General features: G+C 64.1%; 98 protein-coding genes and 1 other RNA gene (1 of these 99 running past the window's edge). 54 read left to right on the top strand and 45 right to left on the bottom strand.

What is annotated here, in order from left to right:
- The 16 genes from CSQ99_RS10455 to CSQ99_RS10530 all read right to left on the bottom strand — a co-directional run.
- On the bottom strand, positions 1 to 265 hold the 5' portion of the coding sequence (locus CSQ99_RS10455; protein ID WP_099038984.1) for an NADH-quinone oxidoreductase subunit M. 1,304 nt of this gene lie to the left of the window's left edge; 265 of the gene's 1,569 nt are visible here — the first part of the coding sequence; the start codon lies at positions 263 to 265; its stop codon lies beyond the left edge, outside the window.
- Positions 259 to 2,139, bottom strand: a complete 1,881-nt coding sequence (gene nuoL / locus CSQ99_RS10460; RefSeq protein WP_099038985.1) for an NADH-quinone oxidoreductase subunit L — start codon at positions 2,137 to 2,139, stop codon at positions 259 to 261. The genes CSQ99_RS10455 and nuoL overlap by 7 nt, the downstream gene beginning before the upstream one ends.
- Positions 2,140 to 2,145: 6 nt before the next feature.
- Positions 2,146 to 2,445, bottom strand: a complete 300-nt coding sequence (gene nuoK, locus CSQ99_RS10465) for an NADH-quinone oxidoreductase subunit NuoK (protein WP_099038986.1) — start codon at positions 2,443 to 2,445, stop codon at positions 2,146 to 2,148.
- On the bottom strand, positions 2,442 to 3,212 hold the full coding sequence (locus tag CSQ99_RS10470; protein WP_425437809.1) for an NADH-quinone oxidoreductase subunit J: 771 nt from the start codon (positions 3,210 to 3,212) through the stop codon (positions 2,442 to 2,444). Before CSQ99_RS10470 ends, nuoK begins: the two co-directional genes overlap by 4 nt.
- Positions 3,209 to 3,733: an NADH-quinone oxidoreductase subunit NuoI gene (gene nuoI / locus CSQ99_RS10475; protein ID WP_099038987.1), complete on the bottom strand. Its 525-nt coding sequence runs from the start codon at positions 3,731 to 3,733 to the stop codon at positions 3,209 to 3,211. The genes CSQ99_RS10470 and nuoI overlap by 4 nt, the downstream gene beginning before the upstream one ends.
- Positions 3,726 to 4,970 carry an NADH-quinone oxidoreductase subunit NuoH gene (gene nuoH, locus CSQ99_RS10480; protein ID WP_099038988.1) on the bottom strand — a complete coding sequence of 415 codons (1,245 nt, stop codon included), beginning with the start codon at positions 4,968 to 4,970 and terminating at the stop codon, positions 3,726 to 3,728. Before nuoH ends, nuoI begins: the two co-directional genes overlap by 8 nt.
- Positions 4,967 to 7,354 carry an NADH-quinone oxidoreductase subunit G gene (locus CSQ99_RS10485; RefSeq protein WP_099038989.1) on the bottom strand — a complete coding sequence of 796 codons (2,388 nt, stop codon included), beginning with the start codon at positions 7,352 to 7,354 and terminating at the stop codon, positions 4,967 to 4,969. The genes nuoH and CSQ99_RS10485 overlap by 4 nt, the downstream gene beginning before the upstream one ends.
- On the bottom strand, positions 7,355 to 8,671 hold the full coding sequence (gene nuoF, locus CSQ99_RS10490; RefSeq protein ID WP_099038990.1) for an NADH-quinone oxidoreductase subunit NuoF: 1,317 nt from the start codon (positions 8,669 to 8,671) through the stop codon (positions 7,355 to 7,357).
- On the bottom strand, positions 8,668 to 9,537 hold the full coding sequence (gene nuoE / locus CSQ99_RS10495; protein ID WP_099038991.1) for an NADH-quinone oxidoreductase subunit NuoE: 870 nt from the start codon (positions 9,535 to 9,537) through the stop codon (positions 8,668 to 8,670). Before nuoE ends, nuoF begins: the two co-directional genes overlap by 4 nt.
- Entirely contained in the window at positions 9,534 to 10,886 is a 1,353-nt protein-coding gene (nuoD, locus tag CSQ99_RS10500) for an NADH dehydrogenase (quinone) subunit D (RefSeq protein WP_099038992.1), read from the bottom strand. The genes nuoE and nuoD overlap by 4 nt, the downstream gene beginning before the upstream one ends.
- Positions 10,886 to 11,605: an NADH-quinone oxidoreductase subunit C gene (locus CSQ99_RS10505; RefSeq protein WP_099038993.1), complete on the bottom strand. Its 720-nt coding sequence runs from the start codon at positions 11,603 to 11,605 to the stop codon at positions 10,886 to 10,888. Before CSQ99_RS10505 ends, nuoD begins: the two co-directional genes overlap by 1 nt.
- Positions 11,605 to 12,159, bottom strand: a complete 555-nt coding sequence (locus tag CSQ99_RS10510) for a NuoB/complex I 20 kDa subunit family protein (protein WP_006245530.1) — start codon at positions 12,157 to 12,159, stop codon at positions 11,605 to 11,607. The genes CSQ99_RS10505 and CSQ99_RS10510 overlap by 1 nt, the downstream gene beginning before the upstream one ends.
- Positions 12,150 to 12,521, bottom strand: coding sequence for an NADH-quinone oxidoreductase subunit A (locus CSQ99_RS10515; RefSeq protein WP_099038994.1), 372 nt, complete (start codon positions 12,519 to 12,521; stop codon positions 12,150 to 12,152). Before CSQ99_RS10515 ends, CSQ99_RS10510 begins: the two co-directional genes overlap by 10 nt.
- Positions 12,522 to 12,685: 164 nt before the next feature.
- Positions 12,686 to 13,084, bottom strand: a complete 399-nt coding sequence (locus CSQ99_RS10520) for an Rv3143 family two-component system response regulator (protein WP_099038995.1) — start codon at positions 13,082 to 13,084, stop codon at positions 12,686 to 12,688.
- 17 nt (positions 13,085 to 13,101) lie between these two features.
- A complete protein-coding gene (locus CSQ99_RS10525) occupies positions 13,102 to 13,635 on the bottom strand; it encodes a YceI family protein (protein WP_099038996.1) in 534 nt (177 codons plus the stop codon).
- Positions 13,636 to 13,646: 11 nt separating this feature from the next.
- On the bottom strand, positions 13,647 to 14,045 hold the full coding sequence (locus tag CSQ99_RS10530) for a nuclear transport factor 2 family protein (RefSeq protein ID WP_099038997.1): 399 nt from the start codon (positions 14,043 to 14,045) through the stop codon (positions 13,647 to 13,649).
- Positions 14,046 to 14,098: 53 nt separating this feature from the next.
- Here CSQ99_RS10530 and CSQ99_RS10535 point away from each other — a divergent pair, with 53 nt between their 5' ends.
- The gene (locus tag CSQ99_RS10535; protein WP_099038998.1) at positions 14,099 to 14,728 is read left to right on the top strand and encodes a class I SAM-dependent methyltransferase; all 630 of its coding nucleotides are present in this window, start codon (positions 14,099 to 14,101) and stop codon (positions 14,726 to 14,728) included.
- Between the two features lie 52 nt (positions 14,729 to 14,780).
- Here CSQ99_RS10535 and CSQ99_RS10540 read toward each other — a convergent pair whose 3' ends face one another.
- The 11 genes from CSQ99_RS10540 to CSQ99_RS10590 form a co-directional block, all read right to left on the bottom strand.
- Positions 14,781 to 15,119, bottom strand: a complete 339-nt coding sequence (locus CSQ99_RS10540; RefSeq protein WP_099038999.1) for a DUF6285 domain-containing protein — start codon at positions 15,117 to 15,119, stop codon at positions 14,781 to 14,783.
- Positions 15,116 to 16,075, bottom strand: coding sequence for a phosphotransferase family protein (locus tag CSQ99_RS10545; RefSeq protein WP_099039000.1), 960 nt, complete (start codon positions 16,073 to 16,075; stop codon positions 15,116 to 15,118). Before CSQ99_RS10545 ends, CSQ99_RS10540 begins: the two co-directional genes overlap by 4 nt.
- Positions 16,072 to 17,310 (bottom strand): acyl-CoA dehydrogenase family protein, encoded by a 1,239-nt coding sequence (locus CSQ99_RS10550; RefSeq protein WP_099039001.1) that lies wholly within the window; start codon positions 17,308 to 17,310, stop codon positions 16,072 to 16,074. The genes CSQ99_RS10545 and CSQ99_RS10550 overlap by 4 nt, the downstream gene beginning before the upstream one ends.
- 14 nt (positions 17,311 to 17,324) lie before the next feature.
- The gene (locus tag CSQ99_RS10555) at positions 17,325 to 17,936 is read right to left on the bottom strand and encodes a TetR/AcrR family transcriptional regulator (protein WP_099039002.1); all 612 of its coding nucleotides are present in this window, start codon (positions 17,934 to 17,936) and stop codon (positions 17,325 to 17,327) included.
- 1 nt (position 17,937) lies between these two features.
- Positions 17,938 to 18,846, bottom strand: a complete 909-nt coding sequence (locus CSQ99_RS10560) for a hydroxymethylglutaryl-CoA lyase (protein ID WP_099039003.1) — start codon at positions 18,844 to 18,846, stop codon at positions 17,938 to 17,940.
- Complete coding sequence (locus CSQ99_RS10565) at positions 18,843 to 20,048, bottom strand: CaiB/BaiF CoA transferase family protein (RefSeq protein ID WP_099039004.1); 1,206 nt, start codon at positions 20,046 to 20,048, stop codon at positions 18,843 to 18,845. The genes CSQ99_RS10560 and CSQ99_RS10565 overlap by 4 nt, the downstream gene beginning before the upstream one ends.
- The gene (locus CSQ99_RS10570; RefSeq protein ID WP_099039005.1) at positions 20,045 to 21,226 is read right to left on the bottom strand and encodes an alpha/beta hydrolase; all 1,182 of its coding nucleotides are present in this window, start codon (positions 21,224 to 21,226) and stop codon (positions 20,045 to 20,047) included. Before CSQ99_RS10570 ends, CSQ99_RS10565 begins: the two co-directional genes overlap by 4 nt.
- Positions 21,226 to 22,317: a homogentisate 1,2-dioxygenase gene (locus CSQ99_RS10575; RefSeq protein ID WP_099039006.1), complete on the bottom strand. Its 1,092-nt coding sequence runs from the start codon at positions 22,315 to 22,317 to the stop codon at positions 21,226 to 21,228. The genes CSQ99_RS10570 and CSQ99_RS10575 overlap by 1 nt, the downstream gene beginning before the upstream one ends.
- A gap of 77 nt (positions 22,318 to 22,394) precedes the next feature.
- Positions 22,395 to 22,784 carry a nitroreductase/quinone reductase family protein gene (locus tag CSQ99_RS10580; RefSeq protein ID WP_099039007.1) on the bottom strand — a complete coding sequence of 130 codons (390 nt, stop codon included), beginning with the start codon at positions 22,782 to 22,784 and terminating at the stop codon, positions 22,395 to 22,397.
- A 13-nt stretch (positions 22,785 to 22,797) separates the two neighbouring features.
- The gene (locus tag CSQ99_RS10585; RefSeq protein WP_099039008.1) at positions 22,798 to 23,970 is read right to left on the bottom strand and encodes an acyl-CoA dehydrogenase family protein; all 1,173 of its coding nucleotides are present in this window, start codon (positions 23,968 to 23,970) and stop codon (positions 22,798 to 22,800) included.
- 53 nt (positions 23,971 to 24,023) lie between these two features.
- A complete protein-coding gene (locus tag CSQ99_RS10590) occupies positions 24,024 to 24,581 on the bottom strand; it encodes a TetR/AcrR family transcriptional regulator (protein WP_099039067.1) in 558 nt (185 codons plus the stop codon).
- A 274-nt stretch (positions 24,582 to 24,855) separates the two neighbouring features.
- On the opposite strand from CSQ99_RS10590, the gene CSQ99_RS10595 reads away from it, so the two are divergent.
- Positions 24,856 to 25,833 (top strand): esterase family protein, encoded by a 978-nt coding sequence (locus CSQ99_RS10595; RefSeq protein WP_099039009.1) that lies wholly within the window; start codon positions 24,856 to 24,858, stop codon positions 25,831 to 25,833.
- A 96-nt stretch (positions 25,834 to 25,929) separates the two neighbouring features.
- Entirely contained in the window at positions 25,930 to 26,928 is a 999-nt protein-coding gene (locus CSQ99_RS10600) for an acrylyl-CoA reductase family protein (RefSeq protein ID WP_099039010.1), read from the top strand.
- A gap of 77 nt (positions 26,929 to 27,005) precedes the next feature.
- Here CSQ99_RS10600 and CSQ99_RS10605 read toward each other — a convergent pair whose 3' ends face one another.
- Together CSQ99_RS10605 and CSQ99_RS10610 are read right to left on the bottom strand one after the other, a co-directional pair.
- On the bottom strand, positions 27,006 to 28,217 hold the full coding sequence (locus CSQ99_RS10605; protein WP_099039011.1) for an acyl-CoA dehydrogenase family protein: 1,212 nt from the start codon (positions 28,215 to 28,217) through the stop codon (positions 27,006 to 27,008).
- 46 nt (positions 28,218 to 28,263) lie between these two features.
- A complete protein-coding gene (locus CSQ99_RS10610; protein WP_099039012.1) occupies positions 28,264 to 29,670 on the bottom strand; it encodes an acyl-CoA dehydrogenase family protein in 1,407 nt (468 codons plus the stop codon).
- Between the two features lie 169 nt (positions 29,671 to 29,839).
- On the opposite strand from CSQ99_RS10610, the gene CSQ99_RS10615 reads away from it, so the two are divergent.
- Together CSQ99_RS10615 and CSQ99_RS10620 are read left to right on the top strand one after the other, a co-directional pair.
- Positions 29,840 to 31,723, top strand: a complete 1,884-nt coding sequence (locus CSQ99_RS10615) for a CHASE3 domain-containing protein (protein WP_099039013.1) — start codon at positions 29,840 to 29,842, stop codon at positions 31,721 to 31,723.
- Positions 31,724 to 31,804: 81 nt separating this feature from the next.
- Complete coding sequence (locus tag CSQ99_RS10620; RefSeq protein ID WP_099039014.1) at positions 31,805 to 32,191, top strand: LytR/AlgR family response regulator transcription factor; 387 nt, start codon at positions 31,805 to 31,807, stop codon at positions 32,189 to 32,191.
- An 11-nt stretch (positions 32,192 to 32,202) separates the two neighbouring features.
- Here CSQ99_RS10620 and CSQ99_RS10625 read toward each other — a convergent pair whose 3' ends face one another.
- The gene (locus tag CSQ99_RS10625; RefSeq protein ID WP_099039015.1) at positions 32,203 to 33,639 is read right to left on the bottom strand and encodes a WS/DGAT/MGAT family O-acyltransferase; all 1,437 of its coding nucleotides are present in this window, start codon (positions 33,637 to 33,639) and stop codon (positions 32,203 to 32,205) included.
- Between the two features lie 30 nt (positions 33,640 to 33,669).
- Complete coding sequence (gene hisN, locus CSQ99_RS10630) at positions 33,670 to 34,449, bottom strand: histidinol-phosphatase (RefSeq protein ID WP_099039016.1); 780 nt, start codon at positions 34,447 to 34,449, stop codon at positions 33,670 to 33,672.
- A 124-nt stretch (positions 34,450 to 34,573) separates the two neighbouring features.
- On the opposite strand from hisN, the gene CSQ99_RS10635 reads away from it, so the two are divergent.
- A complete protein-coding gene (locus tag CSQ99_RS10635) occupies positions 34,574 to 34,930 on the top strand; it encodes a hypothetical protein (RefSeq protein ID WP_218014586.1) in 357 nt (118 codons plus the stop codon).
- 5 nt (positions 34,931 to 34,935) lie between these two features.
- Here CSQ99_RS10635 and CSQ99_RS10640 read toward each other — a convergent pair whose 3' ends face one another.
- Positions 34,936 to 36,312: an FAD-dependent oxidoreductase gene (locus tag CSQ99_RS10640; protein ID WP_099039018.1), complete on the bottom strand. Its 1,377-nt coding sequence runs from the start codon at positions 36,310 to 36,312 to the stop codon at positions 34,936 to 34,938.
- A gap of 162 nt (positions 36,313 to 36,474) precedes the next feature.
- On the opposite strand from CSQ99_RS10640, the gene prfB reads away from it, so the two are divergent.
- From prfB to CSQ99_RS10680, 8 genes are all read left to right on the top strand, one after another.
- Complete coding sequence (gene prfB / locus CSQ99_RS10645) at positions 36,475 to 37,590, top strand: peptide chain release factor 2 (protein ID WP_099039019.1); 1,116 nt, start codon at positions 36,475 to 36,477, stop codon at positions 37,588 to 37,590.
- Positions 37,580 to 38,563, top strand: a complete 984-nt coding sequence (locus tag CSQ99_RS10650) for a mechanosensitive ion channel family protein (RefSeq protein WP_099039020.1) — start codon at positions 37,580 to 37,582, stop codon at positions 38,561 to 38,563. Before prfB ends, CSQ99_RS10650 begins: the two co-directional genes overlap by 11 nt.
- Positions 38,560 to 39,033: an Rv3103c family proline-rich protein gene (locus CSQ99_RS10655; RefSeq protein WP_245908845.1), complete on the top strand. Its 474-nt coding sequence runs from the start codon at positions 38,560 to 38,562 to the stop codon at positions 39,031 to 39,033. Before CSQ99_RS10650 ends, CSQ99_RS10655 begins: the two co-directional genes overlap by 4 nt.
- Before the next feature lie 35 nt (positions 39,034 to 39,068).
- The gene (ftsE, locus tag CSQ99_RS10660) at positions 39,069 to 39,758 is read left to right on the top strand and encodes a cell division ATP-binding protein FtsE (protein ID WP_099039021.1); all 690 of its coding nucleotides are present in this window, start codon (positions 39,069 to 39,071) and stop codon (positions 39,756 to 39,758) included.
- A complete protein-coding gene (gene ftsX, locus CSQ99_RS10665; protein ID WP_099039022.1) occupies positions 39,758 to 40,654 on the top strand; it encodes a permease-like cell division protein FtsX in 897 nt (298 codons plus the stop codon). Before ftsE ends, ftsX begins: the two co-directional genes overlap by 1 nt.
- A gap of 2 nt (positions 40,655 to 40,656) precedes the next feature.
- On the top strand, positions 40,657 to 41,160 hold the full coding sequence (gene smpB, locus CSQ99_RS10670; protein WP_099039023.1) for an SsrA-binding protein SmpB: 504 nt from the start codon (positions 40,657 to 40,659) through the stop codon (positions 41,158 to 41,160).
- Positions 41,157 to 42,002 (top strand): EamA family transporter, encoded by an 846-nt coding sequence (locus CSQ99_RS10675; RefSeq protein ID WP_483869960.1) that lies wholly within the window; start codon positions 41,157 to 41,159, stop codon positions 42,000 to 42,002. Before smpB ends, CSQ99_RS10675 begins: the two co-directional genes overlap by 4 nt.
- 135 nt (positions 42,003 to 42,137) lie before the next feature.
- On the top strand, positions 42,138 to 44,333 hold the full coding sequence (locus tag CSQ99_RS10680) for a putative bifunctional diguanylate cyclase/phosphodiesterase (protein ID WP_099039068.1): 2,196 nt from the start codon (positions 42,138 to 42,140) through the stop codon (positions 44,331 to 44,333).
- A 34-nt stretch (positions 44,334 to 44,367) separates the two neighbouring features.
- Here the strand turns inward: CSQ99_RS10680 and CSQ99_RS10685 are convergent, their stop codons facing one another.
- Positions 44,368 to 44,934: a TetR/AcrR family transcriptional regulator gene (locus CSQ99_RS10685; RefSeq protein WP_099039025.1), complete on the bottom strand. Its 567-nt coding sequence runs from the start codon at positions 44,932 to 44,934 to the stop codon at positions 44,368 to 44,370.
- A 192-nt stretch (positions 44,935 to 45,126) separates the two neighbouring features.
- Here CSQ99_RS10685 and CSQ99_RS10690 point away from each other — a divergent pair, with 192 nt between their 5' ends.
- Genes CSQ99_RS10690 through CSQ99_RS10705 form a run of 4 tightly spaced genes read left to right on the top strand, consistent with a single transcriptional unit; the run spans position 45,127 to position 49,924 of the window.
- Positions 45,127 to 47,337: an MMPL family transporter gene (locus tag CSQ99_RS10690; RefSeq protein WP_176560970.1), complete on the top strand. Its 2,211-nt coding sequence runs from the start codon at positions 45,127 to 45,129 to the stop codon at positions 47,335 to 47,337.
- A gap of 3 nt (positions 47,338 to 47,340) precedes the next feature.
- Entirely contained in the window at positions 47,341 to 48,399 is a 1,059-nt protein-coding gene (locus CSQ99_RS10695) for a type III polyketide synthase (RefSeq protein WP_099039027.1), read from the top strand.
- A 2-nt stretch (positions 48,400 to 48,401) separates the two neighbouring features.
- Entirely contained in the window at positions 48,402 to 48,911 is a 510-nt protein-coding gene (locus CSQ99_RS10700; protein WP_099039069.1) for an isoprenylcysteine carboxyl methyltransferase family protein, read from the top strand.
- Complete coding sequence (locus CSQ99_RS10705; RefSeq protein ID WP_099039028.1) at positions 48,908 to 49,924, top strand: NAD(P)/FAD-dependent oxidoreductase; 1,017 nt, start codon at positions 48,908 to 48,910, stop codon at positions 49,922 to 49,924. Before CSQ99_RS10700 ends, CSQ99_RS10705 begins: the two co-directional genes overlap by 4 nt.
- On the opposite strand, the gene CSQ99_RS10710 is transcribed toward CSQ99_RS10705, so the two are convergent.
- Entirely contained in the window at positions 49,893 to 50,663 is a 771-nt protein-coding gene (locus CSQ99_RS10710; protein ID WP_176560968.1) for a MerR family transcriptional regulator, read from the bottom strand. The two genes, CSQ99_RS10705 and CSQ99_RS10710, sit on opposite strands and share 32 nt — an antisense overlap.
- A 47-nt stretch (positions 50,664 to 50,710) precedes the next feature.
- Here CSQ99_RS10710 and CSQ99_RS10715 point away from each other — a divergent pair, with 47 nt between their 5' ends.
- Genes CSQ99_RS10715 through CSQ99_RS10730 form a run of 4 tightly spaced genes read left to right on the top strand, consistent with a single transcriptional unit; the run spans position 50,711 to position 55,313 of the window.
- Positions 50,711 to 52,612, top strand: coding sequence for a S9 family peptidase (locus CSQ99_RS10715; protein WP_099039029.1), 1,902 nt, complete (start codon positions 50,711 to 50,713; stop codon positions 52,610 to 52,612).
- Positions 52,609 to 53,283, top strand: coding sequence for a DUF3159 domain-containing protein (locus tag CSQ99_RS10720; protein WP_245908848.1), 675 nt, complete (start codon positions 52,609 to 52,611; stop codon positions 53,281 to 53,283). Before CSQ99_RS10715 ends, CSQ99_RS10720 begins: the two co-directional genes overlap by 4 nt.
- A 23-nt stretch (positions 53,284 to 53,306) precedes the next feature.
- The gene (locus CSQ99_RS10725; RefSeq protein WP_245908849.1) at positions 53,307 to 54,422 is read left to right on the top strand and encodes an SGNH/GDSL hydrolase family protein; all 1,116 of its coding nucleotides are present in this window, start codon (positions 53,307 to 53,309) and stop codon (positions 54,420 to 54,422) included.
- 51 nt (positions 54,423 to 54,473) lie between these two features.
- Positions 54,474 to 55,313, top strand: coding sequence for a thioesterase family protein (locus CSQ99_RS10730; RefSeq protein WP_425437810.1), 840 nt, complete (start codon positions 54,474 to 54,476; stop codon positions 55,311 to 55,313).
- A 4-nt stretch (positions 55,314 to 55,317) separates the two neighbouring features.
- Here CSQ99_RS10730 and CSQ99_RS10735 read toward each other — a convergent pair whose 3' ends face one another.
- From CSQ99_RS10735 to CSQ99_RS10745, 3 genes are read right to left on the bottom strand one after another with little or no spacing between them, the layout of a single operon-like run.
- Entirely contained in the window at positions 55,318 to 56,526 is a 1,209-nt protein-coding gene (locus CSQ99_RS10735; RefSeq protein ID WP_099039030.1) for a sulfotransferase family protein, read from the bottom strand.
- Positions 56,523 to 57,578 (bottom strand): DUF1214 domain-containing protein, encoded by a 1,056-nt coding sequence (locus CSQ99_RS10740; RefSeq protein ID WP_099039031.1) that lies wholly within the window; start codon positions 57,576 to 57,578, stop codon positions 56,523 to 56,525. The genes CSQ99_RS10735 and CSQ99_RS10740 overlap by 4 nt, the downstream gene beginning before the upstream one ends.
- Before the next feature lie 57 nt (positions 57,579 to 57,635).
- Positions 57,636 to 58,088, bottom strand: a complete 453-nt coding sequence (locus CSQ99_RS10745) for a hypothetical protein (RefSeq protein ID WP_099039074.1) — start codon at positions 58,086 to 58,088, stop codon at positions 57,636 to 57,638.
- Positions 58,089 to 58,300: 212 nt separating this feature from the next.
- On the opposite strand from CSQ99_RS10745, the gene CSQ99_RS10750 reads away from it, so the two are divergent.
- The 3 genes from CSQ99_RS10750 to CSQ99_RS10760 are packed head-to-tail and all read left to right on the top strand — an operon-like array spanning position 58,301 to position 61,583.
- Positions 58,301 to 59,494, top strand: coding sequence for an acyl-CoA dehydrogenase family protein (locus CSQ99_RS10750; RefSeq protein ID WP_099039032.1), 1,194 nt, complete (start codon positions 58,301 to 58,303; stop codon positions 59,492 to 59,494).
- Positions 59,487 to 60,686, top strand: coding sequence for an acyl-CoA dehydrogenase family protein (locus CSQ99_RS10755; RefSeq protein WP_099039033.1), 1,200 nt, complete (start codon positions 59,487 to 59,489; stop codon positions 60,684 to 60,686). The genes CSQ99_RS10750 and CSQ99_RS10755 overlap by 8 nt, the downstream gene beginning before the upstream one ends.
- A gap of 45 nt (positions 60,687 to 60,731) precedes the next feature.
- On the top strand, positions 60,732 to 61,583 hold the full coding sequence (locus tag CSQ99_RS10760; RefSeq protein ID WP_245908850.1) for a maleylpyruvate isomerase family mycothiol-dependent enzyme: 852 nt from the start codon (positions 60,732 to 60,734) through the stop codon (positions 61,581 to 61,583).
- Positions 61,584 to 61,596: 13 nt separating this feature from the next.
- Here the strand turns inward: CSQ99_RS10760 and CSQ99_RS10765 are convergent, their stop codons facing one another.
- Positions 61,597 to 62,085 carry a universal stress protein gene (locus CSQ99_RS10765; RefSeq protein ID WP_099039035.1) on the bottom strand — a complete coding sequence of 163 codons (489 nt, stop codon included), beginning with the start codon at positions 62,083 to 62,085 and terminating at the stop codon, positions 61,597 to 61,599.
- A gap of 176 nt (positions 62,086 to 62,261) precedes the next feature.
- Between CSQ99_RS10765 and ssrA the strand changes: the two genes are divergently transcribed.
- Positions 62,262 to 62,630: a transfer-messenger RNA gene (gene ssrA / locus CSQ99_RS10770) on the top strand.
- Positions 62,631 to 62,716: 86 nt separating this feature from the next.
- Here ssrA and CSQ99_RS10775 read toward each other — a convergent pair.
- The 3 genes from CSQ99_RS10775 to CSQ99_RS10785 form a co-directional block, all read right to left on the bottom strand.
- Positions 62,717 to 63,418, bottom strand: coding sequence for a hypothetical protein (locus tag CSQ99_RS10775; RefSeq protein ID WP_245908851.1), 702 nt, complete (start codon positions 63,416 to 63,418; stop codon positions 62,717 to 62,719).
- A 52-nt stretch (positions 63,419 to 63,470) separates the two neighbouring features.
- Entirely contained in the window at positions 63,471 to 64,415 is a 945-nt protein-coding gene (locus CSQ99_RS10780) for a hypothetical protein (RefSeq protein WP_245908852.1), read from the bottom strand.
- A 149-nt stretch (positions 64,416 to 64,564) separates the two neighbouring features.
- Positions 64,565 to 65,755: a site-specific integrase gene (locus tag CSQ99_RS10785; protein WP_099039038.1), complete on the bottom strand. Its 1,191-nt coding sequence runs from the start codon at positions 65,753 to 65,755 to the stop codon at positions 64,565 to 64,567.
- Between the two features lie 245 nt (positions 65,756 to 66,000).
- Here CSQ99_RS10785 and CSQ99_RS31765 point away from each other — a divergent pair, with 245 nt between their 5' ends.
- The 6 genes from CSQ99_RS31765 to CSQ99_RS10815 all read left to right on the top strand — a co-directional run bounded on the left by CSQ99_RS31765 (position 66,001) and on the right by CSQ99_RS10815 (position 70,909).
- Positions 66,001 to 66,405 carry a ferredoxin gene (locus CSQ99_RS31765; RefSeq protein ID WP_342746690.1) on the top strand — a complete coding sequence of 135 codons (405 nt, stop codon included), beginning with the start codon at positions 66,001 to 66,003 and terminating at the stop codon, positions 66,403 to 66,405.
- Positions 66,398 to 67,141 (top strand): SDR family NAD(P)-dependent oxidoreductase, encoded by a 744-nt coding sequence (locus CSQ99_RS10795; RefSeq protein WP_099039039.1) that lies wholly within the window; start codon positions 66,398 to 66,400, stop codon positions 67,139 to 67,141. Before CSQ99_RS31765 ends, CSQ99_RS10795 begins: the two co-directional genes overlap by 8 nt.
- A gap of 336 nt (positions 67,142 to 67,477) precedes the next feature.
- Complete coding sequence (locus CSQ99_RS10800; RefSeq protein ID WP_245908853.1) at positions 67,478 to 68,710, top strand: aromatic ring-hydroxylating dioxygenase subunit alpha; 1,233 nt, start codon at positions 67,478 to 67,480, stop codon at positions 68,708 to 68,710.
- A 101-nt stretch (positions 68,711 to 68,811) separates the two neighbouring features.
- The gene (locus tag CSQ99_RS10805) at positions 68,812 to 69,219 is read left to right on the top strand and encodes a 3-methyl-2-oxobutanoate hydroxymethyltransferase (RefSeq protein WP_245908854.1); all 408 of its coding nucleotides are present in this window, start codon (positions 68,812 to 68,814) and stop codon (positions 69,217 to 69,219) included.
- 11 nt (positions 69,220 to 69,230) lie between these two features.
- Positions 69,231 to 70,052 carry a 3-methyl-2-oxobutanoate hydroxymethyltransferase gene (locus CSQ99_RS10810; protein ID WP_099039042.1) on the top strand — a complete coding sequence of 274 codons (822 nt, stop codon included), beginning with the start codon at positions 69,231 to 69,233 and terminating at the stop codon, positions 70,050 to 70,052.
- A gap of 2 nt (positions 70,053 to 70,054) precedes the next feature.
- On the top strand, positions 70,055 to 70,909 hold the full coding sequence (locus tag CSQ99_RS10815) for an alpha/beta fold hydrolase (protein ID WP_245908857.1): 855 nt from the start codon (positions 70,055 to 70,057) through the stop codon (positions 70,907 to 70,909).
- Here the strand turns inward: CSQ99_RS10815 and CSQ99_RS10820 are convergent.
- Positions 70,895 to 71,635 (bottom strand): FadR/GntR family transcriptional regulator, encoded by a 741-nt coding sequence (locus CSQ99_RS10820; protein WP_099039044.1) that lies wholly within the window; start codon positions 71,633 to 71,635, stop codon positions 70,895 to 70,897. The two genes, CSQ99_RS10815 and CSQ99_RS10820, sit on opposite strands and share 15 nt — an antisense overlap.
- A 496-nt stretch (positions 71,636 to 72,131) precedes the next feature.
- On the opposite strand from CSQ99_RS10820, the gene CSQ99_RS10825 reads away from it, so the two are divergent.
- Positions 72,132 to 72,455 carry a 2Fe-2S iron-sulfur cluster-binding protein gene (locus tag CSQ99_RS10825; protein ID WP_099039045.1) on the top strand — a complete coding sequence of 108 codons (324 nt, stop codon included), beginning with the start codon at positions 72,132 to 72,134 and terminating at the stop codon, positions 72,453 to 72,455.
- A gap of 44 nt (positions 72,456 to 72,499) precedes the next feature.
- On the top strand, positions 72,500 to 73,732 hold the full coding sequence (locus CSQ99_RS10830) for an NAD(P)/FAD-dependent oxidoreductase (protein ID WP_245908858.1): 1,233 nt from the start codon (positions 72,500 to 72,502) through the stop codon (positions 73,730 to 73,732).
- Here the strand turns inward: CSQ99_RS10830 and CSQ99_RS10835 are convergent.
- Positions 73,707 to 74,630, bottom strand: a complete 924-nt coding sequence (locus CSQ99_RS10835) for a substrate-binding domain-containing protein (RefSeq protein ID WP_099039047.1) — start codon at positions 74,628 to 74,630, stop codon at positions 73,707 to 73,709. The genes CSQ99_RS10830 and CSQ99_RS10835 overlap by 26 nt on opposite strands.
- 373 nt (positions 74,631 to 75,003) lie before the next feature.
- Here CSQ99_RS10835 and CSQ99_RS10840 point away from each other — a divergent pair, with 373 nt between their 5' ends.
- The 6 genes from CSQ99_RS10840 to CSQ99_RS10865 all read left to right on the top strand — a co-directional run bounded on the left by CSQ99_RS10840 (position 75,004) and on the right by CSQ99_RS10865 (position 81,503).
- Entirely contained in the window at positions 75,004 to 76,128 is a 1,125-nt protein-coding gene (locus tag CSQ99_RS10840) for a zinc-dependent alcohol dehydrogenase (protein ID WP_099039048.1), read from the top strand.
- 2 nt (positions 76,129 to 76,130) lie between these two features.
- Complete coding sequence (locus CSQ99_RS10845; RefSeq protein ID WP_099039049.1) at positions 76,131 to 76,823, top strand: 4-carboxy-4-hydroxy-2-oxoadipate aldolase/oxaloacetate decarboxylase; 693 nt, start codon at positions 76,131 to 76,133, stop codon at positions 76,821 to 76,823.
- Complete coding sequence (locus CSQ99_RS10850; protein WP_099039050.1) at positions 76,820 to 77,878, top strand: amidohydrolase family protein; 1,059 nt, start codon at positions 76,820 to 76,822, stop codon at positions 77,876 to 77,878. Before CSQ99_RS10845 ends, CSQ99_RS10850 begins: the two co-directional genes overlap by 4 nt.
- Before the next feature lie 73 nt (positions 77,879 to 77,951).
- Positions 77,952 to 79,163: a cytochrome P450 gene (locus tag CSQ99_RS10855; RefSeq protein WP_099039051.1), complete on the top strand. Its 1,212-nt coding sequence runs from the start codon at positions 77,952 to 77,954 to the stop codon at positions 79,161 to 79,163.
- A complete protein-coding gene (locus CSQ99_RS10860) occupies positions 79,160 to 80,611 on the top strand; it encodes an aldehyde dehydrogenase family protein (protein WP_099039052.1) in 1,452 nt (483 codons plus the stop codon). The genes CSQ99_RS10855 and CSQ99_RS10860 overlap by 4 nt, the downstream gene beginning before the upstream one ends.
- Positions 80,612 to 80,699: 88 nt before the next feature.
- Positions 80,700 to 81,503, top strand: coding sequence for a 2-keto-4-pentenoate hydratase (locus tag CSQ99_RS10865; protein ID WP_067396793.1), 804 nt, complete (start codon positions 80,700 to 80,702; stop codon positions 81,501 to 81,503).
- 285 nt (positions 81,504 to 81,788) lie between these two features.
- Here CSQ99_RS10865 and CSQ99_RS10870 read toward each other — a convergent pair whose 3' ends face one another.
- Positions 81,789 to 82,292, bottom strand: a complete 504-nt coding sequence (locus CSQ99_RS10870) for a hypothetical protein (protein WP_099039053.1) — start codon at positions 82,290 to 82,292, stop codon at positions 81,789 to 81,791.
- Positions 82,292 to 83,092: an IclR family transcriptional regulator gene (locus CSQ99_RS10875; protein ID WP_099039054.1), complete on the bottom strand. Its 801-nt coding sequence runs from the start codon at positions 83,090 to 83,092 to the stop codon at positions 82,292 to 82,294. The genes CSQ99_RS10870 and CSQ99_RS10875 overlap by 1 nt, the downstream gene beginning before the upstream one ends.
- Before the next feature lie 536 nt (positions 83,093 to 83,628).
- On the opposite strand from CSQ99_RS10875, the gene CSQ99_RS10880 reads away from it, so the two are divergent.
- The 14 genes from CSQ99_RS10880 (at position 83,629) to CSQ99_RS10955 (ending at position 97,123) form a co-directional block, all read left to right on the top strand.
- On the top strand, positions 83,629 to 85,083 hold the full coding sequence (locus CSQ99_RS10880) for an aromatic ring-hydroxylating dioxygenase subunit alpha (protein ID WP_014211435.1): 1,455 nt from the start codon (positions 83,629 to 83,631) through the stop codon (positions 85,081 to 85,083).
- Positions 85,084 to 85,112: 29 nt separating this feature from the next.
- Positions 85,113 to 85,676, top strand: a complete 564-nt coding sequence (locus CSQ99_RS10885) for a 3-phenylpropionate/cinnamic acid dioxygenase subunit beta (RefSeq protein ID WP_014211436.1) — start codon at positions 85,113 to 85,115, stop codon at positions 85,674 to 85,676.
- Positions 85,673 to 85,978, top strand: coding sequence for a hypothetical protein (locus CSQ99_RS10890; RefSeq protein WP_014211437.1), 306 nt, complete (start codon positions 85,673 to 85,675; stop codon positions 85,976 to 85,978). Before CSQ99_RS10885 ends, CSQ99_RS10890 begins: the two co-directional genes overlap by 4 nt.
- The gene (gene hcaB, locus CSQ99_RS10895; protein WP_099039055.1) at positions 85,975 to 86,778 is read left to right on the top strand and encodes a 3-(cis-5,6-dihydroxycyclohexa-1,3-dien-1-yl)propanoate dehydrogenase; all 804 of its coding nucleotides are present in this window, start codon (positions 85,975 to 85,977) and stop codon (positions 86,776 to 86,778) included. The genes CSQ99_RS10890 and hcaB overlap by 4 nt, the downstream gene beginning before the upstream one ends.
- A 28-nt stretch (positions 86,779 to 86,806) precedes the next feature.
- Positions 86,807 to 87,007, top strand: a complete 201-nt coding sequence (locus CSQ99_RS10900; protein WP_014211439.1) for a ferredoxin — start codon at positions 86,807 to 86,809, stop codon at positions 87,005 to 87,007.
- Positions 87,004 to 88,245: an NAD(P)/FAD-dependent oxidoreductase gene (locus tag CSQ99_RS10905; protein ID WP_099039056.1), complete on the top strand. Its 1,242-nt coding sequence runs from the start codon at positions 87,004 to 87,006 to the stop codon at positions 88,243 to 88,245. Before CSQ99_RS10900 ends, CSQ99_RS10905 begins: the two co-directional genes overlap by 4 nt.
- A gap of 558 nt (positions 88,246 to 88,803) precedes the next feature.
- The gene (locus tag CSQ99_RS10910) at positions 88,804 to 89,889 is read left to right on the top strand and encodes a cupin domain-containing protein (RefSeq protein ID WP_099039057.1); all 1,086 of its coding nucleotides are present in this window, start codon (positions 88,804 to 88,806) and stop codon (positions 89,887 to 89,889) included.
- An 18-nt stretch (positions 89,890 to 89,907) separates the two neighbouring features.
- Positions 89,908 to 90,912, top strand: a complete 1,005-nt coding sequence (locus CSQ99_RS10915) for a dihydrodipicolinate synthase family protein (RefSeq protein ID WP_245908855.1) — start codon at positions 89,908 to 89,910, stop codon at positions 90,910 to 90,912.
- A gap of 18 nt (positions 90,913 to 90,930) precedes the next feature.
- Positions 90,931 to 91,821 carry a VOC family protein gene (locus CSQ99_RS10920; protein ID WP_099039058.1) on the top strand — a complete coding sequence of 297 codons (891 nt, stop codon included), beginning with the start codon at positions 90,931 to 90,933 and terminating at the stop codon, positions 91,819 to 91,821.
- A 45-nt stretch (positions 91,822 to 91,866) separates the two neighbouring features.
- Complete coding sequence (locus CSQ99_RS10925) at positions 91,867 to 92,253, top strand: SCP2 sterol-binding domain-containing protein (RefSeq protein ID WP_014211444.1); 387 nt, start codon at positions 91,867 to 91,869, stop codon at positions 92,251 to 92,253.
- 167 nt (positions 92,254 to 92,420) lie between these two features.
- Positions 92,421 to 93,497: a dihydrodipicolinate synthase family protein gene (locus CSQ99_RS10930; RefSeq protein ID WP_014211445.1), complete on the top strand. Its 1,077-nt coding sequence runs from the start codon at positions 92,421 to 92,423 to the stop codon at positions 93,495 to 93,497.
- Between the two features lie 946 nt (positions 93,498 to 94,443).
- A complete protein-coding gene (locus CSQ99_RS10945) occupies positions 94,444 to 94,953 on the top strand; it encodes a 3-phenylpropionate/cinnamic acid dioxygenase subunit beta (protein ID WP_099039076.1) in 510 nt (169 codons plus the stop codon).
- 122 nt (positions 94,954 to 95,075) lie between these two features.
- Positions 95,076 to 96,851 (top strand): FAD-binding protein, encoded by a 1,776-nt coding sequence (locus CSQ99_RS10950; RefSeq protein WP_099039060.1) that lies wholly within the window; start codon positions 95,076 to 95,078, stop codon positions 96,849 to 96,851.
- Complete coding sequence (locus CSQ99_RS10955) at positions 96,848 to 97,123, top strand: 4Fe-4S dicluster domain-containing protein (RefSeq protein WP_099039061.1); 276 nt, start codon at positions 96,848 to 96,850, stop codon at positions 97,121 to 97,123. The genes CSQ99_RS10950 and CSQ99_RS10955 overlap by 4 nt, the downstream gene beginning before the upstream one ends.
- Positions 97,124 to 97,297 lie beyond the last annotated feature (174 nt).

Raw genomic sequence — 97,297 nt, forward strand, 5'->3', positions numbered from 1 at the left:
TCGCCAGTGCGATGCCGTCCAACCCGAGGATGTAGCCGGTGCCGAAAGACGGCATCCACGTATGGGATTCGACGAACTGGTACTGATCACCGCCGGGATCGAAGTTCACCGCGAGCAGCACCGTGATGGCCAGCACCACGACCGAGATCACCAGCGCCAGCCACTTGGATGCCGCGCGTAGCGATGCGGGCAGCAGGATCACCACCGCGGCGCCGACCATCGGCACCACCCACAGAACTGTCAACCACGGCAATGAGGTCACCACAGTTGCACCGCCAGGATCGCGCCGACGATGAGTAACGCGCCTGCCAACATCGACAGTGCATAGGAGCGGGCGAAACCGGTCTGCAACTGCCGCAGGCCGGACGATGAGCGGGTGACCAGTGCGGCCAATCCGGTTCCCGCGCCGTCCACTGCCTCGTCGTCGATTTCGACCAACCCCCTGGCGACCAGCTGACCCGGTCGCATGAATAGCTCTTCGTTGAGTGCGTCGCCGTACAGGTCGTTGCGGGCCGCCACGGTGAGTGCCGAGCCCGTAGGCACCTCTTCGGGCACCGCACGGGTGCCGTACATCCGGTAGGCGATCGCGATACCGACGGCCACCACGGAAAGGATCACGGTGGTGACCACCCACACCGGTGCGACGTGGTGGATCTCGTGGCTGCCGACGACGGGTTCCAGCCAATGCTCGAGTGTGCCGCCGATGGCGAACGCCGCGCCGGAACCGACTGACCCGATGGCCAGCAGGATCATCGGCCAGGTCATGACCTTTGGTGACTCATGCGGATGCGCGTCCGGCGCCCAACGCTTTTCGCCGAAGAACGTCATCAGCATCACGCGGGTCATATAGAACGCGGTGATACCTGCACCGAGGATCGCCGTGCCACCGAGAATGTAGCCCTTGACTCCGCCCGCACCGAGTGCAGCCTCGATGATGCCGTCCTTGGAGAAGAAGCCGGCCAGGGGCGGCACACCGATGATCGCCAGGTAGCCGAGCCCGAACGTCGCGAAAGTGATCGGCAGGGCCTTGCGCAGACCGCCGTAGCGGCGCATGTTGACCTCGTCGTTCATCCCGTGCATCACCGACCCCGCGCCGAGGAACAGGCCGGCCTTGAAGAAGCCGTGGGTGAGCAGGTGCATGATCGCGAACGCGTATCCGGCCGGTCCGAGGCCGGCCGCCAGCACCATGTAGCCGATCTGCGACATCGTCGATGCGGCAAGCGCTTTCTTGATGTCGTCCTTGGCGCAGCCGATGATCGCGCCGAACAGCAACGTGACAGCGCCGACGATCACGACACCGAGTTGCGCATACGGTGCGAGGTCGAAGACCGGGCCCGAACGCACGATCAGGTAGACGCCTGCGGTCACCATCGTCGCGGCGTGGATGAGCGCCGACACCGGTGTCGGACCCTCCATCGCGTCGCCAAGCCAGGACTGCAGTGGCACCTGGGCGGACTTGCCGCACGCGGCCAGCAGGAGCAGCAGGCCGATCGCCGTCAGCACTCCGTCGCTGACCCCAGGCGCTGCGGCGAAGACGCCTTCGAAGGAGATGGACCCGATATAGGCGAACATCACCATCAAAGCGACGGCCAGACCGATGTCGCCGACACGGTTGACGACGAACGCCTTCTTCGCCGCAGTCGCCGCCGACGGCTTGTGCGCCCAGAACCCGATCAGCAGGTACGACGCCAGGCCCACGCCCTCCCAGCCGACGTAGAGCCCCAAATAGTTGTCGGCGAGCACCAGCAGCAGCATCGCGGACAGGAACAGATTGAGGTAGGCGAAAAACCGCCGCCGCTCGGGATCTTCGGCCATGTAGCCGATGGAGTAGATGTGGATCAGCGAGCCGACACCGGTGATCAGCAGTACGAAGCACATCGACAACTGGTCGAGGTGCAGACCGAAGTCGACCTGCAGACCCGCCACCGGCACCCAACTGAACAGCGATTCTCCGATGGTGCGATGTTCGGCGTCGCGGCCGAGCATGTCGGTGAACAGCATCGCGCCGACAACGAACGCGCCGAGCGAGGCGGCAGTGCCAAGCAGGTGGCCCCAGCCGTTCGTGCGCCGTCCGCCCAACAGAAGTATCGTCGCGCCTGCCATCGGCAGGGCGATAGTGAGCCACACTGGAATCGTCATCGCGCCCTAGTGTTTCAGCAGACTTGCGTCGTCGACCGAAGCCGAACGGCGGGTACGGAAGATCGTCATGATGATGGCCAGCCCCACCACGACCTCGCAGGCGGCGACCACCATGGTGAAGAAGGCCACCATCTGGCCGTCGAGTTGGCCGTGCATGCGGGAGAACGTCACAAAGGCGAGGTTGCAGGCGTTGAGCATCAGCTCGACGCACATGAACATGATGATGGCGTTGCGGCGCAACAGCACTCCGGCCGCACCGATCGTGAACAAGAGAGCGGACAGGTACAGGTAGTTGTCGGGGTTCACTTGTCGTCACCACCGCCGTCGGTCGGATCCACCGTCCGCTTTTGCAGCAGCGCACTGACGGACAGCTCTGAGACCGATCCATCGGGAAGGCGCGCAGCCATGTCGACGGCGTTGTTGCGTGCGTACACACCGGGGTTGGGCAAGGTCGTCGGGTATCCGCCCGGTTGGAAGCGTTCCTCGGACAACTCGCGCTGGGTCTTGCGGCGTTCGAAGCGTTCGCGGTGGGCCAGCACCATTGCGCCAAGGGCGGCGGTGATCAGCAGCGCACCGGTCAACTCGAAGGCCCACAGGTATTCGGTGAAGATGAGGACGGCCAGGCCCTGGACATTGCCGCCGGCATTGGCTTGCTCCAGTCCGACGAATCCGCCCACCGAGACACTGCCGATCCCCGCGATGAGTAGGACGCCGAAGCCGACGCCGATCGCGATGGCCGCGACGCGTTGTCCCCGAATGGTTTCGACCAATGACTCCGAGGTGTCGACGCCGACGAGCATGAGCACGAACAGGAACAACATCATCACCGCGCCGGTATAGACCACTATTTGCACGACGCCGAGGAACAGCGCGTCCTGGGCGATGTAGAAGACCGCAAGCACGATCATCGTGGTGGCCAGGAACATGGCCGAGTACACCGCTTTCGGTGCGGCGACGACGCCCACCGCTCCGGCGACCGCGACGGTGCCCAGCACCCAGAACAACACGGCTTCTGTCGTGGAGGTGTGGCCGGCTACGTCAGCGGCGGCTGACGCGAAGAACTCCAGCGTCACGTGGCGTCCTCGGTCACCGGCTTGATGTTGCCGCGGTAGTAGTCCTCGTCGGTGCTCCCCGGTTGCATCGGATGGGGCGGGGGCAGCATGCCGGACTTCAGCGGGGCGAGCAGTTTGTCCTTGCCCCAGATCAAGTCGGCGCGATTGTCGTCGGCCATCTCGTACTCGTTGGTCATCGTCAGGGCCCGGGTCGGGCATGCCTCGATGCACAACCCGCAGCCGATGCACCGGAGGTAGTTGATCTGGTAGACGCGGCCGTAACGCTCACCGGGCGAGAATCGTTCGTCTTCGGAGTTGTCGGCGCCCTCGACGAAGATGGCGTCGGCCGGGCAGGCCCACGCGCACAACTCACAGCCGATGCACTTCTCCAGGCCGTCGTCGTAGCGGTTGAGTTGGTGCCGGCCGTGATAGCGCTTGGACGTCGGGCCTGGCTTCTCCGGGTATTCCTCGGTAATGCGCTTCTTGAACATGGTGCCGAACGTCACGCCGAAGCCGGCGATCGCATCGAAGAACTTAGGCATCTGCTGTCTCCTTTGAAGCCGTATCCCTGGTGGCAGTCGGCAGCGGTGGCACGGGGAACGCGCCTGACCGCATGGCCTGCGGTGGGATCTTCTGAATGTTTCTGGCCCGCACGGTTCTCCACAGCGCGAACAGCAGGATCAGCGCCACCACTGCGCCCACCGTGATCAGACCGGTCGAAAGCTGGTTGTAGCCCTGGTTGCGAAGGCTGCGCGTGGAGGAGACGATCACGATCCAGATCAACGAGACTGGGATGAGCACCTTCCAGCCGAGCGCCATGAACTGGTCGTAGCGCATCCGGGGCAGTGTTCCGCGCAGCCAGAAGAACATGAACATGAAGCCCCACACCTTGGCGATGAACCACAGCAGCGGCCACCAGCCCGTGTTGGCGCCGTCCCACAAGTTGATAGGCCACGGCGCATGCCATCCCCCGAGGAACAGCGTGGTGGCCAGTGCCGACACCGTGAACATGTTGACGTACTCGGCAAGCATGAACATCGCGAACTTGATGGACGAATACTCGGTGTGGAACCCACCGACCAGTTCACCCTCGGCCTCGGGCAGATCGAAGGGCGCCCGGTTGGTTTCGCCGACCATCGAGATCACGTAGACGACGAAAGACGGCAGCAGCAGGAAGATGTACCAAGTGCCGTCCTGCGCGGCGACGATGCCCGAGGTCGACATCGTGCCGGCGTAGATGAAGACCGCGACGAACGACAGGGCCATCGCAATTTCGTAGGAGATCACCTGCGCGCTCGATCGAATACCGCCCAACAGGGGATAGGTGGAACCGGAAGCCCAGCCCGCCAATACGATTCCGTACACCCCGATCGACGTCGCGGCGAGCACGAACAGCACCGCCATCGGCATGTCGGTCAGCTGCAGCGCGGTGCGATGTCCGAAGATCGACACCTCGCCGCCCATCGGGATCACGGAGAACGCGATGAACGCGGGAACCACGGAGATGACCGGCGCCGCAAGGTAGATGAACTTGTCCACTCCGGCCGGGATGAGGCCCTCTTTGAGGGCCAGCTTGACCCCGTCGACCAGTGATTGCAGCAGTCCCCACGGTCCGACGCGGTTCGGTCCCGGGCGCATCTGCATATAGCCGAGGATCTTGCGCTCGAGGAGGATCGCCACCAACAAGGACAGCATCAGGAAGACGAAGATTCCCAGCGCCTTGAGCAGGATCAGCCACCACGGGTCGTGCCCGAACAGCGTGGGGTCGGGGTAGGTCATAGTGCAGCCCGCCCGATCGACACGACGGTTCCTGTGGTCACGCCGAGCTGCCGGTATACCGCCGACTGGGGCGAGTTCATCGGCAGCCACACGGTGCCGTCGGGCATGTCGGTGATCAGCAGGGGCAGAGTGACCTCGCCACGTTCTGTGCGCACGGTTACCAGATCGTCGTCCGCAGCATCGATTTCGCCCGCGGTGACCGCCGACATCCGGGTGACCGGTTGCCGGGCGGTGCCTGCGAGGTGTGGTTCGCCGTCCTGCAGGCGGCCATCGTCGAGCAGCATGCGCCAGCCGGCCAGCACCGCCTTGCCCTTGCCGGGCTGCTCGGCCTGCGACGGCGACACCGATGGCCCGCTCGACCGTTGACCCGACCACAGTCCCAGCTGCGCCATCTCCTCACCTGCGGCAAGGGCCGTCGGCAGGTTCAGGTCGACCCCGAGCTCGTCGGCGAGGAACTGCAGGACCCGCCGATCGGGTGTGGCATTGGTCTGCAGCGCCGCCTCGAACGGGCGAATCCGGCCCTCCCAGTTCACGAATGCCCCGTCCTTCTCGACAACGGGTGCGACCGGGAAGACCACGTCCGCGCGTTCAGTGACCGCGCTCTGACGTAGCTCGAGGCTCACCACGAACGGTGCGGCGTCGATCGCCGCAAGGGCCGCGTCCGGGTCGGGGAGGTCAGCGAGTTCGACTCCGCCAACCAGCAGGGCTCCCAACTCGCCCTTGCGCGCCGCGTCGATGATGCCCGCGGTGTCGCGTCCGGGGGTGCTCGGCAGCTCACCGACATGCCATCCATTGGCTGTCTGTTCTCGGGCGGTGACATCGCTGACCGGTCGGCCGCCGGGCAGCAGACCGGGCAGTGCGCCTGCCTCCAGGGCCCCGCGCTCACCGGCCCGTCGTGGTATCCATGCCAGTCGGGCGCCGGTCGCGGCGGCCAATCTGCCTGCGGCAGAAAGCGCTCCTGGCGAGGTGGCGAGGCGCTCGCCGACCACGATGACGGCTCCGGGAAGCTTCAGCTGTGCGTCATCGGCCAGACCGTCGAGTGCGGCGGCCTCACCGCCTGGCACCGTCGCGATCAGCTGGCCGCGCATCTTGGAAAGCGAACGGGTGGCGAACGGCGCGATCGCCTTCACCTGAAGTCCGTTCTTACGGACCGCCTTGCGCAACCGCAGGAACACGATCGGCGATTCTTCTTCGGGCTCCAGCCCGGCCAGCAGCACAGCGGGCGCGTTTTCGAGGTCGGTGTAGGTCACCGTCATCGGCTGTCCTGCGATGTGCGCGGCCAGGAACTCGGCTTCCTCGGCGCTGTGGGCGCGCGCCCGGAAGTCGATGTCATTGGTGTCCAACACCATTCGGGCGAACTTCGAGTACGCGTAGGCGTCCTCGACGGTCAGCCGTCCGCCGACAAGCACCCCGGCGTTACCGCGCGCGGCGGCGAGTCCGGTACAGGTCACGTTGATGGCCTCCGACCAGGAGGCCGGTCGCAGCTCGCCGTCGTCGCGGACCAGGGGAGTGGTGATGCGGTCACCCTGGGTCGTGTAGGTGAACGCCCAACGTCCCTTGTCGCAGTTCCACTCCTCGTTGACCTCCGGGTCGTCACCGGCCAACCGGCGCAAGACCTTTCCGCGGCGGTGGTCGGTGCGCTCCGCGCATCCGCTTGCGCAGTGTTCGCACACGCTGGGGCTGGAAACCAGGTCGAACGGCCGGGCACGGAACCGGTAGGCCGCGCCGGTGAGCGCGCCGACCGGGCAGATCTGCACGGTGTTTCCGGAGTAGTACGACTGGAACGGCTCACCGGGTGCGATGCCCACCTGTTGCAGCGCACCGCGTTCGAGCAGTTCGATGAACGGGTCGCCGGCGATCTGCTCGGAGAAGCGGGTGCATCGCGCGCACAACACGCAGCGTTCCCGGTCCAGCAGCACCTCGGACGAGATGTTGATCGGTTTGGGGAAGGTTCGCTTGACGTCCTCGAACCGAGTTTCGGGGCGGCCGTTGGACATCGCCTGGTTCTGCAGCGGGCACTCGCCGCCCTTGTCGCACACCGGGCAGTCGAGCGGATGGTTGATCAGCAGAAGTTCCATTACTCCCTGCTGGGCCTTGTCCGCGGACTCCGACGTCATCTGCGTGCGCACCACCATGTCCGGTGTGCACGTGATGGTGCACGAGGCCATCGGCTTGCGCTGCCCTTCGACCTCGACCAGGCACTGCCTGCAGGCACCCACCGGGTCGAGCAGCGGATGGTCGCAGAACCTCGGGATCTGGATGCCGATCAGCTCGGCGGCCCGAATCACCAAGGTGCCCTTGGGCACACTGACCTCCACACCGTCGATGGTGAGGTCCACCATCTCGACGGGCGGGGCGTCGTGGGTCGGTTCGGTCACTGTCATCTAGACCCCCACCCCTTCGGTTGCCATCAGAGTCGACGCGTGCGGGTCGAACGGACAGCCGCCGGCCAGATGCTCGTAGTACTCGTCGCGGAAGAACTTGATCGACGACAGGATCGGCGCGGCCGCGCCGTCACCCAACGCGCAGAACGATTTTCCGTTGATGTTGTCGGCTATGTCCAGCAGCTTGTCGATGTCGGCCTCGGTGCCCGTGCCGGTCTCCAGGCGCGCATAGATCTGCGCCAGCCAGTACGTGCCCTCGCGGCATGGTGTGCACTTGCCGCACGACTCGTGCGCATAGAACTGCGTCCAGCGACGCACCGCGCGGACCACACAGGTGGTCTCATCGAACACCTGCAGCGCCTTCGTGCCGAGCATCGTTCCCACCCCTGCCATGCCTTCGTAATCCAGGGGCACGTCGAGGTGTTCATCGGTAAGCAGCGGTGTGGATGAGCCGCCGGGTGTCCAGAACTTGAGGCTGTGGCCGGCGCGGATGCCGCCGGCGTAGTCGAGCAACTCGCGCATCGTGATGCCAAGCGGGGCCTCGTACTGCCCGGGAGTGGTGACGTGGCCGGACAGCGAGTACAGCGTGAAGCCCGGCGACTTCTCGGTGCCCATCGACCGAAACCAGTCCACGCCGTTGAGCAGCACGGGCGGGACACTGGCGATCGATTCGACATTGTTGACCACCGTCGGCGAGGCGTACAGGCCGGCGACGGCGGGAAACGGTGGGCGCAGGCGCGGCTGTCCGCGACGGCCCTCCAGGGAGTCCAGCAGCGCTGTCTCCTCACCGCAGATGTAGGCGCCCGCTCCGGCGTGCACGATCAGTTCCAGGTCGAAGCCCGAGCCCAGAATGTCCGTGCCCAGATAGCCGGCGTCGTAGGCCTCGGCGACCGCCGCCTGCAATCGTCGCAGCACCGGTAGCACCTCGCCGCGGACGTAGATGAACGCGTGGTGGGCCCGGATCGCATACGCCGCGATGATCACACCCTCCACCAAAAAGTGCGGTGTCGTCAGCATCAACGGAATGTCTTTGCACGTACCGGGTTCGGACTCGTCGGCATTGACGACGAGGTAGTGCGGCTTGGCGCCTGCGCCAGTGTCGTCCTGCGGGATGAACGACCACTTGGTACCCGTCGGGAAGCCCGCGCCCCCGCGCCCCCGCAGACCCGAATCCTTCACGGTGGCGATCAGGTCGTCGGGATCCATGGCGAGCGCCTTGTCGAGCGCGCGGTAGCCGTCATGGCGACGGTAGGTATCCATAGACCAGGGTTCTGGCTCGTCCCAGAACCGGCTCAACACGGGAGTAAGTGGTGTCATGCTTTCGAATCCGTTGCCTTCGGGTCGGTTTCGGGTTTGTGCGGCTTCGCAGGCACGTCGGCGGACGGGGCCGGGGCGGCTTGGTCCTTGGTTGCCTCGGCCGCGACTTTCTCGTCGTCGGGGCCGCTGTGGGAGTCCGTAACCGCAGTGACCGGGGGCGCCTCCATGCCGCGTTCCTTGGCGATCCGCAATCCGGCGAGGGTGGCGTCGCCGGTCGGGGTCTGCGCAGCGGCCGATTCCGGATCCGGCAGACCTGCAAGGACTCTCGCGGTCTCCTTGAAGGTGCACAACGGCGCGCCGCGGGTCGGGATGGGCGGTTCGCCCTCCCGCAATCCGTCGACGAGATCGCGGGCCGACGACGGTGTCTGGTTGTCGAAGAACTCCCAGTTGACCATCACCACCGGTGCGTAGTCGCATGCGGCGTTGCACTCGACGTGCTCGAGGGTGACCCGGCCGTCAGCAGTCGTTTCACCGGCGTGGACACCCAGATGATCCTGCAGCGCTTCGAGAATCGCGTCGCCGCCCATGATCGCGCAGAGAGTGTTGGTACACACGCCGACCAGGTATTCACCGGTCGGCGTGCGGCGGTACATCGAGTAGAACGTGGCGACCGCGGTGACTTCGGCGTCGGTCAGTCCCAACTTCTTGGCGCAGAACGCGATACCTGCGGGTGTCAGACATCCGTCTTCGGACTGGACGAGGTGCAGCAGCGGCAGCAATGCCGAGCGGCTCTCCGGGTACTTGACGATCACCTGCTCGGCGTCGGCCGCAAGTCGGGCGGTCACGTCGGCCGGATATGTCTTGGCGCCGTGAATCGGTGGACCCGGCTCATCGGGACGCTGGCCAAGCTCTAGGAACACCGTCACCTGTCCACGCCCCCCATCACCGGGTCGATCGACGCCACCGCGGTGATCGCGTCGGCGACCATGCCGCCCTCGCACATCGCCGCGACGGCCTGGAGATTGTTGAACGAAGGGTCGCGGTAGTGCACGCGGTACGGACGGGTCCCGCCGTCGGAGACCATGTGCACGCCGAGCTCACCGCGCGGCGACTCGACCGCGACGTAGACCTGCCCCGCGGGCACTCGGATCCCCTCGGTGACGAGCTTGAAGTGGTGAATCAGCCCCTCCATCGAGTGGCCCATGATCTTCGCGATGTGTTCGTTGGAGTTGCCGAGGCCGTCGGGCCCGAGCTTCAGGTCGGCCGGCCACGCCAGCTTCTTGTCCTGGATCATCACGGGTCCGGGATTCGGCACGTCGAGCCGTTCGACGCACTGCTCGATGATCTTCAGTGACTCGTGCATCTCCTTGACCCTGATCAGGTAGCGGCCGTACGAGTCGCACGCGTCGTCGGTGATCACGTCGAAGTCGTAGGTCTCGTACCCGCAGTAGGGCTGTGACTTACGCAGGTCGTGGGGCAGGCCCGTCGAGCGCAGGCAGGGACCGGTGATGCCAAGTGCCATGCACCCGGTCAGGTCCAGATAGCCGATGCCCTGGGTGCGCGCCTTCCAGATGTAATTCTCGCTGAGCAGGTCTTCGAGGTCTTTGAGCCTCTTGGGCATCAGCTTGAGCATGTCGCGGATCTCGGGGATGGCCTCGTCGGGCAGGTCCATCGCCACGCCGCCAGGGCGGATGTAAGCGTTGTTCATCCGGAGCCCGGTGATGGTTTCGAAGATCGACAGGATCTGCTCGCGTTCGCGGAACCCGTAGAACATCGCACCCATGGAACCCAGCTCCATGCCGCCGGTGGCCAGGGCGACCAGGTGTGAGGAAATCCTGTTGAGCTCCATCATCATCACACGAATGACGCTGGCGCGTTCGGGGATGTCGTCGGTGACGCCGAGCAGCTTCTCCACCCCAAGGCAGTACACCGTCTCGTTGAAAAGCGGTGATAGGTAATCCATTCGGGTTACAAAGGTGACACCCTGCGTCCACGTGCGGAACTCGAGGTTCTTTTCGATGCCGGTGTGTAGATACCCGATACCACAACGGATCTCGACGATCGTCTCGCCCTCGATTTCGAGGATCAGGCGCAGCACTCCGTGGGTGGACGGATGCTGGGGACCCATGTTGACGACGATGCGTTCCCCGGCGTTCGACGCCGCGCTCCGCTTTGCGGCCTCGACGACCTGGTCCCAGTCCTGGCCGCCGACAACGACAACGGTTTCGGTACCGCCCGATTGAGAAGGATTGGCCGGGGTTTCCGGTGAATTCATCAGTTGTAAGACCTCCGCTGATCGGGCGGCGGGATCTCAGCGCCGTGGTACTCGACCGGGATACCGCCCAACGGGTAGTCCTTGCGTTGTGGGTGGCCCACCCAGTCGTCGGGCATCTCGATGCGCGTCAGGGCGGGATGGCCGTCGAAGATGATGCCGAAGAAGTCGTAGGTTTCGCGCTCGTGCCAGTCCACGGTCGGATAAACCGTGTATAGCGACGGGATGTGGGGGTCGTCGTCGGGTGTGGCGACTTCCACACGGATGCGGCGGTTGTGGGTGATCGACAGCAACGGGTATGCCGCGTGCAGCTCGCGTCCGCTGTCGTCGGGATAGTGCACACCGCTGACCCCGAGGCACAGCTCGAACCGCAGACCGGGATCGTCGCGCAGGGCTTGCGCCACCGCCGGCAGCTGCTCGCGCCGAACTTCCAGCGTCAGCTCGTCGCGGAAGACCACCACCCGTTCGATCGACGCGGCATAGCCGTCCTCGCCGAGTGCCGTGGTCAACGTGTCGATGACCTCGTCGAAATAGCCGCCGTAGGGGCGTGGCGAACTGCCTGGCAGCGCGACAGGACGGACCAGACGGCCGTAGCCCGAGGTATCGCCGGAGCCGCTGGCACCGAACATGCCGCGGCGTACCCCGATGACCTCGGGCGGCTCGATGTCAGCCTGCCGACCAGTGTTTTCAGTCGAGGTTGTTTGTTCTTCGCCGGGGCTCATCACCGCAGCAGCCCTTTTAATTCGATGGTCGGGGTTACCGATAGGGCGGCCTTCTCGGCTTCGCGGATCGCCTCCTCGCGGTGAACGCCGAGTGGCATCTCCTGAATCTTGTCGTGCAGCTTGAGGATTGCGTGCAGCAGCATCTCGGGCCGCGGGGGGCACCCGGGTAGGTAGATGTCGACCGGGACGACGTGGTCGACGCCCTGCACGATGGCGTAGTTATTGAACATGCCGCCCGAGGAGGCGCACACACCCATTGCCAGCACCCATTTGGGCTCGGCCATCTGGTCGTAGATCTGGCGGAGCACCGGCGCCATCTTCTGGCTCACGCGACCTGCGACGATCATCAGGTCGGCCTGCCGGGGCGTCGCCGAGAACCGCTCCATGCCGAAACGTGAGATGTCGAACCGCGGACCCGCCGTCGCCATCATCTCGATCGCGCAGCAGGCGAGTCCGAACGTCGCGGGCCACAGCGAGCCCTTCCGGATGTAGCCGGCGACCTGCTCGACCGTCGACAGCAGAATCCCGCCGGGCAGCTTCTCCTCTAGTCCCATGCCAGGCCTCCTCTCCGCCAGACGTACGCGTAGGCGACGAACACCACCACCATGAAGAGAAGCATCTCCACCAGCGCGAACAGTCCGAGATTGTCGAATGCGACCGCCCACGGATAGAGGAAGACGATCTCGATGTCGAAGATGATGAACAACATCGCGGTCAGGTAGTACTTGATCGGGAACCGCTGGCCTGCCGAGTGGGCACTGGCCAGTTCGGGGACCGGCTCGATGCCGCACTCGTAGGCCTCGAGTTTGGACTGGTTGTAGCGCCTCGGGCCGATCAGCAGAGCAATGCCGACCGAGCCGATCGCGAACGCCGCCGCGATGGCGCCGAGCACCAGTATTGGGGTGTACAAATCCATGCCGAGCGAACGCTCCCTCGTGGGCTGTCGATGTGAGCTTACCCACACCCTAGCGGGCTCAGCGATGAGCGCCACACGTTGGGGTTAGTATGGCTAAGATCACATATTCGTGACGCCGGCGTGCCCTGAATGGGCAAGGGCGACAGCGCTTTTAGTGCCTGCAGTTACTGCACAGGCGTGCGCAGCAGCGATACCACAGCATCGCCAAGCCGAATCGGGTCGATCGGATGGGGAACCGCGGCCTCCGCACGCGACCAGCTGGCCAGCCAACGGTCGTCCGGTCGTCCGGTGAGCACGAGGACCGGCGGGCAATCGGCGATCTCGTCTTTGAGCTGTTTGGCGATTCCCATGCCGCCTACCGGGGTGGCCTCACCGTCGAGGATCACCAGATCGAAACCGCCCTTATCCATCTGCACGATCACCATCGGACCGGTTGCGATCTCGACGTACGTCAGTTCGGGCAGATCCGGGTGCACGCGCTTACCGAGCGCGAGCTGCACCTGCTCTCGAGTCCTGGGATTGTCGCTGTAGACGAGGACCCGAAGCGGCGATGGCTCGACCATGCGCCCGATCGTACGGGTTAGCCGGCGTGCCGGAACACGATGTCGCCCGAGATCGTCACGTTGTCGCCGATCATGCCCATCATGTTGCCGTCGACACCGAAGTCCTGGCGATTGATCGTCGCCTGTGTCGTCAGCCGCATTCCGCCGTCGCCGACCGGTGTGACCTTGGCCTTCAGCTCGAGCGGCTTCGTGGTGCCCTTGACGGTCACTTGCGCACGCAGCCCGACAGTGTCGACGTCGACGGCATCCGCGGCGGTGACGACCACACTGATGTCGGGGAACCTGTCGGCTTCGAAGAAGTCAGCGGAGCGTAGATGCTCGTCGCGCTTGCCTATGCCCGTGCGCAGCGATGCGGCCTTGATGTCGATGCGGCCGAAAACCGTTTGGGGGGCGGTGACTTGGCCGTCGCCAGTGAATTCGGTGAAGCGGACCTTGACGGGCATTGCGCCCCAGAAGGACTTGCTCTTCACCGTGACGGCGGATTGATCAGCTACAGCGGTCCATGCCCCGCCTGATGCTGGATCGCTGAAAAACTCGCTGAGGCTTGCCATATCGTCTCCTGTCAGTTCGTCGACTCCAGCAGTGGGGCCATCTCTGCCGGATCGAAGTACTCGTCGATGCGGGTGATCAGCCCGTTGGTGCCTACCTTGATCACGATGCAGACACGCATGTGGATCGATCCGCTGTTCCGTCCGTTGGCGTGCAGGATGTGCTGCTGCACGAAACCACCGTCGAAGAACTGGCGGTCGAGGATCTCGTAGCGACGATCGGTGGTCGCATTGATGAACCAGTCGATGACCCGTGCCGCCCGCTCTTTGGCGCTGTCCCTGGTGTCGCCCGAGTGCCAGACCAGCACGTCGTCGTCGAACAGCCCCTTCACCGTGGCGATGTCACTGGCCGCGATCGCACCGAACAGCTGATCGGCGACATCAACGATCGCACCGGAATCCGTGACCGACATTTCCTGTGATCTCCCTTGACCTAAAGCCAGGTTGAGGTAGAACCCTGGATTTCATGGATTCCACACCAACCTTCTCCCGATTTGACGACGTCTACAAGACCCGTACAGCACCGTGGGTGATCGGCGAGCCGCAGCCCGCGATCGTCGGCCTCGAACGTGCTGGCCTGGTGCACGGCACGGTGCTCGACGCCGGATGCGGAACCGGTGAGCACACGATCTTGCTTACCCGGTTGGGCTACGACGTACTCGGCGTGGACGCAGCGCCGACCGCGATCGAGCGGGCCCGCGAGAACGCGGTCGCCAAGGGGGTCGACGCTCGCTTCGAGGTCGCTGACGCTCTGAACCTCGGTGCGGGTCGGCGCTACGACACGGTCATCGACAGCGCGCTGTTTCACATCTTCGATGACACGGATCGTGCCGAATACGTCGCGGGCCTGCATGCCGTATGCGTGCCGGACGCGCTGGTGCATGTGTTGGCGTTGTCCGACAAGGGCCGTGGATTCGGGCCTGAGGTCAGTGAGGCGGTGATTCGCGACGCGTTCGGCGACGGCTGGGCGCTTGAGGCGCTCGATGAAACCACCTATCGCGGAGTTGTCCAGGAACCGCACGTCGAGGCCATCGGCCTGCCCGTCGGTTCGGTGGTCGACGAGCCGGCCTGGCTCGCCCGCGCCCGCCGCCTCTGAGCGACTTCGGTGCCCAAACAGTCGCTGAGCGGTCGTATGCGCACCGAAATCGCTACGGCGAGGCATAGCCGGGGTGGGCGACATCGAGCCGGCGCCGCACGATCGTGCGCAAGGCTGCCAATACGTCGTCGGGCCGGTCGTCGAGGTCGCCGGCGCGGATGGCCATCGCGAGCTCGTCCTCGTCGGCGTAGCCCAGGCGGCCGAGCGCAGCGGCGACGTCGTCGGCGGGCCCGTCGAGCAGTTCGCGCTCGACAACGCGCAGCACATTGGCGGCGACGCGGGCGTGGAAGTTGACCGGGCCTTCAATTGCCCCGCGCACCTCGTTGTCGAGAAAATCGGCGACCGCTGCGATCAGTTCGGCCGCCGTCGGCCGACCGTACAGCCCGCTCATCGGGGACCACCTCCCGTCAGCAGATCCACAACATCCCATTCGGTTTCGGCGACGCGGCGACCGATCGCGGCCAATTCGACCGAGGGCGTCTGACCCGACAGATGACGTTCGGCCTGGAATCGGCAGATCACACCCCACCGCAGCGTGGCGACGGTCAGCCACCACCGGAAGACGTCGCGATCCAGCTCGGTGCCTGCCGCCGATTCGTAGGCAGACAGGAAACTTTCGATGCTGCCCAGCCCACCCGCACCGAGGTCTTCGGGTGCGCCGAAGCGCCACGCCCGGATGCAGAACCAAGCCAAGTCCTCGTACACCTCGCCGGTGTACACCAGCTCCCAGTCCAGGACCGCCGCCAGCCCGCTCTGGTCGACGATCACATTGCCCATCCGAAAGTCGCCGTGCACGAGCACGTGCGGCGACGGCGAGGGGCGATTCGCGGCCAGCCAGCGAAACGCCCATTCGAACGTCGCTGTCGTGTCACCCATTTCGTCGAGCCGGTCGCGCCACTCGCTGAGCTGGTCGGACTCGCTCAGGCCCAGGTCGGCGGGATCCGCGCGGTGGATGTCCGCCAGCGCCTGCGCGCACTGGCGAAGCAACCGGTCACGGCCGGCGTCGTCAAGAGTTCGGTAGATCCGCCTGACGATCGTCTCTCCGGCGATCGCATTGCAGATCAGGTACGGATTACCCAGTGCGGCAGCGGAATTATCGGCAGTCACGATCTGGGGGACAGGAGCGCCTGCGGCGGCCGCACGCTGTTGCACAGCGGCCTCCAGCTCCATGCTCGCGTGCACATCGTCCGGCGGTCCGGTGCGGAGTATCAACGCTTGCCGCTCATCGGTGACGGCGTCGAACGCCCACGTGGTCCTGCTCGCCCCGCCGGTCAACGTCCGTAGATTCTCGACGACGACACCCTCGCCAAGCGCGGGGCGGAGCACTGCCTCGAGCTGGTCCTTCACCTGCGCCCGAATCCGAAGAGCCGCTGAGCCACCCGTCGGATCTGGATCTCCTCGGCGCCCTCGGTGATCCGGTAGCGGCGGTGGTGTCGGTAGATGTGCTCGAACGGTTGGTGACGGCTGTAGCCGACGCCCCCGAACACCTGCATCGCGCGGTCGGCGGCGTCGCACACCAACCGATTGGCGCGGTAGTTGGCCATCGACACCTTGTCGGAGACCTCCATGTGGTGGTTGCGGTCCAACTCCGCGGCGGCGAACCGCACCAGCAACCGCACCATCTGTGCCTCGGTCTGCAATTCGACCAGTGGCCACTGCACGGCCTGGTTCACCGCCAGTGGCTTGCCGAATACCTTGCGTTCGTTCGCGTATTCGACGGCGCGGTCGATGCAGTACTGGGCCGCACCGAGGCTGCTGGCGGCCTGCCGGATCCTGTTCTCGTGCAGGAAGGTCTGACCGACTTCGAGGCCGCGATCCAGTTCGCCGAGCACCGCGTCGGCCGGTACCCGGACATCTTTCAGCTCGACCTCACCATGGTCAGTCGGCATGTTGAACGTCCACCAGTAATACGGCACCGTGAATCCGGGTGTGTCGGTCGGCACCAGGAACGCCGTGATGCCGCGGGCCTGGCCCGGCTCACCGGAGGTGCGGGCGAAGACGAGGTCGTGAGTGGCGCGGTGCACGCCGGTGTTGAACCGTTTTGCACCGTTGATGACCCACTCGTCGCCATCTCGCACAGCCGTGGTCTCCAGCCAGGTGGCGTCGGACCCGTGGTTGGGCTCGGTCAGCCCGAACGCCATCGACCGTTTGCCGGTCAGCATGGCCTCGATCCAGTCGGCCTTCTGTGCGTCGGTACCGAACCGGTCCATCATGATGACCTGGGGAAAGTTCCCGACGATCGACGATTCGTCCTGCAGGTCGTTGTGCAGCCCGAGTCCCTTATGCGCCAGATGTTCCCGGATGACAGCCATGTCGATGTTGCTTCCGTCCCGGCCACCGAACTGCGAGGGCAGGCCGTAGCGCAGCCAGCCCGCGGCATCGGCGCGCTTGCGCATCTCACCCAGCAGGTCTTCCCACTCCCGGCGTGGGATGCCGTCGTTGTCCCAGTCCGTGCGGGCGTACTCGCGGCGCTGGTCGAAATACTGCATGTTTTCGCGTTCCAGCGGCTTGATCTCATCCTCGATGAATGTGTCCATCTCGGCGAGCAGGCCCGGAAGGTGTTCCGGGAGGGTGAAATCCACGTGATCTCCTTTGATCAGGACCCGTACAGGGTCTTCTTCCAGATCCTCGACAGCGTGGCGATTGCATCCTCGTCCCCGATCTCGAGCCCGAGACCGGATGTGCCGACGAATACGGTGGTGAAGTTCTCGAACAGCAGCGCGATCGCCGCCGCGGTGTGTTCGGGATCCAGTTCCGAACCGTAACCCTGTTCCTGGGCTCGGCGCACGGAGGCGGCGACGATATCGATGCCGAAGCGCCGGAACTCGTTCTGCACGGCGGCGAAACGCGGCTGGGTCGCGGCCAGTTGGGCGACCGCGATCATGATGCCGATGTTCTGCTTGAACATGTTCCAGTAGCCGGTGACCACAGCGCGGAAGAACGTGTCGTCCTCCGGTGAGTCCGGCAGGTGCACGCTCAACCCCGAGGGTGCGACCACCTCGTGCAGAAAGGACTGGGCGAGGACGGCCAGCAGATCTTCCTTGTCGGCGAAATAGCGGTAGAACGATGCGGGCGACTTTCCGGCCGCCGACGTGATGTCACCCAGCGTGGTGCCGTGAAAGCCGCGCTCGGCGAAGAGTTTCCGGGCGGCCTGTTGGAGGGCATCCCTGGTCTGGCGGCCCTTGGCGCTCAGCGTCTCGACGGGCACGTCACTCGCCGAGTATTCGGTCGCCGGCGCGCAGCAGTGAGCTCGGTAGGCCGTGCCCGACGGCCTTCTGCGCGACGCGGGCGGCGGCGATGGCGGCCTGCAGGTCGACGTCGACTCCAATCCCGCTGTCCCGTAACAGGTAAACCAGATCTTCGGTGGCGATGTTGCCGCTGGCGCCCGGCGCGAACGGGCAGCCGCCGAGACCGCCGATCGAAGCGTCAAGCCGGGTGATACCGGCGGCGACTGCGGCGTATGCGCTGGCCAGGCCGGCGCCACGGGTGTTGTGGAAGTGGGCGCCGAGCGGGATGTCGCCGATCTGGGGGCGAACCAGCGCGACGAGGTCGCTGACTCGACGCGGTGTCGTGGTGCCGATGGTGTCGGCGATCGCCAGGCGGTCGGCGCCGTTGACGCGGGCCGCCGTCACGATGTCAAGGACGCGTTGCGGTCGCGTCGGGCCGTCGAAGGGGCAGTCCCACGCGGTGGCGATGATGACCTCGACACTCACGCCGCTGTCATGGGCGATCGCGACGATCTCGGGTATCTGCGCGGTGGCTTGGGCGGTGGTACGTCCCACGTTGGCGTGGCTGTGACCGTCGGCAGCCGACACCACAAACTCGATCGAGTGCAGGCCCGCGGCGATCGCGCGTTTGGCGCCGTTGGGACTGGCCACCAGCGCCGAGAATTCGATGTCGGGAAAATTGTGCAGCTCGGCGGCGAGTTCGGCCGCGTCGGCCAGTGCTGGCACCTTCGACGGAGAGACGAACGCCGTCGCTTCCATCTCCCGCACCCCGGTGGCGGCGACGGCGGCGAGCAGTTCGAGCTTGGCCGACAACGGGATCGGGTCCTCGATCTGCAGTCCGTCGCGCAGCGAAACGTCGCGAATGTCGACATGTGTCGGTAGTGCGGTCATAGGACGCCCTCCTCACGCAACGTGGCCAGCTCGGCATCGCCGCGACCGAGCAGGCCGCCATAGATCTCGTCGTTGTGCTGGCCGGGCCGGGCCGACCCGGCGCTGCGAATGGTCCCCGGCGTGTCCGAAAGCACCGGTACCACCCCGGGGCCCTTGACGTTTCGTCCGATGCGCTCGTCCCAGTGGTCGGCGATCATCCCGCGGGCCTGCAGCTGTGCATCCTCGACGACCTCGGCAACGGTGTTTATCGGTCCGCTGATCACCCCGGCCTCCGAGAGGGTGGCGATGATGTCGGCGGGCTGGCGGGTGGCCGCCCAGTCGCCGATGATCTTGTCGAGCTCATCTTGATTGCGTCCGCGGGCAACATGATTGGCGAACCGGTCGTCGGTGGCGAGGTCGGGTTGTTCCATCGCGGCGCACAGTCTGCGGAAGACGGTGTCTTGATTGGCCGCAATGACGACCCAGCTGCCGTCGGCGGTCGGGTAGATGTTCGATGGGGCGATGCCTTCCAGGCGGGTACCGGATGGCCCGCGTATCACCCCGCCCACGTCGTAATCTGGAATCGTGGATTCCTGTACAGCCAAACAGGATTCGGTGAGTGCCGCGTCGACGACCTGACCCTCGCCGGTGACTGAGCGCCGATAGAGCGCGGCCAGTGCGCCCTGGGCGGCGAACATCCCGGCCAGGCTGTCACCGAGCGACAGTGCGAGTCGCGGGGGAGGTCCGCCGGGGAACCCGTTCATATGACGCAGGCCGCTGGCCGCCTCGGCGACCGAGGCGTAACCGGCCTTGTGCGCTTCGGGCCCGGTCTGCCCGTAACCGGAAACCCGTACCAGGATGATGCCCTTGTTGCGTTGATGTAGCACGTCGTAGCCGAGGGCCCACTTCTCCAGCGTCCCGGGACGGAAGTTCTCCACGATGATGTCGGAGCGCTCGACGAGATCAAGGAAGAGCTCACGTCCCGCGGCCTCACGCAGATTCAGCGTGACCGCTTTCTTGTTGCGCGCGTGCACCGTCCAGAAGAAGTGGTGGCCGTCGAGCTCCGCCTGGCCCCACGTGCGCAACGGATCCGGAGCGCCCGGCGGCTCGATCTTGATGACCTCCGCACCCATATCGCCGAGCAGCCGACCCGCGAACGGCCCGGAGATCAGCGTGCCGACCTCGATCACCCTGATGCCGTCAAGCGGACCGGTGACACTCATTTCGAGAACCCGTGCCTGTGCAGCCAGTCCGTGCAGATGCCAACGGCCTCGCGCAGCGTGCCGCGCTGGTCTGGCCCGGAGTAGTAGTGGTTGGCACCGGCGATCTCGTACATCTCCTTGTCAGGATGCCCGATCGCACCGAACAGCCGCTGGGTGTGGCTGGGTGTACACGCATCGTCGGCCAGGTTGCCGACGACCAGGGCGGGCACCGCGATGTCGGGGCCGGCGCGCACTGCGTCCGCGTTGGCGTCGTCGTAGCTCCACTGCGACAGCCAACTGCGCAGTGTGCAGAATCGGGCCAGGCCGACGGGGCTGTTGTTCACCACCGCAGGATCGCCCAGATAGCACTGTCCCGGGGTGCGATCGTTCGGATCGACGGTCGGGTCGAGCCAGCGCGGATCGGCCATGGTGCCGTGCACGACGAACGCGAACTCGTCCTCGGGGCGGCCGTCAGCGGCCAGTTTCGCTAGTTTGTCTCTGACCCACTTGGTGATTCGGCGATTGCGGTCGATCTGGGCGGCACGGTAACGCTCCAGGAACTCGGCGGAGTATGGCGGCTGGTTCGGGTTGTCCGGGTTGTACAAATCCAACTCGGGGTCACGCTTTGACGGGTCGGACTCGTCCAGAATCGACGCGTCCAACCACTCGGTCATCGTGCCGTGGCGGCTGACGTGCGCGGCGAGCAGCATGATGCCGTCGGCTGGGATCAGGCCGAGCTTGGTGAGGTCGGGGCCATCGCCGGACGGGCTGGCCGTCACGGTCGGGTTCTGTGCCTGCTGCTGGTAGAACACCGAAAGCGAGCCACCGCCGCTCCAGCCCGCGAGAACCACCTTCGAATAACCCAGCCGGTTCTTCGCATCCTTTATGCACTCGCCGAGATCCTCGACCACCTTCTCCATCAGCAGAGCGGAGTCGGTGCCGCGGAAGCGGCTGTTGCAGTAGATGACGTGATGTCCCGCGCGGGCGAGCGCGTTCATCATCGGTAGATACGCCCCGCCTCCGATGGGATGCATGAAGACCAGCACCGTATCTGATGGTTTGCCCTTTGGCCGCAGCAGGTGGCTCTCGAGTACGACGAGTTCGGCGACACCGCCGTACACGTCACGAACGCCTGAAGTGTTCTGGTAGGCAACCAGATACGGGATGCGGTCGTACTCGTACTTGACGGCGGTGGTCACTAGTGCTGCCCTAGGTCGTTCGCCAGTATTTCGTCGGACGGGATGAGCCTGCGTCGGGTGTCGATCGCGATCACCGACCAGTCGACCTTGTCGTACTCGTCGAACTTACGCCGGGCTCGCTCGCGCGCCTTCTCCGGAGCTCCGTGGTGAACCCCTTGCGGCGCATGCGATACCAGGCCGGGAGGCATCGGTATGCCGTAGAGCGATCCGCCGTGGAAGAAGGCGATCTCGTCGAAGTCGACGTTGCGGTGATACCAGGGTGTGCGCTCGGTGCCGGGCACGCCCTCGGCGGGCTTGGGTAGGAAGTTCATCACGTAGACGCCGGTCGCCTCCATGAACAGGTGCACCGTCGGCGGCAGATGCACGCTGTTCGAGGTGACCACGTTGTAGTCGTCGATGTTGAAGGTGAAGGCGAAGTTGTCGCCGCGCCAACCTTCCACGTCGAGCGGATTGTGTTGGTAAAAGAGCGTCGTCGGGCCACCCTGATGGATCAGCCGGACCTCGTACTCGTCGCGGCCGTCATCGTCGATGGGTCCCGGCTCGGGAATGACGGCTTGCGACGGGTCGAACGGGAAATGGCGTCCCAGGTAGCCCGGCGGCGGCACCCGGAACTCGTCGGTGGCCTGGATCATCAGCAGTGTGGTCTCCTCGTCGGGCACCTGACGGAAGGTGCACGCCTTCGGGATGTAGACCCAGTCGCCCTCGCGGTAGCGCAGTGGCCCGAACTCCGTCTCCAGCAGGCCGGATCCCTTGTGCACAAAGCTGAGGAGGTCTCCGTCGACGTAGCGGACGAAGAACGGCATCGCCTCGGTGCGCCGCGACAACATGACGAGGCAGTCGGCATTGCTGAACATCAGCAGCGGACCGCCCGCGGCGTCGCTGGCATCGCTGGGCTTGAGCTCCGACGACAGCACGTCGACGGGCCGCAACGGGCCGACGGAGCGGTACGCCGTCGGGTCATGGCGGCGATACATGTTCGCGGTGCGGCCGGTGAAGCCGCCGCGCCCGAGTTCGTCGTCCTTCAGGCCGTCCAGGTCGGCATGCAGGCGCAGGGGAGTGCGGCCTTTTCGCAGGTGAACAAAGGATTCCATGGTGTCTCCATCGACAAATGGGCGATCCAGACTGAAGCCAAACTAAAAATGATATTAGTTTTACTTTTGGGCTGAGGTCAACCCTTCAGATCCACCCGAATGGACAGCAGATTGGTTCCGAAGGTCCGCACGCCGAAGCTGTTGAACTGCGGCAGCGATTGCAACCGCGCGTGCGGATCGTCCTCGGGCACCAGGTGGGCGGTGCCGCTGTGCCACTTGCCATTCAGCCTGACGCGGACCTTCGGATCGGCCTGGATGTTCTTGACGTACTGCGACTTGTCGCCGAATTCCGAGACGAACCAGAACTGATCACCCTCGCGGCGTCCGCCGAGCGGTGTCCGGCGCGGCTCCCCGGACTTGCGCCCGGTCGTCTCCAGCAGCGTCTGGAACGGCATCAACCGCATCATTCGGTTGGCGACGTTCTTCTGAAAGACCTTCGTGATCCGATCGCGTAGATCGTCGGCCATATGTCCCCTTCGGTTAGACCATTGCGGTGCGCGAGACCTTCATACCCAGTGTGAGCGCACCGGCGAGTTCGCGACTGGTGTCGTAGTCGAACACCACGTGACCGGCAAGGACGTCGACGTCACGCTTGATGCGCTGCAGCGGGTTATCGGCAAAGTGCGCGCTGGCGCCGGATGCCTCGAGCAGGGTGGCGATCACGATCCGCGATTCGCGCACGATGTGCGCGGCCGCCATGCGGGCATCGGCGCGCACCGCCCGCGGCACGGGTTGACCTGAGGCGACGACAGTTTCGATGTCGGCGACGGTGTCGGCGAGCAGCCCGCGCAGGGCACGCAGTCGGACTCGCGCCTCGCCGAGCCGAGCTTGTGCGAGGGGTTTGTCCTTCTGCGCCACGCCCTCGTACGCGAGGATGCGCTCGCCGAGCCGATCGGCGTAGATCTCGGTGACGCGCTCGGCGCTGCCCAGCGCGGGCATCGCAGCCAACAGCGACAAGGCCGGCACCATCGGCCAGCGGTAGGTGTCGGCGTCGTGCAGCCCGGCGCCCGGCGCGGTGCCCGAGTAGATGTCGGCGACCCGAACGAGCCGGTGGTGCGGGACGAACGCGTCGGTGATGACGACGTCATTGGATCCAGTGGCCCGCATGCCGTCGGTGTGCCAGACGTCCTCGATGCGGGCGTCAGAGATGGGCAGCAGTGCCATTGCCGGATAGATGGCAGCCGGATCTTCGTCGGGGCCGCACAGCGCGCCCACCATGACCCAGTTGCCGTCCATCACGCCCGTCGCCCATGACCACCGGCCTGTCAGCCGAATGCCATCGCCCGACGGAACCCCTCGCCCCGTCGGCGCCAGGGGCGCGGGCGCGAGGAACGGACGCGTTGCGAACGCCTCCTCCTGGGCGCGCTCGTCGAAAAGGGCAAGCATCCAGTTGTGCAGCGCGTAGAAACCGATGGTCCACGCGCTCGATGCGCAGCCGTGCGCCATCCGCCGGACCGGGTCGAGGATTGCGGGAAATTCGGCTTGCTGGCCGCCGAAACGGGCAGGCTTCAGCAGATCGGCGAAGCCCGACGTGGTGAGGTCGGCGATGGTCTCGGCAGGTAGCCGGCGGATCTGCTCGGCTTCCTGCGCGCGCTCGGCAAGTCGGGCGACAAACGCAGGGGTGATGGCCGGGCTGGCCGAGACCGCGGTCATGGCCGCGACGCTACCATACTATTTAGTACGGAAACCGGACCGCCCGACGGAGATCATTGCGTCAGCATGATGTCCAGGAACCGTTCCCGCCGCGCAGCACCCCGGGCGCTGGGCTGCGGACCGGAGAGATGCAAGAAGCCGATTCCGACCGCAAATGTCGCGGTGGCGCGCAGATCGGCCTCCTCGGCGTCGAACCCGTAATCCAGAAATGCCTGGCGAACGGCGAGGAGTACCCGGCGGTCCGCGGCGCGCACACTCGCGGCCACGGCCTCGTCGGTGCGCGCCCACTCGCGCATGGCGCGCTCGAGCGTCCAGTGACGAGCGTCCACGAGGGTCGTCATCATTTGCGAGAGTCGCTCCCTCGGGGGGACATTTGTGGATGTGCCGAAGTGGCTCCGTTCCTCGTCCCGCGAGGCGCCCCACGCGTCGACGAGCGCGATGCGATAGCTGGCGATATCGGCGAAATGCCAGTAAAAGCTACCTTTCGTCACCCCTAGGCGGCTGCACAGTCGGTCCACCTTGAGCGATTTGATGCCTTCTTCGGCAAGTACCTCATAGCCCGCCTGGATCCAGTCATCCACGGCCAGGCGGTTGGCACGGGACTTTGCCATGCCCAGCAGCCTACGGTGCGGAGGGGCGGTCACATAGCCGCCAGCGCCAAGCGCAATGTTCACAGGAAACGCGCCGACGACGTCGATCGGGCTTTCTCCCGTGCTGGTCACATGTTTTACTGCACACGCGACAACTGAAATTTTCTCGGTCCGCTCAATGGCCACCGGGCTCAGTAGAGCGGGCTCGACAGCGCAGTGACACCATGCTGCGCTGTCGATGGCGATCGCTCGATCGTGGGAAAAGCGGAAACCGGAAGATGGATGGGTTTGCAGTATGAGCTTCATTGACAAGTTTCGAGGCCCCTGGGCGCGCCGCCTGACGATCGCTGCGGCAGCGGCGGCTCTGCTGCCGGGCGTAGTGGGCCTCACCGGGCAGTCACCGACCGCCGAGGCGTTCTCCCGGCCCGGCCTACCGGTCGAGTACCTCATGGTCCCCTCGCCTTCGATGGGCCGCGACATCAAGATCCAGTTCCAGAAGGGAACCGGGTCGAAGGCTGTCTATCTGCTCGACGGCCTGCGCGCCCGAGACGACTTCAACGGTTGGGACCTCGAGACCCAGGCGTTCGAGTGGTTTTTCGAAACCCCGTTGTCGATCATCATGCCGGTCGGAGGCCAATCCAGCTTCTACACCGACTGGTACGCACCGGCATGCGGCAAGGCCGGCTGCCAGACCTACAAATGGGAGACGTTCCTGACGAGCGAGCTGCCCCAGTGGCTGTCCGCTGAAAGGGGCGTGTCCACGACGGGTAACGCCGCCGTCGGCCTGTCGATGGCCGGCAACTCGGCGATGATTCTCTCGGTCTATCACCCCCAGCAGTTTGTCTATGCCGGGTCGCTGTCGGCGTTCCTGAACCCCTCCGAGGGCCAGTGGCCGTTCCTGATCAACATGGCGATGGGTGACGCGGGTGGTTTCAAGGCCAACGATATGTGGGGCCCGACCGAAGACCCGAACAGTGCGTGGAAGCGCAACGATCCGATGATTCAGATCCCCACGCTGGTAGCCAACAACACCCGCCTGTGGGTCTACTGCGGCAACGGAACGCCCAATGAGCTGGGCGGCGCGAACCTGCCCGCTACGTTCCTCGAGGGCCTCACGATCCGGACCAACGAGACGTTCCGCGACAACTACATCGCCGCGGGCGGCAACAACGCTGTGTTCAACTTCCCGGCCTACGGCACGCACAGCTGGGAGTACTGGGGTCAGCAGCTTCAGGAGATGAAGCCTGATCTGATCTCGCACCTGGGTTCGTAGCGACTATCGCAAGGTCCCCGACACTCGGCTTGCCCGGGTGATCGGGGACTTTTGCGTTCCCCTACCTTCGGTGTGGGCCCAGATGAAAGGAGTTCCATGTCTGAAGTCAATGCGTTGGTCGCACACCAGGACGCCGAAGGCTCCATCACGCTGCAGCACGAGGTCGTCGACGCGTCCTTCCTGCCGGACGGCGACGTACAGATCGCCGTCGAGTACTCGGGAATCAACTACAAGGACGCCCTCGCCATCACGCCCAAGGGCGGCGTGGCGCGCGAGTACCCGCTGATTCCCGGCATCGACGTCGCGGGAACCGTGACCACGAGCTCGTCCTCAGAGTTCGCCGTCGGCGACCACGTCGTCGCCCACGGGTACGACATCGGCACCGGCCGCCACGGTGGCTATGCCGACACCGCGCGCTACCCGGCTGAGTATCTGGTGAAGCTCGACGAGTTGACGACGGCGCAGGCTGCCGCCATCGGCACGGCGGGGTTCACGGCAGCCATGAGCGTCAACGCGATTCGCGCGGCGGGAGTGAAGCCGGCCGATGGCCCGATTCTGGTCACCGGCGCGACGGGCGGGGTGGGCAGCGTGAGCGTCGATCTGCTGGCCGGCCTCGGCTACGAGGTGGTCGCCTCGACGGGCAAGTCCGACGCCCATGACTGGCTGATGGCACTCGGCGCCAATCAGGTGATCGGCCGGCTGCCCGCCGAGGGGGAGAAGGTTCGGGCGCTGGGCAAGTCGCAGTGGGCAGGCGTTGTCGACAGCGTCGGCGGCGACACGCTCGCTTACGCGTTGAGCACATTGAATTACGGTGGCACCGCCGCGATTTCAGGCCTCGCACGATCGGCCGACCTGCCGACGACCGTGATGCCGTTCATCCTGCGGGGTGTCACTCTGGCGGGGATCGACTCGGTGCTGCTACCGATCGACGCGCGCCGCGACGTATGGCGTCAGCTCGCAGGCGAGCTCAAGCCACGCCACCTCGACGAGATCACCAAGGACGTCTCGGTGCTCGACGCCCCGCACACGCTGCGCACCATCATCGGCGGCGGCGTCACCGGCCGGACCCGCGTCGTCGTGCACGACGGCTTCTGAGCTCCGCCGAACGTGGGTTACCCGCACGCAAAATGCGCCCAGGCCGTGTATCAAGCCCACACTCGGCGAAAAGGAACCTACTTCAGTTCGGACGACGACAGACCCAGCAGTCGTCGAGCCACCACCAGCTGCTGAATCTGCTGTGTGCCCTCGAAGATGTCGAGGATCTTGCTGTCGCGGGCCCACTTCTCCAGCAGTGTCTGCTCGGAATAGCCGACGGTGCCTGCCAATTCGACGGCCTTGAGCGTGATATCGCTGGCGACGCGGCCGGCCTTGGCCTTGCCCATCGACGCTTCCTTGGAGTTCGGGATGTTGTTGTCGGCCTGCCACGCGGAGCGCACCATCAGTAGATACGCCGACTCCCAATCGGATTCCATCCGCAGAAACTCCGCGGCGGGCGCGCTCTGTGCATGCGAAGGCTTGTCGTAGGAGATCTCCACCCCGGCCTCGGTGAGCGTTTTGCGCAACTCCTCGAGTGCGGCGCGGGCGATGCCGACGGCCATCGCCGCCACCACGGGGCGGGTGTTGTCGAAGGTCTCCATCACCCCGGCAAAGCCCTTCTCCCGGTGGATCTCCGGGCTGCCCAGCAGGTTGGCTTTGGGGATACGCGCGTTGTCGAAGCGAATCACCGCGGTGTCGGAAGCCTTGATGCCGAGCTTGTCTTCAAGGCGCTCGACTGTGACGCCGGGGTGTTCGCGCGGCACGATGAACGACTTGATCGCCGGGCGGCCCAACGACTTGTCCAGCGTCGCCCAGACGACGATGTGGGTGGCCCGCGATCCCGCGGTGACGAAGATCTTCTCGCCGTTGATGACGTACTCGTCACCATCCTCCTTCGCCGTCGTCGTCACGGCCGCAGAGTCGGAGCCGAACCCGGGTTCGGTGATGGCCATCGCGGCCCACACGTCCTTGCCGAGCCCGTCGAGCTGTTCGCGAGTGGCGACGCTGGAGATCGCGGCGTTGCCGAGGCCCTGGCGCGGCACCGAGAGCATCAACGCGACGTCGCCCCAACTGATTTCCATCACGTTGAGCACGGCCGACATGTTGGCGCCGTTGTGGTTCGTGTCCTTGGCCTCGCCGGCCGCGAACGCTTCGGCGCCGGCGAAGGCGATGGCGTTGGCCTGTGAAATGCCCTCGAAGAGGGTGGCCAGGGTGTCGAGCTCGACCGGATACTCGTGCTCCCGCAGGTCCCACTTGCGCGAGATCGGTCGCAGCATCTCGGCGGCGCCGTTGTGCGCCATGTCGATCACTGCTTCGAGCTTCTTCGGCAGTTCCAAATTGATTGCCATGATTCGACTTTCGGTAAGAGGAAAGACTACTGGTCAGATGACTCCGCTATATGACAACGACGCCCTCGGCGACACCGATCGCGCGCAGATCGCGATACCAGCGTTCAACTGGGTGCTCCTTGGTGTAGCCGTGGCCGCCGAGCAGCTGCACACCGTCCAATCCGATCTGCATGCCCTTGTCGGTACCGAGTCGCTTGGCCAGCGCCGCTTCCCGGGCGAACGGCAACCCCTGATCGGCACGCGACGCCCCGCGCCAGGTGATCAACCGAAGACCATCGAACTCGATTGCCATGTTGGCGCACATGAAGGCGACTGCCTGCCGGTGCGCGATCGGCTCACCGAATGCGTGGCGCTCCTTGACGTATGGCACCACATAGTCGAGCACCGCGTGCGCCGTGCCGACCGCCAGTGCCGACCAGCCAAGGCGAGACAGGGCGATGGCTTCCGAATAGTCGGCTTCGTCGGCACCGTCCTCGCCCAGTCGCGCTGACAGCGGCACGGTGACATGGTCGAGCTCGATCTGTCCGAGCGCCGCGGCCCGGATACCCATGCTCGGATCCGGCGTTACGGTAAGGCCCTTCGACGATGATTCGACGATGAAAAGGGCTGGCTTGCCGTTGAGTTGTGCCGCCACGATCAACAATTCGGCGTCTGCGGCAGCGGGCACCAATGATTTGACGCCGTCGAGTCGATAGCCACTGGGGGTGCGCACCGCCGTCGTCTTCAGCGCGGTCGGGTCGAATAGTGGGTGCGGCTCAGAAATCGCGACGCACGCCTGCGGCACGCTCTCGCCGGCGAACTCCTTCAGATAGGTCGCCTGCTGATTCGCACTGCCCCAATGGGTGAGCGCCGATGCGACGCCGGCGGGCGCCAGGATGGGCAGCGCAAGGCCCATGTCCCCGTAGGCCAGTGCCTCGGCCACCAGCACATTGGTGACCGCGGCGCGCTGGGCGGCGATTCCTTCGAAGTCCTCAGGGACGTTGATAGCCGTCACGCCGAGCTCGGCGGCCTTGGCGACCAGATCTGGGGGATAGGTCGCGGAGTGGTCGGAGTCGTGGGCCGCCGGTCGCATCACTTCCTCGGCGAACTCGCTGACCGTGTCGACGATCATCTTCTGTTCGTCATCGGGAGTCAGATCGAAGTAGTCGGCACCGCTCTTCTTCAGCCGTGTCGGCCCACCTTGGGCACTGGACACGCGTTTGAACTGACGGTTAGCCGCGCCGGCGACCGAGAACACCTGCTTGACGCCGTACTTGAGACCGCGATTGAGCGGATCGCGAAGGTTGTAGCGGTCGAGGAACTCTTGGCCGACCAGCGGCGTGACGAGGGCCAGGCCCACGTCGGTCGCGGTGCGCTTGTGGCTGCGCTTCCCGACGGCGCTTTCCTTGCCGTCCTTGCCTGCCCGCTTGGGCCGCGGGGTGGATCCGTTTTTCGACGGCAGGGTATTGGTCATTTCAACTGCCTCGCTGTGAAGGGTGACGTTCGCATTCGCGGAACTGACTCCAGAGTAAGGTATGCGAACTGACTCGCGAGTAAGGTTGCTCGGTTTGTAGTGCAATTCACACGTTCGCCGCCGGGCGGCATACTCGTATCTTTGATCCCGAATTCCGAGGTGGGCCGGTGTGCGAGGCGGATTGATCACTCGGCTGGTCGTGGTGACCGTAGCGCTTGCCGTGATCGTCGCCTCGGCCTTCGTGTTTCTTCTCGTCGCAATGTCGGGGGTGGACCATGCCAGGGCCGTCGCCGTGAACTCAGCGGAGGAGGCGTACGCGGCGCGCGATGTGCGCCGGGCGCTGGGCGACATGGAGACGAGCGAGCGCGGCTACCTCATCACCGGGCAGGAGAGCTTCCTCGCCCCGTGGCAATCTGCCAGGCAACGGATTGCAGAACGACTCACAAAGTTGCGATCGATCGTCGACGACCCCGAGCAGGCGGCGCGTGCAGAGCAACTCGAGCGTGACGGCCTGTCCTATCTCAACGACTACTCCGTACCCCTCGTCGATGCCGCCCGTCGCGGCGAGCCCTGGGTGCGAAGCCTGCCGACGAGCGTTGAAGGCAAGCAGCGGATGGACGAGCTTCGGCGCCTGCTCGACGATTTCCTGTCCACGGAGTACACCTTCAGCTCCGAACGGCAAGCCAAGGCGGACAACCTTTATCGGCGGGCGACCATCGTGGCAGGCGTCGGACTTGTGCTGTCGATCGTAGTCACCGGGGTTAGTGCGGTCTTCCTGGCGCGCGGGGTCGTGAGCCCGGTTCGGCGCACCGCCCGGATGGCAGAGCGGCTGGCAGCCGGCGACCTGGAAGCGCGTGTACCGCAGACCGGCAACGGCGAAATCGGGGTGCTGGAGAAGAACTTCAACTCGATGGCTGAGTCGTTACAACAGAACCGCGATGAGCTGGCCCGGCTCAACGACCAGCAGAACGCTCTGCGGCACGTCGCGACCCTGGTCGCGGAGGGCAGGCCGTCCGACGAGGTCTTCGCCGCCGTCGCCACCGAGGTCGGATTGTTGACGGGCTCCGATATCACCAGACTCCTGCGGTTCGAGTCCGATGGCGACGCCACGGTCTGCGGGACGTGGGCGCAGTTGCGCGACCCGGTGCCGATGGGTGCGCGCATCGCTATCGGTACCACCGTCGCCGCGCACGTACGAGCGACCGGCACACCGGCGCGTCGTACCGAGGTGTCGCCGCCGGATCTGCCCGACGGTACCTACTGCGCGGTTGGCGCACCGATCATCGTCGGGGGAGCGCAGTGGGGCGCGATCACGGCGCTTTCGCCGATCGACCGGGTTCTTCCGGACGACACCGAGACGCGGATGGCGGAATTCACCGATCTGGTCGGCACCGCGATCGCGAACGCACAAGCCCGGACCGACTTGATGGCGTCCCGCGCCAGGATCGTGGCGGCGGCCGACGAATCCCGACGGCGTATCGAACGCGATCTGCACGACGGCATCCAGCAACGGCTCGTCACCCTCGCGTTGAAATTGCGCACTGTCGACGTCGATCTCCCGCCCGAGGCGACGGAACTGCGGGAGTCGTTGGCGGCGGTTCGTGCCGGTCTCGTGGAGGCCGTCGAGGAGTTGCGGGAAGTAACCCGCGGTATCCACCCGGCGATCCTGTCCGACGGGGGCCTCGGTCCCGCGTTGAGAACCTTGTCCCGCCGGTCCAGCGTGCCGGTCGAGTCGGACCTGCACGTCGGCGATCGCCTGCCATCGACCGTCGAGGCGGCGGCGTACTACGTGGCGGCAGAAGCGATGACCAACGTCGCCAAGCACGCCGGCGCATCGTTCATCGACCTGCGTGCCATGGTCGCGGAGGACGTTCTGCTCATGACGATCCGAGACGACGGAACCGGCGGCGCGGACCCGTCCAGGGGTTCGGGCCTCATCGGTCTCATCGACCGGGTAGAGGCGCTCGGCGGAACCCTGGCCGTCGACAGCCCGGAAGGCGCGGGCACCACGTTGCGTGTTGTTCTCCCGCTCGACGACCGACAAGTGCGCTGAGAGCCAGGGGTTGTTAGCCGGTCTGACGAATTGCAGCTAGCTGCAATGCCTCGAGGCTTGGTCGCCGGGCAGACTCGAATCATGCAGAAAGGGGTCGAGGCATTGCGCTGCGTCATCGTCGATGACAACCCGGAATTCCTCGACACAGCAGCCAATCTCCTCGGCAGGCAAGGGATTTCGATCGTGGGCGTCGCCAAGACCAGCGCCGAGGCGCTGACATGCGTCCAAGAGCACAAACCGGACGTCACCCTTGTCGATATCAAGCTCGGCGGCGAAAGCGGATTTCACCTGGCCGAACAGATCGCCCGCGGCGTGGTGCAATCGCCGGTGATCCTGATCTCCACCCACTCCGAATACGAGTACGGCGAACTGATCGCCGCCAGCCCGGCGCTGGGCTTCGTCCCGAAAGAGGATCTGTCGCCGGAGCAGATTCGACGGTTGCTCGAGGCGGCCGGGCCGCGAGCATGATCGGTGTGGCGCTATTTGGTCGTGCCCAGGAGCTCGTCGAATGCGGCCTGCATGCACTCGGCGTAGTGCGCGGGGTCCGGTAGTGCGTTGCGGTCCGCGGTGACGCCCATCGAGACGGTTCCGTTGTAGCTCGCGATGACGTGGAACAGGTTCATTCCCGCGATCAACGGCCCCATGCCCGTCACCCGGACTAGGCGTGCGCCCGCGAAATAGATCGGCACGTCGGGGCCTGGCACATTGCTCACGGTGGTGTTGGCGATCGTCGGACTACTGAACGGCATTGCCGAGGCCGCCTTGACCGTCAGGCCCAACAGCGTGGTGGGGACAAGGCCGACAAGCTCCATCAGTCGGCTGGTGTTCGATGTGTCGGAGTTCTCGCGGAAGGCAGACGATTCCGCGACGATCGATGCCAGTCTCTCGCGCGGGTCCGGCGAATCCGTTTGCAGCGACTGCAATCTGCCGAACAACCGGTTTCCCCCCGACCCCTTCTCGCTGGAATCCCGGATCGACGCCGGGCACGCGGCGACGAGTGTGTCGTCGGGCAATTCGTCGTGATCTTCGAGGTAGTGCCGCAGCGTCCCGCCGACGTAGGCGACCGCGACGTCGTTGATCGTCGCGCCGGGCACGCTGGCCTTGATGGCCTGAAAATCGGCTAGGTCATGAAAACGCGCCTCGAAAACCCGGTGGGGTGAGGCGGAATCGTTGAATCGGGTGGTCGGGGCGAACAGTGAACCGGACCCCGGCCCAAGCGCGGAGGCGACACCGCCGGCGAGTTTGGCAGGCAGGCCGGCCAAATCGCGAACTGCCTTCAGAGCGCTGGGAACCACGACGCTGGTGGCGCGCAAAGGATACTGCGCAATATTGACCGCGGTCTTCGACACCAGCGTCGCCGTCGACGGCAGTTCGCCGGGCTCCCAGGGGGTTTCGGGTGGATCGGGGCGCGGACCCTCAGGTGCGAGATCGTGCAGGGCGGCCATCAACTCGACGCTCTCCATCCCGTCGGCCGCACAGTGATGCAACTTCAGGCCCACCGCGAACGATCCCTTCGGGACGTCCGGCACCGAGTTCAGCCCTTCGATGACGGTCATCTCCCACGGCGGGCGACGCAAGTCGATCTGCCGGGCGTGGATGCGGGCGATCTGGATGCACAACTGCCGCCAGTCTCCCGGTTGCGGTAGCGCGATGTGACGGACGTGGTACTCGAGATCGAAATCGGGATCGTCCACCCAGTACGGCATGTGCAGGCCGCCAGGAAGCTCGGTCAGCCGCCGTCGGAAGGTCGGCGCGAGATGCAACCGGCCCTCGATCTCTTCGAGGATGCCTTTGTAGGTGACTCGGCCGCCCGGCGCCGTTGCCGGATCGTAGATCAGCAGCATCTGAATCTGCATCGGAGTCTCGGGCCGCTCGGCACGCAGCAACATATCGTCTGTCCAGCTCAGCTGCTGCACCTAAAGTTCCCCCTCGTTCAAACACCGGACTCACCGATCGAGTCGCGCCATCACCGCATCGTGCAGAAGCCCGTTGGTGGCCACCGCGCTGCCGCCGTGCGGACCCGCCTGCCCGGCGATGTCCGTGAACCGGCCACCGGCCTCGCGCACCAGGATGTCGAGCGCCGCCAGATCCCACAGCTTCACCTCGGGCTCGACGGCGATGTCGACCGCACCCTCGGCGACCAGGCAATAGGACCAGAAGTCGCCGTAGCCGCGCACCCGCCACACCTCGTCGGTCAGTTCCAAAAATCGTGGACGCAGTCCATCCCAGCCGGTGGTGAGATCGGAGTACGTCAGGCTCGCCGAGGCGATGTCGTCGACGCCCGACACCGCAATGCGCCGGGTCTGGCCGCCGAAGGACGTGAACGCGCCTTCGCCGCGGCCTGCCCACCATCGCCGGTGCAATGCCGGAGCGCTGACGACGCCCACCACGGGGATCCCGTCGTCGAGCAAGGCGATCAATGTGGCCCACACCGGGACGCCGCGGACGAAGTTCTTGGTCCCGTCGATGGGGTCGACGACCCATTGACGGCCGGTGAAAACCGCTGTGCCGCCGAACTCTTCGCCAAGCACGACGTCGTCGGGCCGCTGCGCCGCAAGAGCCTCGCGGACTTGCTCCTCGACCGAGCGGTCGGCATCGGTCACGGGGGTGAGGTCGGGTTTCGTCTCGATGCGCAGATCGAGCGCGCCGAAACGGTCCAGCGTCTGCGCGTCGGCCGCATCGGCCATCTGCAATGCGAAGGCGATGTCATCGCGGACTGTTTTCATTCCTCGACTCCCGCTCGCTCCGGTCCGCGCTCGTTCCTCGTCCCCTGCCCTCCGGGCGTGGGCCCAGCGATCCTCACTCGCGTTCGTCTTCGGGACGTCATGCCTCACGTCCTACCATGTCGGTGTGTGGGAATTCGTAATGATCCTGATCATGGTCGGCGCGCTCGTTGCCATCGCCGCACCATGGATCATGCGGCGGCGAGGCTCGGGCAGCGATTGGATGCAGGGCCAGCTGCTGGTGACCGGTGTCAGCCCGCGCCCCGATGGCGTCTCGGGTGAACAGCTCGTCACGATCACCGGCGTCATCAACGGGCCGACCGTCAACGAGCACGTGGTCTATCAGCAGATGGCGGTCGATGTCGATCAATGGCCGATGATTTCGCAGCTCTTTCCCGTCGCCTACTCGCCCAAGAACCCGGACAACTGGCGATTCGCACCGTCGGCGCCCCCGCCGGCGCCGCCCGGACCGGAGATTTACTAGTCGCCTCAGCCGTGGCCGATGCGCAGCAGTTCGGCGACGCTGGTCAGCTTCACCCGCGGCCTGCCATGCGGTTCTCCGGATGTGCGTTCGTGTTCGTCGATCAGCTTCCAGTGGTCGTCGGTGATCACCTTCGGCTGCCGCTCGACAAACCATTCCGCCAACTGCTCGGCGTGATCGCTGCCGAAATCTGACAGCGACGCCGACGACAGATCGGCGACCAACGTGTCGACGGTTTCCTGCGAGTCGCTCTTGTTGCTGCCGATGACGCCCGTGGGACCGCGCTTGATCCAGCCGACGACGTACTCGTTGCGGCTGCCGTCGATGCGGCCATCGGTGTGCGGAATGGTGCCGTTGCGCTCGTGAAACGGCAGACCGTCCAATTTCACCCCGCGATAGCCGACGGCGCGCACCACCAGCTGGGCCGGCACCTCTTCGCGTTCTCCGGTGTCCCTCGCGACGACACGGCCGTCCTCTTCGACCAGTTCGTTGCGGCCCAGCACGATGGACTCGACCTTGTCGGTGCCCTTGATCTCGATCGGCGAGGTGCGGAACCGGAACACGATGCGGCGCTTGGCACCCTTGGGTGTCTGCTCGCCGTAGCCGCGCAACACCTTGATGTTGTTCTTGACGGTCTTGCCGGCCGCTTCGAGATCCTCGTCGGAGATATCGGCGAAGTCGGCCGGGTCGATGATCACGTCGACGTCGCCCAGCCCTTCGAGCGCGCCGAGTTCGCGCAGTTCCAGCGTGGTGAACGGCGCCTGCAGCGGCCCGCGCCTGCCGATGATGACGACTTCCTCGACACCGCGGTCGTGCAGGATCTGCAGCGCATGGTCGGCGATGTCGGTGGACCCCAGCACGTCGGGGTCGGTGACGAGGATCCGCGCTACGTCGATCGCGACGTTGCCGTTGCCGACGACGATCGCCCGCCCGGTCGACAGATCCGGTGCCATCTCCTCGAAGTGGGGGTGTGCGTTGTACCAACCCACGAAGTCGACGGCGGGCACGCTGCCCGGTAGGTCCTCGCCGGGGATGCCCAGCGAGCGATCCGACTGCGCGCCGACCGCATAGATCACCGCGTCGTAACGTTCGGCGAGCTCAGCGGCCTGCACGTGGTCGCCGACCACGATGTTGCCGAAGAACCGGAACCTGGGGTCCAGCGCGGTCTTCTCGAACTGCGCGCTGATCGACTTGATCTTGGGGTGGTCGGGTGCGACGCCGGAGCGCACCAGACCCCACGGCGTCGGCAGCATCTCCAGCATGTCGACGCGGACATCCGCGTGGTTTTCCCCGGCGTCTTGAGCGTCGGCGAATTTCAGAAGCGAAGCAGCAGCGAAGTAGCCCGAGGGGCCTGAGCCGACGATCGCTACGTGGTATGGGCGCATGAATACCTTTTGTTGAAGGTGTGTCGCTGCCCGGCCACGCGCAGGGGGCTGTCGCGTCGTGGCTGGGCTGTTGCCATCTCCGATGCTAAACGGGCACGCCGTCGGATTGCCGCGAGTCACGGATAAGTGTGTCGGGTTCTCTCACAGGTACCCTGAATTCCCGTGGATCCCGACCGGCAAGCCGACATCGCAGCACTTGACTCCACCCTGACCACGGTGGAGCGGGTGCTCGACGTCGAGGGTCTGCGGGTCCGGATCGAAAAACTCGAACACGAGGCCTCCGACCCCAACCTGTGGGACGACCAGTCCCGGGCGCAGAAGGTCACCAGCGAGTTGTCCCACACCCAAGGCGAGCTGCGCCGCGTCGAGGAACTTCGGCAGCGCCTCGACGACCTCCCCGTGCTCTACGAGATGGCCGCCGAAGAACAGGGAGCGGGTGCTGCGGAAGCTCAGGCCGAGGCCGACACCGAGCTCAAGAAGCTGCGCGAGGACCTCGAGGCGCTGGAGGTCCGCACGTTGCTGTCCGGCGAGTACGACTCGCGTGAGGCGCTGCTCAATATCCGATCCGGCGCGGGCGGCGTGGATGCGGCGGACTGGGCCGAGATGTTGATGCGGATGTACGTGCGCTGGGCCGAGCAGCACAACTACCCGGTCGAGGTGTTCGATACGTCCTACGCCGAAGAGGCCGGCATCAAGAGCGCGACGTTCGCGGTGCATGCGCCGTACGCCTACGGCACGCTGTCGGTGGAGCAGGGCACGCACCGTTTGGTGCGCATCAGCCCGTTCGACAATCAGGGCAGGCGCCAGACGTCGTTCGCCGAAGTGGAAGTGCTGCCCGTCACCGAAACCACTGACCACATCGACATTCCCGAAACCGACGTGCGCGTCGACGTGTACCGATCCAGCGGACCGGGCGGCCAGTCGGTGAACACCACCGACTCGGCGGTTCGGCTCACGCACATCCCGACCGGTATCGTGGTCACCTGCCAGAACGAGAAGTCACAGCTGCAGAACAAGGTCTCGGCGATGCGCGTTCTCCAGGCAAAGTTGTTGGAGCGCAAGCGTTTAGAAGAGCGCGCCGAGATGGACGCATTGAAGAGCGATAGTGGAAGCTCGTGGGGAAACCAGATGCGTTCCTACGTATTACACCCGTATCAAATGGTAAAGGACTTGCGCACCGAGTACGAGGTCGGCAATCCGGCTGCAGTACTGGACGGAGATATCGACGGATTCCTTGAGGCCGGGATCCGTTGGCGCAATAGGAAAGATGACGAATAACAACCTGATCGCATTCGCCCTGGAAGACCGGTGGACCGGTTTTTGGCAGGGCACCATCGGCGTGTGGCTCCTCGAGCGCGGCGTGCCGATCGCGCTGTATTTGATCGGCGGTCTGCTGGCCGCACGGTTCATCAACTGGTCGGCACGGCGGGTCGTGAAGCGCATCGACGCCGAATACCAGGAGAGCGACCAGCTGGTGCGCACCGAGAGTGCCAAGCACCGGCAGGCCGTCGCGTCGGTCATCTCGTGGGTGACGGTGGCGCTGCTCTTCGTGATCGTGATCATGCAGGTCACCTCGATCCTTGCGATCCCGGTCGGCTCGCTGGTCGCGCCCGCCGCGGTGCTGGGTGCCGCACTCGGATTCGGCGCGCAGCGCGTGGTGCAGGATCTGCTGTCGGGGTTCTTCATCATCACTGAAAAGCAGTACGGCTTCGGCGATCTGGTGTCGTTGACCGTCGCCGGTATCGCGCTGCCGGCAGAGGGCACGGTGGAAGACGTCACCCTTCGCGTCACCAAACTGCGCTCCAGCGAGGGGGAGATGTTCACCATCCCCAACGGTCAGATCGTCAAGACGGTGAACCTGTCCAAGGACTGGGCCCGCGCGGTCATCGACATCCCGGTGCCGACGGCGGCGGATCTCAACGTCGTCAACGATCTGTTGCATGGTGTTGCCGAGAAGGCGATGGAAGACCCTGGCCTCAGGGCGCTGCTGCTCGACGCACCGCAGCTGATGGGTGTGGAAAGCATCGAACTCGACACCGTGAACCTGCGGATGGTGGCTCGCACCCTGCCGGGCAAGCAGTTCGAGGTCGGCCGCCGCATCCGCGTCCTCGTCGTGCGTGCGCTGCGGCGCGCCGGCATCGTTTCGTCGACCGATGCCGCGACGACGCCGAAGGTGGAGGCCCTCGTGCACCCGGCGACGTCGACTGGCGCGGCGAGCGAAACGCAGGGCCCGCCGGAGGATCGCAAATGACGTCCTGGTTGAAGTTCAAGCTCGGGGGCCGGATGCGGGTCTCGACGGCGGTGCTCATCGTCGCGTTCGTCGCGCTGTTCTGGGTGTACCACAACTTCGAACCCGCCCCGAAGCCCGAAGCGCCCGTGCCTGCGGTCGTACCGCCTGGCTTCGTGCCCGACCCCAACTACACATGGGTGCCCCGGACCAACGTGCGACGGCCCAAGGAGCCGATGGAGACCACGACGACGACCACCACCACGCCGACGCCGACCACCACGAGCCCGACGGACACCACGAGTCCCACGTCGCCGACGTCACCGACGTCGCCGACGTCACCGACCTCGACCACCCCGACGACCACCGTGGTGGATCCCGACGGTTTCGGCCCGTTGCCGCCGACGACGCAGACGATCGTCACGCCCACTCAGGTGAGCCCGGCACCGGCCGCGCCCGGGCCCGCACCGGCCACGACAGCTCCGCAGAGCTAGTCGGACCCGTCCCCCCGCTACACTGGCGTGCCGTGATGATCATCCTTGACCATGTCTCGAAGATGTATAAATCGTCAGCGCGACCCGCGCTCGACAATGTGTCGGTCAAGATCGACAAGGGTGAGTTCGTCTTCCTCATCGGCCCGTCGGGTTCGGGCAAGTCGACGTTCATGCGGCTGCTGCTCGCCGAAGAGACACCCTCATCGGGGGACATCCGGGTGTCGAAGTTCCACGTCAACAAGTTGGCGGGCCGCCATGTCCCCAGCCTGCGGCAGGTGCTGGGCTGTGTGTTCCAGGACTTCCGGCTGTTGCAGCAGAAGACGGTGTTCGAGAACGTCGCTTTCGCGCTGGAGGTCATCGGGAAGCGCTCCGAGGTGATCAACCGCGTGGTGCCTGATGTGCTGGAGATGGTCGGCCTGTCCGGCAAGGCCAACCGGCTGCCCACCGAGCTGTCCGGCGGTGAGCAGCAGCGTGTGGCCATTGCCCGGGCGTTCGTCAACCGGCCGCTGGTGTTGCTTGCTGACGAGCCCACCGGCAACCTCGACCCCGAGACCAGCAAGGACATCATGGATCTACTCGAGCGCATCAACCGCACCGGGACGACGGTGGTGATGGCGACCCACGACCACCACATCGTCGACTCGATGCGGCAGCGCGTCGTGGAGTTGGAATTGGGCAGGCTGGTTCGCGATGAGCAGCGCGGCGTCTACGGAATGGATCGCTAGTGCGCTTCGGATTCCTCATCAATGAGGTCCTCACCGGTTTCCGTCGCAATGTGACGATGACGATCGCGATGATCCTCACCACCGCGATCTCGATCGGCCTGTTCGGCGGCGGCCTGCTCGTCGTGCGGCTGGCCGACCAGTCGCGTGACATCTATCTGGACCGTGTCGAGAGCCAGGTCTTCCTGACCAACGACGTCTCCGCCAACGACCCGACATGTGACGCCGATCCGTGCAAGGCGCTGCGTCAGCAGATCGAGGACCGCGACGATGTGCGCTCGGTGCGGTTCCTCAACCGCGAAGAGGCCTACGCCGATGCGGTGAAGAAGTTCCCGGAGTTCAAGGAGTTCGCCGGACAGGATGCGTTCCCGTCGTCGTTCATCGTCAAGCTGGACGACCCCGAACAGCATCAGAAGTTCGACGAGGCCATGGCCGGCCAGCCCGGCGTACAGCAGGTGCTCAACCAGAAGGTGTTGATCGACCGCTTGTTCGCCGTGCTCGACGGTGTCAGAAACGCGGCGTTCGCAGTCGCCTTCGTGCAGGCGATCGGCGCAATTCTGCTGATAGCCAACATGGTTCAAGTGGCCGCGTACACCCGCCGAACCGAGATCGGCATCATGCGACTCGTCGGCGCCAGCCGGTGGTACACCCAGCTGCCGTTCCTTGTCGAAGCGATGCTGGCGGCGTTCCTCGGTGTCGTCATCGCGATCGTCGGGCTCATCCTGGTCCGCGCCCTGTTCCTGGAAAGTGCTCTCGATCAGTTCTATCGGGCGAACCTGATCGCCAAGGTGGACTACGCGGACGTGGTGTACTTCAGCGCGCCGTGGATGTTGTTCCTCGGCCTGGCGATGTCGGGCGTCACCGCGTACGTCACGCTGCGGCTGTACGTCCGAAGATAGCCATGGCCCGAAAATCAAGCCCTGCAGCCGACTCCGCAAAGTCCAACAACAAGGTCGTCGCGACGAATCGGCGAGCGCGGCACAACTATTCGGTTCTCGAGACGTTCGAGGCCGGCGTGCAGTTGGTCGGCACCGAGGTGAAGAGTCTGCGTGACGGGCAGGCATCGCTGGCCGACGCGTTCGCCACCATCGACGACGGCGAGGTGTGGCTGCGCAACCTGCACATCCCGGAGTATCACCACGGCAGCTGGACCAACCACACGCCGCGGCGCAACCGCAAATTGTTGTTGCACCGCAGCCAGATTGACAACCTGATCGGTCGGATTCGCGACGGCAACCTCACCCTCGTTCCGCTGTCGCTTTATTTCTCCGACGGCAAGGTCAAGGTCGAGTTGGCGTTGGCGCGCGGCAAGGAGGCCCGTGACAAGCGGCAGGACATCGCCAAGCGCGATGCGGACCGCGAGATCACCCGCGAACTCGGCCGCCGCGCCAAGGGCATGACCTGATCAGCTTCGTCACCGCGCTGATTGCGGCGCTCGGTTACGGCATAAGCGATTTCGTGGGCGGTATCGCGTCACGCCGGGTCGCCGCGCTGCGCGTGGTGGTCGTCTCCTACCCGGTGGCGCTGGTCCTGCTGACGGTGATCGCGATACCGGTCGGGGGAGTGATCTCGACCCCGGCGGTGGTGTGGGGGTTGCTTTCCGGTGTCGCGCAGGCGTTCGGCGTCTGGTGGTTCTATGCCGCGTTGGGCGCGGGACCGATCTCGGTCGTATCACCCCTGACGGCAATTCTCGTCGCGGGCATTCCCGTCGGCGTCGGGTTGGCGTTCGGTGAGCGGCCGGGTCCGCTGGCGATCGTCGGCATTGTCGTCGCGCTGGTGGCAGTCGTGCTCGTCAGCCGTGACGCGTCCGACGAAGATGTGACGCCACACAAGTTCAGCGCGAAGGTGGCGTGGCTGACGGTCGGCTCCGGCGTGGCGTTCGGCATGAACTTCGTCCTGCTCGACCAGGTGCCGGTCGACGCCGAGCTGTGGCCCCTGGTTTTCGGCAGGCTCGCCGCCACGGCGATCGTGCTGCTGGCGGCCGCGTTCACCGCCAACCTGGTCATCGAACGGGGCGTGCCGTTGCGGCTTGCGCTCACGGCGGCCGTGCTCGACACGATCGCCAACGTCGCCACGCTGCTGGCGCTGCAGTCCGGAATGCTGTCGCTGGCGGGCGTGCTGATCGCTCTGTATCCGGCCGCAACCGTGTTGCTTGCAATTGTCATACTCCGGGAGCGTGTAACTCGCTCGCAAACTATCGGCATGGCGCTAGCGTTGACGGCAGTCGCGATGATCGCCGCCGGGTAACGGTCGTCGTCCCTGCACCTCGGGACCTAAAAAGCAGGTCAGCCGAAGGATAGGAGGCGCGTGGCAACGGACGCTAGAGGAGCGCGCCTGATCCTCATCGCAGCCACCGTCACTGCGCTGGCGGTGGTCAACGCCATGGCGCCGTGGGGCCAGGCAGCCGCCCATCGCGGCGAAGTGATTTTGCAGCTGACCGCCGGCCTTTGTGCGACCGCTTGGGCAATCACCACTGCATGGCGCCTCAGCGCGAGAGCGCGCTGGTGGCGACTTATCTTTGCCGGGGCGGCGGTGTGCTGGCTGCTTGGTCACGTGTTTCGGTGGACCACCACCGGCGGGGTGGCAAAGGTGGGTGCGAGCGCCGCCTACCTGACGGCGACCGCGCTGGCTGCAGTTGCGGTGATTCTGCTTGTGAACGCCAGCGACAGCATGTCCGGAACGGCAAGGAGCCAGTGGCGGGCACTCTCGGTCGCCAACGTCCTCGACGGAGTTGTCGCCGGTATCGCGTTCCTGATCCTCGCGGCTATGAGTGGTTTCCGCACTGGCGCGATTGCTGCGGTTCCCCGGTCGGGAGTCGCGGCCGTTGAGATCGTTTACGTTCTGCTCGAGGTGTTCATCGTCGCGGTCGTGGTACTGATCGCGATGATCTACGATCCGGGCCGCCCATCTCGGGCGACCTATCTGCTGATGGCCGGCGGGCTGGTCACGATGGCTGCGGCCGACAGGATGGTCGCCTACTTCCGCTCAGTGGGCATGGAGAGTGGCGAACTGTGGGCCGGGATCGGGCTGATCGTCGGCCCGCTGTTGATTGCGTTCGCGATGCTTGACTCGTGGCCGTGGGGCAAAGATCGTGCGAACCGCGGCAGCGACTGGGCGCAGCTGATACTGCCCTACTGCGGATTTATCGGCCTCGCACTGCTTTTCGCGTTTCATGTGATTAACGGGCACACGCTGTCGCCGCTGGCGGTCATCGCCGCGGTGGCGATGGTCATTCTGGTGACTGCGCGCCAAGTAGTTGCAATGCGTGCTCAGAATCTGTTGACCCAGCGCCTGTATCGCGCGCAGAAACGCCTCGCGTACCAGTTGCACCACGACGCGCTGACTGGGTTACCCAATCGGATCCTGTTTGCCCAGCGGCTCGACGAGGCGATGCGGGACGGGAAGTTCATGCTGATTTTCGTCGACCTCGATGACTTCAAAGAGGTGAACGACCGCTTCGGCCATGCAGCTGGCGACGAATTGCTGTGCGCCATAGGGGGTCGCCTCAAACGCTGCGTGCGGGACACCGACACGCTGGCGCGAATCGGCGGAGACGAGTTCGCGGTGTTGATCGACGGCGAATCCGAACAGCTGGAAGACGCCGCGGAGCGGCTGCGGGTGGCGCTGAGGGATCCGTTCGCGCTGCAAGGATCCGCGGTACGGGTCAAAGCGAGTATGGGTCTGGTAAGGCCGGGGGCCGACGGTGTGGCCCAGACGTCCGATGATCTGCTGAGGCAGGCCGACATCTCGATGTACGCGGGCAAGAGGCTCGGCAAGGACACCGCTGTGGTGTATCAACCGTCGTCGGGCGCAACCATCGATTTCCCGACGGCACTTCGCGACGCCGACGGCGGCGCCCCGCCCGGCTTCCGCCTCGTCTACCAAGTCGTGGTGCGGTTGCCCGACGGCATCCCCGTCGCGGTCGAAGCCCTCGCGAGGTGGACCACGCCGACCGGAATCGAGATGTCCCCTGAGACATTCGTCGCCGCGGCGGAGGCGGCGGGGCTCGGCGCAGACCTCGACGCGCTAGTCCTGGACTTGGCGTTCCGTGACGTCCGGGAGGCGGGCCTGGACCTCGACGTCCATGTGAACTTCGGCGCAGGCCGGCTGGGCAACCCCGCGTTCGAGCAGCAGGTGCGGCGGGCGTTGGTGCGACATCACTTCCCGCCGAGCCGGCTCGTCGTGGAGATCACCGAGACGCTGCCGATCGTCGATCTCGGCCACGCCGCGACCCAGATCAAGCGGATGAATGAATTCGGAGTGAAGGTGGCGCTGGACGATTTCGGCGCCGGGTTCAACTCGCTGATGTATCTGCACGCCCTACCGGTGCAGATCGTCAAGCTGGACCGGGGTCTGGCGTCCGCCGATCCGGCGCGGGACCTGACGCTGTATCGCTCGGTCATTCGTCTGTGCCACGAACAGGGTCTGGACGTCATCGTTGAGGGCATCGAGTCGGTCGCCCAGTCCGAAATGGTGCACCGCGCGGGCGGTCGCCTGGCCCAGGGACATCTGTTCGGGTATCCGGTGCCGATCGCCGAACTCACCTTGACCCCTCCCGTGCGCGTCGAGCGGGTCTGAGTCGCAGACTGCCGCGAGCGACCGTGTTCCCTCGCTATGACGGTGGCGGCGGACCGACGAGCAGCTGCTGGAAAACCGGTCCGGCCCATCTGCTGAGCTCTTCGCGACTGAGGTTCGCAATCGGGGGATTGGCGAGCACCGAGCGGGTCATCGCCAGGCCGATGACGAACGCATCCGTCAGTGCGATGCGCACGCTGTCGTTGTCGGGTGTGACCGACTGCAATGCCGGTGCCACATTCGTGGCCAGCGTCTCGTTGATCGTCTCGGCGGCCACCCGGCTGGTGCCCGCAGCGCGCAGGAGCGCCAGGAAGGTGTCGTCGTCCTCCCACACCGCGAAGTACCGCGGCAACAACATGTCCGGGATATCGTTCGACTTCGCGCCGTCGAGATCCGGCAGTTCGATCTTGAACTCGGTCGCCGTCGCGAACAGGTCTTCTTTGCTGCCGAAGTAGCGGCTGACAAGGGCGGCATCGACGCCGACGTCGGCCGCTATCGCGCGGAGCGTGGTGGGTTCGTACCCGTCTGTCGCGAATCGACGGCGTGCGGCCGCCAGGATGTCAGCCCGAGTCTTGGCGGCGTTGCGTGGTCTCGGTGTGGCCATCGCCAAATGCTATGTCATCAGCTGTTGACTTCCGGGGCGTACGGTCTTACTGTGCTAAGTCATCGACGGATGACAATTCTCAACAAATGTTGAGATACCAGGTGAGCGGGTGATTTCATGGTTATCATCGCCAGACACAGGCAGATTATCCCGACCGGGCCCCGCGCGGGGGCCTCCCCTCCGAAGGTGGGAATTTTGCAACGCATCGCTCATCTCGCAATCGCTGCACCGCGGCGGATGCTCGTACTCGCCGCGCTCGTGGCGGTGGCTACCGGCATCTTCGGCGTGCCGGTCGCAAAGAGCCTGTGCGCATGTGGTCTCGAGGACCCCTCGTCCGAATCCGCCCAGGCGAAGGAGCTGCTGACGGACAAGTTCGGCGTCGGCGATGTTCAGATGGCGATCACCGTCAGCGCGCCGGACGGGGCAGACGGCAGTGCTGCACGCACGGTAGGCACGGAGATGGTCAACGAACTGACGCGCTCGCCGCACGTCACGTCGGTCACGTCGTTGTGGACGGCGTCGCCGGCTGAGCGCGCGGCTCTGGTCAGCATCGACGGTAGGTCCGGGCTGATCGTGGTCGGCATCGCCGGCGACGAGAGCAGCACCCAGGAGGACGCAAAGAGGTTGTCGGACAATCTCATTCGCGACCGAGATGGTGTGACGGTACGTGCGGGCGGTGAAGCGATGATGAACGTCGAGATCACCGAACAATCCCAGCACGACCTGCTGCTCATGGAGTCCTTGGCGATTCCCATCAGCTTCCTCGTCCTCGTCTGGGTGTTCGGCGGTCTGCTGGCTGCGGCGATTCCGCTCGCGGTCGGCGGTATGGCGATTCTGGGGGCGCTTGCCGTGCTCCGCGGTGTGACCAGCTTTGCGGACGTCTCCATTTTCGCGCTGAACCTCAGCGCCGCAATGGGTTTGGCGCTCGCCATCGACTACACACTGCTGATCATCAGCCGGTACCGCGACGAGCTGGCCGGCGGCGCCGAGCGTGAGGATGCGCTGGTGACGACCATGGCGACGGCGGGGCGCACCGTTGTGTTCTCGGCAACGATCGTGGCCTTGTCGATGGCGGTGATGATCATCTTCCCGATGGCGTTCCTGAAGTCGTTCGCCTACGCGGGGGTGGCCACCGTCGCCTTCGCCGCCCTTGCGGCCCTATTTGTGACTCCCGCGGCACTGGTTGTGCTCGGCGATCGGTTGCAAACCTTCGATATTCGCCGACTGGTCCGCCGGATCCTCAAGCGGCCGGACCCTGTTGTGCGTCCCGTCGAGCAACAGTTCCTCTATCGCTGGACCAAAGCCGTCATGCGGCGCGCTCTGCCCGCCGGAACGGCTGTCGTCGTCCTGCTCGTGCTGCTCGGCGCCCCATTCCTCGGGGTGAAATGGGGCTTCCCCGACGACCGGGTACTCCCCGAGACAGCATCGGCGCATCGGGTCGGTGATGAGTTACGCGCCCAGTTCCCCGACGACTCGTCGACCGCTGTCAGCATCGCCGTGCCCGACGCAAGTGGCCTGACCGCGGCCGAGTTCGACGGATACGCGATAGACCTGACGAAGGTTGCGAACGTGGTGGGTGTGACGCCTGCCCGGGTGGTCGACGGGAGTGCGTATATGGCGGTTCACAGTACCGAACCGCTGTTCTCCGAATCGTCCGAAGCGCAACTCGATGCATTGCATGCAGTTACAGGGCCCGGGGGACGGGACGTACTCTTCGCGGGCACCGCGCAGGTGAACCGGGACAGCGTCGATGCGATCACGACTCGGCTACCGGTCGTGCTCGGGCTCATCGCCGTGATCATGTTTGCGGTCCTGTTCCTGCTCACCGGCAGCGTGATGATCCCGCTGAAAGCGTTGGTGCTCAACGTGCTGTCGCTGTCGGCGGCTTTCGGCGCAATGGTGTGGATCTTTCAGGAGGGACACCTCGGCGGACTCGGGACGACCACGACCGGAGTCCTGGTCGCCAGCATTCCAGTGCTGCTGTTCTGCATTGCTTTCGGGCTTTCGATGGACTACGAGGTCTTCCTGGTCTCCCGCATCCGCGAGTTCTGGCTGAAGACATCGAACAGCGACGAGAGCGTCGCGCTGGGGATCGCGCGCACCGGCAGGGTCGTGACGGCGGCCGCCGTCGTCATGTGCATCTCGTTCGCGGCGCTGATCGCCGCCCAGGTGTCGTTCATGCGGATGTTCGGCCTCGGCCTGACCCTGGCGATCCTGGTCGACGCCACTCTGGTCCGCATGGTCCTGCTCCCCGCGTTCATGCATGTCATGGGCAAGTGGAACTGGTGGGCGCCCACATGGATGTCCAGGATTCACGAGCGCTTCGGCATCGAAGACGGCCTCGCTTCGATTCGCAGTGAACCAGCAGGCATCGGATTGCGTGTCCAAGGAAAGGGAGAGTGAGACATGACTGTCATTGCAGCCGTACGTGGGGAATTACCGGAACGCTGCTATACCCAGGCCGAACTGACCGATGCGCTGCTGGCGATGCCAGGATTCTCAGGGCACGAACACTTCATCCGAGCCGTGCATGAGAGCGCGAAGGTCGATAGCCGGCACATGGTGCTCCCCCTGGAGGACTACGCCGGGCTCACCGACTTCGGAGCCGCCAACGACCATTTCATCGAGTACGCGGTCGAACTCGGATGCGCCGCGATAACCGGAGCGCTCGAGGAGGCGGGGCTGAAACCGTCCGATGTCGACCTACTCGTGACGACTACGGTCACCGGGCTCGCGGTCCCGACCGTCGACGCGCGGATCGCAGGCCGGATCGGGCTGCGGCCCGACGTGCGCCGGGTGCCGCTGTTCGGGCTGGGCTGTGTGGCCGGCGCGGCGGGTACCGCACGCCTGCATGACTATCTGCGCGGTGATCCTGACGGCGTCGCGGTCCTGCTCGCGGTGGAACTGTGCTCGCTGATGCCGAAATCCGAGCCGTCGATGGCCACGTTGGTCGGCAGTGCGCTCTTCGGAGACGGGGCTGCGGCCGTTGTGGCAGTCGGCGATCGTCGGGCCGAGCAAATCGGTGCGTCCGGCCCCGAGGTGATCGACTCGCGCAGCCACCTGTACCCCAACTCGCTGCGCACGATGGGGTGGGATGTGGGTGCCACCGGGTTCCGGCTGGTGCTCTCGCCAGATGTGCCCGTGGTGGTCGAGCGTTACCTCGCTGACGACGTTACTGAATTCCTTGCATCGCATGACCTTACGATCGGCGATATCGGGACGTGGGTGAGTCATCCCGGTGGCCCGAAGGTGATCGAGGCGATCGTCTCCACGTTGGGGCTAGACGACGACGCGCTGGAACTGACCTGGCGTTCACTGGCCGAGGTCGGCAACCTGTCGTCAGCGTCCGTCCTGCACGTGCTGCGCGACACGATGGCCAAGCGGCCGCCCGCGGGCAGTCCTGGACTACTAATGGCCATGGGGCCGGGCTTCTGCTCCGAACTCGTTCTGCTGCGGTGGCGATGAGCGTGTTCTGGTATGTCGCGCTGATCGCGGTCATCGGCGTCGAGCGGCTGGCCGAACTGGTTGTCTCCAAACGAAACTGGGTGTGGAGTCGCGAGCGCGGTGGAGTCGAGTTCGGCGCAGGCCACTATCCGGTGATGGTCGTGCTGCATGTCGGTCTGCTCGCGGGATGTCTGGTCGAGGTGTTCGTGTTTCAGCGACCTTTCATACCCGCGCTGGGCTGGCCGATGTTGGCGATCGTCGTGGCCGCGCAGGCCCTGCGCTGGTGGTGCATCACTACGCTGGGGCATCAGTGGAACACCCGCGTCATCGTCGTGCCCGGTGGGCAGCGGGTGACCGGCGGGCCATACCGGCTGATCCCGCACCCGAACTACGTCGCGGTCGTACTCGAGGGCATCGCACTGCCGTTGGTGCACTCGGCCTGGATCACCGCCCTGATCTTCACCGTGCTGAACGCGGAACTGCTGCGCAACCGCATCAAGGTCGAGAACGGCGCGTTGGCGAGCCTGACATGATCGATCTGCTCGTCGCCGGCGGTGGCCCCGCGGGGCTGGCCACGGCGCTCTACGGTGCACGGGCTGGACTCGACGTCGCCGTCGTCGAGCGACGAACGGGCGTGCTGGACAAGGCTTGTGGCGAAGGAATGATGCCGCACACCGTCGCGCACCTCGACCGGCTGGGGGTGGCGGCAGAGGGCAGACCGTTACGTGGGATCAGTTACCTCAAAGGTGATCGACGGGTAAATGCTTCCTTCACCGCGGGCGCCGGGCGCGGTGTGCGCAGGACCGTTCTGCATGCCGCGCTCTTGCGAGCCGCCGAAGCTGCCGGAGTGAAGCTGGTACACGGGGAGTTCGGTGAGATCACTCAGCACGCAGACTCGGTGTCCGCCGCGGGATTCGAGGCCAGGTATCTGGCGGCGGCGGACGGGCTGCATTCACCGATTCGCAAGGCAATGGGATTGGACGCGGCGACGACGGGGCCGCGCCGGTGGGGGATCCGGCGGCATGTCGACATCGCCCCGTGGACGGATTCGGTTGAGGTGCATTGGTCGCGCAGTGCGGAGGCCTATGTCACGCCGGTGGCCGACGACTGCGTCGGCATCGCGATGCTGAGTGCCGACCGTGGCGGATTCGATCGGCACTTCGAGGCGTTCGGCGAACTTCGGGACAGGGTCGCGGGCCACGCGCACGGTCAGGACAGGGCCGCGGGACCGCTGCGGCAGAACGTTCGTAACCGCACGGCGGGTCGCGTGCTTCTGGTCGGCGATGCCGCCGGCTACATCGACGCGCTAACCGGCGAAGGGATGGGGTTGGCGTTCGGCGCCGCCGAACTGTTGGTGGACTGCGTCGTGCGCAATAGCCCCGAGGACTACGACCGGCAGTGGCGCCTGCTCACGCGGCGTTATCGCATGCTGACCGCGGGCTTGCTCGCGGCGAGCGGGCTTAGACCGGTGCGCTCGGCCATTGTGCCTGCGGCACAAGCCTTGCCGAGCGTGTTCAGCCGGTTGGTGAATCTGCTCGCGGACTGAGATTGCGCACGATCTCGCCCGCCCGGCGCAGCACATCGAGTTGCGCCGGGTTGTACAGGTCGATCATCGCGGCGCCGATCGCCTTCTCGGCGAAACGTTCTCCGCGAGGTGCATCCGATCGGGACTGCGCGAGGCTGGGGTGTGCTTCGTTGATCGCCCGAATGTAGGGAGCGAGCCGTTGGGCGAGATCTTCGCGCGTCGCCTCGTCGGCGTCGGCGGGCAAGTTGTCCAGTTCGGATGCATTGGGATCGTCGGGCGCCTCGCGCATCATGTCGGCGTAGGCCTGCCTGCCGCGCGGCCCCAGCACGCGGCTCAGCACGACCACGAGCTTGCGATCTGCGTCGGTCATCTTGGCCGCGGTGTCCGGCGCGACGAAATCGGGTGGCAGATCCGTCGGTGCCGACAGCTCAATCAGCTCGCGGAGTTCCTTGCGGGCGTGTTGCAAGCGGGTGATCGTCTCGGCGAGTTCGGCGTCGAGGTCGCGCAGGGCCTGCTCGGGGTGGTCGTCGGATTCACCCATCGCGGCGATCTGGGGGAGCGAGAAGCCGAGATCGACGAGCCGCTTGATGCGCACCAACCGAACGAGATGCTCGACGCCGTACTGCTTGTAGCCGTTGGAACGACGTTCGGGCTCGCGGAGCAGTCCGACCTGGTGGTAGTGCCGCACCGCCCGCAGGCTGGTGCCGGCCAGCTCGGCGAGTTCACGGGTGCTCCAGGCCACGTTTCCATCATGGATCATCGGAGCCGACTTGACTGTGCCGCAGCGTCCGGGTGTGCCATGGAGACATGAACAAACCTGAGCTCATCTCCGTCGAAGACTTGTTCAAGTCCCCCGTCAGGGCAGGGGCGTCAATATCGCCCGACGGCACCCGCGTCGCGTTCCTGGCGCCGTGGCGGGACCGCCTGAACATCTGGGTGGAGTCCCTGGACGACTCCGATAGCGAGTTCGGCGCCGACGCCCGGCGCGTGACCGCCGATGAAACCCGCAGCGTGCTGCACTTCTCCTGGACCGACGATCCGCGCTGGCTGCTGTACTTGCAGGACACCGGCGGTGATGAGAACTGGCACATCTTGAGGGTCGATCTCGACGACCCGGCGGCCGCGCCCGTCGATCTCACCCCGTTCCCGGGAGTCATGTCGGCCTTCGAGCTGCTGCCCGACAAGCCGGGGAAGGCGCTCGTCTACTCCAACAAGCGCGGCCCGACGCAGATGGACGCCTACGAACTCGACATCGCATCGGGCGAACTGACGATGGTCGGCGAGAATCCGGGCGATGTGATCGGGTGGCTGACGAGTCGTCGCGGCGACATGTTCGCGACCAAGCTCAGCCGTGAAGGTGACCTCGAACTCCTGAAGGTAAATGAGAACGGGTCGCTGCACTCGATCGCCAAGTACGACGGCAGGGACTACACCATGGGCATGTATCCCATGGTCGTCACGCCCGACGGCAGCGGAATCTGGATGGGATCGAACGAGGGCACCGACCGCACGAGGCTGGTTCGGCTCGATGTGGCCGACGGCAAGCAGTACGCCGTCGACAGCCATCCGACGTTCGACGTCGACACGCGGGCCCAGGTATGGGCGGGCCTGCCCGAGCCGCTCATCCAGAGCCGGGCCACCGGAGAACTGCTGGGCGTGCGGTATCTCGGTGAGCGACAGGTCATTCACGCGCTGGATCCGCGATTCGGCGACGTGCTCGGTGCACTGGAAAAGCTTTCCGACGGTGATATCGGCGCGCTGTCGTCGGACACCAGCGGACGGAAGTGGGTCGTCAGCTTCAACCACGATCGCGAGCCCGGTGTCACCTATCTCTACGACCACGAGACCGGCGAGAGCAAGGAGCTGTACCGCCCGTATCCGCATCTCGACCCGGAAAAGTTGGCGCCCATGCTTCCGGTGACCATTCCGTCGCGCGACGGGCTGGATCTGCATTCATATCTGACGCTGCCGGTCGGGTCAGAAGGTGAAGGGCCGCTTCCATTGGTCCTGACGGTGCATGGCGGGCCGTGGGCGCGGGATGGCTGGATGTACGCGCCCGCAGTACAGCTGTTGGCCAACCGCGGATACGCGGTACTGCAGGTCAACTTCCGCGGCTCGGCCGGATACGGCAAGGCCTTCCAGAAGGCCGCGATCGGCGAGTTCGCAGGCAAGATGCACGACGATCTGATCGACGGCGTCAACTGGGCCGTCGACCAGGGTTACGCAGACCCGAAGCGGGTCGCCATCTTCGGTGGCTCCTACGGCGGCTACGCGACGCTGGTCGGCGTCACCTTCACGCCGGATGTCTTCGCTGCCGCGATCGATTACGTCGGCATCTCGGATCTGAGCAACTTCATGCGGACACTGCCCGAGATCGCCCGCCCGCACCTTGCCAACAACTGGCATCTGTTCGTCGGCAACCCCGATGACCCGGAGCAGTTGGCGGACATGCTCGCTCGCTCACCGATCACGAAGGTCGACCAGATCCGCACGCCGCTGCTGGTTGTCCAGGGCGCCAACGACGTTCGTGTCGTGCAGGCCGAATCCGACAATCTCGTCGAGGCTCTGCGTAACCGCGGCGTCGAGGTCGAGTACATGGTCAAGGAGGACGAGGGCCACGGCTTCGTCAACCCGGAGAACGTGATCGACATGTTCAACACGGTCGACGCGTTCTTGGCGAAGCACCTGGGCGAGCGGAATAACGCGTGAGCGAAACCCGTACCGAGGAGCGAACCCCGACTGCGCTCGAGCGCATGGGTGGCGTGTCCGGGTTGGTGTACGCCAGCGTGCCGACCCTCGCCTACGTGATCGTGAACGCGATCGCGGGGCTGAATGCGGCTGTCGTGGTGGCCGTGGGTGCCAGCGCGGGACTGATCGTGCTGAGGCTGCTTCGCAAGGAGCCGCTGCAGCCGGCGATGTCCGGGCTGCTTGGTGTCGTGGTCGCCGCGGCGATCGCGTACTACACCGGATCCGCCGAAGGCTATTTCCTGCCGGGCATCTGGTTCAGCCTGGCCATGACGGTCGTGTTCACGGTCTCGCTGGTGGTGCGGCGACCGCTGGTCGGCGTGATCTGGAATGTGATGCGCAGCGCCGGCCCGGATCCGGCGTGGCGCGCCGACAAGACGGTGCTGCGTGGGTTCGACGTCGCGACGCTGACGTTCGTCGTCGTGTTCGCAGCGCGGTTCTTCGTCCAGGACACGCTGTACGACGCCGGGTCCACCGGCTGGCTGGCGTTCGCGCGGATCGCGATGGGTTATCCGCTGCTGGGGTTGGCGCTGCTGGTGGTGTACTGGGCGGTGCGCCGCGCCAATCGGCGGGGTGCTCTCACCGATGAGGCGAATGAGCGGATGGTCAGCCAAACAGTGGAGGCGAGAAGCTGATCCAGCACCAGATCGAGGCCGGCTTGCTGCGCGGACTCGCTGAGCTCGAGCGCACCGAGCGGGGCTGGCTGCCGCACCGACTTACGGCTCGCGCCCGCGCGCAGTGCGACGACCCACAGTTGCTCGGGGCGCAATCGCAGCCGTCCGGAGTGCGTTTCGCGCTTCGGACGGCAGCGTCCGTGCTCGAACTCGACGTCATCCGTACGCGGGTGCTACTGGTCGGGGTGCCGGAACGGCCGGACGGCACAGTCGATCTCGTCGTCAACGGCCGCCTGGCCCGGCAGGCGGCGACGAGCGGCGGCGACGTGGTGCGCGTCGACCCCGCCTCCGGGGACACCCGGGTCGAGCCGGGCCCGGCCGCGACGATCCGGTTCGACCTGCCCGCCGGCGACAAGGACGTCGAGATCTGGCTGCCGCATTACGAGCGCATCGAGCTGGTGGCACTGCGCGCTGATGCTCCGATCAGTGCACTGCCCGAGGCGCGGCAACGCTGGGTCCACCACGGGAGTTCCATCAGCCAGGGATCGAACGCCCTGAGCCCAAGTACGACGTGGGCCGCGCTGGCCGCCGGTTTGGCGGGCGTGGATCTGGTGAACTTGGGGTTCTCCGGCAGCGCGCTGCTCGACCCGTTCGTCGCGCGCGCCATTCGGGATCAGCCCGCCGACATCGTCAGCGTCAAGCTGGGCATCAACCTCGTGAACGCGGACCTGATGCGGCAGCGTGCCTTCGGTCCCGCCGTGCACGGTTTCCTGGACACCATCCGCGAGGGACATCCCGACGTGCCGCTGATCGTCGTCGGCCCGCTGTACTGCCCGATCCACGAAACCACGCCGGGGCCAGGCGCTTTCGATGTCGACGCGCTGGCACGCGGCGAGGTGCGCTTCGTCGCGACGGGCGATCCGGCGGAGGCGACCAGGCCCGGCGGGCTGGGACGGCTGACGCTTACCTACATCCGTGCTCAGTTGGCCGCGATCGTCGCCCGCAGGCAGGTCGACGACTCGGCGATCAGCTATGTCGATGGTCTGGCGCTCTATGGTCCGGCCGATGCCGAGGCGCATCCGCTGCCCGACAATCTGCATCCCGATGCGGCGACGCATCAGCTGATCGGGGAGCGGTTCGCGGAGGCCCTGCACGGCTAGGTGATACTGAATGCGGTTTAGTTAGATAGCCGAATCGTAGGAGCATCACCGTTGGCCGAGTCGATGATCACCCCGGACGCCGGAGCCGGTCCGCCGGCGACAAGCACCGCGTACTTCGAGCGGCACGGCGACCGTTTCCACCCACGTTCGATCGCCAGAGGCGGCTGGGGCGCGCTGCTCAGCGGGCACGTCGTCGGCGGTCTCTTGGGCTGGGCTGTCGAAGAGTTTGTCGACGATCCGGGGTTCCTGCCCGCCCGGCTGACCGTCGACCTTCCCAGGCCGGCCGCCATCGCACCCGTCGAGGTGCACACGCGCGAGATCCGCGGCGGGAAGCGGCTGCGCCTGGTCGAAGCGGTCATTCGCCAGGAGGACAAGATCGTCGGCCAGGCGACGGGCCTGTTCCTTCGCCGCGGGGACCAGCCGACCGGCACTATCTGGTCACCGCACGTCGAAATGCCGCCGCTTCCAGCGGATGCGCAGGAGAATGCCAATCCGTTGTTCGTCCGCACCTATGGCTGGGGTCTGTCGATTCAGAATCCGGACGAGGACTGGCCGGGGGAGGGCGGAGCGAAGTACACATGGCTGCGGTTGACGCAGCCGCTGTTCGACGGCGAGCCGCTTACGCCGTTCACGCGGGCGGCGATGGCCGCCGATGTGACAGCCTCCCTTGTCAATTGGAGCTCGGAGGGGCTGAAGTTCATCAATGCCGACTACACGCTAACCCTGAGCCGCCTGCCGGAGGGCGTCCACATCGGGCTGGCGTCGCAGAGCCATTCCACGCAGGACGGAATCGCGACCGGTTCGGCGATCCTCTTCGACGAGCAGGGTGAGGTCGGCAGCAGCATCTCCGTCTCGGTGGCCCAGTCAGGCTTCGCTCCGCCGCCTCGCTGATCGCTCAGCGGTTCAGGAACGCGAAGCGTTCGCGTAGTTCGTCCGCGTCGAGCCCGAAGTCCTGCGGTGTGTAGCGGTGCGTCCCGTGGGCGTTGCGGGGGTGCGCCGCATGGTAGTTCGCTATGAAGGGGTCCAGCGCGGGCGCGGCCATGTCGGCGGCGGCATAGATCCTTTCGAGAACGCTTGCGGTATCGTCGATCAGCTCGCGGTAGTCGACGTCGATCAGCGTGACGTCGTCACGTTCTGGTGAGGAGCGGAACTCGTTCGCCCGCCGAAACCACAGCTCACTCTGGTCCACCTGCCGGCGGCCGACGTCCACGGCATCCACCTCGTCGCTGTACGTCGACTGGTACACGGCGAACAGGCTGGCACCCGAGGCGATAGTCGCGACGATATCGCGGTGAATCTGAATCACGATGGCTCCGGGGAACTCTCGCGCGATATACCACAGCTCTGCGGTGTGCGCCGGCGCCTTCAGCACGAACCGACGGTCGTCGTTGACGGCCAGCAGCTGCAGCGCTTCGCGATAGCGCGCATACGGATCACCGAAGTCTTCGCCGGCCAGCCATGTCGCATACGCCGGCAGCCGCATCAGCGACGTGAAACCCCAGTTGCGCAGATCCGTCCCCATGCCGAGGACGCATTCCTCGGCCAGCGTGGGGCCGGAGGGATGGACGAACGCCATGTCAGGGTTGAGCGTGTGGAGCAGTTCGCTTCCGGGCGTGGTCAATTCGGGTCCGGCATTGGGCGCCGATTCCGCGAACAACCATGGCGCGGCGAGCTCTGCCGGAATTTGGGCGTGCAGCCGCGGATCGCCGGCGAGCAGCCGGAACAGGAACGTCGTGCCGGTGCGCCATCCGCCCACGATGACGATCGGCGGAGCCAACGACCCGTTGGCGCGAGAAGCGTTGCCCTCCCGCCACATCGCGATCTTCGCCCCGGCTGTCAGCCGACCTATCGCGGACTGCAGCGCCATCCGCGCGCCCACTGCATTGAGTCGAGCGTCCTCGGCCGCCGAGCCGAGGAACTCCTCGAGCCCTGTGCGCCAGCCTTTCGCGAAGTGCGTTTCGCGGATCTCACCGCGGGCGGCCACGCGTTCGAGCACCGCATCGGGATCCAGACGGTAGCGGTCGGGTCGTTTCACGCGGTCCTGCTCTGCGGCTGCGTAGATCGCGAGCGCTGATTCGGTGCGCGCCGACGGTCGCCAGGTCATGCGTGAGGTACGACGCGAACGTCGGGAAGCTCGGGTTCGGATTCAGGTTGCAGAAAGCGCATCACAAAGATTCCGAACGCCCGCCCTTCGGTGTCCAGCCAGTCATGCCCGTCGATACCGGGATTCTGCCCGGCGAGCGCGAACCGAAAGCGTCCGTCGGCGACGGTGGCATTGGCTGTTGTGCGCGACACCGTGCGGTTGCGGTAATCGAGCGAGTTCAGAAACCTGCTGTACAGCACGATGTTCCAGTGCCGGCACGACACCAGGGGTCCGTCGATCACGAGGCATTCATCCTGCGCCAGCGACCACGAGCCACGCAGATAGTGGATACCGGGCTCGGTGAAGGCCGCACCGCCGGTCATCGCCGACCAGTGCCGCACGCTGTTGGTCTGCGCCAGGTCTTCGGCCGCGGACATCTCGAATGCGCGCGGCACCTGCGAGATGAACGCCCCGAGCCGCGACAGGTCGCGCGCGAACTTGGCGTCGTCGGGCGCGGTCGCGGGTCGGGCGGGGTCGAGTCGTTCGATCCGGCACGTTCCCGGGTCGACGGGCGCCGGTTCGTCGTGGACGAAACGCACCCACACCGACGAGGTCCCCTCTGGGATCTCCACATCCGACGGCCGCTCGGTGGCCCTCCGCGTCAGCGTGACGACGAAGGTGCCGTCGGCGTCCACCACGAGATCATCGGAATCGATCCGCGCCACCGCCGTCGCGTCCGCGATTCCGCGGCCGGCATATGCCGTGATCGACTGATACACCGATGATCCGACGTTGCCGGTGATGCGATAGCCGGTTCCGTCACCGATATCGGTGATCCAATAGCGGTAGTCGGGGTTGTCCATGAAAAACTTTTGACGCCATCCGTTGAATGGCGTGAGTTCCGGTGTGTCGCCTGCGATTTCGAATCGGCCGAGCAGATTGTTGACTGCGCGGAGCAATGCGCGCTGACCATCTGTGCGCTCGGCTGGATCGAGATCGCGCGTGGACTCGTCGAGGTGTTTACCCGCGGCTTCGAGGCCTGCGACCAGATTCGCCCAACCCGCTTCGGTCACGACCGGAGTGTTGCGGACGCCCTGCGGCGTGTCAACGCTCGCGGCGGACGGGGTGGCTTACGAGGCCGGAGCCAGCTGCGGTGCCGGAGTCGTCACACGCTCAGCCTCAGGGAGCTGCTTGCGGGCATCCTTGGCGACTCGGCGGGAGAGAATGCGCGCCTGCCGATTGGTGATCGCGCGATTCTTCGCGGCCAGCAGATCGAGCTGCTGCCAGCTGAGTCCGTCGAGGTCGCCGTCGGAGTCGTGCGTGGCGATGACGACGCATCCGCGCAGCAGCGGCACTGTTCGTGCGGTGAAAGTCGATGACGCCATGAGCAGTTCAGTGGCGATCGTGTTGGTCTGACGCTGGCACTTCTGCGGTGCCGCGGAGAACCAGAAGTCGAATTGCCGGTCGGCGGTGGTGAGGCAGTTCAGGCTGTGAGTCGCGACGAGCTTGTCGATATCGGCCTTGCTATATGCGCGGGTTTCGTAGACGAGGCCATTGGGGCTGCAGTAGAGGACGGTATGCATTCGGATAACCCATTCCACTCTTTCTCTTTTTTTATGAGGTGTGGCGAACCACAACTCCTTGTTACTCCTGTTACCCGTGTGACAACTGAGACAAACCTGAATAACAAATACGAAACGATGGGTTTGGCCACAGGTGGGGCTCCAGCCCGCGCGGAGGCCTTATCGGGGGGCGGTGACTCTCGACGGGTGTCGAGTTCCTATCGTGACTGGTTATGAGCAATGACGCTGATGCCGATAGGGTCGCCGACCTGGCGCAGGGAGTGGTAACTGACCACGACCCCAAGAAGGCGCCGATCCAGGAGTACCTCGGTGCCTGTTACGACGCAGGCCTGTCCTGGGTCCACTTCCCCGAAGGCCTGGGCGGGCTCGGGGTTTCCCGCGGTCTGCAGGTCGTGGCCGATCGGATCCTGCAGGGTGCTGGCGGTCCGGTGCCGCTCGGGCTCAATCCGATGGGCTACGGGATGGCCGCGCCGACGATCCGTGAGCACGCGCAGTCCGAGGATGTGAAGAGTCAATGGCTACGGCCGCTGGCCACCACCGAAGACCTGTGGTGTCAGCTGTTCTCCGAGCCCGGCGCCGGATCCGACCTGGCAGGCCTGGCCACCTCCGCGGTGCGCGACGGTGACGACTGGGTGATCAACGGTCAGAAGGTGTGGACGAGCCTGGCCCACCGCGCCCGCTGGGGCCTGCTGCTGGCCCGCACTGACCCGGATGTGGCCAAGCACAAGGGTCTGTCGTACTTCGTCATCGATATGCACGGCGACGGTGTCGAGACCCGTCCGCTGCGTCAGATCACCGGGCAGGCCGAGTTCAACGAGGTCTACTTCACCGACGCGCGCATCCCCGACAAGCACCGCCTCGGCGAGGTGGGTAACGGCTGGAACGTCGCGATGACGACGCTGATGAACGAACGCACCGCACTCGGCGGCAGCGGCAGCAGGCGCGGCGCGGGCACCATCTCCGACGCGACCGCACTGTGGGCGTCACGCCCCGAGCGCCACACGCCGGTGCTGCGGGACCGGCTCACGCAATTGTGGCTGCGGTCGGAGGCCCAACGGCTCACCTCGGAGCGCTCGCGCGCGGCCGCCACAGTTGGCGGACCCGGTCCGGAGGGGTCGATCGGCAAGCTGGTCGGCGCTGAACTGAATCAGCACATCTACGAGTGGTGCATGGATTTCCTTGGGCCAGAAGGACTTCTGTACCGCGGCTACAACCAGGGCACACCCACCGGCGAGCGGGACTGGCAGGGTCCCATCCAGCAGAAGTATCTGCGCAGCCGTGCCAACACCATCGAAGGCGGGACGTCGGAGGTGATGCGCAACATCCTCGGCGAGCGCATTCTCGGACTGCCCGGCGATCTGCGTGCCGACTCCGGCATGCCGTGGAAGGAGATTCCTCGTGGCTGAGAAGCATGCGAATCAGCCCAACAGCGGGGCTGACATCAAGGGCGAGTACAAGTTCAGCGACGAACAGAATCAGCTGCGCGCTGCGGTGCGCAAGTTCAGCGTCGACCACTTCGCCGAGGACAAGATCCGCGAACTGATGGATTCCGACCCACCGTTCGACCCGAAGGTGTGGGCCAGGCTCGGCGCCGAACTCGGTGTCCTCGGCCTGTCGGTGCCCGAAGCCGACGGCGGCGTCGGTGGCACGCTCGTTGATCAGGCGGTGGCGATCGAAGAGCTCGGCGCACGGCTGGGGACCGGACCGTTGTTCGGCACGGTGTACCTCGCGATCCCTGCTCTGGTCGCCGCGGAGTCCGGAACGGCGCGCGACGAACTCCTCGGCGATCTCGTTGAGGGCCGACGCACCGCAGCTGTCGCGGTCGTAGACCGTGTGGGCGTCTTCGATCCGGATGCCGTCGAGGTGACGGCTGAAGGTGACGCGGTGTCGGGCACGGTCACGCAGGTCGTCGATGGCGGCATCGCCGACGTGCTGCTGGTCGCCGCGCGCGGGCCCGACGGGGTTGCGCTGTACGCCGTCGACGCCACGGCGGACGGCGTGGAGCGCACGGCACTCGCCACGCTCGACCAGACGCGCTCGGAGGCGAACGTCTCCTTCACCAAGGCACCCGCCACGCTGATCGCCGGGCCCGGTGAGACCCAGCGGGTCCTCGATCATGCCTTGCAGGTCGGCGCGGCGCTGCTGGCGATCGAGCAGGTCGGCGCGGCCCAGCACCTGCTTGACCTGTCGGTCGAATACGCGAAGACCCGGCTGCAGTTCGGCAGGCCGATCGGGTCGTTCCAGGGCGTGAAGCACCGGCTCGCGAATCTGCTCGTCGATGTCGAGCACGCCAGATCGACGGCCTATCATGCGGTTTGGGCGCTGACCGATGGATCCGACGACGCGGAGCTGTCGACGAGCATCGCGCAAGCTGTGTGCTCGGCAGCCCTCAGCCACGTCGCCACCGACACCATTCAGGTGCACGGCGGCATCGGGTTCACCTGGGAGCATCAGGCGCACCTCTATTACAAGCGCGCCACCACCAATTCGGTGCTCCTGGGCAGCGCCGAGCAGCACCGGGACCGAGTCGCGGCGATGGTGCTCGACACCGCCACCGCCGACAAGGTGCCGTGGGTGGCCGACGGCACCGCGGTCTGATCAGTTCGCGCACGCTCGCGGGTTGCGGAGGCTAGCGTCGGGCCGGTGAGCAGCCCCTCGCGCCCCGTGACCGTGCTCGACAAACCAGCGGTCCTCGCCGGCCTGTTCGGGGTCTGGAGGGACCTCGACGCGCTGGCCGGCGAACTCGACGCAAGCCAGTTTGAGACGGCGACGTCGCTGCCCGGGTGGACCGTGCACGACGTGATCGCCCACGTCGTGGGCACCGAGTCGATGCTGCAGGGTGTCGAGACCCCGGAAGCCGACATCGACGTGTCGACGCTCGAGCATGTCCGCAACGACATCGGCGTGATGAACGAGCGGTGGGTTCGCAAACTGCGCGAGCAGAGCGCGGCGGAATTGCTCGAGACGTTCCGTGCGACGACGGCGCAGCGGCGTCAGGCGCTGTCGGATCTGTCGAACACGCAGTGGAACGATGTCGGCTTCACACCGGCCGGGCCGGACAGCTACGGACGGTTCATGCGGGTGCGCATCTTCGACTGCTGGATGCACGAGCACGACATCCGCGATGCGATCGGCGCGCCGGCGAGCGCGGGGGAGCTAGTCGGTTCCGCTGGCGATCTGGCGCTGGACGAGATGGCGGCCAGCATGGGTTTCGTCGTCGGCAAGCTGGGCGGCGCTCCCGACGGGTCAAGGGTGTCGTTCGAGCTGACGGGTCCGCTGGGACGCACGATCAACGTGGCGGTCGATGGCAAGGCGAAGGTGGTCGACGACTTCGGTGACGACGATCCGACGTCGACGATTCAGCTCGACGGCCTGCTGTTCACCCGGTTGGCGGGTGGGCGGAAGCCGTTGGCCGAGCATGCGGATGCCATCAGCTATGGGGGAGACGAGGCCGTGGGCCGACGCATCGTCGAGCACCTCAATTACGTGATCTGAGAACGGAATCGTCCTAGTCAGCGGTGTGGACTATGAGGATGTCGATTTTTGCCTTACGGGCGACGGCGTCGGGCACTGAACCGAGCAGGCGCCCCGCGGTCGTGTCCAATCCGACGTCGCCGACCACCAGCAGGTCTGCGTTCACCTCGTGAACCAGCTTGACGAGCGCGTGCACCGGCGCCCCTTCCACTGCCTTCTCCACGACGTCGTGCGCACCGGCCGCCTTCGCGCGATCGCGGGCCTCCCGGAGGATCTCGTAGATGGGGGCTTCGCCGTGCAGCCGGTAGCTTTCGCCGCCGAGGGCGTCGGCGTCGCGGGGATTGGTCACATGATCGTGCGAGGGCGCTCGTGACCAGCTTCCCTTTTCAACGGTGGGGACATGCGCGCTCGCGATGATCAGCTTGGCGTTCTCCTGACCCGCGAATGCGGCCGCTTTATCGACCGCACGTAGGGACGACGTCGAGCCATCTGTCCCGACAATGATCGTCCGATACCCGCTCATAGCAGACTCCTTGCGTCGGTCGCGACGACTCGACACTACGACGGTCCGGTCGTCATTTTCACCGGATTTGCGACCTGGGCGGCCGGGCGTGATCTAGCTGGGACTATTTATTCGCTGGCGCGTGTTGTGCTCCCCGGTAGAATGAAAGGTCCTGCTGATGTTCAGCAGGGGTGCGAGGGGCTGAACGGTTTCGACTTCGCGCATCAAATCAAGGGAAGCGTGCCGGTGCAGGCAAGAGACCACCGTAAGCGTCGTTGCAACCAATTAAGCGCCGATTCCAATCAGCGCGACTTCGCACTCGCTGCCTAAGCGACTGTGAGTCTGTCAGACCGGGAGCGCCCTCGGCCCGGACCCTGGCATCAGCTAGAGGGACAAACCCACGGGTTCGGTCGCGGAATCGGTGGGGACATCAAACAGCGACTGGGATCGTCATCCTGACTCGTTCGCGTGATCAGGAGATCCGAGTAGAGGCATAGCGGACTGCGCACGGAGAAGCCTCGAGGGAATGCCGTAGGACCCGGGTTCGATTCCCGGCAGCTCCACCGAAGAAAGCGGCCAGGTCGAAAGACCTGGCCGCTTTCTTTGTAGGCAGAACGCGAGAGCGGCTAGCTCAATCAACCGGTGAATAACATCACGCAGCGGCACGCCACTCTGGGCCGTCGAAGGGAAACGGGCGAACTGTACCTTCAAGTCTCAACAACAGCCGGAGATGAGGATTGGTCTCGGGCGGATTTGCCTGAAGCACAGTCACTTTAGTGCCGCCGTGCGTCATAACTGCGCCGACGTAGTCGACGAGCGGATCCGGTACGAATCCCAGGTGAACCTCGCCATCGACGATCTGAATTGCTTTGGGATTAAAGTCATTGTCCGGGTCTAGCTTGAGACCAATGTCCGCTCCGGGCGTGAGTGCGGAAATGTGTTCGCTGGCGGTCTCCGGGCGGTGGCGTACCCCGTGCGCCAAGAAACTCGCCGATGTACGACCACTTACCGGATCAAAGCTCGGAAGAGCGATTAGCTCAATCGGGTCGCCCTCCCGATAGCCGCCCGACGCCGACAGGATCTCCCAAGAGTCGGCGGTCTGCTCCAGATTTAGGCTCGCTAGGTAACGCGGTCGATCCGGCCGTTTTGCGCCGATAACTCTCTCCGCGAAGGAGGGGAACAATTGTTGTCTAAAGTACCTGCGGCCGCTCTCGCTGAATCCAACGATCGGTACGAACGACGGATCAGCAGTGGCTGACAGCAGATAGGCAAACTCGTAGCCGTCGGCGACCCGGTCGAGGAACCCAAGGGCGCGATACGTTCCGGACTTGGGATCTCGACGCGTCACAATCATCCGCGCCCTAGTCTTTGCGGCCGTGTGATCTGCAGTTTCGATGAGAAGGCCACTATGTGGCATCGAGCAGCCGCCTTCGGTTGATGGAAAGAACGTCTATAACGAACCTACGGGTCGACTCTGACAAGTTGGGAATCCTGGCCACAATATCGTCGCACGCAGACTGCTCTACCTGCGAGATTTGGTTCATCCAGTGTTCGCGCGCCGCAGGGCTCGCAATCTCCAGGGACTGCTGCGCGAGGCTAACCAGTGTCGTAGCTCTGGGGACCTCGAAGCTCGAAGCGCACCCACGTAAGCACCAGCGTTCGACGCCGCCAGCAAGCGTTCGCGCGCGCCGGTCATCTCCGTCGCCGCTACCGAGAGCCGAGCCATGATCAAAACTGTGCGCAAGGTGAACCGTGCCGACGTCTGGTGACTGCAAAACCGCCCAGTTGTGTGCGTGACGGTCGGTATTGGCGATCCACGCATCAAAAACGAGATACCCAGCGAAAACGTCAAACCCCGTCCACGTGTCGAATACGGAGTTCACCGGTCCCCTCGCGCCGAGCAATGCGTTTCTAATCGCATCGAGGGTGTGGCCCCTACAACTACGCGCATCGAATTCTGGGTCAACCTCGTCGAGAAGTGCTGCACCGGGGCTCAATTGCCAATGTTTGGGCCGAACGTCCCTGCTCATAGAGCCGGTAGCGAGAGTGGCGTCACTTCGTCTAGTTGTTTGAGCGAGCTCTGTCGTTGCTGCCGGCAACCCAATGAGGCGCGCTAGCTCGTAGGAGATCTTTTCTGCCCAGTCTTCGCCGCGAACCAAGACGTCCGGTCTGTCGCCGCGGTCTTGTCGCTCCTTCGACAGCGCAAGCTCGACCACCCTTCGCGGCTTAAACAACCAGTGACCTTCAAAGGGCGCTTCAACGGGAGCGCCGAACCAGCGCTTCTCTTCGTCGCCACCTGGTTCGCGTTCTCCACGGATCCACGAGGTCAGATCCACGACCTCGAATTCCACGATTCAAAGGGTAGTGCTGAGAGCCGCGAACTTGTGGTACGCGACACCTTGCATGCGTATCCAGAGACCTGGACTGGGACAAGAGTCCTGGCGTAGAGCAAGCGGTGGTTCGCTCCGCTCCGCTTCGGTTGTCGGTTGTCGGCAGAGGGTTACCCTACCTCCGCCGAGGGCGGAATGCCGTTGGGATCCCCGCTGATCAATGGGCTTTTTGCGAGGGGACTCGCATCGGCTCCCGCGCGTCGTGCCCACGGAATGCCCACACTTTTTTTCGCGTATGCGTCGTCCAAGTTCGACGCCACATCGTCGAGATCGGAATCGAACAAGTCGGCATATACATCGAGTGTCACTTTTGCGCTGCGGTGCCCAAGCATGCGCTGTAGCGCGAGCACGTTGGCTCCGGCCGATACCGCCAACGAAGCACAGGTGTGTCGCAAATCGTGCGGAGTGATCGACGGCAACCCGGCTCGTCGCAACGCCGCGGCGAACCACCCAGTAGAGGAGCGCGGACGGGGGAGGTAGCCGCAATTAGGGCCCGGGAAGATCAGGGCGTCGCGTGCCTTGCCCACGCAAAGGCGTGAGAGCTCGTCGAGAACGAATTGCGGAATTGGCACCGATCGCGAACGGCGTTCCTTTGTGGGCCCAATCTGATGGCCTCCTCCTAGTTGCACCGCATTGGTCGAGACCAGGATTCGGTGCCGAAGGAATTCCACGTCGCCGACCCGTAGTGCAATGGCCTCCCCCCATCGCAGACCACAAAACGCCAACAGCAGCACCAACACTCGGTGCTCTCCCGCCTCGACAGCCAAGGCGTGAACCTCAGACGCAGTCAGGTAGCGGTGTCGGCGCGCGACCCGGCGCGGCAGGTTCTCCACACCGCGAGCTGGATTGACGGCCAGCCGGTGGGACTTCACCGCATCGCTCAAAATTCCTGACAGCACGGCGTGCGCGCGACGCACTGTGGTCGTCCCATGTCCTCGACGTGCCATCGCGGTGACCCAGCCCTCGACCTCGATCGTGGTGATCTCGACGATGGACCGCGTCGCCCAGACCGGGTGAACATGGGTCCGCCAGGATGACTCCAGCGTGCGGTAGTGAGACGAGGCCGCGGAGTGCTTCTTTTTGTCCAGCCACGCTGCCGCAAGTTCGTCCACAGTCACACGTCCGGCTGCCGGGGATACGAACGTGCCCATCGCTTTTCGTACTTCGATAGTTGCGGCGAACGCCCGGGCGTCTCGCTTAGTCGCAAACCCGCGCTTATCGGTCTGCCGTCGGTCCGGTGTCCGGTAACGCACGCGCCACCTTCGGCCGGCCTTGGTCTCGTACGCTGTCACCGACGCCATTGACTCGCCTCCAACGTCCCGCCTCCGCAACACAAGTGAAACGCTCGCGCCCACCCAGCTGTTCCAAGAGGCACAAGGGCGCGAATATAGCCGAACAAATTGCCGCACAAGGACTTATTGGCTCCTCGAATGCTCGTGGTTTGACCAGTCGTTCTCGATTGACCCAGGTAATATCCACTGCTATTTTACAGAACAAAGCTCTGTTTAGCAGAAACGGCCCGTCAGATATTTGAACCAGGATTCCCGTGATCAAGATCCATGCAGACCACGAACGGCGCGAGGGATACTTCGTCGCTGCGCCGGATGTGTTTGATTTGGACGATGATGGCATCGTCATGTTGCTACGCGATGAGATCGAGAGCTCCGAGCGTGAGCATGTCGATGAGTCCGCGCGCAGCTATCCGGTTGCAGCGCTTCGCACTCGAGCAGATGTCCGCGGCCGACCACTAGCACGTCTCGAAAACACCGCGCAGACAGAGAAACTGATGAAATATGCGACCTGCGCGCAGCAAGGCATGAGTGGCAATGAAGACAGGGCCCTGTTCGCAGATGCGGTTGTCCTCGGTAACGGACGCTACGCATCTAGCTCGGCGGACCTCACTGATGCCGACCCCTCCCGTCGTTCGACTTTGATCCGCTGCCGTGGCTGACCGGGACCCGTTCGACGTGGCCGGCACCGTCATCGTGGTAACCGGCGGCGCTAGTGGCATAGGCGATGAAGTGGTTGCAGATCTCGTGGACGCTGGCGCCAACGTGGTGGTTGCCGACCTCGCGCCACCGCCCGGCCGGCCGACGGTGATCTATCACCGTCTCGACGTCACCGACGAAGACGCGCTGGCTGGACTCGTCAAAGACACTGTGGAGCGCTTCGGCCAGATAGACGGCTTGGTCAATTGCGCTGCGATGTATAGGGCGCTTGGGGCCAAGAAGACCTTGGAAGAGTTGACCATCCAAGAATGGGACGACGTTCTACGCATCAATGTGCGGGGTACGTGGCAAGCGATGAAAGCCATTTTGCCGGCGGTGCCAGCGCGGGGCGGTCGCATTGTGAACGTGTCCTCGACGACTGCGCGGACGGGAACACTCGGTTTTCCGCACTACGTCGCCTCCAAGGCTGCGGTCGAGGGCCTCACCCGCGCTGCAGCCCGAGAGCTGGGCGCGCGCGGAATCACCGTCAACGCAGTCGCCCCAGGGCTCGTGGACGACGAGGCCACAAACGAACTCAACGATCCCATCTACGTCGCGCAGGCGGTGAACCGTCGGTCGATCAAGCGGACGCTTTTACCCGGGGATGTCGCGTCCGTGGTGCGTTTTCTGTGCAGCGGCGGCAGCGGGTTCATCACCGGTCAAGTCCTGATCGTCGATGGCGGGGGGGTATTTGTTTGAGCTCCGCCGTACCGTGAGCTCTTGACTAAGTGAATCGCCGCCATGATCCCCTCCACGGCGCAAGTCTGCGCTCACCCACGCCGCCGACGGCAAATTCAGGTCCGGGCGTCTTTGGCGGCCCGTCGCGGGACGACCCGTGCACCATCGGCGTGAGGCTCGACCAACGTCCATGATTTCGAGCTTGGCGTCTGGTTGCTCCTGAATGCCTAATGGTATTACAATTAGGACAGTGTGATCGGGGCGTCACCGCCGGATGGTGGGAGAGAACTAGCTGAGGTAACGGTGCTACGCGCAGAGATCAACGAGCTTTTGACGAGGACCGGGCCGGGGACGCCGATGGGTGAGTTGTTCCGCCAGTACTGGATTCCAGCCTTGCTTGCCGAGGAACTGCCGGAGAATGATTGCGCGCCGGTACGCGTAAAGCTGCTGAGCGAGCGGATGATCGCTTTTCGAGACAGCAATGGCGACTTTGGTTTGATCGATGAGTTCTGCGCGCACCGTGGCGCCTCACTGTGGTTTGGGCGTAACGAAGAGGGCGGTCTGCGATGTCCCTACCATGGCTGGAAGTACGACGTCACGGGGCAAGCCGTCGATGTGCCGTCCGAACCTGTGGGGTCCACCTTCTGCGCGCACGTCAAACTGACGTCCTACCCGCTGAGGAAGATCGGGGGCATGATGTGGACCTACATGGGAGACCCCGCGAACCAGCCGCCGTTACCGGAATTCGAATTTGCTCTCGTGCCGGCCGATCAGACCTTCACGTCCAAACGATGGCAGGAATGCAACTGGCTGCAAGCTTTCGAGGGTGGCATCGATTCCAGCCATGTGTCGTTCCTGCATTCCGGGGGCCTTAAGTCGGACCCGCTGTTCAAGGGCAGCAAGGCTAACGAGTACAACATGGCGGACCTCAAGCCGTTCTTCGAGGTCGCGGACTCCGAGGGTGGTTTGTTCGTTGGTGCCCGCCGGAACGCTGACGCCGACAACTACTACTGGCGCATCACGCCGTGGGTGATGCCGTGCTTCACGATGGTGCCGCCACGAGGGGATCATCCTGTCCACGGCCACTTTTGGATTCCCATCGACGATGAGAACTGTTGGGCGTACTCGTTTGACTATCACCCCGTGAGACCGTTGACTTCGCAGGAAGTTCAGGCGATGAAGGTCGGGCACGGGGTGCACAGTGCCAACATCCCTGGCACGTACCGACCGCAGGCGAATAAGGACAACGACTATCTGATGGATCGTGCGGCGCAGAAGCGTGGAGACACATACTCGGGCGTGCGGGGTATCGCGATCCAAGACTCGTCGCTGCAGGAGAGTATGGGGCCGATCGTCGATCGGACCAAGGAGCGGTTGGTGTCTGCCGACAGTGGCATCATCAAAGCGCGTCAAAAGTTGAAGCGGGCGGCTGAGGCGTTGCGCGACAAGGGTACGACTCCTCCAGGTGTTGACCCTAAACATCATCGTGTCCGGTCTGCGGCCGTCGTCCTTCCGCGTGACGCATCGTTCAGCGAGGCGTGCCGAGAAGATCTCAGGGTGCGCGAAGGCGTGCGGCAGACATCGGTATGACCAGTCCACTTCAGCCGATTCTCGGGAGTAGTTGCGCGCGTGCGACATCTGCTGCTGAGATGCGATACCGGATCAACCGCCCGATCGCCGGGCGGAGGGGCGTGCGCGTCATTGCGCTCGACGGTGGTGCACGAGCGATCATCGAGCGGCTTTCATCTCAGCCGTGGGAATGTGCACGCTTCCTGTCGGTAGCCGAACCGAGAAGGAATGCGGGGGAGCAGGGTTGGGTTTCGCTGCTCGACACCGACGGCGCCGTCTCCATTCTTGCGGACGAGCTTGCCGACGCCGATGTGGTCGTCATGGTTGCCACCACCGGTGGGGATGCCGCTGCAGCAAGCATCATCGGTGCGGCGAGCACGGTTCGCGCGATCATGACCGCTGGCGTCGTCGTCGGGGAAGGCGCGGCGGCGAGTCAGACCGTTGCTGTGCTGCGGCCTCTTGCGCGCTTACTCGTCGTCAGCGGTCACGAAGAAGACGTGTCCGATCTGCTCTCAGCGCTGCGAGTCTGAAGGGACCCGTCGTGGGCACGAAGGTGAAACTCGCTGACCTGCAGGACATGAAACTGCGTGGGCAGAAGATCGTAGGTGTGGTGTCGTGGGACTACCAAATGGCACGGATAGTCGATCGTGCCGGCGTCGACTTAGTGTCGGTGGGTGACACCGTGGGAATCAACCTGTGGGGTCAGCCGAATCCGCTTGAAATCACCATGGATCAGATGGTCGTGGTGTGCCAGGCAGTGCGCCGCGGTGTCCGGCGCGCCTTGCTGTCCTGTGATTTCCCGTTCGGTCCGCTGCAGGACGGGCGAAAGAGTGCTGTGCGGGCGGCAATTCGTCTCGCCAAGGAAGCCGGCATCGATATGGTGAAACTAGACGGGGCATCCGATCATTTAGATGCCGTGACCGCGGTGACGCGTGCGGGGATTCCCGTGTTCGCTCAGTTCGGTATCACCCCGCAGACTTCCCTCAAATACGGTGTGACGTATAGCGCCACACCGAGCGCCGAGGATGCGGTTTCAGACGAACTTCTCGATGAGATGGTTTGTGAGGCCCGTCGTCTCGCTGATGCGGGCGCAGTGCTGCTGAACTTTACGAATTCGGGACCCGTCGTTGGGGCGGCAGTAGCCGAGGCGGTGCCCATCCCGGTGCTCGGTGGATTCGGTGGCGGCCCGTGGCTGGACGGCCGGATCCGGATGGCCACGGCCGCAATCGGTTACAGCGCCGATGGTCTCGACAGCCCACCGGATACCTATGCCAACGTCGCCCAGATCGCGCTGGACGCCATCACGGCGTATGCAGATGACGTGCGGGCTGCTCGCCAGATCAAGGGAGGTCTTCGACGTTGAGCGTGGCTTCGGCGAGGATCGATGGCATTGAAACGCGTTACGCGGTAGCAGGTTCGGGCCCGCCGCTGCTGATGTTCTCGCCCGGCGGCTTCGCCGCCTCCATGGACGCGTGGGAGAAGCACGGCCTCTATCGTCGAACGCGGATGCTGTCACAGTTGCAGGAGCGGTTCCAATGCATCACGTTCGACAAGCGTGAGGCCGGCGAGTCTGGCGGGCGCGTCGAGCGTGTCTCATGGGCTGATTACGTGAGACAGGGTGTCGGCCTGTTGGACCATCTCCGGCTGGGCCGAGTGCATATCATGGGTGCCTGCATTGGGTGTTCGATCGCGGCGTGCATGGCGAGCGCTCATCGCGAGCGCGTTGGGGGGATGGTGCTGTATTCGCCGGCCGGCGGCGTACGGTACCGGCGAAAGCAGCTCGAACGGTTCCGCGCCCACCTTGCCTACGCCGCGGAGCACGGGCTGGCCGGTGTTGCCGACCTGGCGGCAACGACCGACGGCAACTTCTCCTCAGACGCCAGACTGGGTCCGTGGGTCAGCGTGTTGCGCTCCGACCCTGATTTCGCCGCGCAATACCGCGATCTCGGCAGCCTTCATTACCAGATCACTGTCGCGGCGATGGCGGCTCTGTTGTTCGACCGTGACACCGTGCCTGGCCCTGAAGCCGATGACCTACTGGTGTCGGACGTGCCCGCGCTCATCGTGCCGGGTGAAGATGCATCGCATGCGCCCTCGGCGGCGCGTTACCTACAGGAGTGCCTTCCCATCAACGAGTATTGGGACGTTCCGGTCGCGGCGCAGACCGCCGAAACTGCGCCGGCGCGGGTGATCCGTTTTCTGGGGTCAGTTGCCCTTTGAGACGTGCTTTGCCGTTCGGCCGATATGGGTACGCATCACGGACGTCGCTTTGTCGACATCGCGCTTCTTGATCGCCGCCACAAACTGGCGGTGCTCCCGAATGCCTCGGATACCCATCTCCGGGTGTGACTGCTGGACGCGGCGCATCGAGAGCAGAGTGGGTCCGTGAAAAGATTCAGCCAGCATCGCGATTGCCTTGTTATGGCTGGCCTGGGCGACGCGTGCATGGAACTCCGCTGACAGTTCCATCGGATAGAAACCTTCTTTCAAAGCCGCGTCGCCCCGGTCGCAGATCTCTGTCAGTTCGTCGATGTCCTGTTCAGTCGCACGCTCGCACACGAGCGGGATGATTCCGATCTCGAAAACCTGCCGCGCTTCGGTCACATCTTTGTCGGTCAGGCCCGACAAGCTGAGCAGATCCTCGATGCCTTCACCGATACGCTGGCTCGTTGGCGCCGTCACAAACGCGCCGCCGTGGGCGCCGACCTTGATGCGCACCATGCCGTTCGCCTCGAGGCCGCGTAGTGCTTCGCGCACCGTAACCCGGCTCACCCCGAACTTGTCACCGAGTTCACGTTCGGCAGGCAGGCGGTCGCCCGGCCGCAGCTGACCTTCCCGAATCAACACACGTATCTGATCGACAATCATCGCCGAGGCCCGGCCCGGACTGACCGGGCTGAACATCGAATCAGCCGGGGTCGTCGAGGGACTCTCGGATGCAGGCATGGCCCAATGATAAGGCGATCGCCCCGGCGGTATGGCGGTCGTCCGCCACTTGAGCGCCGGCGTGGCGTGGGCGCTTAGAGGTAGACGCCTCCTCGTAACAGTGGCACTAGCTTATCGCCTTTGTCGTAACGCAGCGCCGCTCCGGTCGGTATGTCCAGGGCACGTACCTGCGCGGGCATCATCTGTTCCACGATCATACGAATCATTCGCAGTGGATTTCCATGTGCCACAACTAATGTGACTGGCTGGTTCGCCAATCCACTGCTATCGCGGAATTCCAATAGGGCAGAACCCGTGCTCGCACGTCGGCTAGAGGAGAACCCGCGTCATCAGTCGATCCGCCGCGAGCAGCGGCGGAAATCCCCGTGGCAGCTCGCCACGAATGCGTGCGATTCACAGCCGTTCGCGTGGATGCGCATCCTTCCCCGTCCAATATCCCGTAGGGCCAACCTTAAGGTATTATGGTCAGGCCTTAATTTCGTGACTGGAGTATCAAATGCCGAAGGTTGTCTTCATCGGTCCGGATGGTTCGCAGCGCGTGGTGGATGCGCATCTCGGCGAGTCGGTCATGTCCGCCGCCGTACGCAACGGCGTTCCCGGCATCGTAGGCGAGTGTGGCGGAAACTGCAGCTGTGCCACCTGCCACATCTATGTCGATGGAGAGTTTGCAGTTCACGTTGGTGGGCCTCAGGGAATGGAAGAGGACCTACTCGAACTCAGTGCTGCCGCCGAACGGCGTGAGTCCAGCCGATTGTCTTGTCAGATCACGATGATCGAGTCGCTCGACCGCCTGACCGTTCACATTCCAGAGGAGCAGTAAGGGTGAGCGCAGGGACGTTGATCGTCGGTGCCAGTCAAGCAGGAATGCAACTAGCCCTTTCGCTTCGTGATGCAGGAGAAGGCGGACCAATAACACTAGTGGGCGACGAGCCGTACGCGCCCTACCAACGGCCCCCATTGTCGAAGTCCTACTTGCAAGGCGACATCGGCTTCGAACAGCTGCTACTCCGTGCCCCGAAGTATCTGGCCGACCAAGACATTTCGGTACTCACGGGTGAGCTTGTCAATTGGCTTGAACTCGAGGGCGAGGGGCCGTCAGGAGTCGCGCTCACGGCGTCAGGAGAAACGCTGTGGTTCGACAAGTTGGCGTTGACCGTTGGCGCCAGTCCACGACGACTGGCCGTGCCGGGCGCCGATCTCGACGGGGTGATCTATCTCCGGACGGCGAATGACGCCGCGAAGCTGCGCCAACTCCAGGGCGAAGCAGAATCCGTCGTCGTGGTCGGCGGCGGGTTCATCGGACTCGAAGCCGCGGCGGTTGCGCGTGCCCAAGGTAAAACGGTGACCGTTGTTGAGGCCGCCGATCGATTGATGGGGCGAGCCGTGGCACCCGTGGTCTCCGACTTCTACCTCGATGCGCACGCGCGCCGCGGTGTCACCATACTTCTGAACGCGGGGGTAGTGTCGCTGACCGGGCGGGATGCCCGCGTGCAATCGGTGGAATTGTCAGACGGCAGCAGCCTTCCCGCAGATCTTGTAATTGTCGGTATCGGAGTCGTGCCACGGACCGAACTCGCGGACCAACTGGATCTCGTTTGTGACGGCGGCATTGTTGTCGACCGCTTCGCACGTACCAGCAATCCGAACGTCGTAGCGGCGGGCGATTGCACTGTTCAACCCGATTGGCGTACCGGCAGCGGCAAAGTGCGCTTGGAGTCGGTTCAAAACGCCATAATTCAGGCCAAAGCGGCTGCCGCGACATTGGCGGGAAGGGTGGAGTCAGACCTGCCGGTGCCGCGGTTCTGGTCCGAACAGTTCGATCTCAAACTTCGGATCGCCGGCCTGTCGAGGGGACACGACTACTACTTGGTTCGCGGCGCTCCCGAACGTGAGTCATTCTCCGTGCTTTATTACCACGACGACGCTTTGATGGCGGTTGACTCCGTCAACGCGCCAGGTGACTACATGGCTGTACAAAAGGCGCTCACCCAAGGATCCACAATCCGGGCCCAGGATGCCCGCGATGTCTCGGTTTCGCTTCGCGAACTCATCCGTCCCGCACCCGCGGAAGCTAGACGAATACGTCATCGATCTTGATCGGTCGGCTCAAAATGTGTTGCGCCAGTGCAAACTCCAACAATTGCTCGAGCATTGGCCGGTTGGGCTCGACACCATAGGGCAGCGGGTCTGCGCCCGTCGTCTTCATCACCTCGGCGTACATCCGATCGGTTGGGCTGGTCACCTGTCCGTCGGAGAGCCGAGCGACATATCGCTCCTTGGCTTTACTGAATGCTGCGTACACTGCAGCCGCAGCGTCTGGGTAGTGCTGCAGCACTTCGTCCTTGAGGACGATGAGGTGGTTGATGGGGTAGAACGAACGATCACGCAAGGCGCTGATTGCGGCACCGTGGGGGTCGGCGATCAACGGCGCGACATCAGGATGGTCGATGTCGACGCCGATGACCGCATCGATTTCGCCTGCGATCAACATATCGGCCAGGTCTGCGCCGCCGCCGGCGGAGACCACGTTGGGCGGAGGGACGTACGACTCCACGTGTTCGTCGCCGGAAAGCAGCCAAATCACTCGGTCGAGGTCGACGCCGTGCTCCGAGGCGAGAATGCCGCGCGCCCACACACCGGTGGTGACGGTATACCCGCGGTTGACGCCGACCCGCCGGCCCTCGAGGTCTTTCGGGTGTCGGATCGTCGAGTGCCGGTTGTACAGGATTGCCCCGTGGTGAAATCCCCGCACGAGAAAAACTGGTAAGGCGGTGAAGGCGACACCGTGTTCACGTGCGGTCAGGTAGGTGGTGAGCGCCATCTCGCTGACGTCGAACTCCAGGTGCCGAACCATTCGGCGGAACCCGTTGACCAACAAGGGCATTTCCTCGAACTTCAGCTGAAATCCTGCAGGAGCTACCGAGCCGTCCTTGACGGCTTGGTTGGCTCCTTGAGAGCGCGTCAGCGTGGTCAGCACGCGGCGGTTTTCGGGCATCAGTCTCCGGGCACTGGCGGCTTGAACAGCGCATTGGTAAATTGGCATGGCCATTGTGTCACGGTCGCTGCGGGCCGTGGCAAGTCATGCCATCATTCGGAATCATGACCGCGGCACAACAGGCGATTTGCGGATCGCCCTGCGGCGAGCGCGGCAGTTTTAGACGCCGGCTGTGAGCACATCGCGCTGATGCTGAGAGCACAGTATCCGGATCGTGTCGCGGAGTGTGTTGCCGAAACGATCATTCCCGAGGTCGAAGGGCAGGTGGCGATGGCAACGCCTTGGAAAACGGGCAGTTACCGGCAATGGCGGCCGATGCTGCAGATGGTAAATTGGCATGACCATCGTGCCATAAGGCGATTGCGAGGATGAGTTGGTCGAGCGCGTTCTGGCTGCTGTACGTACGGCGCCGAACACCACCGAGTTGCGGGACTTGCCCCTGCCGGAACTGTCCGATGATTCCGCGCTGCTGAAGGTGGAGGTCGCCGGGATATGCGGCACAGATGTCAAGATGTATTCCAAACCGCCATTCGACGAGCCGGTGATCATGGGCCACGAGAACGTCGGCATCATCGCCGCGGCGGGAAAGAAGTTCACGCGGTTGCACGGTGTGGGCGAAGGCGACCGAATCTTCGTCGAGCATTACGTTGGTTGCTATCAGTGCGAATGGTGCCGGATCGGCGAGTACCGCCACTGCGAGGCAACCGACTGGCGAACGAACGCCGATGCGCGCAGATACGGTTACACCTCAGCCAACAACGCCGGAACGCTGTGGGGTGGCTTCTCCGAATACATGTACTTGCCGTGGAATGCCGTGGTACACAAGGTGCCCGACAGTGTCGATGCTGAACTGGCCGGTCTCGTTACTCCCTTGTCGAACGGCATCGAGTGGGCACTGATCGCCGCAGGTGTCGGTTACGCCGACACTGTCCTGATTCAAGGACCGGGCCAGCAGGGACTGTCGCAAGTCGTGGCTTGCAAGCAAGCCGGCGCGTCCCAAATCATCGTTACGGGCGCTTCGCGGGACAAAGCTCGCCTGGACCTCGCGTTGGAGCTCGGTGCAGACGAGGTCATCGACATCGACGCCGAAGCTCCCTACGACCGGATCGTGGATCTGACCAACGGGCGCGGCGTCGACTTCGTGCTCGACTGCACCTCGCGGGCTGGTGTGGGACCGGTGTTGCTCGGTATCGACGCCTTGAAACGCCGTGAGGGCACATTGCTCATCCAGGGGGAACTTGCCGCGTTCCCTGATTTCCCGGTGAAAAAGCTCGTGGAGAAGGCCATCACGATCAGAAGCGCACGCGGCCATAGTTACCGCGCGTGTGAGCTTGCCCTCAAACAGCTTGCGTCGCGGAGGTTTCCGCTGGAGCGGCTGTCGACGCATAAATTCCCACTCGATCAGGTCGACAGGGCTATCCGGGCGCTGGCTGGTGACACAGAGGACGCCGACGTGATCCACATTTCGCTGATGCCTTGGCTGGGAAAGGAATCTTGACGGTGTCTGTCGTCATCCGCAATCCGCCTCGCGCCCATCCCGCGGTGCGGGAAGAACTCGCCCGGTTCGGAGTTGCGACCATTCATGAAGCACAGGGCCGCACCGGGCTGCTCGCTGCGTACATGAGGCCGATCTACACCGGTGCACGGGTCTGCGGATCGGCGGTGACTGTCAGTGTTCCGTCAGATGACAACTGGATGCTCCATGTGGCGGTGGAGCAGTGTCAGGCAGGCGATGTCTTAGTGGTCGCTCCCGAAGAGCCCTCGGAGTATGGGTATTTCGGTGAGTTGCTGGCCACGGCACTCACGGCCCGGGGTGTCGGTGGTCTGGTGATCGACGCCGGATGCCGGGACGTTACGGAACTCGCCGCCATGAAGTTCCCGGTCTGGTCAAAATGTGTCTCAGCACAGGGCACGGTTAAGAAACGCCTTGGTTCGGTCAATATTGGGATCACCTGCGCCGGCGCTTGGGTCGAACCGGGTGACGTCGTGGTCGGCGACGACGACGGTGTCGTCGTCGTCCCCCGCACGGAGGCCGCTGCCGTCGCAGCGGCCTCCAAGCTGCGCGAGACCAGGGAAGCCGCGAACCGGAAGCGTTACATGCGTGGTGAACTCAGCCTCGACGTCAACAACATGCGCGGCGACCTTGCCCACGCGGGGTTGCGCTATGTCGACTACGAGGACGCCGTGCGGTGATCATTGACATCCACGGTCACTACACCACGGCACCGCCGGCGCATCAGGCGTTTCGTGACCAACAACTCGCGGCGTTGCAGGACCCGAGCGTTCTTGCACCGACAGCGCCGAGGATTGGCGACGACGAGCTCCGAGAGAGCATCGAGAACAACCAGCTGCGCGTGCTTCGCGAGCGAGGTGGTGATCTGATGCTGTTCTCCCCGAAAGCTTCCGGGATGGAGCACCATATAGCGGACCAGGCCACCGCCACCGCTTGGGCCCGTGCGTCCAACGACCTGGTCCACCGTGTGGCGCAACTTTATCCCGACGCTTTCGCGCCAGTGGCTCAGTTGCCGCAGACGCCTTGTGGAGACCTGCGTGCGGTGGTCGACGAGCTACGACGTTGCGTGGATGAACTCGGTTTCGTCGGGTGCAACGTCAACCCGGACCCGACGGCCGGGTACTGGACGACGCCCCCGATGACGGACGAATACTGGTACCCGCTGTACGAGGCCATGATCGAGTTGGAAGTGCCTGCGATGGTGCATGTTTCGACCTCGTGTAATCCAAACTTCCACACGCTCGGCGCGCACTACCTCAACGCTGACACGAGCGTTTTCATGCAGTTCTTGCAGTCTGACTTGTTCCAGCGATATCCGAAGCTGACCGTTGTGATCCCGCACGGAGGTGGCGCCGTCCCGTACCACTGGGGCCGTTACCGCGGCTTGGCGGCTCGGCTGGGCAGACCAGACCCAAGCGAACTCCTGGAAAATGTGTACTTCGACACTTGCGTCTATCACCAGGCTGGAATCGATCTGCTACACCGGGTGATCGGTCCGGCGAACCTGCTCTTCGCGTCCGAAATGCTCGGCGCGGTTCGCGGAGTTGACCCGGACACCGGAGTCGCATGGGACGACACGCTGGTCTACATCAACGAACTCGATTTGAGTGAGAGAGAACACCACGCAGTGGTGGAGGGTAACGCGCGCCGGGTGTATCCCCGGCTGGACCGGCATTCGGCCAGTAAAAATCTCGCCGTCAACGGATCCGCCGTAGCCGACGTCCGCTTCGGATGAGGGGACGGGCGACACAGATAGGTCTCGCACGGCGGGCGGGGAGCGACCAACAAACAGAAGGAGCCGAGAGTCGGTGAGCACGATCCCAGAGTTCGACGTCGATATCTTCTCCGACGCGGTGTTGCGGGATCCGTTTCCCACGTACGCGCGCATGCGTGAGCTAGGGCCGGTCGTCCGTCTGACCGCTAATGGCGTGCTCGCGGTGGCGCGGTACGCCGAAGTGCGGGCAGTCCTCATTGACCACACGCGATTCATATCCGGCGAAGGTGTCGGCTTCAATAATCAATTCAACGAGGTCCGTAGACACAGCGTCATCGCGTCCGACCCGCCACGCCACGAGATGCTGCGCGGTGTTCTCCAGGATCGTTTGGGGCCTCGTTCAATTCGCAGTGTGGAGCAGATCATTCGGACCAGAGCTCAATCGCTTGTCGACGAGATGACCAGAAGAGGCTCCTTCGATGCCGTGACCGACTTCAGTCAGGTCTTTCCCGTAGAGGTCGTCGGAGAGCTGATCGGCCTCCCCGTTGATGCTCGCTCGGAGTTGCTGCGCTGGGCCAGCGGTGCGTTCAACGCCTTTGGGCCGCCAGGTGATCGCACCTCAGCAGGCCTGGCCGACATCGCCGAGCAGTTCGAGTACATCCGCACCGTCGCAACGAGGGACCAACTGGCGCCGGGCAGCATGGGTGCCGCGGTATACGAAGCGGCCGACGCTGGGATCATCCCCGAGGAGTACTGCCTGCACCTACTTTCGGCGTACCTTACGGCGGGGATGGACACGACCGTCAATGCGCTGGGGGCGATGGTGTGGCTGCTCGGGACGCATCCTGAGCAGTGGCACGAACTCCGCGGGTTACCCCACCGGGTCAACGCCGTCGTGAATGAGGTGTTGAGGATCGAAGCACCTGCGCAGCTCTTCTCCCGTGTCGCAGCGGTGGACGCCGAGGTAAGCGGAATTGAGATCGCCGCGGGTGAGCGGGTTGCTGTCATCTATGGAAGCGGCAATCGCGATGAGCGCCAGTATCCCGAGCCAGACAAATTCGACATTCACCGAAACGCCGCGGGTCATCTGACATTTGGAACCGGTCTTCATGCCTGCGCGGGTCAGGTGTTGGCCCGGATCGAGCTCCAAGCGGTATTAGAATCGATGATCGAGCGCGTCGAGACGATCACGATTGGCGAGCCCATCCGCAAGCTCAACAACGTGTTGCGTGGATTCCACAGTGTCCCTGCGACTTTCACGCCCGCTGTGGTCAAGAATCCAGTACTTTCCGGAGAATCGGCGTGATCGGCAGTCGCCACAGCCATATCTATGTCGATGGTGTCTGGCAAGAGTCCAATTCCGATGCCTTCATCGACCTCACCGATCCGGCCACCGAGGACTGGGTCGGGAGCGTTCCAGACGGGAGCCCCGCCGATGTAGCGTCAGCGGCGATGGCGGCGCACGCCGCGCTGCGGGGGTGGGCCGAAGCGCCATCCAAAGATCGTGCAGCCCTGATCGCCGCGCTGGCCGACCGTTTCGATGAACGACGCGAGGAGATCGCGCACCTCGTGACGGCCCAGAATGGAGCCGTCATCTCGAGGTCACGTCGTACCAATGGCACTCGTCCCATAGCTCTCTACCGTCACTATGCCGAGGAAGCCGAATCGTTCGAGCCCGAAGTTGCCAGTGCCGACGGGAAGAACATCGTCAGACGTGAACCGGTGGGCGTCGTCGGGATCATCATCCCGTGGAATGCGCCCCAGTCACTATTAGCCCACAAGCTGGCTCCGGCTCTCGCCGCAGGGTGCACGGTCGTCGTGAAACCTGCGCAGGAAACACCTTTGGACTCATTGCTCATCGGGGAGCTCGCTGCGGCAGTCGGATTCCCTTCCGGTGTGATCAACGTCGTCACCGGTGGCCGCACGACAGGATCCGCGGTGGTTGACGATCCGAACATAGACATGGTGTCCTTCACGGGTTCCACGGATGCCGGTCGCGTAATCGCCTCGCGTGCAGGGCATTTGTTAAAGCCGGTCGTAGCGGAGCTGGGTGGGAAGTCGGCGGCCGTGTTGCTCGACGATGCGGACCTCGAGCTCTTCTCCGACAACTTGGTCACCACCTGCCTGCCGAATACGGGGCAGGTCTGCTACTCGTGCACGCGTGTCATCGCGCCTCGCGCACGCTTCAGCGATGTACTCGAGGTCGTCACATCATGCTTGGCCAGTGCTCAGGTGGGTGACCCGCTGGATCCAGGGACAGTCTTCGGTCCGATTGTCAGCGCGGCGCAGCGTGCACGTGTCGAGGACTACATCGACTCGGCTCGTGCCGAAGGAGCTCGGGTGACCCTCGGAGGTGGCCGTCCGTCCATTGCGACCGGCTTCTACGTCGAGCCCACGGTGATCGTCGACGTCGACCGTACGATGCGCGTGTTCCGCGAAGAGATATTTGGGCCCGTGCTGGTCGTGGTTCCTCATGACGGAGATGAGGACGCGACACGAATGGCCAATGATTCGTCCTATGGGCTTGGCGGTGCGGTGTTCAGTCGTGACGTCGAGCGTGCGACGGCGGTGGCGCGCAAAATGCATACCGGGCGCATCTCGATTAACGCGCGGAGCCACGGTGTCTCCGACCCAGCCGAGGGATACAAAGACAGCGGAGTCGGCGGCTCGCTCGATATCTCCTCCCATCTTCGACTCAAGTCCATTGCCGGGGTGGCCGACGTCGACCGGCATGCGAAAAGCGCTCGGCAGTAAGAAGGCTTTGCCTGGCAACACTTGCGCGAACCCCATTAACCCTGTCCATAACGTCGATGACGTTGCCGCCCAAAAAGGAAGGTCACATATGACAACCACAGTTCGCGACATCAGCATCATCCGAGCTGCCGTCGACCGTATCCAAACCGCTTTCGTGACAGGGCAACCAGCACTTCCGGTGCGCACGCTGATCGGCGCGGAGGACATTGATTCGGCGTATGCGGTTCAGCAGGAGCTCAACGCTCGCCGGGTGGCGGCGGGAGGAGTGGTAATCGGTCGAAAGATCGGCCTGACTGCTCCTTCAGTACAGCAACAACTCGGCGTCGACCAACCGGATTTCGGTGTCCTATTTGCGGACATGGACGCATCCGGCGAGACGCCCGTTCCTTATCGAAAGTTGTTGCAGCCCAAGGTCGAAGCCGAAGTCGCCTTCGTACTCGCGGAAGATATCGACAGAGATGTGTCAAGCGAAGATCAAATTCGAGGATCGATTCGCTACGCCGTTGCGGCACTGGAGATCGTGGACAGCCGCATAGCGAATTGGGACTTGAGTATCGCTGACACCGTGGCGGACAACGCCTCCAGCGGGCTGTTCGTTCTGGGGAAGAACCGGCTCGAAATCGACGAATTCGAGCCCCGGGACGTCGTCATGCGAATGTCGGCCGATGGCGTTCCGGTTTCAGCCGGCTCTGGAGCGGCCTGTCTGGGTGACCCGATCCTTGCATTGATGTGGTTGGCCAGGACAGCTGCTGCGTACGGGCAGCCACTTCGCGCTGGCCAGATCGTTCTTTCGGGAGCGCTTGGACCCATGGCCGCGGTCAGGCCCGGAGTTCATGTCGAAGCGGAGATCGAGCCTTTGGGATCGGTTTCCGCCACGTTCTCAGAGGCATGATGGCAATGACGAAAGTCGCCATCATCGGTTCGGGGAACCTGGCACCGACCTACTGGAGAACATCATGCGCATTACCGCGGTACTGGACGTCGCCGGGATGGTGGGCATAGATCCCGCTAGCCGGCGTCCAAGGGGGAGAGGTCGGTTTCCAATAACCCGTGAGGGCCTACAGGGCCTGATTGCGATGTCTCATTTCGACGAGATCGACATCGTGCTATGGAGAAGCGAGGTTTGATCGTGCGCCTCGGCGTCGGTGGACGTCTACCGCCTTCGTCGCTGTAGCGCTTATTCGTCGAACCCTTCATCTGGGATGGCAAACACCGCCCGTGCGTTTTCGTTGAGATTGGCAAATCCATCGATAATCACCTGCTTCACGCGCATCTCGTTGTCAGCTATGCGAATCAGCCACGTGCGAAAGGCCGACCCGGTGAATTCTTCGCTGACCAACGAGGGTGCTTTCCAGCGTCGAAAGTAGAACTCAAGATGGGTCGTCAGCTCGACCACACCCTCCTTCGCCGGGATGTAGGAAAGTACGTGACGCAGTTCCAGGCGTTCGTCGAAGATCCCGGCCCGTTGGTCAAGGTACGTCTGCAGACCATCGCGGCCTTTCCACTGGTAACCACCACGAAAACCGATCTGAAAGTCGTCGGTGAGGACCGCCGCGAACATCGGTTCGGCATTCCGTTGCTTCTCCATGCTTAGGAACGCGTCGAGGGTGGCAATGAAGCCAGGCAAATCTGGGGCGCCGCTGGGCATTTCACTGTCGGCTTCCACCTTTTTGGACGTCATCAGCCGAGATTGCGGGCTAGCTCGGCGGCGGCGTCTGTTAGGGCAGTGCGAGCTTTGCGGATATCTGAGGGCCGGAATCGATAACTGGGCGCTGACGCATTGAGTGCCAGCCTCATCTGGGAACCTCCTACGGGTACTGCCACGGCAACAGACGCGACGCCTTCCTCACTTTCCTGGTTGCTGGTCGCAAACCCACTCTTTCTGACCTCTGCCAATTGAGCGCGCAGTTCGGTGTGGGTACGCACGGAATGCTCGGTGAGTGGCTCCAAATGTGGGTCGGGATACAACTGGTCAAGCTCGTCATCGGATAGTCCGGCGAGTAGGACTTTACCTGTCGACGTGCAATGGGCAGGACGTGTAGTACCCAAACGCGATATCACTCGAACAGCAGAAGGGCTTTCGAGTGCCGCGATGAAGCGAACGAGTCTGCCATCCAACGTTCCTACGTGCACGGTTTCTTGCAACGTGTCCGCGAGGTGGCGCAGAATCGGCGCGGCGGTGCGCGGTATGTCCATCCTGGAGTGGACAGCGAACGCCACGCTTGTCAAGGACGGTCCGGGCTGGTATGCCCGGCTAATCGGATCTTGGCGGACAAACCCGCGGTACTGAAGCATCGATAACAGGCGATGCGCGGTCGACGAAGCGACGTGCAGGTACTCGCTGGCGTCAGTGAGCCGGATCTCAGAGCGGTCTCCCAGGAGGAGGATTAGGCGAAGAGCATTGTCGACAGACTCGATCGGATATTGCGGGAGCTTTCCGGTGCTGTCATGCTCCATGCCCGCGACAGGAGGTTTCTGCATGACAGAGACCTTACCGCGGTGAAAGCCGAATGCAGCTCGAAGAATCGCGACGCTCAGGCATCGGCGGCGAAATGACGCCTTCACCGCACAACACCTGGCACCGCCGTCCGCCCGGGCGGTCCGCAGACTTGCTTCCCGCGGCGTCGTCGTCGATGACAAGTCCAATCCGTAGGCGGCGCAGGGTCTCCGGCGAAATCTGCTCCGGCCCAGTACCGCTGACAGCTGCTGGCATCCCACGCATGCTCGCCCGTGCGCAGCAGCACCCGGGCGCGGTCGTTTTCGTTACGGGCCCTGTGCCCATTCCTCGCAAATCCCGTGGGCAAGGAAGACAAACTGCCTCGCGCGGTGATGCCGTTGTGGACGTTTGGTCGAAGGCAACGAAGCGGGCTGCGCGACAGTTCGACAGCTCAGCGAGGCCGGTTGACTACACCGGCAAATTGACGGCATACTCTCTGCTAGACAGAGTCATGTTCTACATAACAGTGAAGGCGCCTCAGTCGAGGATTGGGTCCCGTCGCTGAGTCATGGAGTTGAAGATGCAGGATCACGGTGAGGTGTTGGCGGCAGTACGCACTGGCATGATTCCGGCGCACGTGTACAACGACAAGCAGATTTTCTCGCTCGAAAAGGAGCGGCTGTTCAGTCGGGCGTGGTTGTTCGTCGCGCACGAGTCCGAAATTCCGCAGCCGGGCGACTACGTGGTCAGGCAAGTGTTACAGGACTCGTTCATCGTCGCTCGTGATTCTGCAGGCGAGGTCCGGGTGATGTTCAATATGTGCCTCCATCGCGGTATGCAGATTTGTCGGGCGGAGATGGGGAACGCGTCGAATTTCAGATGCCCGTACCACGGGTGGTCTTACCGCAACGACGGCCGCATTATCGGACTGCCTTTTCACCAAGAGGCCTATGGAGGAGACGCGGGGTTCAACAAGACGGGTCAGACCCTGTTGCCAGCGCCGAGTGTGGCCAGCTACAACGGGTTGATCTTCCTGTCGATGGATCCTGACGCAGAATCGCTTGAAGACTACCTGGGTGATTTCAGGTTCTATCTCGATTTCTACACCAAGCAGGGCCCCAACGGTCTCGAGGTGCAGGGTCCTCAGCGTTGGCGGGTAAAAGCGAACTGGAAAATCGCAGCTGAGAATTTCGCCGGGGACATGTACCACACCCCGCAGACGCACACGTCGGTGGTCGAGATCGGCCTGTTCCGAGAGCCGAAGGCCCACAAGCGCAAAGACGGCGCAACCTATTGGGCGGGCAGAGGTGGGGGCACCACATACAAGCTGCCGGAGGGGAGTTTCGAAGACCGGATGAGCTATGTCGGCTACCCGGCGGAGATGATCAGTCGTGCCAAGGCGACCTGGACCGAGCAGCAGCGACAGGTCGTGGGCGCCGACGGGTTCATGATCTCGGCGGCGACGTGCTTTCCGAACATCAGTTTCGTGCACAACTGGCCGAAAGTGGAGGACGGCGAGCACGTCTTGCCGTTCATTTCGATTCGGGTATGGCAGCCCATTAGCGAGAACGAGACTGAGGTGCTGTCCTGGTTTGCGGTGGATTCTGATGCCCCGGAAGCGTTTAAGGCGGCCTCATACAAGGCTTATTTGATGTGTTTCGGCTCGACGGGAATGTTCGAACAAGACGATGTCGAGAACTGGGTGTCGCTGACCAACACCGCGGGGGGTTCGATGGCCCGCCGACTGCGGCTGAACAGCCGGATGGGGCTGCTCGCAGACGATGCCCGGGTGGTCGACACCCTAAGCAGCGCTCAGTTTCACGGGCCTGGATACGCTCAGCTCGGCTACAACGAGAACAATCAACGGGAATTATTGAGGCTCTGGGCTGACTACCTCGACATGCCGCCGCTGCGAGTCGACCCGGCTACTGTGCTCACGGACAACCCGCAAGGTATTGAGCCGATGGTGCAGACCAATGGCCGGGCCGTCGCCGGTATCGACTCGGAGTCGGCTACGACGTCGGTGACGCTGTGACCGTCGACGATCAACGCACTGGTCGACCCATGGCCCCATCGGTACTCGGTGCGCACGCCGCCCGCGCCCAACGTGTGGGGGAAGCCTTGCCGTTCGACGATTCTCGCCATCTGGAGGCGCATCGCTTCCTCGTCAACGAGGCGTACCTTCTCGATGCCCAAGACTACGACAGGTGGCTGGGTGTTCTTACCGAGGACATTCACTATTACATGCCGGTGCGGATCACCACCGCCGCCGGCGCCGGATTCGATACCTCAGCAGGAATGGCGCATTTCGACGAGAACAAATACTCACTCAGTCGCCGCGTTGCCCGATTCGCCACCGAGCATGCCTGGACTGAGGATCCGCCGTCGCGTCTGCGTCACTTCATCACCAACGTGCGCACATTCCTCACCGACGACGCCGACTACCTCGCGGTCGACAGCGCTGAGCTGTTGTTCCGCAGCCGCGGTGACGTCAATGAGTCCACGCTCCTTTCATGCGGTCGTGAGGATCTCCTACGTCGCGATGGCAACGCCCTCAAACTCGCCCGGCGGACAATCGCCGTCGATGAATCAGTGCTTCGAATGCAGAATCTGGCGGTATTCCTATGAGCTCGAATCGACCCGGCGAGGGCGCGCAGTCACCACCACAATCGGCGTGCGAGGAACTGTCGACGCTGCTGGCCGGGTCGACCGGCGATGCACTCAACATCGCCAACGAGTTCGCGGAGGTCGTCGTGCGCCGAGTGACCACTCGCAACGGAGCTCGGCTGTTGATTCAGGCGCCAAAATCGGCGCAGTGGGTGTCGCTGGATGCCTTGGAGATCGAGGCCTTGACCTGGCAGAACCCGGCCACCTTGGCCGCCATGGTGGGGAACGCAGGGGCTCCCTTGATCTTGGGCGACGAGGTATGACTGGCTGGCTGGCGGGCAAACGCGCGTTGATCGTCGGAGGAGGTTCGGGTATCGGTCGGGCCACCGTCGACGCGTTCCTGAACGAGGATGCCCAGGTCGCCGTGCTCGAGTACGACAGCGATAAGTGCGCGGCGCTGCGCCATCAGCTGCCCGACATCCCGGTAATCGAGGGTGATGGGACCACCCACACCGCCAACGACGAAGCTGTGCAGGTCGCTGCCGACGCATTCGGCGGACTCGACACATTGGTGAACTGCGTCGGGATCTTCGATTTCTACCGTCGTATTCAGGACATCCCCGCCGAGCGAATCGACCAGGCGTTCGACGAGATGTTTCGTATCAACGTCCTGAGTCATATCCACTCAGTCAAGGCAGCAGTGCCGGCATTGAGGGGGCAGGACGGCGCCTCGATCATCCTCACCGAGTCCGCTTCATCATTTTATCCAGGACGCGGCGGCCTGCTGTATGTCGCGTCGAAGTTCGCGGTGCGTGGCCTCGTCACCGCACTGGCTCACGAACTCGCGCCGAGGATCCGTGTGAACGGTGTTGCCCCAGGGGGAACGTTGAACACCGACCTGCGCGGACTCGACAGTCTCGACCTTGGCTCCCGCCGTCTTGATGCTGCACCCGACCGGGCCCGCGAATTGGCTGCTCGCACACCGCTGAACGTGGCCCTATCGGGTCACGACCACGCGTGGAGTTACGTCTTTCTCGCTTCGCACCGCTCCCGCGGGCTTACCGGCGAAACGATCCGCCCCGACGGCGGTTTCAGCCTCGGACCTGCACCCCAGCGCAATTGAACCCGACGAACATAGGGAAGGAAAGCACATGGACGGAGTCATAAAGGCTAACCACGCGGTATGTCAGGGATACGCGAACTGTGTCGTAGCCGCCGAGGACTACTTCGACATCGACGACCGGGGACTCGTGTTGGTCCGGAAGACGGAGGTCCCTTCCGCGGACAGGACCCGGGTCGAGGAGGCTGCGCGCAGCTGTCCGGTGGCAGCGTTGGAAGTCGTAGACGAATGACGTCACGGGTCGTCATCGTCGGCAGTTCTGTCGGCGGGGTCCGCACGGCCCAGGCGCTGCGATCGGAAGGCTACGACGGCGACATCGTCCTCGTGGGCGAGGAAACTGCACTGCCCTACGACAAACCGCCGCTATCCAAAGCGTTGCTTGCGGGTACGAGTGACATCGCGGCTGCGACGTTACTCACCAGAGACGCTGCCGCCGCCGACGCCATCGAGCTTCGCCTCGGCCGCCGCGCGATCGGAGTGGATGTCGCAGCGTGTGAGGTTGAGTTCGCCGATGATGAGCCCCTGCACTACGACCACCTGGTGGTGGCCACCGGAGCGAGCGCGCGACCATCCCCGTGGGGCCAGGGACCGGGCGTTCATGTGCTACGCACCCTAGAGGACTGTCTGCGGCTAAGAGCCGACCTCGTTGCCGGTGCCCGCCTCGTGGTGATCGGGGCAGGATTTATTGGGGCCGAGGTCGCGTCAACCGCGCGGTCACTGGGGCTGCAAGTGACGGTTGTCGACCCGGTGCCGGTGCCGATGAGCCGGGTGCTTACCGAAGAGATCGGTGGGTGGTTCGTCGATTTGCACCGAGACCACGGAGTGCACACGCGATTCGGCGTCGGTGTCGAGAATATTGAGGGGGAGCGCGGCAACTTGGAGGTCGGCCTCACGGACGGGACCGTCGTGGAAGCCGACACGGTGGTGGTGGGCATCGGCGCCGTTCCGAACGACGGCTGGCTGATGCCGTCGGGACTGGTCGTCGATGACGGCCTGGTCTGCGACCAGTTCTGCCGCGCCGTCACGTCAGAGAACGTCTACGCAGTCGGCGACGTGTCGCGTTGGTTTCATCGCGCCCGCGGCGTGATGATGCGCATCGAACACTGGACAAACGCGGTCGACCAGGCGTCTTGCGTCGCGCACAATATCTCGCACCCCGACCATCTGCGCTGCTACGAGCCCGTCGAGTACGTATGGAGCGACCAGTACGACTGGAAGATCCAGTTTTGCGGCCAAACAACTCACCTAAGTGAGCCACTCGTCGTCGGAGATCGATTGTCCGACAATCGATTCACAGCGCTCTACCCCGATCGCGAGCAACGTTTGAGCGGCGCCGCGATCGTGAACTGGCCTCGAGCACTGATCGAGTGCAGGCGTGCACTGAAGGCCGGCAGCGATCTCGAAACTGTGCGGGAGAGGCTCGAACTGTTGACGAACCCACCCGACACTGCCGCGACGCGATCACCATAGTGCGGCCACGCGTGGTTGCCCGCTGCATCAGACGTGACACTGTACGTCCGCCGAAGATGCTCGCTGCGGCGCCGCAATCTTAGTTCGACAACGTCTCACCAGCGGGAAACACGGCCCTCAAGATAAACACCTTGCCGTTATCTCGCCTCACCCGATCCCGAGTTGCTCCCCAGCGGCAACAGTGTCCTCATTGCGTTGTGCGCCGATCCGAGATGACTAGCGGAGCTGGCGCGAGTCGGCACGGGGGGCTGGGGCTGCCGACGTGCTGGCTGAAGAAGATAGTCTTTCCGCAGATCGGCGCGCGAGCAGCTCAACGAACACGCTCGCAAGTCCATCCGGGAGCACCCGCGACACCACGAATTGCGGCACCGGATGATCTGGATGGCGGCGGAGTCGGCGAATTCGTCTAGCGTGCTGCATATCTCGAGCTTTCGCCCCGTTAGGGGTACTGACCCAAGAGGTCAGCTCAGTGCGGCCCGTGCGGTATTGACGCAACCGGCGGGTGCCGATAGTCTCTAATTGACAGAGTGTCATTCTGCCAACCAGAGAAGGTAGCCAATGTCCACCGCCGAGAGTTCAGAGCTCCGCGAATTTGACGTCGAGCTCGAGGCTGCCAACTTACGTGGGCAATGGATATACGACGAAATGCTGGAAAGCGTCGTCGGCGGCCCCAAGCCCGCCGGTGTTCCGTTTCTGTGGCGATGGCACGATGTTTACGCGAAGCTTCTGAAGTCGTGCGACGTGATGCCTGAAAGTTTGACGGCGCGACGCAATCTCTCGTTCATCAATCCGGATGCCCGGGGAACCACGCACACCATGAACATGGGCATGCAGATGCTCAAGCCCGGCGAGATTGCCTATGCGCACCGCCATACCATGGCGGCGCTGCGGTTCGCTATTCAAGGCGGCCCCGGCCTGATTACTGTGGTGGACGGCGAGCCGTGCCAAATGGAGGACTACGACCTTGTCTTAACCCCTCGCTGGACGTGGCACGACCACGAGAATGCCACCTCGGAGAACGTCGTTTGGCTCGACGTGCTCGATATCGGATTGGTGCTCGGGCTCAATGTTCCCTTCTATGAGTCCTACGGCGAGAAGCGCCAACCTCAACGCGACGAGCCGGGAGAGCATCTCGCCGACCGGGGGGGCCTACTCCGCCCTGCATGGGAGCAGGTCAAGACGGCGAACTTTCCATTCCGCTATCCCTGGCGCGACGTCGAGCGGCAGCTCCAGCGGATGGCGGGCCTTGCGGGCAGTCCCTACGACGGCGTCGTCCTGCGTTATGCCAACCCCGTCACAGGCGGATCGACCATGCCAACGCTCGATTGCTGGGTGCAATTGCTGCGGCCCGGCCAGCGGACCGACGCCCATCGCCACACGTCGAGTGCCGTGTATTTCGTCGTGCGTGGCGAAGGGACGACCGTCGTCGACGACGTGGAGCTTGACTGGGGGCCCCACGACAGTTTCGCGGTGCCTAACTGGAGCACCCATCACTTCGTCAACCGGTCGACAGAAGATGCCGTGCTGTTCTCGGTCAACGACATCCCCACACTCAAGGCACTCGATCTCTACTACGAAGAGCCCGAGCTGTCATTGGGGGCGCACCCGTTTCCCCCAGTACCCGCCAACCTCCGAGCCCGCTGACGTTTCACCAGAAAGGCAATGCCTGTGCCTGACACGAAGTTGACCGTTGATGACATTACCGGGGTCGTTGGCATCATTCCTACGCCCTCCATCCCGACGGCCGACCAGCCCGACACAACATTCTCCGTGGACCTCGACGAGGCGGCGACGCTTGCCGACTCGATGGTCCGCGGCGGGGTCGACGTGCTTATGACCACAGGCACCTTCGGCGAGTGTGCCTCGCTGACATGGGACGAGTTGCAAAGCTTCGTCGCCACCGTCGTCGATGCCGTCGCGGGTCGAATCCCGGTTTTCGCTGGAGCGACGACGCTCAACACCCGCGATACGATCACTCGAGGTCGTCGGCTCGGCGAGCTCGGTGCCGACGGTTTGTTCGTCGGTCGTCCGATGTGGCTGCCCCTCGACGACGCCGGAATTGTGCGCTTCTATCGCGATGTGGCCGAGGCAGTGCCGAACCTGGCACTGGTTGTCTACGACAACCCAGGCGCCTTCAAGGGAAAGATCGGGACCCCCGCATACGAGGCGCTTAGCCAGATACCACAGGTTGTCGCTGCCAAGCACCTCGGACTGCTCAGTGGCTCCGCCTTCCTCTCCGACCTCCGCGCCGTCGGCGGTCGTGTGCGGCTACTGCCGCTTGAGACCGACTGGTACTACTTTGCCCGGCTATTCCCAGAGGAGGTCACCGCCTGTTGGTCGGGCAATGTGGCCTGCGGCCCTGCGCCGGTAACCCACTTGCGCGACTTAATCCGAGCCCGCCGCTGGGACGACTGCCAAACGCTCACCGACGAACTCGAGGCCGCTCTCGCGACGCTCTACCCGGGCGGCAACTTCGCCGAATTCCTCAAATACAGCATCCAAATCGACAACGCCCAATTCCAAGCAGCCGGTTTTATGCGCACCGGGCCCACCCGGCCGCCGTACACCGAAGTGCCGGAGTCCTACTTGGCTGGAGGGCGCGAGGCCGGCAAGAACTGGGCCGCACTCCAGCAGCGCTATGCGTCACTTACCGTCCCGAACCACTGAATCGCCCGAGGACAGCACATGTTGGTGAAGGCGTTGGGTTATGTGGGTGTGGAGTCTCCGGATGCGAAGGAGTGGTTGGAGTTCGGTCCGGAGGTTTTGGGGATGGAGGCGGTGGAGGCGGCCAGTGGGTCGGTTCTGTTGCGGATCGATGACGCCGATCACCGGTTGGCTGTGCATCACGGGGAGCGCAACCGGATGTTGTATGCGGGGTGGGATGTGGGCAGCGAGGAGGCGGTTGAGGCTGCTGGGGAGTTGTTGCATCGGCAGGGTATTGGGTTTGAGGTGGGAACCGAGGAGGACTGCGCGGCCCGCGGTGTGTTGGGCTTTGTGACGCTGTCGGATCCTTCGGGGTTGCGTCATGAGTTGTTTTACGGTCAGAAGGTGGTGCCGGGTTCCTTCCGGCCCGGTCGTGCGATATCGGGGTTCGTCACCGGGGCGCAGGGGTTGGGTCATGTGGTGCTGGCGACGCCGGACCTCGCGCAGGCCGACCGGTTCTTGCGGGGGGTGTTGGGGTTCAAGAAGAGCGATGAGATTTACACCTTCATCGATCTGTGGTTCTACCACTGCAACCCGCGCCATCACAGCATCGCGTTGACTCCGATGCCGGGTGTGCGGGGACTGCACCACGTGATGGTAGAGGTGCAAAGTTTTGATGACGTGGGGATGGCTTATGACCTGTGCATGTCGCGCAACATTCCGCTGAGCATGACGTTGGGGCGCCATGTCAACGATCGGATGGTGTCGTTCTACGTCCGAACACCGAGCGGTTTTGATCTCGAGTACGGCTGGGATGCGGTCACCGTCGACGAGGAAACCTGGACCGTCGCCCAGTACGACCGACCCAGCGTGTGGGGCCACCAGATGGTCGCCCAAACACCACCAGGAGCACTCGAAGCCGCAACAACATGAACGGCTCGACGGACGAGACGACGAAAACGATCATATGGAGGTGAAATGGCGATCCAGTTCCTAACCGACGACTGGGCGACTGCGGTGACCGACGCGGCCAATGCCGACGAGAGGTTCCGCATTGCAGCGAAGGGACATGACGTGGTGCTCCGCGTATCCGTGTCGCAGAGCCCGGCCAGCGATGACTACTACATGCATTTCTCTGACGGGTCGCTCATCGTCGGTATCGGATCCCCGCCGCGCACGCCCGACGTGGAGGCCGAGCTCAGCTACGAAACAAACGTCGAGCTGTCTCGGGGTGCGCTCAACGGCCAGACCGCGGCCATGACCGGGCAGATGAAAGCCGTCGGCAACATGATGAAGATGATGTCGATCGGAAAAGCCCAGGATCGGCTCGCAGAACTCGAGAGCGGCTTAGACATCGACTACTAGCACTGATCGCGGCGCCTAGAGTTGACTTCGCGCCGAGGGACACAATGCCACGAACGGGAGTGCATCGGCACCTACCATCGGCTCAAGTCCCACCCTGGACGGTCCGGCGCGACCATACCGCCAACAAAGCCATTCCGAAAATCCTCAAACCAGATTGGACACGGCTCATGACAACACGCACCAGCGAACTCGTTCCCAGCGACATGAAGGGGTTGTGGGGATTCGTGCCGGCCTGCTCGACGCCGGACGCCGCCGATGTCAACGCGGTCGACACGATCGACACCGATGCGCTGGCGTCTCTGGTTGATCGACTGGTTCGTGATGGTGTCGACGGCATCGTCACGACCGGCAGCGCCGGCGAGTCGCACACCCTTTCCGACGACGAATACCGCACGCTCATCACCACGGTCGTGGAGACGGTGAACGCTCGGGTTCCGGTGTTCGTTGGTGCCAGTACGCTCAACACGCGCGACTCGATCCGACGCGCCCGCGTCATCGCCGACCTCGGGGCGGACGGGATCATGAGCGGACCGCCGATGTATTTGCCGCAGACTGCCGAGAACGCGGTCCAGTACTATAAAGACCTCGCCGAGGCCGTTCCGGAGCTGGCGATTATGATCTACCAGAACCCGCACGCGTTCCGCATCACATTGCCGCCCGGTGCATTTAGGGAGCTGGCCCAGATTCGCAATATCGTTGCGCTCAAGCAGACCTCGATGGACATCTTCAATGTGATCGGCGCAATCAAAGCGGTCAAGGACAAGATGTCGGTCCTCGTCTTGGACCAGTTGATGTACCCCGCAATGATGTTCGGCGCTGCCGGAGCGTGGAGCATCGACGTATGCATGGGCCCCTGGCCCGCGCTTTCGCTGCGCGATGCATGCCAGCGTGGCAACTGGACAGAGGCCGCGGCCATCGCCGACCAGATGCAGGCGCCATTTCGAACGCTGGGTCTGACTATGGAGGAATTCCAAGCCATGCAGTCCGCCTGGTGGAAGATCGCAATCGACACTGCGGGCTATGGGCGTGCTGGGGCTGCTCGGCCGCCCTTCGTTCACATACCGCAGACCGTCGTCGACTCCGCGCACCGCTACGGTGAACGCTGGGCAGGACTTGCGGAGCGCTATCACCGGTCAAGGGAAGCCGCTGGGCTGCCGCCTGCCGCGGCGAACGGCGCCGCCGCCTCGTCATCGACGCCGGGGAAGAACCGTCAGGGCGACCTGCTGACCACTCCCGCCACCTAGGCGTCTAGGTCTGTAGCCAACGTCGCCAGCCCACTCAGCACCGGCTGAACTTCGGGAAGGACTGCCAAGCCGAGCACTGCGACGGTGGCGAGGTTGAACAATGCCGCCTGCTCGCGGCCACCGACCTGGTGGGCTTCTCCGAGAGCCCGTGCACGATGATGGGTCAGCCAGTCAGGATTGTGATCGAGAGCAGCGTCAGGATAGGAAGTCGCACCCGACCCAACGCGTCGCCGAGCACCCAGATGTTCGGCGTAACAAGCGTTTTCGCCGCCGTGGCCGCAGCGAGCATGTCACAAGTCACAAGCGCCACGGGCGGTCTGCCAGGGACCACGCCGGCGATCACTCGGAGATGTCCGAACCCATAGGTGCGACAATCATCATCGCCTGCCGACTCGGGCGATCCGGGGAGTGGAGTCGGCTAACGCCCGCCACCCGGGTGTTCGTCGGCTTCGCCGCGGACAATCGCGGCAACGACCGCCGCGAGTGCTTTCTGTTCCCGCGCCCCGCGGCCGAATGTTCATAGCAGGGCACCGACAGCACGACGATATCGCCACAGACCTCGGCCATGAGCGGCTGGCGGCCCCGGCGCAAAGGCAAGTCGGTCGAAGCGATCAACACGTCCAGTCGCGATCTTGCTTGCACTGCCGCAGCCTGCCGAACGCGTCGTAAATGCCTGATTCGTCAGGACTTAGCGTGATTTCGTCTACATAAGGTGACGCGCCAGGCGCCCGGGTATCGCGCATCCGATGGAGGCGCCACGTGAGCTCGCGTCCAGATCGGTTGTGCAGCATCGTCATTAGTTCCGCGCCGTTTTGGTCGTGGTCCATTCGGAGATGGCGTCTTGACGGGCCGGTGTGATGTATCTAGCATTCTCTACAGCGGAGGACGCATCTGTTCAGCAGAACAGAGAGTGAGTGTTGACGGGTTGATCGAGGAGTTCGGTGTGATGAATGCGATCGGGGTCGATCGGGATACCCGTGAGGCTGTCGAGGCGTTCATGTTCCGGGAGGCGGAGCTCCTCGATGGGGGGCAGTTCCGGGAATGGTTGGGTCTGCTTGACCCCGACATCCGGTATGTGGTTCCGGTGCGCACCACGAGGGAGGACTCCGCGGGTTGGGTGGGCGCGATCGCGCACTGGAACGACGACTACACGGGTTTGGAGATGCGGGTTCTTCGCGGCGAGACGGACTTCTCGTGGGCCGAGTCACCTCGGTCGCGGACCCGGCACTTCGTGTCCAACATCCGCACGACTGCCGGACCGGGGGCTGAAGAGTTGACCGTGCGCTCAAATCTGTTGTTCTTTCGCAGCCGCGGAGATAGCGGCCGCTGGGAGTTGCTCTCGGCCGAACGCGTCGACGTGTTGCGCCGGACCGACGATTCGCTGCGGCTGGCTCGGCGCGAGGTGTTGCTCGACCACTCGACGTTGCCCATCGACAACCTGTCGGTATTCCTGTAGGGCCAGCTCCCCTCACCACCTCCTCGTGGATATCGCCAATTCCAGAAAGGGCCCGACCATATGACCACCGAAACAAGCGAGACGGACTTGATCGAGATGTTGGTGAAGGCGTGACTGGCGTTATGGGAAGTGACCTGGATGTGTCGGTCCAAGAATGCGACGTCTTGGTGGTGGGTGGCGGGATTGGTGGAGCGCGAGCGGCACTGCGGGCCGCGGAGTTGGGGTCGTCGGTGATTTTGGTGGAGAAGGCGGTGGTGTCTCGGGCGGGGCCGATGACGTATGTGCACAGCCAGTACGCCCCTGATCACCGGGTGCAGGGGGAGGAGATGACGGAGTGGACGCGCGAGTTCGTGGTGGGCAGCAATTATTTGGCCGATCAGGATTGGGTGCAGCAGTACATCACCGAGGCCTACGACCGGGTTAACGAGCAGATCGAGTGGGGTGTGCCGTATTCAACTCATGAGGACGGGTCGCTGAAGTACGTGACGGTCCGCGGCCACAACCTTGGCACGACGCTGGGTGTGGATGGTCGCGTGTGTATGGAGATCCTCAAGGAGAGGATGAAAGCGGCGGGGGTGCGACTGTTCGAGCGGGTCGATGTGATTGATCTGCTGACCACCGACGGGTGTCGGCCCACCGCTGGTGCGGTGTGTGGTGCGGTGGGGGTAAATGTTGTCACTGGCCAGTGTCATGTCTTCACGGCGGGCAGCGTCATCCTCAACACCGGCCCTTGGTACCCCAAGCTGCATTACGCGTTCGCCGACCATTGCAGCGGGGAAGGTCATGTGGCGGCCTGGCGAGTGGGTGCCGAGTTCGCCGGCATGGAATTCGGCCAGTTCGCTGCCTGGAGTTACTTCAATCGGTCATTCTTCACACCGGGTCAAGCCAAGATTCAGGGGATCGGTGGCAAGTTCTGCAACGCGGCGGGCGAGTACTTCATGGACCGCTATGACCCGATCTGGGGCGATAAGGGCGGGTTGTTCACCATCGCGCGCGCGATCATGACCGAGATGGTCGAGGGCCGAGGGCCGTGCTATCTCGACTTGCGTCACGTACCACAGGCGGATCTAGAGGTGCTGTATGAAGTGTCTCCGACGGTGCGGCGCGCCTTTACCGAGTTTGAGGTCGATCCCTCCACGGACCTGCTGGAGGTGACCCCGTTCATCGTGCTCGGCACGAGCAGCACCAGCGGTCCCACGATCGACCTGGACGGAGCCACCACAGTGCCCGGCCTGTACGCGGCCGGGTATGGCACGGCGTGTCCGCATTTGATGTCGGGAATTTCTGGCAGCGGGATCTCGAGCTTCTCGGCTGTTGCGGGGTACCGGGCGGGCACTGCGGCGGCGGCGCGCGGCGGTCACGCGGTAGCGCGCAGTGTGTGGGAGAACCAGGCACAGGAGAGCTTCGCGCAGTATTTCGCGCCGATGCGTCGGCTGCGGCAGGTCCGGCCGGTGGATGTGTGGAAAGCCATCGGCGAGGCGACGGCCAATCCGGCATTCGCATTGTTTAAGTCGGAGGCACGGATCGATTCAGCGCTCGCTGAGCTGTACCGGATCCGGGATCGGGTACTGCGTTACGTTTTCGCGCCGGACTATCAAGAACTTAAGAAGGCGCATGAGGTGCGCGCATACCTGACGTTGGCGATCATCACCTGTGAGGCGATGAAGCGGCGCACCGAAAGTCGCGGGGAGCTGTTTCGTATCGACTACCCCTACGCGGACAACGATGAGTGGCTGAAGTGGCTGCTCGTGCGCCGGGGCAGCGGCGGTGAATTCGATCTGCAGTTCAGCGAACGCGACCTGCCGATCCAGTCGTGGCCGGTGCAGGCCCCGCCCGGCCGCCATCCAAGTCCATATACCGTGCCGCAAGGCTACCGCGAGGAGGCGACGGTTCAGTGATCGAAAGTATCGACGAGACGACGTGCGACGGGTGCAACGTCTGCATTGACAGCTGCCCAACCGGAGTGATCCGGCTGGTGGAGGGCGACGAACCGTGGGGGACCACCAAGTGGCGAGCCAAGATCATCTACCCCAACGACTGTCATTCCTGTCGGCTGTGCGCAATCGACTGTCACGTGGACGCCATCGTTGTCAGCCACGCACTAGTGATCCCCGACCCCTTCCTCCCCCGCGTGGAGCCCCTCGACGACCTGTCTCTATACACCATCTAACGCGGCGAAGGAAACCCCTTGTGTAGTTCTGGTGGTCGCCGGTATCGTTAAAAAAAAAAAAAATATAGACATAACACACATCTGAATCGCAATAGAAATAACAGAACTAATAAGATACTTCTCTAAGCAAGACACGCACAAGAGCAAACAACAAGCGCAATGCGACAAAGTAAT

The organism is Mycobacterium neglectum (assembly GCF_002591975.1).
GTDB lineage: Bacteria > Actinomycetota > Actinomycetes > Mycobacteriales > Mycobacteriaceae > Mycobacterium > Mycobacterium neglectum.

Coding starts and splice junctions, on each gene's coding strand:
- nuoL (WP_099038985.1), bottom strand. CDS start 2,139: ATGACGATTCCAGTGTGGCTCACTATCGCCCTGCCGATGGCAGGCGCG.
- nuoI (WP_099038987.1), bottom strand. CDS start 3,733: ATGCCTAAGTTCTTCGATGCGATCGCCGGCTTCGGCGTGACGTTCGGC.
- nuoH (WP_099038988.1), bottom strand. CDS start 4,970: ATGACCTACCCCGACCCCACGCTGTTCGGGCACGACCCGTGGTGGCTG.
- CSQ99_RS10485 (WP_099038989.1), bottom strand. CDS start 7,354: ATGACAGTGACCGAACCGACCCACGACGCCCCGCCCGTCGAGATGGTG.
- nuoF (WP_099038990.1), bottom strand. CDS start 8,671: ATGACACCACTTACTCCCGTGTTGAGCCGGTTCTGGGACGAGCCAGAA.
- nuoD (WP_099038992.1), bottom strand. CDS start 10,886: ATGAATTCACCGGAAACCCCGGCCAATCCTTCTCAATCGGGCGGTACC.
- CSQ99_RS10505 (WP_099038993.1), bottom strand. CDS start 11,605: ATGAGCCCCGGCGAAGAACAAACAACCTCGACTGAAAACACTGGTCGG.
- CSQ99_RS10510 (WP_006245530.1), bottom strand. CDS start 12,159: ATGGGACTAGAGGAGAAGCTGCCCGGCGGGATTCTGCTGTCGACGGTC.
- CSQ99_RS10515 (WP_099038994.1), bottom strand. CDS start 12,521: ATGGATTTGTACACCCCAATACTGGTGCTCGGCGCCATCGCGGCGGCG.
- CSQ99_RS10520 (WP_099038995.1), bottom strand. CDS start 13,084: ATGGTCGAGCCATCGCCGCTTCGGGTCCTCGTCTACAGCGACAATCCC.
- CSQ99_RS10525 (WP_099038996.1), bottom strand. CDS start 13,635: ATGGCAAGCCTCAGCGAGTTTTTCAGCGATCCAGCATCAGGCGGGGCA.
- CSQ99_RS10530 (WP_099038997.1), bottom strand. CDS start 14,045: ATGTCGGTCACGGATTCCGGTGCGATCGTTGATGTCGCCGATCAGCTG.
- CSQ99_RS10535 (WP_099038998.1), top strand. CDS start 14,099: ATGGATTCCACACCAACCTTCTCCCGATTTGACGACGTCTACAAGACC.
- CSQ99_RS10540 (WP_099038999.1), bottom strand. CDS start 15,119: ATGAGCGGGCTGTACGGTCGGCCGACGGCGGCCGAACTGATCGCAGCG.
- CSQ99_RS10560 (WP_099039003.1), bottom strand. CDS start 18,846: ATGACCGCACTACCGACACATGTCGACATTCGCGACGTTTCGCTGCGC.
- CSQ99_RS10565 (WP_099039004.1), bottom strand. CDS start 20,048: ATGAGTGTCACCGGTCCGCTTGACGGCATCAGGGTGATCGAGGTCGGC.
- CSQ99_RS10575 (WP_099039006.1), bottom strand. CDS start 22,317: ATGGAATCCTTTGTTCACCTGCGAAAAGGCCGCACTCCCCTGCGCCTG.
- CSQ99_RS10580 (WP_099039007.1), bottom strand. CDS start 22,784: ATGGCCGACGATCTACGCGATCGGATCACGAAGGTCTTTCAGAAGAAC.
- CSQ99_RS10585 (WP_099039008.1), bottom strand. CDS start 23,970: ATGACCGCGGTCTCGGCCAGCCCGGCCATCACCCCTGCGTTTGTCGCC.
- CSQ99_RS10590 (WP_099039067.1), bottom strand. CDS start 24,581: ATGGCAAAGTCCCGTGCCAACCGCCTGGCCGTGGATGACTGGATCCAG.
- CSQ99_RS10595 (WP_099039009.1), top strand. CDS start 24,856: ATGAGCTTCATTGACAAGTTTCGAGGCCCCTGGGCGCGCCGCCTGACG.
- CSQ99_RS10600 (WP_099039010.1), top strand. CDS start 25,930: ATGTCTGAAGTCAATGCGTTGGTCGCACACCAGGACGCCGAAGGCTCC.
- CSQ99_RS10605 (WP_099039011.1), bottom strand. CDS start 28,217: ATGGCAATCAATTTGGAACTGCCGAAGAAGCTCGAAGCAGTGATCGAC.
- CSQ99_RS10610 (WP_099039012.1), bottom strand. CDS start 29,670: ATGACCAATACCCTGCCGTCGAAAAACGGATCCACCCCGCGGCCCAAG.
- CSQ99_RS10620 (WP_099039014.1), top strand. CDS start 31,805: ATGCAGAAAGGGGTCGAGGCATTGCGCTGCGTCATCGTCGATGACAAC.
- hisN (WP_099039016.1), bottom strand. CDS start 34,449: ATGAAAACAGTCCGCGATGACATCGCCTTCGCATTGCAGATGGCCGAT.
- CSQ99_RS10640 (WP_099039018.1), bottom strand. CDS start 36,312: ATGCGCCCATACCACGTAGCGATCGTCGGCTCAGGCCCCTCGGGCTAC.
- CSQ99_RS10650 (WP_099039020.1), top strand. CDS start 37,580: ATGACGAATAACAACCTGATCGCATTCGCCCTGGAAGACCGGTGGACC.
- CSQ99_RS10655 (WP_245908845.1), top strand. CDS start 38,560: ATGACGTCCTGGTTGAAGTTCAAGCTCGGGGGCCGGATGCGGGTCTCG.
- ftsE (WP_099039021.1), top strand. CDS start 39,069: ATGATCATCCTTGACCATGTCTCGAAGATGTATAAATCGTCAGCGCGA.
- smpB (WP_099039023.1), top strand. CDS start 40,657: ATGGCCCGAAAATCAAGCCCTGCAGCCGACTCCGCAAAGTCCAACAAC.
- CSQ99_RS10680 (WP_099039068.1), top strand. CDS start 42,138: ATGGCGCCGTGGGGCCAGGCAGCCGCCCATCGCGGCGAAGTGATTTTG.
- CSQ99_RS10685 (WP_099039025.1), bottom strand. CDS start 44,934: ATGGCCACACCGAGACCACGCAACGCCGCCAAGACTCGGGCTGACATC.
- CSQ99_RS10695 (WP_099039027.1), top strand. CDS start 47,341: ATGACTGTCATTGCAGCCGTACGTGGGGAATTACCGGAACGCTGCTAT.
- CSQ99_RS10705 (WP_099039028.1), top strand. CDS start 48,908: ATGATCGATCTGCTCGTCGCCGGCGGTGGCCCCGCGGGGCTGGCCACG.
- CSQ99_RS10710 (WP_176560968.1), bottom strand. CDS start 50,663: ATGATCCATGATGGAAACGTGGCCTGGAGCACCCGTGAACTCGCCGAG.
- CSQ99_RS10715 (WP_099039029.1), top strand. CDS start 50,711: ATGAACAAACCTGAGCTCATCTCCGTCGAAGACTTGTTCAAGTCCCCC.
- CSQ99_RS10735 (WP_099039030.1), bottom strand. CDS start 56,526: ATGACCTGGCGACCGTCGGCGCGCACCGAATCAGCGCTCGCGATCTAC.
- CSQ99_RS10745 (WP_099039074.1), bottom strand. CDS start 58,088: ATGCATACCGTCCTCTACTGCAGCCCCAATGGCCTCGTCTACGAAACC.
- CSQ99_RS10750 (WP_099039032.1), top strand. CDS start 58,301: ATGAGCAATGACGCTGATGCCGATAGGGTCGCCGACCTGGCGCAGGGA.
- CSQ99_RS10765 (WP_099039035.1), bottom strand. CDS start 62,085: ATGAGCGGGTATCGGACGATCATTGTCGGGACAGATGGCTCGACGTCG.
- CSQ99_RS10775 (WP_245908851.1), bottom strand. CDS start 63,418: ATGATTGTGACGCGTCGAGATCCCAAGTCCGGAACGTATCGCGCCCTT.
- CSQ99_RS10785 (WP_099039038.1), bottom strand. CDS start 65,755: ATGGCGTCGGTGACAGCGTACGAGACCAAGGCCGGCCGAAGGTGGCGC.
- CSQ99_RS10800 (WP_245908853.1), top strand. CDS start 67,478: ATGGGTGAGTTGTTCCGCCAGTACTGGATTCCAGCCTTGCTTGCCGAG.
- CSQ99_RS10820 (WP_099039044.1), bottom strand. CDS start 71,635: ATGCCTGCATCCGAGAGTCCCTCGACGACCCCGGCTGATTCGATGTTC.
- CSQ99_RS10825 (WP_099039045.1), top strand. CDS start 72,132: ATGCCGAAGGTTGTCTTCATCGGTCCGGATGGTTCGCAGCGCGTGGTG.
- CSQ99_RS10830 (WP_245908858.1), top strand. CDS start 72,500: ATGCAACTAGCCCTTTCGCTTCGTGATGCAGGAGAAGGCGGACCAATA.
- CSQ99_RS10835 (WP_099039047.1), bottom strand. CDS start 74,630: ATGCCCGAAAACCGCCGCGTGCTGACCACGCTGACGCGCTCTCAAGGA.
- CSQ99_RS10865 (WP_067396793.1), top strand. CDS start 80,700: ATGACAACCACAGTTCGCGACATCAGCATCATCCGAGCTGCCGTCGAC.
- CSQ99_RS10870 (WP_099039053.1), bottom strand. CDS start 82,292: ATGACGTCCAAAAAGGTGGAAGCCGACAGTGAAATGCCCAGCGGCGCC.
- CSQ99_RS10875 (WP_099039054.1), bottom strand. CDS start 83,092: ATGCAGAAACCTCCTGTCGCGGGCATGGAGCATGACAGCACCGGAAAG.
- CSQ99_RS10880 (WP_014211435.1), top strand. CDS start 83,629: ATGCAGGATCACGGTGAGGTGTTGGCGGCAGTACGCACTGGCATGATT.
- CSQ99_RS10885 (WP_014211436.1), top strand. CDS start 85,113: ATGGCCCCATCGGTACTCGGTGCGCACGCCGCCCGCGCCCAACGTGTG.
- CSQ99_RS10890 (WP_014211437.1), top strand. CDS start 85,673: ATGAGCTCGAATCGACCCGGCGAGGGCGCGCAGTCACCACCACAATCG.
- hcaB (WP_099039055.1), top strand. CDS start 85,975: ATGACTGGCTGGCTGGCGGGCAAACGCGCGTTGATCGTCGGAGGAGGT.
- CSQ99_RS10900 (WP_014211439.1), top strand. CDS start 86,807: ATGGACGGAGTCATAAAGGCTAACCACGCGGTATGTCAGGGATACGCG.
- CSQ99_RS10905 (WP_099039056.1), top strand. CDS start 87,004: ATGACGTCACGGGTCGTCATCGTCGGCAGTTCTGTCGGCGGGGTCCGC.
- CSQ99_RS10910 (WP_099039057.1), top strand. CDS start 88,804: ATGTCCACCGCCGAGAGTTCAGAGCTCCGCGAATTTGACGTCGAGCTC.
- CSQ99_RS10915 (WP_245908855.1), top strand. CDS start 89,908: ATGCCTGTGCCTGACACGAAGTTGACCGTTGATGACATTACCGGGGTC.
- CSQ99_RS10920 (WP_099039058.1), top strand. CDS start 90,931: ATGTTGGTGAAGGCGTTGGGTTATGTGGGTGTGGAGTCTCCGGATGCG.
- CSQ99_RS10925 (WP_014211444.1), top strand. CDS start 91,867: ATGGCGATCCAGTTCCTAACCGACGACTGGGCGACTGCGGTGACCGAC.
- CSQ99_RS10930 (WP_014211445.1), top strand. CDS start 92,421: ATGACAACACGCACCAGCGAACTCGTTCCCAGCGACATGAAGGGGTTG.
- CSQ99_RS10945 (WP_099039076.1), top strand. CDS start 94,444: ATGAATGCGATCGGGGTCGATCGGGATACCCGTGAGGCTGTCGAGGCG.
- CSQ99_RS10950 (WP_099039060.1), top strand. CDS start 95,076: ATGGGAAGTGACCTGGATGTGTCGGTCCAAGAATGCGACGTCTTGGTG.